This is a genomic window from Fulvivirga lutea, assembly GCF_017068455.1.
Classification (GTDB): Bacteria; Bacteroidota; Bacteroidia; order Cytophagales; family Cyclobacteriaceae; genus Fulvivirga; species Fulvivirga lutea.
Genome location: NZ_CP070608.1, coordinates 2,904,698 through 3,020,040, shown reverse-complemented (window position 1 = coordinate 3,020,040; position 115,343 = coordinate 2,904,698). Strand labels below are relative to the sequence as shown.

The window sequence follows — 115,343 nt, the reverse complement described above, 5'->3', positions numbered from 1 at the left end:
AACAGGTCACATTTAATTATCTTCGAAGATTGACAAAAAATCCAAACCCAATGAATAAAAAAATGAGATTAAATGTGCTCTTGCTAAGCACACTTTGCCTGTTTGCTTTTAGTTCATTAGAAGCGCAAAAAAAGAAAAAGAAAAAGGGCGAAGAAGAGAAACCAAAAACAGAAGAAAAAACAACAATTGCCAGCAAGGTAAAAGGTCATGATAAATTAGAAGGACTTTTTACTTTTTATCGAGATACTACATCCGGTAGTATTATGATGGAAGTCTCAAAAGAGCAGCTGGATAAAGAGTATATCTATTTCAGTCAAATTGCGGATGGTGTGTTAGAAGCATATTCGTTTAGAGGTGCTTACCGGGGCTCAGATATATTTAAAATACGAAAGTTCTATAATGAATTAGAGTTCGTAAAAGTGAATACCAGTTTCTATTATGATCCTGAAAATCCATTAAGCAGATCTCAGGAAGCTAATATGAGTAACTCATTGTTAGCAAGTGAGAAAATTGAAGTTGAAGAGAACGGAAAATATCTCATTAAAGCCGACAACCTCTTTTTAAAAGAAACATGGTCACAGATTAAACCTCCAAGCTTCCCGGGTCAATCGCCAACGGCTTTTAAACTAGGAAGTTTATCCAGCGAAAAAACGAAAGTACGTGCTATTAGAAATTACCCGCAGAACATTGATTTTAAAGTGGAGTATGTATACAGCACTTCTTCTGTGTTAAATGGTGGTTCTAACGCCATTGCTGATGCCAGAAACGTGAGTATTTCTGTTTTTCATAGTTTGGTAGCAATGCCTGAAAATGATTATAAACCTCGTTTTGATGATCCAAGAGTTGGATATTTTACTACTCAGGTGGATGATCAAACTTCAAAAGAAGCTGTGGCTTACAGAGACATGATTAATCGTTGGCATTTAGTTAAGAAAGATCCAGAAGCAGCTGTTTCAGAGCCAATAGAGCCAATTACTTGGTGGATTGAAAACACAACACCGTTAGAATGGCGAGAGTCAATCAAACAGGGTGTGTTGGAATGGAATAAAGCGTTTGAAAAAGCTGGTTTTAAAAATGCTATGGTGGTTAAAGTTCAGCCAGACACAGCAGAGTGGGATGCAGGAGACATTAGATACAATGTATTAAGATGGACTTCTTCACCTAACCCTCCATTTGGTGGCTATGGGCCAAGCTTTAAGAACCCAAGAACAGGCCAGATCATTGGTGCTGATATAATGTTGGAGTTCGTTCATCATACAAACAGAGTAAGATACTCGAAGTTGTATAGCTTATCTGCAAATTCAGATGAAGAGTTGCCAGCCTGGAATCCTGGAGATGAGGCAAATTACTGTATGTACAGTGGCTTAATGCTGGAAAACAACCTATTCGGACAAATGGCAGTTGCTGCTGAAACTGATGAGTTGGATGTTTTGCAGAATGAGGCAATGTTAGAGTTAATCATGCATGAAGTAGGCCACACACTTGGATTAAATCACAATATGAAATCTTCACAGTTATATTCTCCGGAACAACTTTATAATAAAGAGTTTATTCAGGGTAAAGCACTTACAGGCTCAGTAATGGACTATGCAACAATAAATCTGACTAAGGATCGCAGTAAGCAAAGTCACTATTATTCTACAGTAGTTGGTCCTTATGATGTTTGGGCTATCCAGTTCGGTTACACTCCAGATATTTCTGATGTAGATATGGACAAACTATTGGCAAGGTCTACAGAGCCTGAGTTGATGTTTGGTAATGATGCGGATGACATGCGCAGCTCAAGCAGAGGTATCGACCCAAGAATTAATACTGGTGACTTATCAAATGATCAAATTACTTATTCTATTGATAGAATTGAGTTGGTAGATAATTTGATGAAGGACCTTAGAGAAAAGTACAATGATCCGGGTGAATCTTACCAGGAACTCAGACAGGCTTACTACATTCTTTCACGTCAAAGAGCACAAGCAGGCGAGGTGATGTCGAGGTTTATTGGTGGTATTTATGTAGATAGAGCAATGCAAGGCCAGCCAGGAGCAACTAAGCCATATACTCCCGTAAGTGAGTCCGAACAAAAAAGAGCAATGAATGGAATTAGTAAATACATGTTTGCTCCAAATGCTTTCAACACATCTAATGACATATACAATTATCTTGCTCTTCAGAGAAGGGGTTATAATTTCTATCGTGGACCTGAGGATCCTAAAATACATGAATCTGTTCTTAGCGCTCAAAAAGATGTGTTAAGTCATTTATTGCATGAAAACACATTGCAGAGGTTGGTTGACTCTGAACTTTATGGTAATTCGTATCAATTAGGTGAGTTTATGACAGATTTGAATTCTGCTATTTTTGATGCAGACATTAGCGGAAATGTGAATACGTTCCGACAAAACCTCCAGATAGAATATACTAAAATGCTCACAGAGATTTTACTTAAGGATAAGTCGAGCAGTTATTCAAACCATGCTAAGTCAATGGTGCTTTATAATTTAAATGCCATAGACCGAAAGGCTACTAATAGTTCAGGGAATACACTTTCTAGAGCGCATAAGTCTCATTTGAGAGCGTTAATTAAAAATGCGTTGGATGAATACAAAGGTTAATGTTTAACTATAGAAAAAGTAAAAGGGCGACTTTGTCGCCCTTTTTTATTTATCGTCTTTTTCAAAATCCAGGCTTACTGAATTAATGCAATATCTTAAACCGGTTGGCTCAGGCCCATCATTAAACACGTGGCCTAAATGCCCACCACATCGTGCACATACCACTTCTTCTCGAACCATTCCAAACGAAGTGTCTTTCACTATTTCAACATTTTCCTCATTGATAGGCTCATAAAAACTTGGCCAGCCTGTGCCTGACTCAAACTTTGTTTTAGAGCTAAACAGCTTTGTCTGGCAAGCTGCGCAGTAATATGTTCCTTCTTCATGATTATCCCACAAATCTCCCGTAAATGCTCTTTCAGTTCCTTTTTCCCGAAGCACATAATATTCTTCATCGGTGAGTTCTTTTTTCCACTCTTCATCTGTTTTTTCAATTTTGTCAGTGGAACTTTTCTTTACCATCGATTTTGTAGTTTCCTGACTCTTGCTACAGGAAATCAAACTTAAAATTAACGTTAAAGATAATAGTGTTTCGCGTACCATATTGTTGTTTCATTTGATACTTGTCTTAACTACTATCAGATAAAAAGGTTTTGAAAGCCCAATGTATTGTCTGCTAGTTGACAGCAAATTTAAAACACTAGAAACGAGCTAATTGTGATTTATAATTGCTATTTTGAAGTTAATTTTTGAAATTAAATTAATTGCAGGTTAATTTACTCTCAGTATGTTAAAAGTTGGTTTCAGTAAATGGATAATCACTGCCTTACTAAGCTTAGGTGCAGTTGTCGCTAGCGCTCAAAGTTATCAGCTCCACACAGTTTATATCTACAGTTTTATACGTTATATCCAATGGCCTGCTCCGTTAAATGAAGGAGATTTTACTATTGGTGTCCTTGGTGATTCGCCAATCATTGAACACTTAGAAAAGATGGCCGCCAGCAAGAAAGCAGGCGCAAGATCAATTGTTATTAAGAAATTTAATGGAACCGGAGATGTTTCTGGCACCAATATTCTGTTTATATCAAAATCGGCTTCTGAAATGCTTACAGAAGTTAAGGCAAAGGCATTATCAAATAATACACTAATAATATCTGAGAAGGAAGGGTTAGGCATGGAAGGCAGCGGAATTAATTTTGTGGAGAGAAATGGTAAATTAGCATTTGAACTAAATAAATCATCGGTTGATGAAGCACAATTGAAGGTTTCATCAGAATTATCCAGACTGGCAATTGTAATTTAAAACTTAAGTACTCAATCAGCGAAATATGCGAAAGTTTAAACTAAACATTGGAAACAAAATTTTTGGAGGTTTCCTAATCCTAATAATCTTATTTGTGCTTAATGCCGCTGTAATATTTATTACTGGTAATGGTATAGATCAGGTTGTAAAGAAGTCTTCAGAAATAATAAGACCAAGTAAAGAAGCAATTAGCGACTTTAAACTGCTTGTAACACGCTCAAAAATGCTAAGTATTAACTGGGTGTATGTGCAGTATAATGTTGATGATAAGGAAGCACTTAAGGTGTTGCACTCTCAGGATTATCCAGCTTTAAAAGATCGTATAGAAGATCTTCAAAAATCATGGGAAATCGACAGTCAAAGATATTTAATGGATACCGTCAAAGCGGAATTTGAAGCTCTTCTTGAAATTGAAAAGGACATTATGAGTCAGCTCGTAACCTTTGAGAATTACGAAGACCCGCTAGTGAAGTTATTAGCAGAAGATGCCATCGAAAGTCAGGTTATACCAATGACAGCATCAATTATTGAAAAGCTTGATAAAGTGGCTCAAATGCAGCAAGAAGTGACGCAAGAGTCTGACGAGGCTTTGACTGATGCTACAGTTCGGCTGAGGAGTATCACCATTATACTTGGAGCTATTATCATACTTATTGGCCTGCTTAGCGCCTACTTTATGGCTAGATCTATTACCAACCCAATCAATTATATTAAAGATGTGGTTGTTAAGCTTGGTAAAGGTGAGCTTGTGGAAGATCAGGGCAAGAAATTTAACAATGATGAAATTGGTGAAATGGCCATTGCCATGGATAATCTAATTCAAGGTCTAAGGTCTACCACCATATTTGCTGAGAACATAGGTAATGGAAAATACGATTCTGAATTTAAGCCATTGAGTGATCATGATGTGTTGGGTAATGCGCTTCTTGAAATGCGCAGTAACCTAGCAAGAGTAGCTGAAGAAGATAAAAAACGTAACTGGTCTACAGAAGGGTTGGCCAAATTTGGAGATATCCTACGTAGAAATAATGATAACATTGAAAAGCTTTGCGATGATATCATCAGAAACCTGGTAACCTACATGGGTTGTAACCAAGGAGGAATTTATATTATTGACGACTCAGAAAGTGGCGAACCATTTATGACATTAATGGCTTGCTATGCCTGGGATAAGAAAAAATACATTGATCAAAAGATACATAAGGGAGAAGGCCTTTCCGGTCAGGTATGGCAGGAAATGGATACAATCTATCTAACTGAAGTTCCTGACAACTACATTAGAATCACATCAGGGCTAGGGGACGCGAATCCTAAGAGTGTACTAATCGTGCCATTAAAAGTGAACGAAGAGATTTATGGTGTGGTTGAAATAGCTTCTTTTAAAATGTTTGAAGACTATGAAATTGAGTTTGTTCAAAAAATCGCAGAGAGTATAGCTTCTACAGTTTCTTCTGTTAAAATCAATGCTACTACTCAAAAGCTGTTAGAAGAGTCGCAAGAAATGACCGAGCAGATGAGATCTCAGGAAGAGGAGATGCGCCAGAATATGGAAGAGTTGCAAGCCACTCAGGAAGAGATGCAACGTGGACAATCTGAAGCAGAATCTACGATGGAAGCTATTAACAGTTCAGTGGCCATTATTGAGTTTGATGAGCATGGAACAATACTTAATGCCAATCAGAACTTCCTGGATTTAACGGGTTATTTCAAAGATGAGATTCAAGGCGAAAGTCATAGAATTTTTGTTAATAAAGACGATAAAGCAAGCGATGAGTACAGACAGTTCTGGAAAGATCTGGCTGCCGGAAGGTCTAAAACGGGCGAATTCAGTCGTTTAGGAAAAGGCGGTAAGGTTGTATGGCTGGCTGAGAATTACGCTCCTATAAAAGGCAGAGATGGCAGTATTAACAAAGTAATGCTGGTAGCTATGGATATCAGCAAGTTTAAAGGGTAAGTATACCAAGCTGAAATTAATTTGGCATTATAATCAAAAAGCGAATTGGCTAGACCGATTCGCTTTTTGTCATTTTAGAGATTTTTTGATTCAGTTCCTTTGAGTTCAAAGCCAAATCATGAACGCCTAATTCTTTGAGCAATACTTTATGCTTAGGGGTAATATGTTTGCCACCACAGAAGCCAATCACAGTCATTCCGGCTTCTAATGCTGCAGTACAACCGCTGATGCTGTCTTCAATTACTAAGCAGTCCTGCGGCTTCAATTCCAGCTTTTTGGATGCATAAAGGTAAACCTCAGGGCTAGGCTTAGGCATACTTACCTGAGACGATGAAAATTGAAAGAGAAATTGCTCTGATAATTCAACACTTTCAACGGCATGCTTTATTTGGCTTAAGCCACTATTTGACACCACAGATTTTGGAAGTTCTATCGACTTCACTACTTCAACAATGCCATCAACCGGCCTAATGTCGCTATAAACACGCTCCTCCACATTCTTTATGAGCATATCAATATCCACTCGCTGATCAATCTTAAATTGCTCAAATATATGTCTGAAGGTTTTGCCTGTATAATTAGCTAAATAGTGTTTTACAGTTATGGACAAACCAAAAGTGCTTAATACCGGGGCCATTACTTCAGCAGCAACAATTTCGCTATCTACAAGCACACCATCACAGTCAAAAATAATATGTTTGAACTTCATTGGGTTGTCTGATTGATGTACAATGATAATTTTTTACTCACAGCTATTCTACTATTTTTAGCTAAATTGCGAGCTTAATGAGTAATAAATGCCTGTAAAATTTAAAGACCTAAACCTTGAAGACAAATTGGTGGAAGGTATTGAAGCCATGGGCTTCAAAGAAACTACACCTGTTCAAGAACAAACAATCCCGTTAATTTTAGAAGGAAGGGACCTAATTGCATCAGCACAAACCGGCACAGGAAAAACTGCTGCCTTTTTATTGCCGGTTATAAACAAGATTATGAACCTGCCGCATGATGAATTTGTAAAGGCACTAATTATTGTGCCCACACGGGAACTGGCCACGCAAATAGATCAGCAGCTGGAAGGTTTATCTTATTATACATCTATAAGTTCATTGGCGGTATATGGTGGTGGAGATGGTTCTGAATTTTCTCAGGAAAAGAAAGCACTGATGAATGGGGCTGATATTATAATAGGCACGCCTGGTAGACTAATTGCACATTTAAATATGGGCTATGTTAAGTGGGATAAGTTAGGGTTCTTAATCCTTGATGAAGCCGACAGAATGTTGGATATGGGCTTTAATGAAGATATCATGAAAATTGTGAATAAGCTTCCGAAAGAACGCCAGAGCCTCATGTTTTCAGCAACAATGCCAAACAAAATACGGGATTTGGCACGTAAGCTATTAAAGAACGATCCGGCTGAAATTAACATAGCCATTTCAAAACCAGCAGAAAGGGTGGTTCAGGTTGCTTTTTCAGTGTATGATACCCAAAAGATTGAATTGGTGAAGCATTTATTGAAAGCTAAAAAACTTCAAAGTGTCATTATTTTTTGCAGCACAAAATCGAGTGCTAAAGCCTTAAATAGAGAATTAAAGAAGCATGACATTGCATCTGAAGAGATTCATTCAGATTTAGATCAAAAGGAAAGAGAAAATGTTTTGAGGAGCTTCAAAAATAAAAAATTGAATGTGCTGGTAGCTACCGATATTTTATCCAGAGGGATAGATGTTGAAGATATTGAATTGGTAATTAATTATGATGTGCCTAATGAAGGCGAAGATTATATTCACCGAATTGGTCGAACAGCGAGAGCAGCTTCTAAGGGCGCTGCATTTACATTTGTCAATGAGAAAGAACAAAGAAAATTCTACCAGATAGAGGAATTATTGGGCGATCCGGTACCAAAAGCAAAGTTGCCTGCACATCTTGGCGAAGGCCCTGTCTATGACCCATCGAAGTTTACAAGATCCTCTAATCGAAAATCGAAAAGTAGAAATAGTAAAAGGAACTAGTACTGCTGATAGAACTGATTTAATGCCGGCACTAGCTGATCATAAATAGGCTTGGTAAATTCTATAAAAAGCACTTGTGGTGCTGGGGGCGGAACATCATAAGCTGCGCAAATAGCTAGTTGTTCATCGGTAAGAGCGCGTTCATCACCGTTAAAATTTCCCCATTGGGTAAACCAAATAAACTCACCAGTGAACTTTCTATGTGTTAATACTGCCTTCGAATGAGCATCAACTGCTCTCATACTAAATAAACCTCTGGATTTCACCTCTTTTCTATTGACGGTAAGTTTTGCTTTCACTGTTCCATAGACATTCACTTCTTTGCCATCTCTCACTTTTGTTTTACCTACTACAACACTATCTCTTGTAAATGTTTCTGTAATTCGCTCTATGTGAGTTTCACCAACAACAAAATCATCAAACTGTAGCCTCAGATATTGATCTACATAAGGTAAATCTTCAGCATCAGCCTCCGCTTGAGTGTAGAATCGTACAAATTCATTACTTCGGTATTGGGAGTGTAAGTATTCTTCCACTTTATCCTGAAAAAAATCGGCACTAAGGCTGTAAATAGAAGGAACTGGTATTTGTTCGACAATTACTTTTAACGTTGCTGTGAATTTGGCTTCGTCCATTTTACTTCTAACATCTTTGAAGCCGGGCACAAATGAGTCTACATCTCTAAAATGGTAATACGCCTGTTTGGCATCTTCACGTGTATTATTGCTCAAATAATTCATGCCTATAGCATAACTTTCTTCAGCTGCCTTTTCTTTTAGATCAGCTACTTCGGCAAAATAGTTTTTAGGGTTGGAAATTACTTTTCTGGCAGCGGGAGAAGCTTTGATGTTTTGATGTAGATTATTAATGGCCTCGTATGCCTGCAGCTTCTTTTTGTATTTATACTGATCGTTGCTGATCATAGCTTGTTGCGCATTATCTTCCAACGTTTGAATAGCTAGAGGATAACTTTTTCTCAATATTTCTTTCGATTTTTTGTGATTAGGTTTCTGCCTTAATCGATTGATAGCTTTTACACAGGCTTCGTAATAACTGCCTCGTTCGAAAGCTTTTTTTCCTGATGTACAAGCAGAAAAAAGTAATGGAATAGATAAAATGATGAGTAATAGTAATGCTCTCATAAACTATAATTTAGGGCACAATTAACAGAATTGATACCAAAAATAATAATTGTAAATAGGTTAAAATTGACTTTCGAATTGCGAAAGTGCCTTTAAGGCCTGAGCTCTTACTTTATTTTTAATGATAGGAGTGAACCCTAATAGTAGGCCGACAGGACCGAGTGCCATTTGTGCCCATTTCCACATGCTAAAAGAATCTCTATGGTCAATAATTAGCCCATCCTTAAATTTAAAATTGGCTTTAATTCTGTTTTTAACTAGTCTACCGGTTTTAGAAAAATGATAATCTGCTTCCCAATTGCAGCTTCCGACAGAGTCAGAAGCATTGACATTAGAGTATCTTATTTTGAGTTCTGAATCACCTTGCTTCAAAAGCATTCGCCACATGTTTGACGCGTGTTGCTCTTTTAATTCTCCAAATACAGGGTCTTCGAAAGTTATATCCTCGTGATAGCAGCTGGCCATGGTTTCAGCATCTCTGTTTTGAAATGCCTCGTAAAACTTAGTAATTAATTGGATATTGGACTCCTGGCTCATAATTAAAGATAGTTAATCGGGCATCAATATAAGACCCTGAACTTGATGGTATGCTCAATTTGTCGCAATTCTCTGATGAGCTCATTATCATATTCCTTATCGATATCTGTAATCACATAACCGATGGTTTCATTAGTCTTTAAGTATTGCCCCACAATATTGATCGCATGATCAGCTAACACGTTATTAATTTTCGCCAGAATACCCGGCATATTGTGGTGAATATGAATTAATCGATGAGCATTTTGTAGCTTGGGCAACTGAAGGTTAGGAAAGTTAACGCTATTGGTTGTTCCACCTGTATTGATGTAATCCATAATTTTATTTGGAACAAAAGCTGCAATGTTTTCTTGCGCTTCCATGGTGCTACCACCAATATGCGGAGTTAGAATGGTATTAGGTAAACCACGCAATTCAGACATGAACTCTTCGTCATTACTTTTTGGTTCTTCAGGGAATACATCAACGGCACAACCAGCCACTTTACCACTTTCTACATTTGCTTTTAAAGCTTGTAAATCAACCACATGGCCACGACTTAGGTTAATAAAAATTACCCCATCTTTCATGAGATTGAACTCGTTAGCACCTATGATATCCTGATTCTCCTTTCTTCCATCAACATGTAGCGAAACGATATCGGATCTTTTGAGTAGGTCTTCTAAAGAATCGCACTTCGTAGCATTACCCAATGCCAGTTTCTCTTCTACATCGTAATACAGTACATTTAAACCTAATGACTCTGCCAAAACAGAAAGCTGTGCACCAATATTACCATAGCCAATGATGCCAAGGCTTTTACCTCTTATTTCAAAACTTCCTTTCGCTGATTTATCCCATTGGCCTTCGTGCATAGCCGCAGAGCGATCAAAAAGCTTTCGCATGAGCACGATTATTTCTGCAATGGCTATTTCAACAACAGATCGTGTATTACTAAATGGAGCATTAAATACTGCTATTCCTTTTTTAAGACATTCTTCCAGATCAATTTGATTAGTGCCAATGCAAAATGCACCTATGGAAATTAAGCGTTTGGCATTATCCAATACTTTTTTTGTAACCTGCGTTTTAGAGCGGATACCGAGAATAGATACGTTTTTAATCTTTTTAACCAGCTCGTCTTCATCAAGTCCGGCAGGGTAAACTTCTACGTTATAACCTTCATACTTCATTAATTCTATGGCCTTGGGATGAACACCCTCAAGGAGAAGTACATTAATTCTGTTCTTAGGATAAGATATTGCTGTGTTCAAGTTATTAAGATATAAGAATTCATCCAGGCTTGGGGCAACATGATCCGCTTTTTCTGTAACGTTATTTCTTTCTACATTTTCTGTGAAAGCATAAAACTTATTGGCAAGCCCGGCTGCTTTAATTTCATAATCGGTATAGCCATCACCAATGACATAAATATCTCCTTTTAATTCAAGTGACCGAAGCTGCTCTACTTTTCCATTATTCGATGAGAGTACATTGTCTTTATTAAAGCCTACAATGTTTCCGGCTGAATCGAACTCAAAATCATTCGCATAAACATTTTCCGGTTGTATATGGTATTCACTAACAATGGGTACGATAAAATCTTTAAACCCATTAGACATAATGAACACATTATCAGCATGAGCTTTAAAAAAGTCAGTGTTTCTTTGAAAGGATTTCGAAACCAACTTACGCAACTCTTCTATTAGCTTGGGTAAATGGCTTTTGTGTGCCTGAAGTATTTCAATTCTTTGTTCCAGAGATTCACGAAACGAGAAAGAACCATTCATTCCCTGGTCCGTAATGCTTTTGATTTTTTCTAAACGTTCTTTTTTATCGGGAGCATCTTTTAGGGAAATCTCCCCAAGAATATCTAAGGCTTCAACTTGTGTGAAGGTGCTATCAAAATCGATTATAAAGTATTTCTTATTTCCTTTGCTCATCTTTCAAACCGTATCAAGCGAAATAAGCAGATTAATTCATCTTAATAAAGCTTATTGAAGATTAAATTATGTGAGTAAGTTTTGCAATCGTTTGCTTACTCGCCTGATCCTGACGCATAATTATTTCATGTTTATGTAACCTTAGGTTTTATGATTCGTTATACTTTGGTATTCTATGTATATAGAAAAACAAAACTATGATTTCAAAGAACCTAACAGCAGCATCAACCAAGCCCATTATTCTTGGAATACTTAAACAAGGAAATAGTTATGGGTATCTGATAATTAAAAAAATTAAAGAGCTTTCTGATGGCAAGATGAAGTATTCCGATGGTATGCTTTATCCGGTATTGCACAGATTAGAAAAGGATGGTTTAATCGTTTCTCATTGGACTGTAAAGGATGATGCGAGACCTAGAAAATACTATGAAATAACCGAAGCAGGAAAGCAGGAACTCATTGCAGAACAAGAACAATGGTCACAAGTCAACTCGGTACTTAATGCCATTTGGGGTACAGCAACAAAATGATTCAGTAGCAATGCAATTAACTAATACAAACAGATTATTAATCACCGCGCTATTTTTTCTAGTAGCATTGGCGGTTATCCTTTATGAACATTTTAATGGTGGAGTAGCATCACACTACTTTTTGCATGATAAGAATATGCCAAAGTTGTCTAATTGGTGGAGCTTGTTAACTCTGCCTCTAGCAGCATGGACAGGACTCATTTTCATTAGCAAGAAGACACCTGTTACAAAGCAAGTTTACATTGGGTTTATTGGAGGTTTGTTATTTGGTTTACTCATAACAGTATTGTTCTATACTATTCCAGATTTAACTTCTTACGGTTTACTTCTAACCTTCGGTATTGCGTTATTTATCCCTCTTTACACAGTGGAGTATTATCTTGGGTTTGTCTTAAGTATGATTGTTGGATTTGGAGGTGTATTGCCAGTTGTTATAGGCCTAGTTCTATTAGTTATATACGCCATTGAGTATCATTTTATTAGAAGGTTATTCCTCTCACTTATAAGCAAATTCTGATATGTTTCATCTAGAAAGATCTATACAAAAATGGCTAAAGCAATTCCGAAAACATCGTGCTTTCGATCATGGTCATATTCGAGAAATGGAATTGCATATTAAAGATCATATTGATGATTTAATTGCAGAAGGCCTTACGGAGGAAGAAGCTTTTAATACGGCTGTTCAAGAATTTGGCGAAATACCAACTATGGCAGACGAAGAATTTACTACTCAACAAGTTCGATCAAACATTCCACTTACTATGTATAGAAATTACATCAAAATTGCGCTTAGAAGCGTTACAAAACAGCCATTTTTTAGCTTTCTCAATGTGATGGGGCTTGCGATTGGTATGGCGGGTGCAATACTTATTGCGCTATATCTTTATGAAGAGCTTGGGTATGATCGCATGTTCACCCAATCTGAGTTAATCTATCGAGTAAATATTGATAATAAAACAGCTGGTGAGGTTACTAAATATGCCTCTGTATCTGCTCCTTTGGCAGATGTTTTAAGGACTGATTTTCCTTATCAACAGCTAGTTACCAGATTTAGAGAAGTTGATCCTATTCTAATTAAAAAGGAAGGGGCTGAGTCAAACGCTAAAATAGACAAAGTCACAGCTGTTGATGAAACGTTCTTTGAAATGTTTGGTCTATCACTGATAATTGGAAATGAAGAAGATGCGCTACTTAAACCATTTTCTCTGGTTCTAACGCGTACAATGGCTGAAAAATATTTTGGATCGTCTAATGATGCAATGAATCAGTCAATGATTATAGATGATGGCGAGAGTTATGTTATTACTGGTATTATCGAGGATTTTCCTTCAAACAGTTTCTTAAAGAATTACAGTATGTTAATATCCTTATCAAGTTATAAGGATGCAAAAACCGAAGCTTGGAATACGTGGTATTTTCCAACATTTGTGAAATTGAATTCTACTCAAAATCAGCAAGACCTGGATGTGTTTTTAAGTGGGGTAGTGGAAGGTTATTTAATTCCTTGGGCCATGACGTTCATACCTGGGTTAACTGTGGAAAGCTCACGTAAATCCTCAGAAGAAACTGGGAATTATATGCGCTTTAGTTCCATAGCATTAACAGATATTCACTTGAACTCTCAGGACAGATCGGGAGATTTTAATGAGAATGGTGACATACGCAATATTTATATTCTTGCTATTGTAGGTCTGTTCCTAGTAGTTATGGCGGTGGTAAATTTCATGAATTTATCTACAGCTCAATCGTTAAAGCGAGCCAAAGAAGTAGGTATTCGCAAAACAGTGGGCTCTAACCGTTTCGGTTTGGTGAGGCAGTTTTTGGTGGAATCTGAATTAATAGCAAGTGTTTCAGTAATCCTGGCTTTGATTTTGGCTGTTACAATGCTGCCATTTTTTAATCAATTGGGCGGAACATCATTAACAATACCTTTTGACAGTATTTTGTTTTGGTTGATTGTGGTTTTATCCACGCTGATCTTAGGATTGTTGGCAGGGATCTATCCTGCATTAGTAATTTCCAGATTTGCTCCGATTAAAGCACTGGCTGGTAATGGTAAAGTAACAAGCTCTGGTGGATTGATGCGTAATGTATTAGTTGTTTTTCAATTTACAATTTCGGTTTGCTTTATGGTGGGTACACTTGTTGTTTATCAGCAACTGCAATACATTAAAACTAAATCTCTGGGCTATGATAAGAATCGAATTTTGGTCATTGATAATGTAAAGTCAGCTGGCAATAATTTGAATGTATTCAAACAAGAAGTTCAAACTCTTGCACGTACTGAAAATGTTTCGCTAAGCAGTTTTTTGCCTACTCCATCAGATAGAAATGGCACTACATTTTTTAAGGAGTCTTCATTAGGGCCGAGTGATGCCGTTATAATTGGCAATTGGAGAATCGATCATGATTATCTGGAAACGCTTGGACTTGAGTTGGTAGCTGGAAGAAACTTTGATCCAACTAATGCCGCTGATTCTTCAGCATTATTGATAAATGAAACATCATTATCCATGTTTGATATCAGTATTGAAGAAGCCATAGGTATGCGGGTGACAAGAGATTTTCAGAGAGAGGATAAAGAGAATATGGAGTACTATACTGTTATAGGAGTTGTTAAGGATTTTCATTTCGAATCTATGCGAAATGCTATTAATGGTCTTACTTTTCGTTTGGGGGCAGATGCCAATAAGATGATGGTGAAGCTTAAAGGTGGAGACTACCAGAAAGCTATCGAGAATATTCAGACAATATGGGAAAAGGTTAGTCCTGGTCAGCCCTTTGAGTATTATTTTATGGATGAATCATTTGATAATACTTATCGTTCGGAATTGAGACTGGGGAGTATTTTTCTGCTCTTCACTTCTCTCTCCATATTCATTGCGTGTATAGGTTTATTTGGCTTAGCGGCTTTCAACACAGAGAAAAGAACCAAAGAAATAGGAATACGAAAAGTGCTTGGGGCGGGTATAGGACAGATTTTTGTGAGATTATCAGTCGACTTTTTGAAGCTTGTAGGTATTGCACTGGTAGTAGCACTTCCCCTAAGTTGGTTGCTTATGAATAAATGGCTGCAGAATTTCTCATATCGTATAGAACTAGGTGTAGGGCTACTTATTATTTGTGCGCTTTTAGCTGCAGGAATAGCAATATTAACTGTTAGTTATCAAAGCATAAAAGCTGCTATTGTCAATCCAGTTGAAAGTCTGAAAAATGAATAGTTATGGTGTTGTAACCAATAGATTGAGATATAGCTGTTTGATGATAAAAATAGATCTCAATCTACAACATGAAGCTAATTGGTAACATTACAAAACAACTTTTGAAATGCATTAAGTTGATGATTTACTGAACAAGAGATTGTCTTTCTGTTAATAAGCAGAGGACAATGGATCTATCAGTCTGTCACCGTTAGGTATAATATTTCTTTTTCAACCAAAAAGAAACTCTTACCAATAGGATTAATGCAGGAACTTCCACCAAAGGACCAACAACACCTGCAAATGCCTGTCCGGAGTTGAGACCAAAAACAGCTATGGCAACGGCAATGGCCAATTCAAAGTTATTCCCTGCAGCGGTAAAGGCAATTGCCGCATTTTTGTCATATTCTGCACCCATTGCTTTGCTGATGAAAAACCCAATTAGGAACATCAATGCAAAATAAATTAATAGCGGAATGGCTATTCTTACAATATCCATTGGTATCTGAACGATCAGTTGACCTTTTAGAGAGAACATCACCAAAATGGTGAACAGCAACGCAATCAAAGTCATAGGTGATATTGTCGGGATAAATATTGTTTTGAACCATTCTTCACCTTTCATCTTTACTAAGACTGTCCTACTCAAAATGCCCATTAAAAAAGGTATACCCAAATAGATAGCCACACTCTCAGCAATAGTAGCTATGGAAATGTCAACGATTGCGCCTTCAAACCCAAAATAAGGAGGTAGTATGGTAATAAATATCCATGCATATAAACTATAGGCAAATACCTGGAAAATACTGTTGAGAGCCACCAACCCAGCACCGTATTCGCTACTACCTTCTGCCAGATCATTCCAAACCAACACCATGGCAATACAGCGCGCCAGGCCAATCAGAATTAGTCCCACCATATATTCGGGATAGTCTTGAAGAAATAGCACTGCCAGCGCAAACATTAACACAGGACCTATGATCCAATTGAGTAATAACGAAACGGACAGCACCTTTACATTCTTGAACACCTGTGGCAGTAGTTTGTAATTTACCTTTGCCAATGGAGGATACATCATCAAAATAAGGCCAATGGCAATAGGTATATTAGTGCTGCCAGTACTAAATGAATTAATAAAACCAGAACTCGATGGAAAAAAATAACCGATACCAACGCCAAATACCATTGCAAGGAATATCCAAAGGGTTAAGTATTTGTCTAAAAAAGAAAGTTTTTTTTGTTTATTGATCATTATTTTTCTCTGATTTTTGAGAATACATAAAACATTTCGTTAGCAATTTGTAACGAACGTTCTAAGTATTTCTCTGCCTCTTGATCAGTGCCATCAAATTCTTTTGGATCGTCATACCTTACCGGAATGCGTTGTTCAGTGCCAGGTATAAACGGGCAGTTTTCATCTGCATGGGAGCAAGTCATTACAGCCGCAAAACCTGAGTTTGGGTTGATAGGATTATCGTATACTTTTGAAAAAGCCAAGATTGGTTCTTCTGAATCACTATAATAAACTTTGTAAACGGGGTTATCAGCAACTTCTCCTTCGATTTTTAATCCCGATTTCTTCAACGCTTCAACTGCACGTTCATTAAAGGCTGTAACCTCAACACCGCCTGAATAGGTTGCTATAGATATGCCATAATAAGCAGCGGCTATCTTAGCCCAAATTTGAGATAGTTGGCTTCTGCGTGAGTTATGAGTGCAAATAAAATTTAATCGCACAGCCTCTTTCTTTGCTAATTTATTGTTGATGTAATCAATTAGTTCTTTTAAAACCGCCTTTCGGTCATTAGTTATGGAGCTTATATCTAATTGAGCAATGGTTTCTTTTAGTGGATGATACATTGTTTAAATTCCTACGATTTTACTTCTTCTTTCTAATAATATGTTGTCTATCCACTGGCCGTTCAATTGTCCAATGCGCTCTTTGTAACCTATCATTCTAAAGCCACATTTTTCGTGTAGCGCTATGCTGGCCTTGTTCATAGGAAATACGCCTGCCTGCAAAGTCCAAATGCCATTTTCCTCACTTGCGGCTATAAGCGCATTGAGCAATTGCTTGCCAATACCTTTGCCACGGGCTTGCTCAGCTAAATAAATGCTTACTTCGGCCACACCGCCATATACACATCTACTCGATACAGGTGATAGTGCAGCCCAACCTAACACCGTATTACCCTCCACAGCCACCAAACGCCCATAGGGTAGGTGGGATTTGTCCCAGTCTTCCCAACCAGGTACTTTGGTTTCAAATGTGGCAATACCAGTAGAGATACCTTGCTGGTAAATGTTAGCTACATCTGGATAATTTGATTTGGATAACGATTCTATCTGCATAAAATTAACAACAATTCCCACCGGGTGTGCAACAAGCTGCTTCTGTGGTTAATTCAGATAATCTTACTTTTGGTTTTGCTGCAGGAATGCCGCAATTGTCTTTGGCAAGGCAATCAGTTAGGGTGGTGGTTAAAAGAAAATTTTCACCATCAAAGTCCAACCCATATTTACCAATGGTAGTACCCTGATATTCTACTTCTATTTCCAAATCACCCATTTCCAATACCTTTTCAGAAAGCTCAATTATTTTTAGCAGCTTTTCAGGGTGTAATCTATGATCATAATCATTGGCTTCCCAAAGTTGAAAGTTAGCCTTTTCTTCTTTACGAACAGTACCACCACAATCGATAAAGTGCTTATTGATTTTACCTACTTCGGTAACGTGGAAATGCCCCGCAACCATAGAACCATCTGGTAATTTAAACCCTATAGTTTCAAGTGTTAAAAGTTGTTTTTTGATCTCTGAGAGTTTCATAATGTTAAATTAAATTTTAAAATCGTAATAATGCGATGAAAGAAGGCAAATTTTTTAAGTGGTTATAGTCAATGGATTTACGAATTGATTCATAATAAACTTAATAATGCCTAGATTTTTCCAATTGAGTTCTTTGTTGCTTATACCGCCATGATTGGGAAGTGATCTACAACAATTGTGATTATTGCTCATATCTGGATTTTGGTTTTTTATTTGATTCTTCATGTTAGTAATTAATATATCGTAATATTACGATGGATGTATTTAAATTTTTTTAGCAACAACCGTTGCTTGGTACATAGGCTTCAAAGAAAGAAGCAAATTGAGACTTCACCTTGTCCCACATCTCATCGTTGATGCAATAACATACACTTGGACCTTCTATAGTTCCTTTAATTATACCTGCATTTTTCAATTCTTTAAGATGCTGTGAAACGGTAGACTGTGAGAGCGGAAGTTCTTCTACAATGTCGCCACAAATACAAGATGGACTGTTAATCAAATGCTCTATGATAGCAATGCGAGCCGGATGACCCAATGCTTTTGCCAGCACAGCCATTTGATTGTGTTTAGCACTGAATTGTTCTGATTTTGAGTGTCCCATACTACCTTAATCGTAATTAGCCGATAAAAGTTTCATTCATCGTAAATTATTTCTAAATACTTTATAAGCGTTTATCAACCCATTTGTTGAACTATCATGCGTAGTAACTTCATCTTCACTTCTAAGTTCTGGCAGAATTTGCTTAGCCAATTGCTTACCTAATTCCACACCCCATTGATCAAAACTATAAATATTCCAGATAACACCTTGCACGAATATTTTGTGCTCATACATGGCAATTAAGCTTCCGAGTGTTTCGGGGGTAAGTTTCTTAAACAGAATAGAATTGGTAGGCCTATTGCCTTCAAAGACTTTAAATGGTTTTAATTGATCTGCTTCTTCTATTGATAATCCCCCTAATTCAGCTGCTACTTCATCTTCTGTTTTACCGTTCATTAATGCCTCGGTCTGGGCAAAGAAATTGGCCAAAAGTTTTTCATGATGATCGCCTAATTGATTATGACTTATCGCTGGAGCCATAAAATCGCAAGGAATGAGTTTGGTTCCCTGATGAATCAGTTGATAAAACGCATGCTGACCATTTGTGCCTGGTTCTCCCCAAATAATAGGCCCTGTTTGGTAATCAACTTTTTTACCGCCCCTGTCTACATACTTGCCATTACTCTCCATATCACCTTGCTGCATATATGCTGCAAAACGATGCATATACTGATCGTATGGTAAAAGAGCATGAGATTCGGCACCAAAGAAATTGTTATACCAAACGCCTAAAAGCGCCAAAATTACAGGTAGATTTTCCTTAAAATCTGCTTCCTTAAAATGGTTATCCATTGCATGAGCACCACTTAAAAGCTTTTCAAAGTTATCATAGCCAATGCTGCAAGCTATCGATAAGCCAATGGCCGACCACAATGAATATCTTCCTCCAACCCAATCCCAGAATTCGAACATGTTTTTAGTATCAATACCAAATTCTGCAACGGCACTGGCGTTTGTGCTAATTGCCACAAAGTGATTTTTTACGGCAGACTCAGATCCTCCATTATACAGAAACCAGTCGCGTGCGCTGTGGGCATTTGTCATTGTTTCCTGAGTTGTAAATGTCTTTGAGGCAATCATAAATAATGTGGTCTCTGCATCCACTTTTTTCAAAACTTCAGAGATATGAGTACCATCAACGTTTGATACAAAATATGTTTCTATGTGTGGAATCTTGTATGGTTTCAAAGCTTCGGTAACCATTACAGGACCTAAGTCCGAGCCGCCTATTCCTATATTTACGATGGTGTTAATGGTTTTTCCACTATAGCCTTTCCACTCACCGGAAATTATTGCTTCTGAAAATGATTTCATCTGCGCAAGTACTCGGTTAATGTCAGGCATAACGTCTTTGCCATCTATTAAAACTTTGTTGTTAGATATGTTTCTTAAAGCAGTATGTAATACAGCTCTTTTTTCAGTGGCATTAATAGGGTCACCATTAAACATGGCATGGATAGCATCTTTTAAACTACACTCATTGGCCAGTTCAACTAATAATGGAAGCGTATTTTTATCAATCCTATTTTTAGAATAGTCTAACAATATATCTTCAAACAGTACAGAAAAGTTAGAAAACCTCGCTTTATCATTCTGAAATAAATCTTTCATGTGAGTACTTGAAACTTCCTCAAAATGAGATTTCAGCTTTTTCCAGGCCTGTGTTTTTGTAGGATTGATATCTTTAAGCATAATAGTTCTAATTAAAAGAAGGCAAAACTAGAATTTTTGATTAGTGTAGGTGGTTTTGATTGAAAAAAAATTACTTAAGAAGTACTTTACCATCACGGCTCTAATATTGGCTGGTGAGGTGATATTTCTGTTACCCTTTGTTGTCACTCGAATATACAGACCTACATTCCTTGCAGTTTTTGATATCAATAACTTTGAATTAGGGTCTGCCTTTTCAGTATATGGAATTACTGCCATGATTTCTTATTTCCTGGGAGGACCAATTGCCGATCGATTTGAGTCCAGGAAACTTATTTCATTTTCATTGGTAGTTACTTCATTAGCTGGATTTATCATGGCCAAAATACCCTCATTACTCACTCTAACTATCTTATACGGCTTTTGGGGAGTAACCACTATTCTTTTGTTTTGGGCAGCATTTACAAAGGCTACACGCGTTTGGGGTGGTATTGAAGATCAGGGAAAGGCTTTTGGATTAGTTGATGGAGGTAGGGGGTTGGTTGCGGCTTTGCTAGCATCACTTTCAGTTATTATGATAGATTTCTTTATTCCGGAAAGTATTGCCGAACCATCTGTACAAGTTCTTTCAAACGCCCTTAGTAATGTTATATATGCTTTTTCCTTATTCACACTTTGCACTGCTATTATTACCTGGTTGGCAATTCCTAAGTATGAAACTGCAACTATCAAATCAACCAAGATTGATTTAGAAGGCCTTCGCTATTGTCTACGAAAAAAATCAGTATGGATTCAATCTGGAATTTTGTTGTGCGCCTATGTGGCCTATAAATGCACCGATGATTTCTCACTTTTTGCGTATGATGTACTTCATTATGATGATGTTAGCTCTGCACACATTGCCACTATCGCATTTTGGATGAGGCCAGTAGCTGCATTAGGGGCTGGTTTACTTGGCGATAAGTATCTCCATTCGAAAATAGTATCAGTCTGCTTTATGATAATTATTGCAGGTGGCTTAACCATTTACAGCGGGCTAATCAATGAAAATAATGGAGTACAAGCAGTTATTACTATTGCAGCGATAAGTGCCGGAATATTTGGGTTACGCGGCTTGTATTATGCGCTCTTTAAAGAATCGGATATTCCATTAAAGTATACAGGTAGCGCGGTAGGAGTGGTCTCTGTCATTGGTTTTACACCTGATGTTTTTTTTGGTCCTCTCATGGGCTATTTGCTAGATGAGTTTCCAGGTTCAAGGGGTCATGAATATTTATTTGGCCTGCTGGCAATAATAGGAATGATTGGTATTATTGCTTCTTATTTTTTTACTCAGATAAAAAATAATATTTCCAATAGTTACGAATGATAAGTTAGAAAACCATGACCTATATAATTGATCATAAAGAACAGATAATTGAAAGCCTCATTCTTGTATTATTATACTTTGTATTACGCTTAGTTAGCAATAAAATAATTAATAGCGTAGGACTAAAATTTGCCTATCCGCGTGTTCGTGTTCAAATGCTGAGCAAAATCATCAACTCTATTTTATTTTACATTACTGCAGGAATTGTCCTTTTCATTTGGGGTGTAGATCAGAACAAAATAGTTTATTATACCACATCATTGTTAGCAATTATTGGTATTGCCTTTTTTGCCCAATGGTCTATCATTTCTAATATTACTTCAACAATAATTGTTTATTTCAGTCACCCTGTAAAAGTGGGTGATACAATATCCGTTTTGGATAAGGACTATCATATATCCGGTAGAATTATGGATATAAGCATTTTCTTTTTAACAATAAAAACGATAGATGGTGAGGAAATAACTATGCCTAGTAACATATTTATGCAGAAGATGATTAAAAAAGATCGCACGGCAATAAACAAGGGTGATAAATAAAGACGAGAAGTTTCAGAGACCTTTAATCAAAACTAATAAGGTGGTAAAGGCTATAGATTGCTCTTGCTATTTAAAACGTTTACTGTAAGCATTAGGAATAAAAAAAAGCAGCTGTTAAGCTGCTTTTAGTAGCGAGAGGGGGAATTGAACCCCCGACCTCAGGGTTATGAATCCTGCGCTCTAACCATCTGAGCTACCTCGCCATAATTTCTCTAACTATTTTACGGAAGAACTTTTACCCCCGTCCGCCAACTGGCGGATATGAATCCTGCACTCTAATGCTGACGTTACGTTCAGCATCGTGACAAGCTTTGCTTCGTCAACGACCATCTGTCCCGATAGCTATCGGGAACCTCGCCATTTGTTAAATGGAGCGCAAACTTAATAAGTTTGTGTTTTAATTACCAACCCCTTCATAATTTTTATTTTGTGTTGGCACTTTCATAAAAATGGTATAACTTAAGCAGCGATGAGTAAGTTTTTATATACTGGTGATTTTGAGATCAATGCATCCAAACCGATGCTGTATCCATACCTAAATTCAGCAAGTGGTTTAGCCCAATGGTTTGCAGATGATGTAACCATCGATGAAGATAAAGTATACAACTTTATTTGGGATGATGAAGACCACAAAGCCAAAATGGTTTCGCACAGAACGAATCACTACGTTAAGTTCGAGTTTCTTCCAGAGACTCCTGAAGATGAAGAAGACCCTGCTTACTTTGAAATAAGATTGGAATTGAATGAAATAACGCAATCCGTTTTTATTAAAATCACCGATTATTCTGAGATGGAAGATGTAGAAGAGTTGACTGATTTATGGCAGGGACTCATCGATAATTTAAAAGAAACCGTAGGCGGTTAATCAATCTCTATTTTATTACTTAATTTTGGCCTTCTTTTTGCTCAATGAGGCTCAATGAAGCGCATAGATAAGTTAATCATATCGTCATTTTTAGGTCCGTTTATCCTGACTTTTGTTGTGGTAGTGTTTATTCTGCTCACCCAACACATGCTCAAATACTTCGATGACATTGTTGGCAAAGACTTGGGTTGGGATGTTTTGGCTCAGCTACTGTTCTATTTTGCGGTGTTTATGACACCAATAGCAATTCCCCTTGCTGTTTTATTATCATCATTAATGACATTTGGTAATCTAGGGGAACACTTCGAACTAACAGCCATCAAAAGTGCCGGTATTTCATTACTTAGGGCACTTTTCCCCATTTTTATTTTTGTATTGGGTCTATCTGTAGTTGCATTTTATTCTAATAACTACTTCGTTCCAAAGGCTGCACTTGAGGCCTACAGCTTGTTATACGACATCAAGCAAAAGAAACCAGCCTTAGATTTAAAGCAGGGAGCATTTTATAATGGTATCCCTGATTTTAGTATTAAAGTAGAGAAGAAGAGTGATGATGGAAAGACCATTGAGGATATCATCATGTATGATCATCGAAACTCGGTCGGCAACAAGAAAGTAATTCTGGCAGACTCAGGATTAATGTACACCATTAACAATGATCGTTACCTGAAATTGGAGCTTTTCAGAGGGAATTTTTATTTCGAAGATTACAAAGAAACGGCTAAATCAAGGTCTGATGAAACAATGGCAAGAAGTAGCTTTGAACGTAGTGAGTATGTATTAGATCTATCATCTTTTGGTCTCGATAGAACAGATAAAAGCCTGTTTGAGGGTAACCGTATAATGCGCAATATGAGTCAACTCACTAATGATGTAGATTCTGTTCAACGCGGCATTTATGAAACAAAACTAAAAGTATTTGAAGAACCTAAATTCACTTTCTTTTATCACTTAAGGAACGACACAATTCCGCTTACTGATGACCTGAAGGCTGCTCAGGAAAAGTTAAATGCATATAAAAGAGAGTTAGAGGTACAAGATTCTCTTGCCAAAGCCAGCCGTGAACTGGTAAAGCAAGACTCCATAAAAACTAAGAACAACAAAGTAGAAGAGGAGAGTAAAGAAAAGACACCTGATGTGGTTCAGAAGCAGAATAAAGAAAAACAGGTTGAACCTAATACTGTGGCTAAAGTGAAGGAGGGTAAACCAACAGCCTCTAAAGAGAGTAGTAAGACGTCTTCTGAAACGGAAAACAATAAAAAATTGCTCACAAGAGAAAGTGCGAAAGTAGTTACACCTGAAAAGCAAGAGTTGAATGTTGAAGGTGCAAATTTAAAAGAGCTTAGAAGAAAGAAAAAAGCTTTAGCACCAGTAACTAAAGATACAACCACTATTAAACCTGCACCTAAACCCAAAAAGAAAGAAAGATCAAAAAGTAATACAATTGTTAAGCGCAACGAGCAAAATAAAAATAAGAGGCAGAGAAGAGTGCCTCCTGTGCCAGTCCAAACAGTTACTCCACAAGTTAAAAAGGATATCAATGATACCCTTAACCACGAGGAAATAGTTAAGTATGTAGAAACTGAATTGAGCGAACCTTCCATGCGTACCGTTCAAACAACATTGAATAATGTGCGACAGGCAAGGGCCAAGATACAAGCACATAATACAACATTAGAAAGGCAGGTATACGATCAAAACGTTTTTGCGATACAGTATCATAAGATATTAGCCAATTCTGTAGCGTGTATCATCATGTTTTTAATCGGTGCTCCGTTAGGTGCAATTATTAAAAGAGGTGGATTGGGTATGCCTGTTTTATTGTCGATTATCTTTTTTATTATTTTTTATGTGATTTCAATGACTGGTGAAAAGTATGCTAAACAGGATTTAGTTGATCCATTCGTGGCAATCTGGTCTGCAAACTTTATTCTTTTACCTGTTGGGTTATTGTTTTTACGTCAGGCCCGAAACGATGCCCGATTGTTTGAAGCAGACTTCTACAATGTTGTTTTCGATAAATTCAAACAATGGTTCAGTAAGAACAAAGACAAAAAAGAAATTACATCTAAATAATTGCTACTTATTAAGTTTAATGTTACTTTTGCGGCTTAATTTTTAAGAAACTAAACTTTTGCTAGTCATGTATTTATCTAAAGAGAACAAAGAAAAGGTTTTCGAGAATCATGGTCGGTTAAAGTCTAAGAGTGATACTGGTTCACCAGAATCGCAAATAGCACTTTTTACCCACCGTATCACTCACCTTACAAACCACATGAAATCTAATAAAAAAGACTACTCTACACAGCAGGGTCTTTTAAGATTGGTTGGTAAGAGAAGAAAATTGCTCAACTATCTTCACAAAACTGATATCGAAAGATACAGAGCTATAATAGCTGAATTGAACTTGAGAAAATAATAAAAAGGGAACCCTCGGGTTCCTTTTTTTCATTATGGTTAGTTTTAACCATTCAACAGAAATTTTTTAACAATAAATATATATGCAGATTATTAACAAAACAATTAACCTACCTGATGGGAGAACCATCACCATTGAAACTGGTAAGTTAGCTAAGCAAGCTGACGGTTCAGTTGTAGTAAGAATGGGTAATACCATGCTTCTTGCAACAGTGGTGGCCAACAAAGAGGCCAAAGAAGGTGTGGATTTTTTACCTCTATCAGTAGATTACCAAGAGAAGTTTGCTTCAACTGGTAAAATCCCTGGAGGATTTCTTAAGAGAGAGAGTAGATTATCTGATTATGAAATTTTAATTAGCCGATTGGTTGACAGAGCTATCAGACCAATGTTTCCAGATGATTATCATGCTGACATTCAGATCATGATTTCATTAATTTCAGGAGACGAAGATTCTCTTCCCGATTCGTTAGCGGCATTAGCTGCTTCTTCTGCGCTTGCAGTTTCAGATATTCCGTTCAACGGACCTATTTCTGAAGTACGTGTAGCTAGAGTCAATGGAGAGTGGTTAGTTAATCCAACAAAGTCTCAAAAGGAAGATGCCGATATGGATTTGATCGTTGCTGCCAGCATCGATAATATCTTGATGGTAGAAGGTGAGATGAAAGAAGCTTCTGAAGATGATATGCTAGAGGCTATCAAAATAGCTCATGATGCAATCAAAGAACAATGCAAAGTTCAAATTGAACTTGAAAAAGAAGCTGGAAAAACAGAAAAGAGAGAGTATTCTCATGAAACTAATGATGAGGAACTTGAAAAAAGAATGAACTCTGAGCTATATGACAAGGTTTATGCTGTAGCTGCAAAACAGATAACTGATAAATCAATCAGATCAGAATCATTCTCAAAAATAAAAGAAGAGTTTGTAGAAAGCTTAGGTGAAGAACATGAATATGATTCTACCCTGATTTCGAAATACTATAAATCTATACAGAAGAAAGCTTGTAGAGACCTAGTATTGAACGAGAAGAAAAGATTAGATGGTAGAAAAATGAACGAAATCAGACCTATCTGGTCAGAAGTTGATTATTTGCCAAGCGCACACGGTTCTTCTGTATTTACAAGAGGTGAAACACAATCTTTAAGTACTGTTACATTAGGTACTAAGCTTGATGAGCAACTTATTGATGGAGCCATGTACTCTGGCACTAACAAATTCATGCTTCATTATAACTTCCCTGGTTTCTCAACTGGTGAAGTAAGACCAAACAGAGGACCAGGTAGAAGAGAAGTTGGTCATGGTAATTTAGCTTGGAGAGCGTTAAAAGATATGCTTCCTGAAGAAAATCCATATACAATCAGAATTGTTTCTGATATCTTGGAATCTAATGGTTCTTCATCAATGGCCACTGTGTGTGCTGGTTCATTAGCATTGATGGATGCGGGTATTCAAATAAAAGCTCCTGTATCAGGTATTGCAATGGGTATGATCTCTGATGGTAAAAACCATGCAATTCTATCTGATATTTTAGGTGATGAAGATCACCTGGGTGATATGGACTTTAAAGTTACAGGTACTGAGAAAGGTATTACTGCTACTCAAATGGATATTAAAGTAGATGGTTTATCATACGAAGTATTAAAAGAGGCATTAGAGCAAGCTAAAGAAGGCAGACTTCACATATTGAATGAAATGAAGAAAACCATTGCCGCGCCTAAAGCTGATCTTAAGCCTAATGCTCCAAGATCTGTAAAGTTGACTATTGATAAGGATCTTATTGGTGCAGTTATCGGACCTGGTGGAAAAATTATCCAGCAGATACAGAAAGATACTGGTGCAACTGTAGTTATCGAAGAAGTTGATAACCATGGTGAGGTAAGCATTTTTGCTGTTGATCAGGAATCTATGGACGGTGCATTAGCCAAAATAAAAGCTATCGTAGCTCAGCCAGAAGTTGGTGAAGTGTATGATGGTGTTGTAAAATCAATTATGCCTTTTGGTGCATTTGTTGAGTTTATGCCAGGTAAAGATGGTCTTCTACATATCTCCGAAATTAAGTGGGAACGTGTTGAGAAAATGGATGGCGTAATGGAAGTTGGAGAGAATGTGAAGGTGAAGTTGATAGAAATCGATAAAAAAACTGGCAAATTCCGTCTTTCACGAAAGGTATTATTGCCAAAACCTGAAAAGAAAGAAGAAACAGCAAGTAAGGAATAATTAAATATTCTACAAATCTTGCCATTTGGTAGTTAATTCTTTAAAATCGTTGTTGATCAGTTATGAACGACAACGATTTTTTGAATGAGGCAACTTAAGATTAGTAAACAGATAACTAACCGAGAGAGCCAATCTCTCGATAAATATCTGCAGGAGATAGGGAAAGTAGACCTGCTCACTCCCGATGAAGAGGTAGAATTAGCGCAAAGGATAAGGGAGGGCGATCAGCTTGCTCTTGAAAAACTTACGAAAGCTAATCTTAGATTTGTAGTTTCAGTAGCAAAACAATACCAAAACCAGGGGTTGTCTTTAGGTGATTTAATCAATGAAGGCAACCTCGGTTTGATTAAGGCCGCTCAGAGATTCGATGAAACACGTGGTTTTAAGTTCATTTCATATGCCGTTTGGTGGATTCGCCAGTCTATTTTACAAGCATTGGCAGAGCAGTCGAGAATTGTGAGACTACCACTGAATAGAGTAGGGTCACTCAATAAGATTTCAAAAACATTTTCTGAATTAGAGCAAAAGTTTGAGCGTGAGCCCTCACCAGATGAGTTGGCTGAAGTTTTGGAAGTAACAACAGCAGAAGTTGTTGACACAATGAAAATTTCAGGTAGGCATGTTTCCATGGATGCGCCATTTGTACAAGGTGAGGAGAATAGCCTGTTAGATGTATTGGAGAATGATTTGGAAGAAACACCTGATTCTGAATTAATGTCTGACTCACTACGAAGAGAAGTGCAGCGTGCACTTTCAACCTTAACTCAACGAGAATCTGATGTGATTGCCTATTATTTTGGCTTAAATGGCGAACATTCGATGACCCTGGAGGAGATAGGTGAAAAATTTGCTTTAACTCGCGAAAGAGTACGTCAGATAAAGGAAAAAGCTATAAGAAGGTTGAGACATACTTCAAGAAGCAGAGCTTTAAAGCCTTATTTAGGATAACATAAATTGAACGAAGAATAGTTGAGGTCTCAAGGAAATTTGAGGCCTCTTTTTTTTAATTTTGTCATTGGTTTTACAGTAAGTTAAAAATTTAAATTATCTACAACTTTTTTGAAGAGTTCGTAGTTAGTTAGTGGAGAATAAATTAGAAAAATGACTCAAGAAAAAGTAAAAGTATTAATTATAGGATCTGGGCCTGCAGGCTATACTGCAGCTATTTATGCATCTAGAGCCGGACTTAACCCGGTATTAGTAACAGGTGGCGAGCCAGGTGGACAATTAACCACTACTAATGATGTAGAAAACTATCCTGGTTATCCTGAGGGTGTTAATGGTCCGCAAATGATGATGGACTTCCAAAAGCAAGCAGAGCGTTTTGGTACGGATGTTCGTTATGGAATGGTAACTTCTGTTGATTTTTCTTCATACCCTCATAAAGCGGTAGTTGATGAGAAACATGAGATAACTGCCGAAGCTGTGATCATATCTACAGGTGCCAGTGCAAAATATCTAGGTTTAGAATCAGAAAAGAAATATGCGAATAAAGGAGTTTCTGCGTGTGCTGTTTGCGATGGCTTCTTTTACAAAGGTAAGCCAGTTGCATTAGTTGGTGGTGGTGATACTGCGGCTGAAGAAGCTACTTATTTGGCTAATATCTGCCCTAAAGTATATATGATTGTTAGAAGAGATGAATTAAGAGCTTCTAAAATTATGCAGGAACGTGTGATGAACACACCAAATATTGAAGTTTTATGGAATACTGAAACTGAGGAAGTGCTGGGTGATGGTGAGGCCGTAACTGGTGTAAGGGTATTTAATAATAAGACAGGAGAGAAGAAAGATTTAGAAATAGATGGTTTCTTTGTGGCTATTGGGCACAAACCTAATACAGATATTTTTAAAGAATATCTAGATATGGACGAGACTGGTTATTTAAAAGTAGTGCCGGGAACATCTAAAACTAAGATTGAAGGAGTATTTGTAACTGGTGATGCTGCCGATAAAGTATATAGACAAGCTGTAACAGCTGCCGGTATGGGTTGTATGGGTGCTTTGGATGCGGAACGGTTTTTGCAAGCAAAAGAATTTGAAACTGCATAAATAAACAATGATGAAAAAAATAGCTTTAGTATTACTAGTAGGGGCAGCCATTTTCACAGGATGTTCTTCTTCAAAAACAGTTACCAGAGTTGATTCCGACTCACAAATAGACCTTAGTGGCAGATGGAATGACACCGATAGCAGGCTTGTAGCCGAAGAAATGGTTCGTGACGGTTTGAGCAGGGTATGGGTAACTGACTTCGTGGAAGAAAATGGAAAGAAGCCTACTGTAATTGTGGGTATTATTAGAAATAAGACCAGTGAGCATATTAGTACAGAAACTTTTACTAATGATATTGAAAGAGAGTTTATCAATTCTGGAAAGGTAAGAGTCGTGCAAGGTGGTGAAGAAAGAGAAGAGCTAAGAAAAGAAAGAGCAGACCAGCAGGAATTTGCTTCTGCAGCTACTACCAAAAGATGGGGTATGGAGCGCGGTGCCGATTTTATTCTTCAAGGTACTGTAAGCTCTGTAACCGATTCTAATGGGAAACAGTCATTATTGTTCTATCAAACTGATTTGGAACTTACACACTTAGAGACTAATGAAAAAGTTTGGATAGGATCTAAGAAAATTAAGAAAGTCATTAACTAAGCATCTTATTGATGACCAAGTATTTAAGTGCCGCTCTGCGGCACTATTATTTTATACCTTTTATATTAATTTTTTTTAGCTGCGCTACCTATTATCAGAAAAATATAGAGTTTCAGCAGAAGTTCACCAGTGGACAAATTGAGGCTGCCGACAAGTTTTTAGATAAGAATAAAAAGCTCAGCAAAGGAAACAATCAATTACTATATAACCTTCAGAAGGGTGTTGTATTACAACTGCTAGACGAGTATGAGGCTAGTAACACCTACTTCGAAGAGGCCTATATTTTTACTGAAGACTATAAAAAGAACTACTCATTAGAAGCACTTAGTCTTCTCACAAATCCTAATGTAAAGCCATATACCGGTGAAGACCATGAGGTAATTTTCATTCATTATTATAAGGCCCTAAACTATTTAAGAATGGGTCAAATGGAGGAAGCTCTTGTAGAGTGTAGAAGAATAAATATTAAGCTCAATAAGCTCAACGATCGTTATGAGGATAAGAAAAATCGGTATAAGGTCGATCCTTTTGCCCATAACCTGATGGGAATAATCTTTGAAGCAAGTGGTGAGATTAACGATGCATTTATCGCTTATCGTAATGCGTATGAGGCTTATCAGGAAGTTGGTTCAATATTGAATGTGAAAGCCCCTGATCAGCTGAAAAGAGATTTAGTACGCACTGCAGGTCTTATGGGCTTTAGAACTGAATTGGAAACTTATGAAAAAGAGTTCAATCTAAAATATGAGCCTAAAAAAGATAAATCTGGAGAGTTAGTTTTTTTCTGGCATAATGGTCTAGGGCCTGTTAAAAGTGAATGGACTGTTAATTTTGTTGTGATTAAAGGCCAAGGCGGATTGGTGACATTTGAAAACAAAGAATATGGAATGAATTTTCCTTTTTATGTGCGCCAGGATCAAGATGGTAAGACACAATTGGGCGATTTGAAAATAGTTCGTGCGGCCTTTCCTAAATATGTTGACCGAGAACCTTATTTTGATAAAGCCAAATTATCAATAGGCGATAAGACCTATGCTCTCGAGAAGGGTGAAGATATATCAGCTATTGCATTTGTAACACTAGAAGACAGAATGTTGAGAGAGTTTGCGAACTCATTATTACGTTTGGCACTAAAGCAAGCTGCTGAAGAGGCTACAAGAAGTGAAAATGAAAACCTTGGGGCACTCGTCTCATTAGTGAACGCAGTTACTGAAAAGGCAGATACCAGAAACTGGCAAACTTTACCGCACGACATACATTATGCACGTGTTCCTTTAAAAGATGGAGCGAATAACATTAAGTTTACAGCTATAGGCAAAGGGAATGACTCGATGACCGAAGAATTGTACTTTGAAGGAGAAAAGGGTAGAACAGAATTTTTTATATTTAACAACCTTGAGTCATCTGCGCCTTCATCCTATAATAACCAGTTTAACCGATGAAATTAAATATACTCGCATTTGCAGCTCACCCTGACGATACTGAATTATCTTGTGCAGGCACACTGGCCACACATGTTAGAAAAGGTTATAAGGTAGGTGTAGTGGACTTAACAGCCGGTGAATTAGGAACCAGAGGTACAGATGAAATTCGAGCTAAAGAGGCTGCTGAATCTGCGAAAGTCCTAGGGCTATCAGTTCGAGATAATTTGAACCTTGCAGACGGTTTTTTTCAGAATGATAAAGACAGTCAGCTGGAATTAATAAAAGTCCTAAGAAAGTATCAGCCTGACATAGTGTTGATTAACGCACCTAGCGACAGACACCCAGATCATGGCAGGGCAGCACAGCTGGAATTAGATTCTTGCTTTTTGGCGGGACTGGTTAAAGTTGAAACGGAACTAGATGGTGAGAAACAAACTCCCTGGAGACCGAAATCAGTATACCACTACATTCAAAGCAACAATATGATACCCGATTTTGTAGTGGATGTTACAGATTCGTGGGATACAAAAATGCAGGCGATCAAATGCTTTAAGACTCAATTTTACGACCCTGAAAGCAAGGAGCCTGAAACCTTTATTTCTTCGCTCGACTTCATGAAAATGATTGAAGGAAGGGCCAAAGATTTAGGTTATTCTATTGGTGTTAGCTACGGGGAAGGATTTATTAAAGTTAAAAATTTGGGTGTTTCTGACTTACATAACCTTCTTTAAATAGCCTTGTTATTGAACAGGCTCAACAGTATAACCCTTCTTTCTTAATAAATTTAAAACGCCTGCTTCTTCTGATAGATGCGAGGCACCCAAGGCGAAAAACGTCTGGCCTGACTTCATGTATTCTTCAATTTTAGGAATCCATGACCTATTTCTTCCGAATATGAAATGCGTTTCATAATCCTCATGATTTTCCAAAGGGTGCATGGTGTATTCCAGGGTTTTATGTAAATCACCTTTTTTATAGAAGCTCACCAGTTCTTCATAATCTTTTAGTTGAGCATCAAAATTTTCTAAAGTATGCTTTAATGATTTTAACTGATCATCCAATTTGATCTTTTCTAAAGCTTCCACCTCTTTCTCAACTTTCTCCAAAGCCTGAGTGGTAATACCAAGCGTGTTAGCTTGATTAATCAGTTCTAACTCATAATACTTTACATTTTCTCCGTAGGAGAGGCGAGTCATTGTGGTAGATAGCATGATAGGCTTGAACTTTTTATACACCACATTGAATTTGAAATCTGAGATTCCAAAACGATCAGAAAAAATTCCGGAGAGTTTTTCCATTTCTGCTTCGGTTAAATAATCTTCTAGAGAATTTCCGCCTTCCAAATGTGCGGCTTTGTTGAGCTCGTGTCGCGCGTGATGATCTAATTGCGTTTCAGTAGATAATATCTGGCTCGATTTAAATGCATCATCAGCCTTCTTTGGCCAGTAGTAATCATCGGCAGGAATGAATTTTAGTATGCCAAAAATGTAGGATGGTTTGTCAAGCCCATTTCCTGAAACTTCCCATAGTAATGAATTGGCTTCTTTTTGAGCATGAGTATGGAAGAAACATGATAAAGCTAGAACAAGTAAAACGAGTTTTCTGGTTTTCATAAGCGGATACATTTATCTTTGGTTGATGAATGAAATTTAAAAATAGAAAGAATGCTTATAAATTTAACTACACCAGCGCTTCTTTTTCCCGCCATCTCGCTTTTGCTTTTGGCATATACCAATCGTTTTTTGGCCATTGCAACGCTCATAAGAAGCTTGCATCAAAAGCATATTAGCAATCCGGAGCACCCCACGCCTATTATTGGACAAATAGAAAATTTGCGTTCCAGGTTGTCTTTAATTAAGATGATGCAGGTGTTTGGTGTATCTAGTTTCTTTCTGTGCGTGCTAAGTATGCTCTTTCTATTTCAGAATGCCGCAAAAGTTGGCAGCTGGATTTTCGGTGCGAGTATGATTCTATTGCTTATTTCATTAGCTATTAGTTTACGTGAGCTTCAGATAAGCACCAAAGCATTGAATTTGGAATTGAGTGATATGGAGTTGAAGAGGAAGTTATGAAATTGACTGTTTTAATGATATTGATTTCATCCTATTTAGGAATAGAGCCTTGTAACATTATAGAAAAGACCAATGTATACTACTTAAATACATTTGTCGATAATGTAGAAGTATCAATATTAATAAATGATATTGATCAAATTGAATTAAATGAAACAAACTCTGATAAATTTATTTGTTCTTTACTTTCTGTTGGTTATTATACAGTAAATAAGGAATATACTTTTATTCCTCAATTAGAACATTGTAAAATAAATAGTCTATCAGCTAAAGAACTGCGTAATTTAAAAGATAATCAAAGTTTATTGTATTTTGAATTGGCTGATAAATCCCATGTTACCATGGCGGTAACTGAAATTGACGCAGAATTCTGGCAATATGAATCAAATAATAAATGGGTTCAAAGCACGCTTGGTATTCCTAGTAATTCAGAATTATGTCCTATGCTTAAGCATTCTTTGGCATTTAAATCTATTAAAAATGTTGAATTAGTTCCAAAGGACAAGCTCAATAAAATAATTAAGCTTTCAGGTAAATAATATTTAACTAATTCACCTTCAAACTATCCACCTCAGCACCTTCAGGCATTACAAATAACGAATCTACAGCTGGTTCTTTACTTAACGCAACATTGCTAAAGGTGACGTCATATCGAAGATCGCCAATTTTACCACTGTCGTATTTATGGCCTTTTAATGACATTGGAAATAGCAGACCATTTACATTTTTGTAAGCGCCATACTTTAATGCGTTATAGTTCTCGTGCTTCTCGCCAGTGTAGTAGGTAACTGTATAAAGTAAGAGCTCCAGCTTAAATGTTTCAGGGTTAAAATGAGCAATATATAAATCTTCATCGGCATCGCCAACACCTTCATTAAAGGATACTTTCAACGCTCGATACTCTTTATCCATGATTTTCACTGTACCCAAGTCATCATAATTGATTCCCGGGTCAGCCAGTACATAAGGAATGGCAAAGAAATAAAAGAACAAATTATGATAAAACCTGGGTGAGTTCTTTCCAGTAGCTTCGATGGTAGGAGAGGCCCACACTTCTTTGCCATCAAACCCAATCGTAAAATTTTCACTGTTAATTCGAACTAATCTTTTATTTAGGTCGATGATGTGTGTTTCTGTTTGATCATTACCCGCCATGCTAAGATCATACTGCATGGTTGAAAAGCTGTTCCATTGATCAATTCCACCGTGTGCTTCCAATGCTGCAGTTAACAATTCAGGATAATTGTTTTTGGTTTCCTGAGCTTCTTCACTAGCAATATTTTCACTATCTGATTTTGGTGTTTGATTACATGCTCCGAATGCAATTAGGCAAAGGAGTGATATGGCTATTTTTTTCATATTGCTAAGGTAGCTCACCTAATCTGAAATCTTATGTCACAGAGTTGACAAAGCATTGTAGAACGGTACTTCTAAATATGTAGTCATGTCGCAACGCAGTGGAGACATCTTTACCATTGTGAAAGTAAGCAGCAGAATTTCTATATGGCAAAGATTCCTTTGTTAGCACTACGGAATGACTGTAGGGTATAGGAATTTAAGCGAACTCAACTATTTAACGTCATGTCGTAACGTAGTGAAGACATCTTTACAGTCCTGAAAGCAAATAGTGGATTTTCGATATGGCAAAGATTCCTTCGTTACCACTAGGGAATGACTACAAGGTTTAAGAATTTAAGCGAACTCAACTATTTAACGTCATATCGTAACGTAGTGGAGATATCTTTGCCGTCCTGAAAGTAAGTAGCACACTTTCTATGTGCAAGGATTCCTTCGTTAGCACTACGGAATGACTACACGGTTTAAGAATTTAAGCGAACTCAACTATTTAACGTCATGTCGCAACGTAGTGGAGACATCTTTACCATTTTGAAAGTAAACAGCACACTTTCTATGTGGCAAGGATTCCTTCGTTTCCACTACGGAATGACAAAAAAAAAGGCGCTCGAAAGCGCCTTTAACTATGTTTAAAAGAACAAACTAATGATCAATAAACTCTTCGAATGATTTATGAACGGTGGGGTTCATTTTACTTTCATTCATATATTTATTCATTTTAGAAACTTGCTTCTCCTCAATCTTCTCATATTCTTTTTTGGCTTCATTAAACTTGCCTTCTAATAAACTTAAGTTTTCCATTTCTGAAGCAGAAGGTGCTTCAAATCCACCGGCAATCTTTCCAAATAAATCAGATATTTTTTCTCTTAATTGTGGCTCACCACTGCCTACATAGTTGTCGCCAGTAGTTATTACCAACGTTTCTTTCAACTTATTTAAATCGTCTAAGATAGGCTGAGCTACTTTAGCGCCTGACTTACCAGAGGCCACAACTTTTTCCGCTGTTTCAATAGTTTCGTCTATTCTGTAAACAAGGTAAGCAAGTTGTTCAGACATTTCATACAACTCCATTGTAGTTCTATGCAGAGCAATTCTGTCTTCCGCAGTAAGAGCTGAATTAGGATCATTCACCAATTTAATTTCCGTTTCATAGGTGTCTTTTCCTTTGGTCATTACTACTTTGTATTTACCAGCAGGTACCCTTGGAGCTGTAAAACCACCAAAGCTTAATGATTTACCCTTTGCCACTTTTGGTTGTTTAATTCTGTAATTCCAGGTAACTACATTTATACCTTTCGACTTACCGGGAGAGAGGTCGATCATGTGATTACCTTCGCTATCGTAAACATCCATACTCATCTTACCAAACGTGTGGCGCTTTTTGAGGTAATAGATAATTTTTGCGTCTCTGTTTGGGTTTGGCCCAACAAATTCACGCTCTGTGGCAGTACCACCAAATCCACTTTCCTCATCAATGACAGTGGGTTTAGATTCGAAGAAATGTACATCTTCCTTTAATACTAATTGATTTATTTGTCTCAATGGACTGATATCATCAATGATAATAATCCCTCTACCGTGAGTTCCTAAAACAAGGTCATTTGTTTTTTCACTTAACTCAATAAAGTGTACTGCTGTAGCAGGCATATTATTGGTAAACCTGTTCCAGTGCTTACCACCATCGATAGTGATAAATAAACCAAACTCTGTACCTAAGTAAAGTAAATCGGGCTGAACGTAATCTTCCTGAATGTTTCTTGCAAAGCCTTTGATTTCATCTGTTGCAATAGACTTCCATGTGCTACCATAGTCTGAAGTTTTATAAACATAAGTGTTCATATCACCACTTTGGTGGCCATCGAATACCGCATAGGCAGTTCCTTTATCATGCACACTAGCTTCAATGTGATAGACCCACGTATTGGCTGGCAGACCACTTATATTCTTAACAGTGTTTGTCCATGTTTTACCTCCATCTTTTGTTACCTGAACGTTTCCATCATCCGTACCAACCCAAATTACTTTTTCATCAATAGGTGACTCTGCAATGGTGAATATAGTAGTATGGTTTTCTGCACCTGAATTATCTTTAGATAACCCACCGGACTCTTCCTGATTTTGTTTTTTAGGATCATTGGTCGTTAGATCTGGAGATATTTTAGTCCAGGTATTACCCATATCTTCTGATTTATGAAGGAACTGGCTACCCATGTAAAAACGGTCTGGCTGGTGTTTACTAACCGCCATTGGAGCATTCCAGTTGAATCGAAGTTTAGGATCACCTTTTACGGGTAAAGGCTGAATAGTCTTAGTTTTTGAGTTTTTAAGATCAATTCGCCATACATTCTGTGCACCTTGCATTTCAGTGTAAATGAAGTCTTTGGTAGGGTGTTTCAATACTCGGAAACCATCACCAAAACCCACTACATTCCAGTCTCTGGCTTCAATTCCGCCCGGAGATCTTGAAGGGCCATACCAAGAACCGTTATCCTGAAGACCTCCATAGATGTTGTAAGGCTCTTTGTCATCGATACTGATGTGATAAAATTGTGATACTGGAAGGTTGGCAACTATTTCCATCGTATTTCCACCGTCCCAAGAACGATATACGCCACCATCGGTAGCTACATACATTCTGTCTGAATTATTGATATCGAATACAATATCATGAATATCAGGGTGCATGTTTCCTAAGTTTCTGAAAGTTTTACCTCCATCTCTACTGATGGAACCAAATAAACCACCTTTTACAACGATATCAGGGTTTTTAGGATCTACTGTAATTCTTGAGAAATAGAATGGCCTCACAACCAAACCGAAATCTTTATTTAAATGCTCCCACGATTTACCTGCATCATCAGACCTGTAAAGGCCTTTATTTTCGTCTTTTTCAGATTCAACAACAGCATATAACCTGTTTGAGTTAGAAGGTGCTACTGCAATAGCGAATCTTCCTAGTTTCCCTTTAGGAAAGCCATTATGAATTTTATTCCATGTCTTACCGCCATCAGTAGTTTTATAGAGTGCACTATTTTCTCCACCAGAATTGAATGACCAAGGCGTTCTTCTAAACTCCCACATGGCAGCATACAATGTATTAGGATCATTTGGATCCATAATGATGTCGCTACAACCTGTCTTTTGATCAGTGTATAGTACTTTATTCCATGTCTTGCCGCCATCAATAGTTTTGTATACACCTCTTACTTCGCTGTCGGAATAAAGAGCGCCCAATACACCAACATATACTTCATTGGAGTTATTTGGGTTGATCTCAATCCCGCTAATTCGCTCAGACTTTTCAAAACCCTTGATCTCTTCCCAGTTTACACCACCGTCTGTAGATTTGTATAAACCATCGCCCACGGAAACGCTATTTCGAGTCCAAACTTCACCTGTACCTACCCAAATGGTTTTGTCAGGATCTGAAGGATCGATAGCCACCGCACCAATTGATTGCGCATGTTCATCAAAAATAGAGGTGAAAGATGATCCGCCATTGGAGCTCTTCCAAACACCACCACCTGCCGTTCCGGCTATGATTACGCGATCATTCGTAGGATGCGTTTCTAAATCCGAAATACGCCCACTCATGATAGCAGGTCCAATTTGTCTGGCTTGTAAGTCACCAAAAAGCTCCTTGCCATTAAGCACTATTTCTTCTTCTTGTGCTACACTCCAGCCTGATAATAGCAGAGCTGATGCAGCAAATAATATTTTCTTCATTTTCTAAATCTTAGTTAATAAAATAGGCTACCCGAATAGGTAGCCTTAGAAATTATTGATTATTCTCCAGCTTCTTCTGGGAAAGCAAACATAGTCTCATCAATTTCTACATTTGCTTCGATACTATCGATTATTAAAGGCTGCATGCCTACACCTTTAATTCCCTGGCTGATTGAGAAAGGGAAGTAAACGCCTTCCACTTCGTCATAATCACTAAATACAGTTTGTGCAATAGCTCCTTTTTGAGGACCTCTAACAATAGATTCTTCTTGCGCTAAAAGCACGTTACTTTCTTTGTCGAAGAAGAAATATACCACGTCTTCTACTTCTTCACCATCAACAGTGATTGGCTCTTTCGTAAGTTTTAACTTGTATGCTTCGGTTCCTTCAATGGTTTCCTCACCTTCTAATTCCAGTGTATAACCTTTGTCTTCGTAATTAAAAAGGTCGCTTGGAAAGTCATTAGCTTCTAATTTTTGGTTAGCTGTAGATTCAGCATCAGCTTTTTCTGGTTTAGTTGATTGGAAGTTTGTACTCCAAAGTGTTTCACCATCAAATACACCTTGCATAAAGTCATTACCTTGAACGGTAAATTTAGTATACTGCCTTCCATCTTTCATGTTTACTACTTCAATAGGGATTTCTAAACCGCCTTGATTTACTTTCGCTTTAATCTTTAGGTTTTTGATATTGTCCCATGCTTCATAACCACCAGTAGCTTCTATGTAGCCATCTACAATTTCGTTGGCAGTTTGGGCTGTTGCCATTCCTGCAACAAAAAGTCCTATTACAAAAAGAGTTATTTTTTTCATTTTTAATTTGTTTGGGTTAATACTTTCCAATGTTAGTAACAACAAGCTGAAAATTATTACAAAATTTAATGAATGGTTATTTATTAGGATATTTTAACAAATATGGATGTGAACAAATGCTTCTTTGATTGGTTAAGATGGCATGAGCAATATATTAATTATCGGAGGAACAAAAGGTATAGGGTTAAGTCTGGCAAATGCTTTGGCCAAAACAAACAAGGTTACAGTTGTCAGTAGAGAATCCAGTGATGAGCTTGCAAGTGATGTTAATCATGTTAAGTCAGATGTTACAAAAGAGGTGTTTGAATATGAAGGCGATCAATTGGATGGGTTGGTTTACTGCCCCGGTTCAATTAACTTAAAACCATTTAACAGATTATCCATTGAGGATTTTGAATCTGATATAAATATTAACCTCTTAGGAGCGGTAAAAACGATACAGGCCAATTTAGGCAAACTCAAAAAATCAACTCAGGCGTCTATTGTTTTATTTAGTACTGTGGCTGTAACACAAGGTATGCCTTTCCATACATCTGTGGCTGCAGCTAAAGGGGCTATTGAAGGTTTTGGAAAATCTTTGGCAGCGGAATTAGCTCCCTCTGTGCGGGTCAATATTATTGCCCCATCAGTGACAGATACGCCACTTGCATCCAAAATCTTATCCTCCAGTGATAAGAAGGAAAAATCTGGTGAGAGGCATCCTCTAAAAAGAGTAGGTGAGGCTGAGGATATCGCTAACATAGCCGAGTTTTTACTGAGCGATAAATCAAGTTGGATTACCGGACAAGTGATTGGTGTAGACGGTGGTATGTCTACATTAAGAATGTTATAAAATTGAACCAATCTCATTAAGTTTATGAGATGTTTAGGTTCGGATTCATTTTATCCCTTGCTTCATTTTTTATTCTAACGTCATGCAGTGACAATAGTACGTTGCTGGATGCTGGAGTTTCTAAGGAACTAGCAGCATTGCGTAAAAGCCAAATTTCAAATGTCGAATACCATTTATCATTTGATATACCGGCAAATAAGGAAAAGGAAATAAAAGGTAAGGTTTCCATTAATTTCGATTCTGAGCCGAGCTCTGAAGATCTTATTCTCGACTTCAATACCAATGACAGTAGTGTTCTTTCGGTAAAAATTGATAATACCAATGTTCCATTTGACTACATCAATGAGCACGTTGTTATTGAAGGCAAATACATCAATGAGCGTAATAAGATTGACATTGAGTTTATTGCTGGTGATTTATCACTCAATAGAAAAGAGGATTTTCTTTACACCTTATTTGTTCCTGACAGAGCAGCTACGTGCTTTCCACTTTTCGATCAGCCAGACATTAAAGCCAAATATTCGCTTGAATTAACAATTCCATCTTACTGGAAGGCTGTGGCTAATTCAAAAGTAATTAATCAGAAAAAGGCAGGAGAGAAGTTGCACTATACATTTGAGAAGACACTGCCTATCAGCTCCTATCTTTTTGCTTTTGCTGCGGGTGAGTTTAAGGTGGAAAAGGTTGAGTTAAATGGTAGAGAAACAAGATTGTACCATAGAGAAACTGACTCAGCTAAAGTGGCCAAGAACTTAAATGCTATTTTCGATTGGCATGCCAAATCACAGTTATGGCTAGAAAATTATACTGGCATTGATTACTCGTTTAATAAACTAGATTATGTCTTGTTGCCTGCATTTCAATACAATGGTATGGAGCATCCGGGTGCTATTTTTTATAAGGCATCTTCGTTGTTTTTAGATGAAAATGCATCGGACGTACAGAAGCTTAACAGAGCGCGGTTAATTGCGCATGAAGTAGCTCACATGTGGTTTGGCAATTTGGTGACCATGAAATGGTTTGACGATGTCTGGCTAAAAGAAGTATTTGCCAACTTCATGGCTGCAAAGATCATTGCACCTTCATTTTCCGAAATTAACCACGAACTACAGTTTATCTTGTCGCACTACCCAAAAGCTTATGAGGTAGATCGCACTTTAGGAACCCATCCGATAAGTCAGAATCTTGATAACTTAAAAAATGCGGGTTTTCTCTATGGAAATATTATCTACCAAAAGGCTCCAATTGTTATGGATAAATTGGAAAGAATTATGGGGGAGGAAGAGTTTCAAAATGGCATTCGCACATATTTAGCTACTTACTCATTTGGCAATGCCACATGGGATCAACTAATCACTATTCTTGCTGACCAAACGGATAAGGACTTAAAGCAATGGAATAAAGATTGGGTTGAGCGAGAAGGAATGCCTGCTGTAGATTATAGAAAGGGAAGTAAGGGGCTTATATTCTTTCATCAGAATAATAATACACGCAAGTACTGGCACCAATCACTCACTTCTTTGATTAACGATTCAGCCACCCACACTATCTATTTCGATAATTATCATGTGGTTACAGATGTAGGTACAGTTAATCACTTACTACCCAATAGTAATAGTTTGGGGTATGGGTATTTTAAGATTGACTCGGCTAGTGCAGTTCATTATATGAATAAGGTGGACTCAATGTCTAATCCTATTCAACGCAGTGCAATTTGGATGAATTTTTACGAGGGAGCGATTAGAGGAAATATTGACAGAATGAACGTATTAAAAACCATGATCAGAAACCTGTCGATTGAAAATGAACAGATTGTCCTCAACTACCTCTGTGAAAGCATAGAGATACTTTATTGGCAGTTTCTTACTGAAAAAGAGCGCAAGGCAATATCTCCAAGCTTAGAAGGGGTCTTACTAAATGGTATTGTTAACAGAACAGAAGCCGGGGCCAGAAGTACGATGTTCCATGCACTTTGTAAAGTATTTGAGTCGGAGCAAGCCTGGCAGGTACTTTACAACATATGGAATGGAAATCTTGAGTTGGAAGATTACAACCTCAGTAAATCTGATCAAACGCAGTTAGCTTACCAGCTTTCAATGAGAAATGAAGAAAAGGCAGATTCCATTTTAAATTACCATGAAACTGAATTGGACAACCCGGATGAATTAGCAAGATTTCAGTTTGTACGGCAGGCAATTACAACCGATCCTGACGAAAGACTACAATTTTTTAATAGCCTCAAACAACCGGAAAACAGGGAGAATGAAGAGTGGGTATTAGAATCCTTACGCCTATTTAATCACCCATTGATGCAGGATCAATCAATCAATCAGTTGGAGGCTAGTTTGGAATTACTGGAGGAGATTAAACTAACTGGTGATATCTTCTTTCCCAAACGATGGTTAGATGCAGTATTTCAGGGGCACAATTCTGAAGAGGCTTATGAAGTGGTTAAGAATTTTCTTTATCAAAATCATAATATGCCGCAAGACCTAAAAAACAAGCTGCTTCAGTCAAGCGATTTACTGTTTCGGTCAAATAATCATTTTACTGATAGCAATAATTAGTAAATTAACCACTAGTTTAATTGTATCAATGGACAACCTTTTATTATTTGGCCTTGTCTTTAAAAACAATAGAAGATAACTGACAATAAATGAGCGAAGAATTACTGAAGGCCATTATCCAGTTATTTGCCATAGTAGCAAAAGAACGGGTAACGGAAGATGAGAGAGCAAATATTAAGGAATTCCTATCAGTTCATCTTAATCAGGATGCAATACCGTATTACCTTCAGTTATTCGATAATCACTGCCGTGAGAATGTTAAGGAAAATGAGGACTTAGATGACCTCGATGATGATACTTTAGCCTTTGTTGAAGACTGGTCAAAAATTATGGCCATTGCGAAACAGGTAAACCTTGCCCTTACAGCTCAGCAAAAGGTTGTGTTAGTGGCTAAAATTATTGAGCTGGTATATGCCGATCATGAGATATCTGAGCGACAGGAGAATCTGATTTTTTACATTGGTGAGGCTTTAAAAATTACCCGTAAAAATATAGGTGCCTTAAAAACGTTTGTGGTTGGTGAAGATTTGGAAGAGTTATCCTCTAAAGACATACTAATTATTGATGAGGGATCTGGAGAATATCATACGAAAGGTCCGAGAATAGTATCTAAGCATTTAACCGGCCTAATTTCAATATTTCGATTAGCTGATATTGAAACTTACTTCATTAAGTATTTAGGTATCAGCACGTTATATCTTAATGGTATTGCGTTAAAGAGTAGAAAAATAGAAATATTTCCTACTGGTAGCACCATTCGGGGAGATAAGATTGATACCATTTACTACAGCGATGTTGTCAGCAGATTCCTTCACTCCAGACATAAGATTAATATAACGTTCAGTGCGGAACACCTCTTTTATCATTTTAAAAGCGGTAGGGCCGGACTGCAAAATGTAAACTTCAATGTTAACGGTGGGAAACTTATTGGTATCATGGGTGCCAGTGGCTCCGGAAAATCTACTTTGCTCAACGTTATTAATGGTAATGAGATGCCTTCTGGCGGTAGAGTGCTTATTAATAATATTAATATTCATGATACACCCGAATTGGTTGAAGGTGTGATAGGTTATATCCCACAGGACGACCTTCTGATGGAAGAACTTTCTGTAGCGCAAAACCTATATTATGCGGCCAGATTGTGCTTTAGTCAGTATTCCGAAGAAGAAACAGAAGAACTCGTTGATAAGGTTTTATTGAACCTTGGCTTACATGAAATTAAGCATTTAAAAGTAGGCTCTCCGCTCGACAAAACCATTAGTGGCGGACAAAGAAAGCGAGTAAATATTGGCTTAGAGCTACTTCGTGAGCCCAGTGTATTATATGTAGATGAACCAACATCGGGTTTATCATCGCAGGATTCTGAGAATATCATGGATCTTTTGAAGGAATTATCCCTAAGAGGCAAGCTGGTTTTTGTGGTGATACACCAGCCATCGTCAGATATTTTTAAAATGTTTGACGATCTATTGATACTCGATTCCGGTGGATTTCAGATTTATTATGGCAACCCTGTTGAAGCAATCACTTACTTCAAGAATGTGGTCAATGCTGCTAATCGAAAGCAAAATGCTTGTCCTGAATGTGGCAATATTAATCCAGAACAGATTTTCAGTATCATCGAAACCAAGGTGGTGAATGAATTTGGGAGGCTAACCAACACCCGAAAGATATCTCCGGGGCAATGGTACCAATACTTCAGGGAGAATAATAAACCGAAGAAAATAGAGCATACGAAAGAGCGAATAAAGGTCTCTCAGAAGATTCCTAACTTCTTTAAACAGCTAAAAGTATTCTCAATCAGAGATTTGCTTTCAAAACTTAGCGACAAGCAGTATTTGATCATTAACCTGGTTCAAGCGCCTATTCTTGCCATTTTTATGACGTTTTTAGTGCGGTATTATGCCACTATCGAAAGAGATAATCCGCATTATTCATTCTACGAGAATGATAACATTCCTGTCTATTTCTTCATGAGTATTATCGTTGCTCTTTTTATGGGTTTAACGGTTAGTGCCGAAGAAATATTTAGAGACAGGAAGATACTGAAGCGAGAGCGCTTCTTAAATCTTAGTAAAGGCAGTTATTTACTTTCAAAAATCTTGATACTGTTTGCCCTATCTGCTATACAGACAGGCTCATTTGTGATCATTGGAAACTTTATTCTTGGTTTGAAGGATATGGGCTTGTCTTTCTGGATGATCTTGTTCAGCTGTTCGTGCTTTTCGAATATGCTTGGCTTAAATATTTCTGCCTCCTTTAATTCAGCTGTTACCATTTACATTCTTATCCCATTGCTTTTAATACCACAGTTACTGCTAAGCGGTGTTGTGATTAACTTCGATAAGTTTAATCCTGCCGTAAGCACCATGGATGGTGTGCCGATAGTAGGAGAGATGATGGCTTCTCGCTGGGCATTTGAAGCTGCACTTGTCACTCAATACAAGGATAATCCTTACGAAAAGCTATTTTACGAAGTTGATAAGAAGGCTGCAGATGCTGAGTATAAGAAGTTATATTATATACCCCGAATTGAATCTGAGCTTTCTAATGCATTTGTAAATATGCGTTATAAGCTAAATGCGGACATGGCAGTTGACATTAGAAAATCGTTGGAGATAGTTCGAAATGAAGTGGCTAGCGAATTGGAGCGGGTAGGAGACGATAAATTCAAGAAGTTAGATAGATTGGTTATTGAGCGTTTTGATTCAGCTACTTATAATGATACAAAAGATTTCTTGGCGAAATTAAAGAAAATGTACACTAATCAGTTTGTTGAAGCTGAACAAGAAAAGGCTGCTATTTTGGCTCAATTTAATTCGTCAGAAGATGGTCTGGATTCTTTGAGTACCATGAAATTTACCTATCAAAATGAAGCTATTGTTACCGCCTTGCTTAACAATACATCAGAATTTAGAGTAATTGAGTTAGATAACAGGCTGGTTAGGAAAATTTACCCAATTTATTATACTGACCATAAGCCTGACCATTTTCTTGACTTTAGAGCGAAATTCTATGTGCCTGTAAAACATTTTGCAGGCATGTACTTCGATACGTTTAAATTCAATATAGTGGTAATCTGGTTGATGACCATCACCTTATTTGTTACACTTTATTTCGATGCGCTAAAAAGATTAATCAAAAAAGTTACCGATAAAAAAACAAGGTTAGGGGGCTAAGTTTATCCTAAAAATAGCCTAAAGAGCTCTCAATCGATTATTTCTCAAAAATTGTTAAATTAGTATACTTTATTTATTGCCAGGGCACCTTTTGGTGAGTTGGTAGTAACTATTTTTTTGACTAATCAATTTTCAGATAAACTTTTTCATCAATGAAATCCATGTCTGATTTAATGCTCCAAACCCACTTCAATAAACTGAAGGAGGAGTTGGACAAATCTTTAAAAGAGAAGCAAGGTGAGCCTGAAAATCCCATTCATGTTACTTTAAAAAAAGTCTTTAATTACCTGAAAGCAAAATCAATTTCATCGCAGCTCGATTCTGACGGTCAGGAGTTACTTGAAAATGTTGCTAAGCAATTAGATGAATTAAAGAAGAAGTAAAGTAGTATTATGCCTTCTCGTGCACCACTTCTAAGGAGTCATATAACGTAACCTTGAATACCGTACCCTTTCCAATTTCAGAGTCTACATCTATTTGACCGCCAATTTTGGTCACTGTATCCTTCACAATATATAACCCAAGGCCAGACCCTTCGGCCTTATCGCTGGAGGCTCTGAAGAACATATTGAAAATTTTGTCCAAATGCTCTTTATCTATGCCCATACCATTGTCTACAATTTCTATTGTTGAAATACCTTTAGGGTAATTGAGATCAACATTTACCTCAATTTTGGGTGCGTCCTGATCGTAATTATGGTACTTAATGCAATTTGTAATTAGGTTGCTAAGTACAATTTTCAATCGACTTTCATCTGACTTAATCGTTAGATCCTTATCATAATTCCTATAAAATGTCACCCTATCGGCATTGTCGTAATACTTTAGGTCCTGACAAATGCCTTCGATGATGCCGTCCAATAAAACATCATTTTTTACCACTTCACGCTTAGAGTTTATTGAGTATTCCATTATACTCTTAATGAAATCTTCAAGTTTGGCTACACTCGAATTCATCATTTTTAGGTATTCACTTTGCCTTTCATTTGGCTCTTCGGCTCTGGCCAGATTGATTAAACCTTTTAAGGACTTTAATGGTGCAACTAAGTCATGCGAAGAGCGATAAACAAAATTGTCTAATTCGGTATTGGTGATAATTAATTCATCATTGGCTTGCCTTAGTTGTTCCCTTTGCTGTATTAGTTCTTGGGTACGGTTATTAATAATTCTTTCGAGGCGTTTGTTAAGAAGTTTTAGCCGCTTGGTTCTAAATCTAAAAATCACAAAAATCAATGCTGAGATGGCAAGAACTGCCAGGAAGATGAATAATTTAGTCTTATACCAGGGGATGGGTATCTTAAAAGAATGTACCTGCATTTGAGTTGATGACCCGTCAGGCAACTTAGCCTTTACTTTAAAGGCATATTCACCACCATCAAGGTTAGTGTATTCTTTCTTAACATCGCTTACCCAATCACCAAATCCCTGATCATATCCATCCAAATAGTACGAATACTGTAAATCTGATTTGTCATATCCGGGCGTGGCGAAGTGAAACTCTAAAGACCTTAAATTGTCATCGAGGTCATACTTTGATCTTACTTTAGTGATATAGGTTTTTGGGACATACCCTACTTGAACAAAATCAGTTGACCATTGTATATAGCTGATTCCTGTTGGTCTACCTGCCCATACATGGCCTCTTTTATCCACTACAAAGTCGTGCAGTGCATTGCTTTGCATTCCTTGTGATTTATCAATTTTTGATAAGATTTTACCATACTTATCCATGATGATTAGTCCTCCGCTCCAGGATGAAAAGGCATACAAGCTATCCCTAAAAATGTGTGCATCATAAATACCATATTTTTTTAGATACTCGTCATCAGAGGATTCAAACTGAACCATTTCATTCTTTTGGGGAAAGTACTTAAACAAGCCATTTTCAGAAGTTGCAAACACATAGGATTCATCAGTTAAACTTTTTAATGCAGAATAAACATTGTCTTCCTTCCACTTAAATTGATTATTAAGAAGCTCAGTTGTATCTCCCTTTACTTTATATAAGTATTCATTAAATTTTGAAGCTATTACTTCGTTGTTCAGCACAAATATTCCGCTATTATTAATGTCGATATGCTTTGAACCTTCGCCATCATACTTCACTATTCCTTCATAGGAGGCAAAGTAAACGTCCTGTCCGACAGTTTCTATCTGCCAGAATGCCCCAAACTCATGTTGCTTTGTTAATGAACTTCTTAGTGAATGATATGTAAAGCCATCAGAAGAATCACGTTCGAGGTAGCCATATTCATTAATGCCACCTACATAAAATTTACCATCGTCACTAATATTAATGGAATAGACGCCACCAAAATTGACTATGGGTATTAGTTCCCATTCACTACCATCATACTTAAGAATTCCATTTTCGTTTGCGAAATAAAGCACTCCCATTTCATCCATTACTACAGAGTAGTTGGCAGAAGCCGCTTTATAGTCTCCGGTACCAAAGTTCTTGATGGCAACAGAATCTAAGGACTGTGCGATGGTAGAACAGCCAAAGGTTATGAAAAGTAATGTAAAGGCGATTAAACGCATTTAGGAAGAATTAATAGGATAATTTAATCATGTATAATTAGTTATCCAAACCGGGGTGGGAATATGAACTTTTAGATCAATCAATATCACTGAAAGTTAATATATAAAAAAAGGAGGCTAAAGGCCTCCTTCTAAATTTATGTTTTAATGGATTATACGGTCCATTCACCAGTTTCAGATAGATTCCCTTCAAAATCATAACTTCTCCAAGACCCGCTGCCATCCGCATTCCATGAAATTTCATAGAAAATCACTCCATTTATATAGTAATCAATTGTACCAGAGTTATTTGGATTTATAATTGCATTAATTCTAAATTCATCATCAGATGTTAATAAATCAAAATACAATACTCCATCAGGGTCTTCGAACCATTCATACCTAAACACAAATTCGCTCTCGGCCTGACCTGTGTAATATTCCAAGAAACCTTCTCGAATTAATTTAGATTCTTGTGCCTTCACAATTTTTACATAGTCAGACTCTGGAGTAAACTTCCAAAAAAGTTCAAATACATAATGTGTTGTTGTTTCAGAAATTTGGTAGGCAACTGAGTAATCACCATCAGTGAAGGTATAAACTAAATAATCTTCTTCAGTTCTTCCGTTTTCAGCACCTTTCTTTCCTATTGGTGTGGTTGATTTTGTTGCTCCCGCAGGAACCTCAAACAAAGATAGTTGTGTTGATAAGCCGTTGATTTGTTGCACATAGCCAACTGCTAATTGAGCATTCGGATCATCTGATGCTAGCATCGCAGCAGGCAACTCAATGGGAGTGTCTGAGGCAGAGAAACTTAATTCTGCATTTTCTAGCGACTGAGAAGGTGTAGAGTCATCATCGTCATTACAACCTGCTAATACAATGGTAAATGCCAGTAAAAAATAAAATAGCTTGTTCAATTTCATAGGATTATAATTTTATTGGTTCAAATGTAAGTGATTGATACTGAAAATTATAATAAGGTAAATTATACAAAAGTGAAACATATAAATTAGATTCACGTTTGTATAACAAATCAAAAGCTATGAAAGGAAATCACATAGGCGAACTTGAAGAATTGGTTTTGCTAACTGTAGGTGCGCTTTTTGAAGAATCTTATGGTGTTAGTATCATGGAAGAAATTGAACGGCAAACCGGAAGATCTCTCAATATAAGTGCCGTGCACTCCGTGTTGAAAAGGTTAGAAAAAAAAGGAATGGTGAAATCGAAAATGGGTGGTGCTACTGCTGAAAGGGGTGGAAGGAGAAAACGAATATTCAATTTAACCAACCTGGGTAAAAAGGCCTTAGATGAGTCTATGGAAGTAAGATCACAATTATACAATCAGATTCCAAAGGTTTCATTCAACATTGGATAAATGAAAGTTACACCACCAAAATGGGCCGATAAGTTTCTAGCATGGTATTGTAATCCTGAACTACTCGAGGAAATACAAGGGGATGTATATGAACTCTTTGAGAAACGATTAGAACAGAATACTGCAAGAGCAAAGCGCCTTTTTGTCTGGGATGTCATCAGGTTCTTTCGCTGGTCAACGATTAAAAGAACAACAACTCAAAATAACTATTTAAACAACACAATTATGCTCGGAAATTATTTTAAAACTGGTTATCGTAACTTACTTAAGGATAAAGTTACCACCACAATAAGCGTTCTAGGGTTATCATTAGCCGTAGGTTGCGCCATTACCACCTTCTTTTGCATCGATTACTTTATTGGAATGGATGCTTTTCATTTAAATAAAGAAAGAATTTATCAAGTAATTAATGTAGTTAATGACAATGGACATCATCAGAAATACAGTGATGTACCCATAACCTTAGAAAGCAAATTAAGGGATATTGCAGATGTTGAGAAGGTTACAAGAATAGAATATGGCAATGGAAACATGCGTTATGAAGACAATGTTTTTAGTGAGTTTATCCATTTTGTTGATCCTGATTTTAAAGAAATTTTCAGCTTTCCAACAAAACAAATGGAACCTGATGCTCTTTCAGAAAAGTCTAAAATCATAATCAGTGATAGAATAGCTCAGAAGTATTTTGGACAAACCAACCCAATAGGTAAACAAGTATCAATCAAGTTTAAGGATGATAAAATTTTAGCATTTCAAATTGGCGGTGTGTTGGACAAAACGCCACCAAGACACAGCTTTAATCCTAATGTAATTATATCCATCGATGTATTTAAAGAATTAAGGCCAGAAGAGTATGAATCACTTTCGTACGATACAGATGCCATATTTGTGATGGTACATGATGGTGCAGGACCAACAGCAGCGAATGATATTTTAAAGGCCACAGTTGAAGAGCAAAATAATGTACAAGCCAATAAGAAAGTAATTAGCTCCAGTTTGCTATCTTATAACCATGTTTTGGATATTAACTATGAAATTGTTGGTAGCATAATGGGCGGTGGGCATCCGGCAGGTAGAATAGCGCTCGGTGTTACTTCTATTCTTCTTTTACTACTGGCCTGTTCAAATTACATTAACATTTCTGTAAGCTCAGCAAGTAAAAGGCTCAAGGAAATTGCTATGAGAAAAGTATTAGGCGGCAGCAGAGGGATGATTATGAGGCAATTTATTATTGAAAATATTTTAGTATGTCTCATTGCGGTTATAATAGGTACATTCTTAAGCTACTTTTTTCTGTTGCCGGGGTTTAATATGGCTATGCCTGTTGAAATACCTTTTTCGTCCTACAATATGCTGAATAATGTACTGCTTTATGCAGGCCTTTTAATTGGGTTGGGTTTATTGTCTGGATTATACCCTGCGTTATTTATTTCAAAATTTCAGCCAATAAGTATTTTTAGAGGGTCGCAAAAGTTTGGTAGAAAATCATGGTTGAGCAGAATATTACTCACATTTCAATTTGTGATCGCTTTTTTTACCATTGTTGGAAGTTTTGTTTTTACCGATGCCAGTTTGCAGTTGGCCAATGCCGATTGGGGTTATACTCCTAATGATATCATTTCAACACCTACTGTAAAAAATAGTACTTCAGAAGCACTGTACAACAAAATAGTGTCTAATTCTTCAGTGCAGCAGGCGGCAAAATCTTTTGGACATATTGGTCCATATAACCCCTTAATTTCTGCCCGATATGGTGAGACAACCGTCCAAACCAATAGTTATGAAATTGATCATAATTATGTAGATGTAATGGGGCTAGAAATACTGGAAGGAAGACCTTTTAATGAGAAGGGTGATTATCAAAAAATAATTATTAATGAAAAATTAGTGAGAAAAATGGGCTGGGATGCTCCACTACGAGAACATTTGGTTATTGACTCTACGAGATACGATGTGATAGGAGTGGTAAAGGATGTTGTAATTAGTGATTATTATGGAGGCATGTCCCCGATGCTATTTAAACCTTTGCATGATAAAGAACCGAACTACATCACCTTTAAAACGCAAGAAAATGCATCAATGAAAGCGATGTCAGATTTAAAAGGTTATTGGAAGGAATTAGCACCGGACGACCCTTTTGATGGATTTTATCAAGCCAAGATTATGGATAGTTTTTTTGATGAGAATCAAATGAATATGCTTATCATTTCGTTTCTGGCGGTTGTTACCTTGATAATTGCAAGCATCGGCTTATATGGGTTGGTAGCTTATAATATTAGCAGACGCATGAAAGAGTTTAGTATTAGAAAGGTGCTTGGCGCTAACTTATTTTACATCATCAAACTGATTAACAAAGAATATATGTGGCTGCTTGTTGTTGCACTTATTATAGGGGCACCATTTGGAGTTTATATGATGAACCAACTCATAGCCAGTGTTTACCCTGATACAACACAAATGACAGCTTACCCAGTTATAGTTGCCATCCTCATTATTATGCTTTCGTTTATCATAACAGTGGCTAGACAGGTGTACAAAGTAGGAAAAGCCAATCCGGTAAATAATTTAAGAGGAGATTAATTAAAACTCTAGCGTGGCTCTTGTTCCTGTTTCTAAAGGAACCAGCTTAATAGAACCCTTGTGAGCTCGCATAATTTGTTTTGAAAGGCTCAGGCCAATACCTGAGCCTTCTTTTTTTGTTGTAAAAAAAGGAACAAAAATATTCTCTAATGTATTTTGATCAATTCCAGGGCCATTATCTGTAATTGTTATAGAATTGCGGCCATCAGCTGTAATGTAATTTTGCATCGTTACGGTAGCGTCAGGAATATCTTTTACTGCTTCAAGTGCATTTTTTAAAAGATTAATTAACACCTGTTCTATCAGCTCATGGTCAATTAACAATTCTGCTGGAGTAGACTGTATGTCTAGTTCAACCTTGTTTTTCTGAAAAGATTCTTTCAGTAGTGATGTAACATCATCAAACAATACTTTGATTGATACTTTCTCTAAATTAGGTTCCGGTATTTTGGCAAACTCACTGTATGAGTTAACAAACTTCACTAATCCTTTACTTCTTTTTTCAACTGTTTTAAGCCCCTGTTTCACATCTTCACTATCCTCTTCATCTAGAGAGGCTAATTCCTTTAGATTGCCATTTGAATCTAATATAAGCTGATTAATTACCTCTGTAAGAGTAGAAATTGGGATAACGGAGTTTTTAATTTCATGAGTTAACACACGAATCAATTTCTGCCACGACTCTAGTTCTTTTTCATCCAGTTCAGCATTGATATTCTGCAATGAAACGAGTTTATACATCTCATCATTCAGTTTTAATTCCTTGGCACTAATAGATAAGTTGACCAACTCATTGTCATGCTGAAGTTTTAGTAAGGAGCGATCCCCGCTTTCAAGTCCCTTAATTGTTTCAAAGAGATGCGAATCGATAGAGTTTAACTGCTTGATATTCTTAATGAATTGGCTACCAAATATCTGTTTGGCAGCATTATTTAAAAGTGTTATTTCGCCTGTATTTTCTACGTAACCAAGCATAGCTATGGAGGAATGTTCAACCACAGCTTTTAAAAAGTGGTAATTAGCCTCACTAATTTTTCTCAGCTCAAGCATCTTATCAGAAATGATTGAAAAGGCCGCTTGCATTTCTCTGTCTAATTTATTTTTTCCTTTGCCTTTGTAATAAATAGAAAAATCATTCTGACTGATGCCAATTAAAAAATTAGTAAGATCCCGTTGGTGCCTTTCTATCGTGTGAATCAGCGATACCAGCATAATCAATGCTCCAAGAAACAGCCAAATTGAAACCAGCCAGAAATAGGTTTGAGTGAGCACGTAAAATCCTGAAAAAAGTAAGATAGATATGAACACTATCTTCAGGCTGATGTTTAATCGGAAGGATATCAAAATTTGATTTGGTTACTTGATTAAATAGGATCGTGTTTAGAAGTATCTAAAACAAATTATTATATTGAAGCTAAACCTAAAATTTAAGCAGATGAAACAATTAAGTACAAAATTTCTAGTAATACTCTTTCTATTAACCATTATTATTTCTTGTGGTAAGAAATCAGATAATGGGTCAGATGAAACGGTAGCTGTAGAAACCACTCCGGAATATGTCGGGGAAGAGGTTACTTATTCTACTGATTCAACAACGATGAAAGGCTATTTAGCTTATGATAAAAATAGTACAGAGAAGAAACCAGGAATTTTAGTAGTTCACGAATGGTGGGGACACAACGAATACACAAGAAAGCGTGCGGATATGCTTGCTGAGTTAGGCTATGTAGCGTTGGCAGTAGATATGTATGGCGATGGAAAAGTGGCTGAGCACCCTAAAGATGCTCAGAAATTTATGACGTCTGTCTTTTCAAATATGGATGAAGCGGAAGCAAGATTCGATAAGGCGATGGAGCTGTTAAAGTCGAATGAGAATGTAGATCCAGATCAAATTGGTGTCGTTGGTTATTGCTTTGGAGGAAGTGTAGCATTAACGATGGCTAACATGGGCAAAGATATAGATGCTGTAGCTGCATTTCATAGCGGGCTTCAGCTGCCAGTAATGCCTACGAATGATATTCAAGCCAAAATATTGGTATGCAATGGTGCTGCAGATCCTTTTATTTCTGAAGAGTCAGTTGAAACGTTTAAATCAGCGATGGACAGTGTAAATGCAAATTACAAATACATAGCCTATGATAGTGCTAAGCATGCGTTTACAAGCAAAGGCGCAACGGCCATGGGTGAGAAATTTGAATTGCCATTAGAGTATAATGCTAAGGCTGATGAGGCTTCATGGGAGGAAATGAAGACCTTCTTCAGTGGAGTTTTCAAATAAGTAAGCAGACATACATTAAATATAAGCTAGGCTACTACGCCTGGCTTATTTTATTTTATAGCGCTCCATTTTTCTGTAGAGCGTACTTCTACCCATACCCAGTTCTTCCGATGCTTTAGATAAGTTGCCCTTGTGCTTATCAATTGCCTGGAGTATGAGGTCTTTTTCTACATCTTCCACTTTTAAAGAATCATTAGATTCTGGTTTCTTGGCATTAGTGAGCATAAAATCTTCAGATTGCAATTCCTTACCTGAGGCCATAATTACGGCACGTTCTACCGCATGTTCTAATTCACGGATGTTGCCTGGCCAATGATATTCTTGCAGCTTTTTCAGGCAATCATCGGTGGTGTATAGTATAGGTTTGTCATACTTCGATGTAAACTTTGTTAGGTAATGATCTACTAGTAAAGGTATATCCGCTTTTCGATCTCTCAGGGCCGGAATATGAATTTCAATAGTATTCAGTCGATAGAGTAAGTCCATTCTAAAACTGCCATTATCAACCGCTTTAGAAATGTTTTTATTAGTTGCTGAAACTATGCGTATATCAATGGGAGTGGGAGAGTGCCCACCAAGCGGAATCACCTCTCTATTTTGTAATACACTCAACAGCTTAGTTTGCTGCGCCTCACTTATATTGCCAATTTCATCTAAAAATAGTGTTCCTTTATCAGCAATGGTAATTCTGCCGGGTCGATCTTCCTTGGCATCAGTAAATGCTCCTTTTTTGTAGCCAAACAGTTCAGATTCAAACAAGTTAGCGGATAGAGCACCTAAATCTGCTTTAATAAAAGGCCTGTTATTACGTTTCGATTTTTTGTGAATTGCTTTGGCTATCAATTCCTTACCAGTTCCATTTTCACCGGTTATTAGAACATTTGCATCGGTAGCAGCTACTTTATCAATCAGGTCAAAAACCTTTTTCATAGCTTCTGAGTTGCCAATAATTGGATTTTCTGATCTGTTGAGATCAGTAACCAACACTTTTTGCGCTGATTCTAGCTTAGAAACCTCCTTTTCTGAAACACGCAATTTGTAAACGTTTAGAACTGTATTTAGAATCTTCTCTTTCTCCCATGGCTTTGTAATAAAATCAGCTGCACCTTCTTTCATACATTCCACGGCCAATTGAATATCACCATAGGCTGTATTCATAATCACTTTGATAGAATCATCTATTTCCTGAATCTTTCTTAGCCAAAACAGTCCTTCATTACCGGTGGTAGCTCCGGTCTTATAGTTCATGTCTAGTATGATTACATCAGGGTTTGAAGTGGATAGAATTGACTCCAATTTCTTTGGGGATGATTCTGTCAATATCTTTTCAAAGTGGGGCCGTAAGATCATTTTACTAGTTAATAAAACATCCTCATCATCATCTACTAAAAGAACAAGACCTTTTTTACCCATAACTGTTATTATTTCACTAGCTTATTCAACGAAACTAAACATTGTATCATATTGACACAAATTATATGTCTCATTATGACACATGTTTACTTCTAGAGAATATAAATTTATTTTTAACTATCTGATATTAAGTAACTTATGATTTTGGCATCGCAATTGGCTTGTTGTTCGTGAATCATATAATGAAACAACCATGATTACCAACTACATTAAAATAGCCATACGAAATTTATTAAATAAGAAGGTTTTTAGCTTCATCAACATCGCTGGCCTGGCTTTAGGAATGGCTGCATGTCTGAGTATTTACTATTATGTGAATTATGAGTTTAGCTACAACCAAAACTTTTCCAACAGCAGCACTATTTATCGTACTTACTTCACAAGACAGATGGAGGATGGTGAGAATAGGGTCTATTTTAATGCCGGAACAGCCTTAAAAAACAAGCTTGATGAAATTCCGGAAATTGAAGGAGCCTTTAGATTGGTTAAAATTGATTACCAAAATAATTCACTGATTTATGACAGTGACGCTGGTAGAGTAGCACTTGCACAGCAAGGCGTTCAGTTTGCGGATAAGTCAATTAAAAATGTGCTCGACCTAGAATTGGTTTCAGGATCTTTTGCTAAAATGGATCAACCAATGAAAGTAGTACTGTCGGAGTCTGTAGCTGCTAAATTCTTTGATCCACAACAAGCAATTGGAAAAACCATCACTTTAAGTGGGAATATAGGCAACCACGACTATGAAATTGTGGGTGTTACCAAGGATTTACCTACTAACACAACTTTTAATTTATCTGTGCTTTTGTCAATGCCTTCGAAAGGGTCAATTGAAGGTGCAGAACAGTTGGATAATTGGAATAGCTGGAATGCCGAAACGTATATTCTAAGTGACAATTCGATAAACAAGATTCAGAATGCATTAAAGAGAAATGTGACTGATCTGGATATTTTTCACAACGATGAAACGATATGGTCGCTAGACATGCTGCCGCTTACTGATCTACACCTTACTACGGTAACTCAAGAGGCAACATTGGATAAATCGGCAGAAAAGCTATTATTAGGATTGCAATTGATAGGACTGTTCATATTAACGATAGCCTGGATTAATTTTATTAACCTTTCTACTGCCAGGGCCATCGAACGAGCTCGAGAAGTAGGCGTGAGAAAAGCATTAGGCTCTCATCTCTATCAAATTAGGTTACAATTTATGGTTGAATCATTCATTATTAATTGTTTAGCTGCGGCCATAGCACTAACCATTACTCAGCTGTGCTTGCCGGCCCTTTTCGGATCTAAAGATTTGATGGCACTCTCCGAAGACTCTAGTATGTTCTTCTGGACAACTTTCACCTCGGTACTGGTGTTGGGTTCATTTTTGTCAGGTTTGTACCCAGCGTTTGTTTTATCAGGATTTAAACCAACCGTTGTTTTAAAAGGCAAAATAACAAGCTTTAAAAGTGGTGAATTATTACGCAAAGGTCTTGTAATATTTCAGTTTGCTGCATCTTCCATTATGATAATAGGCACTTATGTGGTTTATGAGCAAATCACGTATATGAAAAATAAAGACTTAGGTCTTAACATCAATAACATATTAATTTTGGATGCCCCACCAACTGATGTGACATCATCAAGCACCGATAGATATCAGGTGATCAATTCTTTTAAGGAAGAAATCAATCAACTAAATGCAATAAAGCATATTACTGCCAGCAGCGATATTCCAGGTCAGGACACAGGTTGGGCTACTTCTTTGAGATTATCCAACGAAACAGATGATGATAAGAAGAACATCAGTCTACTAGCTTGCGATAGAAATTTCGTAGATGCGTATGACATAGAAATGGCAGCTGGTAGATTCTACAATTTGGGTGATGGCACCTTTGATAAAGGTCATTTTGTGATCAACGAGGCCGCCTTGTCATTACTAGGGTTTGAAACAGCTGAAGAAGCAATCGGTAAAAACCTAATTGAGGGACGCATGTTTCCGGAATTAACCATCGTGGGTGTTGTGAAAGACTTTCACCAGCAGTCCTTAAAAAGTAAAATTGAGCCAATGGCTTTGGTGTACAGTAGCTGGAGCAATTATTATTCACTTGCTTTAAATATTGATGAGAGTCTGTCTTCAGAAAGAAAAGCAGTACTGTTAAAGGAGTCACTCGATCAAATAGAAGCTATTTGGGTGAAATTCTTCCCTGAGTATCCATTTGATTATAATTTTCTCGATTCACGCTTTAACGAGCAATACAAGAGCGATCAGGAATTCAGTTTTATCATAAGCCTGTTTGCCTTGCTTTCGGTAATAATTGCTGGGTTAGGGTTGTTAGGTTTGGCTTCTTATGCCGTAGTTCAACGAACTAAGGAAATAGGCATTAGAAAAGTATTAGGAGCGTCTTCGGGAAGAATTATTCAACTACTAACTATGCAGTATTTATGGCTCATTTTAGTGGGAATTGTTGTGGCGATACCATTAGCCTACTTGGGTCTTGAAAATTGGTTGGAGGCATATGCCTATCGCATAGAGTTAACACCATGGATGCTCGTAATTCCAATACTATCAATAGTACTTATTGCTTGCGCTATCATTGGTTCGCAGGTATTATCTGCCACCATGAAAAACCCGGTTGATAGTCTTAGATACGAATAAGCCATGTTATTGAACTACATTAAAATAATCGTTCGGAATTTAAGGAAGTCGCCAATCTATTTTTTCCTTAATCTTATCGGCCTATCTGTTGGTATTGCAGCCAGTATTTTACTTCTGCATTACTCATTTTACGAGTTGAGTTATGACGATCATCAACAAAATATAGAAAACAAATATCGCTTAGTTGTTAAAGATGATGGCGGCATCTCAGCTACCACACCGGCACCCGTTGAACCATTAATCAAGGATGAATTTGAGCAGTTGAAGCAGACCACCGCTGTTCGTCATTCTGAAGGCATTCTTAAATCTTTTGATAATTCAGGAAATACCGTTTCAGATATCGAAGAAAGAGTGGTTAGCGTAACACCAGGGTTTTTCCAACTTTTCAACTACCCTTTAAAGGCAGGTAATGAAAAGCTGCTGAATGAGCCCCTTCAGCTATTTATAAGTGAATCTTTAGCTACTAAATACTTTGGTGATGTTGATCCGTTGAATCGTGAGTTAATCTTCTTTGAGCGCAATTTTGGTGAACTAAAGCTCAATGTAGCAGGAGTTTTTTCTAATGCTAAATCAAATACACACTTACCGGTAGATGCCGTTTTCTCCATGAAAACCCTGGAGAATAGCGATAATTTTTGGGCGAAATTCGATAACTGGGGCTGGAATGGCTTTTACACTTATATCGAATTAAATCCTGCTTCGACAATTACGCAGGAACAAAGCAATCAGTTCATAGATAAACACATTGGTAAAGAAAACCGTGAGCGTGCCGGTATTGAAGTGCAGCTTCAGCCAATAAAGGATATTCATATAAGCTCAGGGTTCATGAATGAATATCAGCCAGTAAGGGACGAGCGAATTATACATTTTCTAATAGCAGTGGCAATCATTATTCTGTTCTTAGCTTCGGTGAATTACATTAACCTATTCACAGCCAGAGGACTAAAAAGAGCCAAAGAAGTAGGAGTGAGGAAGAATATGGGAGCAACAAAACTCCATTTACTTCTCCAATTTACAACAGAATCGATCATCATTATAAGTTTATCCATTCTGTTGGCCATCACCATCATCCAATTGTGTTATCCATTATTTAATGCTGGTTTTGGGGGTGCATTTGGTGAATCTATTTGGGCCAATCAATCGGTTATAAGCTGGGTATTGGCACCCATTCTTCTTGTACTTATTTGGGCTTCTATTCAGCCAGCGATAATAATATCTTCTTATCCTATGATTAATATTCTCAAAGGCGATTTAAGGTCTGTTAATGGGAAATCAGGTTATCGAAAAATTAGTGTTATCATACAATTTGCAGCATCTGCTTTAATGCTTACTTGCTCACTTATCCTTTACCAACAGATTAACTATCTACAGAATAAAGATTTAGGGATTGACATCGATCAAAAATTGCTTGTTTATAAGCCCAAAGAATCGATTGAAAATTACGAGGCTAAGGCACAGTCGTTCAAAAATGAGTTGAGCAAATTAGCCAGTACAAATGGGGTTTCAGCTTCTGGGAGTGTTCCATCGCATCATTTTAACTGGTCTACCAACAACATGCACAGAATTGATAAAACGGCTGATCGGGTAGGTGAGTATGGCATTAATGTAACTTATATTGATAATGATTATGCGGAACTCTACAATTTAAAATTAATAGCTGGTACCGATCGCGTAAATGAAAATACTAGCCAGTTAAAGGCACTAGTGAACCTGAAAGGGCTAGAACCATTGGAGATACCCAGTGTGGAAGCTGCGCTGGGAATGAAGGTGGTAAACGGTGCTGATACGATAGAAATAGTGGGAGTGATAGAAAACTATCAGCACAACTCTATCTTAGAGGAGAGTAAGCCGGCAATTTTCCTGTTTCGTGAAAACGCCCAGATATTCACTATTTCTTACAATACGGGCACCAATTCATTGGCCAATACGGCTAATTTAATAGAGGAAGTTAAGCAGATTTACACCCAAATATTTCCTACAACCAATTTTGATTATGCCTTTTTAGATCAAAAATTTGGAGAGGCCTATGCGTTTGCAACGTTTCTATCACGTATCGTTATTGGTTTCACGTCCATTGCAATACTATTGGCCATTCTAGGCCTGTTCGGATTGTCGCTTTACAGTGTTGAAAGAAAAACGAAAGAGGTTGGCATAAGGAAAACATTGGGAGCTAGTTCAATTTCATTGTTTTGGAATAACCTAAAACCTTTTCTTCAAATGATGCTTTTAGCTTCTTTCATAGCCATACCATCTGCCTATTTCATTGGTGAAAAATGGCTCCAAGAATATGCTTTTAAAATTGATTTAGATGTTATCACATTCCTTTTGCCCACTACACTTCTAACAGTGATTATGATTGGAACAATCGCGTTTCATTTATTGAAATTGAACAATACCAATCCGGTTGATAGCCTTAGATATGAATAGTACTAACAATCCCATAACATTCTTCATAGTAAGGTAATCGAAATATTACGATTAGTAATCGATAGTTAATACTTTGGATATTATGAGGTAAAAACAAGACGATACATTTGCAATGTATGGTTAATAGATACCCGTTTGATTTTAACATTAGTTATAAAGATATCAGGCGAGGTATCTTTTTTTGTTTATACCCATGAAAAAAGAATTTAGAAGAGATGTAGAAGTAGTAGTTATTTCCGATGTACACCTCGGTACGTATGGTTGCCAGGCGGAAGAATTGCTTCAATATCTCAAAACTATCAACCCTAAAAAACTAATCCTCAACGGTGATATCATCGACATGTGGCAGTTCAGCAAGCGTTACTGGCCCTCCTCTCACATGCAAATTATTAAATATATAACCAGTGTTTTGAGTCGTAAGACCGAAGTGGTGTATATCACAGGCAACCATGATGAAATGCTTAGACGCTTTGTTGGGTTTAAGCTAGGTTCATTCAAAATAGAAAATAAGCTGGTATTAAAATTAGATGGTAAAAAAGCATGGTTCTTTCATGGAGACGTATTTGACGTTACCATGCAATACTCCAAGTGGTTGGCAAAGCTCGGAGCAGTGGGCTACGACTCCTTAATCATCCTTAACACATTCGTAAATTTTTGTCTTCGCTCTGTAGGTAGAGGTAAAATATCGCTGTCAAAACGAATAAAAGACAGTGTAAAAACGGCTGTAAAGTTCATTGATGATTTTGAAAATACTGCTGCAGATATCGCCATTGATAATAGATACGATTACGTAATCTGCGGCCATATTCATCAACCACAACATAGGGAAATAAACACTTCTAAAGGCCAGGTTACCTATTTAAATAGTGGCGATTGGGTAGAGAACATGACAGCCCTGGAGTACAATAAAGGCCAATGGTCTATTTATGATTATAGAACAGACGAGCTGGCCAAACAGATCAAAAAATCGAATGGTAAGGTCAAAGAGAAATATCAAACCAATAACGATTTGTTTCAAGATATGGTCACGGAATTTTTAACGGCTTCCAAAAAATGAAAATTCTATACGCAATACAAGGTACAGGCAATGGCCATATGAGTAGAGCTATGGATGTAGCTCCTGCCTTGGAGAAACATGGCCAGGTTGATTATATGGTAAGCGGTGCACAAGCAGATATAGCTCTACCGTATTCAATTAAATACAAATCGAAAGGCCTGAGCTTCTTCTTTGGTAAGAAGGGAGGTATTGATATAGGCAGAACATTCAATGAAAACAGTAGCCGAAGAATCTGGAAAGAAGTTCACGATTTACCCATCGAGCAATATGATTTAATAATCAATGATTTTGAACCCATTTCTGCCTGGGCTGCTAAATTAAAAGGTAAAAAAGTAATTGCCCTGAGCCATCAAAGTGCGTTACTGTCCAGTAAATGCCCTAAACCGAAGTCTTTGGACATTGTGGGCCAATCCATCCTAAAGAACTATGCTCCGGCTACCAAGCACTATGGCTTTCATTTCAATTCTTTCGATGAGAATATCTATACACCTATTGTCAGAAATTCTATCAGACAAAAAGAATTAACAAAAAATGGACATTACACGGTCTATTTACCAGCCTATTCAGATGAAAAAATCATCAAAATATTGAGCCAGGTAAAAGGGGTTGACTGGAAGGTTTTTTCAAAGCATACCAAATCAAAACACTGGCATGAAAATGTAAGTATTGAGCCAATCAATAATGAACGATTTGTGAATTCTCTTACAAGCTCAATAGGAGTGCTTTGTGGTGCAGGTTTTGAAACACCTTCTGAGGCACTTTTCCTGCAAAAGAAATTGATGGTAATACCAATGAAGGGCCAGTATGAGCAACAGTGCAATGCCGAAGCCCTGAAAGAAATGGGCATTCCAATAGCAAAAAAGCTCGGTAAAAAATCAATAGAAAAAATTCAAAACTGGATCGATACAGATCAGCATATAGAAGTAAACTATCAAGACGAAACCCAGGCAATAGTAGATAAAATAGTAGCGAATGAACTCTGAAAAAAGGAAACACAAAATTCTAATTATTGATGATGACAAAGATATTCTTGAGCTACTGGCTTATAATCTTGATAAAGAAGGTTATGAGGTTGAAACTGTTAGTAAAAGCACCGATAGCTTAAATGCTGCCAAAAGCTTTCAGCCAGATCTAATTATTTTGGATATAATGATGCCTAAAATAAACGGTATCGAAGTATGTCGCCAGCTGAGGGAGAGTTCTGAATTTAATAATACATACATCTTTTTTCTAACAGCCAAGTCGGATAAAGAGCTGCAAATTGAAGCCCTGGAAACCGGTGGTGATGATTTTATACAGAAGATTACCGGACTCAGAGCTTTGACCCATAAAATAAGCACTGTGCTTAAAAGAAAGCTGATCATTCGTAAATGTGTCAAGGAGATTCACCTTGGTGACCTGACAATCAACAGGAGAAAGCGATCGGTGGCGTATAAGGGTAAAGAAATTGTTCTGTCTGAGTCAGAATTTGAAATCATCTATTTCTTTGCGCAAAACCCTAAGAAAATCATTTCAAGAGATAACCTGCTCAATAATATTTGGGGTCCGGATGTTTACCTGCTGGCCAAAACATTAGATACTTATTTAATGAACGTAGCAGACAAGCTGGGTACTGAATTAATTAAGCAGGTGAGGGAAGGGAAGTATAAGCTGGAGAAAGTAAGTTAAGTACTTCTGTCAATAGTTCGTAAGGCTAGTAAATTAGCTTTATTGCTTTCTTCTATTTTCCAATTGTTTACCATGAATAGCTCTTCAACAGCCTTTGAAATAGGGTAGTTGGGATAATAATGATCACGTGCAAAGTGGACGAATTTTAAGACCATAAACCCGTCAAACCAGCGGTGAAAATTCGATTTGAATGAATCCAGATTGGAAGAATTCTTTTTGATGCGTTCTATATTCTCTGTTAGATCGATCGTTTTTCCAAATTCAATCAGCGATTCAGGTATAGATTCTAACCAATTGTATATTAATGAGTTATAATCGACAACCAAATTTAATTTGGTGTAAAAATTCCTTAAATCTTCGAAGCTTTTGAAGTTATAGGTATCTAAATTTCCTCTGTTCAGCCAATCATTTACGGCTTTGCCAGTACCAAAAGGAACGCGATCACTCTTGCGAGGTGAAGGTATTACCCTGGTGGTATTCAATTCACCAAAATTACCCAGTGGAATTATCTTGTGCAGGAAATAAAAGTCTTCTCCGGCCTTTCGCCTGTTCATACCGCCTTGCCTCTGGTATACAGCGTTTCTAACAGCCATACTAGAACCAATGGTTTGGTGGGCAAATGGAAAGCCGGCATAACGTAAGGCATGCACATAATACCGTAAGAACAGTTCGTAATCTACGATAGCCTCATACACCTTGTCTTCAAATTCTCCTTCTAACGTGTGCTCAAAATAGATGCTGCAACCCGGACAATCCTTATGCTGTGTAAAGTACCTTTCTAACTCTAACAAATAGTTGTCATCGCATTGACTATCAGCATCATAACATACAATAATTCCATCATCCTTGTTAATACTGGACAGTCTGTAAGCTGCCTCATCCATGGCAATTTTCCGAGCCAGACCAACACCGGCATGTTTAGCAGGTAGCTCTTCCAGCAGGATGTAAAACTTTAAATGATCCGTGTTATACGTTTCAGCAAATTGCAGCGCTTCTTCAAACGTTTTTTGGTTATGTTGCTTGATGCTATCTGAGGCATCAAAGCTATGATTAATCACCACAATGACCTCTACATCGGCACGCCCGGGATGACAATAGGCGATACTGGCTAAACTCTTAAGCAGGTGAGGCTCATTGAAACAAGGAATTGTAATCACAAGGCCCAGGTTTTCTGAAGGCCTTTGCGCTATTATGTGTTTTTTGTATGCGTATCTATCAAAATAGAGGTTACTCAAGGTGCCAACCTATTGATTTTCCACTGATTGTCTATCAAAGTATATGAAATTCGATCATGCAACCTGCTGGGCCTGCCTTGCCAAAACTCAATATGGAAAGGGTTCACTCTGTAGCCACCCCATTGTTTTGGCTTGGGTAAAACGCCATCATTTTTATACTTCTCCGCAAGCTCTTTAGCCCTTTGTTCTAAGATTGCCCTGTTCTTTATTGCTGTGCTTTGTGGAGAGGTCCAGGCGCCAATCTGACTTTCTTTAGGCCTGCTTTGGAAGTACTTTGTAGACATTTCTTCACTCACTTTTTCAACATTACCCTGGATACGAACCTGTCTTTCAAGTTCCGGCCAGAAAAAGTTAATAGAAGCCACAGGATTCACTTCAAGCTCTCTTCCTTTATCGCTTTGATAATTCGTGTAAAACACAAATCCTTTGTCCACTTCTTTTAATAGCACGATGCGGTTAGCTGGTATGCCATTTTTATCAACAGTGGCCAGGCTCATAGCATTAGGCTCAATCACCTCAGACTTTAAGGCTTCATCAAACCATTTGTTAAACGTGTTTAACGGGTTTTTATCTACATCATTCACGTCTAACGACAGCTTAGTATACTCTTTTCTGAGTGAAGAAATATCTTTATTCATATTCCAAAAATAAATTGTTTAAAGATTAATCACCTGATGATTTTTAATAAATAAATCTTTTGCGGTTAATTGAAGTATGAAATTTAGTATTGAGTTGGAAAGTAAGAGCTCACAGGAATGGGTAGATGCTGTGATGAATGATTTTGATACCTTTCTTCAGGATCATGCCGATTGTGAGCGCAAGGCCTCTGCCATGGCCATGAGCTTTGTTGCTAAATTTCCGGACAGGGTAGAAATTATTCCGGAGCTCATAGAAACAGCCGTAGAGGAACTGGAGCATTTCCAACAGGTATATGAAATCATGGAAAAGAGAGGCGTGAGACTTCCCACCAAAATGGGGCAGGATATGTACGTGAAAGAACTGGTAGATAACTGCAGGTCTGACGTAGAAAATCGTTTTATGGATAGACTTTTACTCGCTTCCATCGTAGAATGTAGAGGAGCCGAACGGTTTAGGCTGGTATACGAGAACCTGCCTGAGGGTGATCTAAAGAAGTTTTATCACAACCTTTGGGCAAGCGAGGCAAAGCACGGAAACATCTTTGTTAAAATGGCTTTAAATTATTTTGATGAAGATGATGTTTATAATAGATTGAAAGAGTTAAATAAAATTGAAGCTGAGATTCTCAGCAAGCAACCAATAAAAGCAGCATTGCATTGATGGATTTTTTTAAGTTTAAAAATGACCTAAAGCCGGAGAAGGGCAAATTATTAATTTCAGAGCCTTTTCTTCCTGACCCTAATTTTGAGCGCACCGTTGTGCTCATGTGTGAGCATAATGAAGAAGGTTCTTTTGGGTTTATTTTAAACAAACCAAGCACAGTTAATCTTGAAGACATTATGGAAGACATTCATGACTTTCCGGAGCCTGTGCACATTGGTGGACCTGTGCAGCAAGATACATTACACTTTATTCACAAAGCAGATTACCTGGAAGGAGGTGTAGATTTAGGCAACGGGCTCTATTGGGGCGGTAATTTTGAGCAATTATTAATTTTAATAGATACAAAAAAGATTAAAGCAGAAGATTTTAAATTCTTCGTTGGTTATTCGGGGTGGTCTTCAGGCCAGCTGCAGGAAGAACTTGATGCTAACTCATGGATTGTAACACCGAATGCCACAAGCGCCTTGGTATTCGATCATGATTCAGAAGCACTCTGGAAGCGAGTTCTAAAAGGTTTGGGCGGGCGTTATAACGTCTATTCAAATTATCCTACTGACCCAAGACTAAATTGAATGAATTTACTAATTTTACGCTTTATGAAGACGTAATCGGTATATGATGGACAACGAGAAGGAACTACAAGAACAGGGAAGAGAGGAAATACCATCTGTTACACCTGAAAATGGTGAAGAACTTAAGAGTGAAGCTACAGAATCAGAAAAAGTAGAAGCATCTAAAAGTGAAACAGATGAGGTTGAAATAGCTTCCAATAATCCTACAGTAAGTGAATCTGAAGATTCTACTGAAGAAAAAACTGAAGAACCACAGGCTGACGCAACGGAAAGTCAGGAAGGTTCTAAATCCAAAAAAGAAGTTAAGCTCAATACGGAAGAAGATTTATCAGAAAAATCTGATGATGAAGACGAAGAGGAAGAGGAGCACGAAGATGTTGATTACAGCAACCTGAATAAAGAGGAATTAGTTGCTGCTATTCGTGAATTGTCACAGAGCTCGAATTTTATCAAAGCAGAACGTAAAGCGCGCGAGATAAAACCTTATTTCGATGAAATTAAAGATAAGGAAAGACAAGCTGCGCTAGATAAATTCATTGCCGATGGTGGTGAAGAAGCAGATTTTGATTTCAAGAATGATGAATTGACCGATCGCTTTGAAGCGAATTACAAGCTTATCCGCGATCATAAAATACAATACGTTAAGGATCAGGAGAATCGCAAAGATGCGAACCTGAAGAAAAAACAGGAGATTTTAGAAAAACTCAGAGAGTTTGTTGATTCTGAGGAGACCAATATTGAATTCAATGCATTTAAGGCCATTCAAAACGAGTGGAAGGAGGTAGGTCCTGTACCGGGAGCTTATGCCAAAACCTTATGGGCTAATTACAATGCGCTGGTTGACAGATTCTATGACAATAGGCACATCTACTTTGAGTTAAAAGAACTTGATAGAAAGAAAAACCTTGAATCCAAGCTTGAGCTGTGTGAAAAGGCAGAAGCACTATCAAAAGTTGAAAACGTAAGTCAGGCTATTAAAGACCTGAATGACTTGCACCATGAATTTAAACACATAGGCCCTGTACCTAACGATGAGCGTGAGCCTCTATGGCAGCGATTTAAAGCTGCTTCTGATGCCGTGTATGATCGTAGGAAGGATTTTATTGAAGGGCTGAAGGAAGAGTTAGAAGCCAATTTGGTTGTAAAAGAGGAGCTGGCCAAGCAAGTTCAGGAATTCACTCAATTTGATTCTGACAGAATTAAGGAGTGGAACAAGAAAACCAAAGAACTTCAGGAGATTCAAAAGAAATGGGAAGCTACTGGTGGTTTACCACGGGCTAAAGCCAAAGAAATAAATAAGACTTTCTGGTCTGCATTTAAAACATTTTTCAACAATAAAGGGCAGTTCTTTAAAAAGCTCGACAGCATGCGCGAGGGCAACCTTGAGAAGAAAAAAGAGCTTTTAGAAAAGGCAAATGAGCTGAAGACCAGCACGGAGTGGCAGAAAACCGCCAATGAGTTGAAAAAGCTTCAAAATCAATGGCGTGAAATTGGGCCTGTTCCTGAAAAGTTCAGAGAATCCGTTTATCGTGAGTTTAAAGAAGCATGTGACTATTTCTTCGATCAAAAAAGAGCGCAACTTGGGGAAGCAGAGAAAGATTTTTCTGAAAACCTGAAGAAGAAAGAAGCCATTTGCGAAGAGATTGTAAAACTGGCCGAAAATAAGACTTCTGACCTCGATAAGTTCAGAGAGTTGCAGGATCAGTTTAATGAAATAGGGTTTGTTCCTAAAAATGCCATTTCAAAAATTAAGAGTAAATGGTCTGAAGCGGTTGATAAGTTTATCAATAGCATTGAAGGTATTACGAATGAAGAGAGGCAAAAAATTAGAATTGAAAACCAGATCAATAAATTAAAATCAGGGCCTAATGCCAGCGACAAGATTTATAGAAAAGAGCAAACGATAAGAAAACAAATAGGCCAGTTGGAGAACGACATAGCCGTTTGGAAAAACAATATGGAATTCTTTGCTAACTCTAAAACGGCAGATAAACTCAAAGGTGAATTTGAGACAAAAATAGACGCTGCAAGCAAGGAGTTGAAAGGGTTAAAAAGCCAACTGAGAATTGTAAGAGAATACTCTTAATTTTTTTTCAAAGATGTTTGGTTTTAAAACCGAAGAGTATTAGAATTGCACTCGCTTCTGAAAGGAAGCACTAAGGAACGCCTCCTTAGCTCAGCTGGTAGAGCAACTGACTTGTAATCAGTAGGTCATTGGTTCGATCCCGATAGGAGGCTCAAAAACCCTGACGATAAATGTCAGGGTTTTTTGTTTCTGAAAGGCCCAACTAACCCGGTCATTTCGCATCCGTCAACTGGCGGAGAAGAAGTCCTTGCCAATTAGAAAGTAAAGATCATTTACATACTGGCAAAGATGTCCCCACTTCGTTACGACATGACATCTTTTTTAAAATTGTCTAAGCAAAATACAACGTTCACTGTTGTTGGGGCTCATTAGATCATTTATGTTTGTTAGAAGCTAAATTCGAATTAAAACGGTCATTTCGCATCCGCCAACTGGCGGAGAAGAAATCTTTAGCAATTAGAAGTACAGATCATTAACATGATGGCAAAGATGTCTCCACTTCGTTACGACATGACATCTTTTTTAAAATTGTCTAAGCAAAATACAACGTTTACGGTTGTTGGGGTTCATTAGATCATTTATGTTTGTTAGAGGCTAAATTCAAATTAAAACGGTCATTTCGTAGTGCAACGAAGAAATCCTTACCAATTAGAAAGTAAATCATTTACATGATGGTAAAGATGTCTGCACTTCGTTACGACATGACAATATCCTCTTCTTATGAAATACATCACCAAAGAACTCAAACCCGGCATACTTGAAATAGAATTAAAAGCAGAGAATGCCATTGAAACCAACCTCTTAAACAGAACGGATAGAGACAGGGATGAGTTGATTGATGTGTACTACCAGGATGCAGTAAGCAAATACAACAGCAATTACGAATTACTTCAGATCATCGATATCTCCAAGTGGCCCACGAAGGCGGTGGTGAAGTATGAGGTGGTGAAGGGGATTAAATAGGTTAACAAGTAGCTAATATTGAATCAATTTCTAAAACGATTTTTAAAACTCGATAATTTCAATGCATTATCGCCTTGACTATAGTTCTTCCTATGTAAGTCATCAACTTCACTGTGACACTCAATACACAGTACTTTTAGATTCTTCTTTCTATTATCTTCTTTCTTTCTGTTTTTATGATGTACTTCCAAGTAATATGCGTCATCATGTAATAATTGAATCTTGCACCCTTCACAGGTGAAATCTTCCTGTGCTCTACGTGCATAAGATACTTGCCCCCAATCTTTTGTATAACCTGTTCTACTAATTTCAGAAGGCACATATTTTTTGTGTTTTTTAGAGGCAATATCTAAAATCACATCGAACCATTCTTTGTCGGGTGACCCAAAAGAAAAGAGTGTTATTTCCTTGTTGCATTTTGAGCATAGCTCAAGTTTATGTTGTCCAATATTTACTCTTTTATCTGTACAATAGATGCCTACAGGCATTTGACTAGCAAAAACATAATTAGAATACTGCTGACGTACTTCGCATTCTGCTATATGAAACCTTGGTAAATGACCCCAATGCTCGGTCGCATATTTGTTTTTATATGCGAACATGTAATTTATACATTCATCTTCTTCATGATAATAGAAGCTATTGCTAACCTTAATTTTATTCCAGGTAGCATTAAATACAGGGGCGTAGTTAAAATGGCTTTCAGTTTTGAGTTTTCTTAAAAGCTTACTTTCAAGCCATTCTGATGATTTGCCTTTTAAGAAATCGTAAATCATTTTATAGAATCTCTTTTAGAATAAATTTCTTCAGCCAATTTATCACTAGATGTAATTACTCTAAACTCTACTCTTCGGGATAAATTTTTATCTATTTCTTTATCTGAACTGGCATAAATTATTTCACTCGACTTATTTAATGCTCTTGAATATGACATGCCATTTGCCGTAAACAAAAATTCGAGCCTGTCTTTCATTGAATCAGGCAGTGTTAAATATGCATTAGAGTTTCTCAATTTATCTAAAACATTTTGGGCCCTATTCGATGATAGGTTTAAATTGTATTTATAGCTATCCTCACCTGATTTTGGAGGGTCATTATCTGTATGACCTTCAATACGTATTTCTTTTACATAATCTATATTTTCAAAATTGCTCAATGTTTCAATATAGCGAGGAATGAAATCGTCAAGTATATCATTAAAGTCTCTCGTTAACCTACTACTCCCTGTATTAAAAAGAATTTTATTCTCTGGATTAAAGGTAACTGTGCCATCAGGACTAAGATCAAGCTCTTCTGATTCAATTTCCTTTTTGAACTCTTCTAATAAAGCATTGTAGATGTCATTTTCTACGAATTTGTACTCTATAATTTGCAATATATAATTAATGGCAATGAACATAAATATCACCATTAGTCCAGTCATCATATCCGCTAGGGATATCCAATTAGATTCATTTTTACTTCTTCTCATTGATTTGAGTTTGTAAGTAAAGTATGTACTCTTTGATTAATGAGTCGAATGTTTTAAAAGTAGCCTCAAGATCTTTCATGAACTTTTCATCTAACTTTTCAATAGTGCTTATTTCAAATTTTCTAAGTTCTTGTAAGGAGTGTGATAATGCATTAGTACTATCCCTTACACCATCTTCTCTCTCTAACCACTCAGAAATCTCATTTTTTGAATCTATGAATGCTAATCGCACTTCATCAAGTTTATTAGAATGTTCTTCCAACGCTTTTGATGTGGTTTGCATATTGGCGGTAGACTCCTTTACCTCAGTTATTATTTTACTGAATTTGGAGTCATCATCTGTTATGGCTTTAAACTCATCAATGATCATAGCTAGTTGAGATGTCTGACCTGCTATTTCGTCCAATTTATCTACCCAAGTATATGTTGTTTCTGTAAACTCTTTATGTTTATTTACTAATGATTCATAAGCCTCTTTTATAGATTGGATTTCAAGCCTGTATTCTCGCTGCCATTCTATAAGTTGATTAATTGCTTCAGTGAGTTTGTCAAAGTTCTTTTCGACCAATTCATTAATAAATGACTTGAAGGTGTTATTTACATCCTCAACCATGCCTTTAAGTGATTCAACTATTGCAGAATCAATTTGATTGGCAATTTTGTCTGACATACCAATGAGGTTAGCATTGATATTTTTTAATTCTTGTAGTTCGTTTTCATATTCTGGTTCTACTGCTATTCCACGAACCATTTTATACTTTACAATTTTTGAAAAAATCAGATTACCGCAGATACCATATAGTGATGTGTAAAAAGCATTTTTCAATCCGTCAAGTAGATCTGTTATACTGGTTTTGATGAACTCAGGGTCGGTATCAAAATAGATTAAACCATAAGTTATGCCTGCGAAAGTACCAAGTAGTCCAAGGGTTATAAAAACAGAGGGGATTGATTCAAATATGTAGTAATTGGTCCATCTATTTCTAACTGATGTTTTATATGCATAACTGACATATAATGAATAAAAAGTCCAAATACCTAGAAGGTACCAGGGTAATTCATTAAGTAAAAAATTAATTGTCATATTAAATCATTTTAATTCAGGATAACTCAATGATGATTATCCGGTTAACCTATTTCTGATCAGCACCCTCAAATACCTCCCTCAAACAACTTTGCATAAGCTGCTCTACTTGGTTAGTGCTGTTTTCTATTTCTTGTTCTAAGGCATCACATAAAGCCATTAAGGCATTTACCTTTGTTACTATCGTTTGTTGTTCTTCTGATGGAGGAAATGCAATTAAAGTATATAGAACAGTATTTCTATCTATGCCAGGTATCAAACCATTAGCATTTCTTCTATATGTCATTGCATTCACGTCCATTATAATTTTCACAAAATCTAATGGTGATAAAAAAGTATCCAAAGCCATAATTTGACGGGCAATATGAGCAGAATCCACATGTAACCAACCCATTTTGCCAACGCCAGAGCCCTTACAAGTGAGAAGTAGATCTCCTTTTTTGGCTAAGGACCTTGGAGCGTTAGTCCATCTATTAATTATTACCTTTTCATCTTTTAAGTTACTTGCACCTGTAATGTATGGTAAGCCAAAATCTTCCTTGTCGGAATATTCTGATGGCTTAAGGTCTTGTCCAGACTTTAAACTAACAACCTCCCCCAATCTACACCAAACCCAGTCCTCTGGTAGTTCATAGGGAATTTCGTCTTCGGTGATTTCGGGAAGTGGTTTTTCCTTTTTGATTTTTTTATCCTTAATGAGTTGGGCTTTCTCAGCTTTGATTTTCTCCAACAACTCAGCAGCGGTTTCTTGCACAGGGTTTTCGCTACGCCAATGTTGGGTGAGTTTACCTTGAACAGCTAATTGTAAGATGCTTTCTCGCAGCTTTTTAACTGAACTCTTTTCGGTAAAGAAGGTTTTGAAGTGGTCTCGTAAAAACGACCATTGCTCAATAGTATCGCCTGTGGTGAGTTGTTGCAAGGCAGAAGTTACAAAGTCTTCTTTGAGTTGTACCCGTACTTTGGTTTGCTCCTCCAAGGCTTCTACTTCGGTAAACAACTGATTCACGATTTCAACAATTGCTTTTTGTTCTTCGAGGGGTGGGAGTGGAACATATAAACTTTTAAAAGCGCTGCTGGAAATACCGCCAATTATACCAGTCATGCTTTCTTTGAATGCACTTCCAAAAGATTCTGAACCATAAATAGATTGAATATATACCGATTGAATCCCACCAAACTGCTCAATAGCATAGAGCTTATTTCCAAAGCATGAATCTTGCTCTAAAATCCCCATTTTTTTTCCAGCACTGCCACCTTCAGAACAAATCAAGACTGTACCTTTCCTTGCTACTTTAAATTTTGGCTCATTAAAAGGTATTTTCACGCCATTATCATGATTAATTGGATCGTTTAAATAACCAACATCTTTAGTGGCTATATAAGGAAATCCTTCTTTTAAATTTGCATACTTAGCTTCTTTGATACTTTTATTAACACTATCTCCATTGAAAACGAAACCAATTTGACCTAACCTTTCCCATACCCATGAATCTGGTATATTGAAATAAACTTCTGCCAAATCAACAGGAGGTATGTTCTCCTTCTTTATCTTTTTCTCTTTAATGAGTTGAGCTTTCTCTTCTTGTATCTTCTTCAATAAAACAGAAGCCGGCTGCACATTAGGGTTTTGTTCACGCCATTTTTTTGTCAGTTTCGCTTGTATGGCCAATTGCAAAATCAGACCCTTCAGCTCTTGAGCATTTTTAGGGTGTACAGTTAGATCTTTGAATATTTCGAGTAATTTCATGAGATTGCCACGGTCGTTCCTCCCTCGCAATGACGGCTAGGAGAGGGCTTCATTTAGTACTTTAATTATTTCACCTTGGATGGCACTCACTTTTGCAGAAGTGGCATTGTATTGCTTCAGCAACTCTTCTGGAGAAGCCAAGTCATCGCTTTCTTGGTGAGGGTTTTTGATATCGAGGTTATAGCCTCGGTCTTTAATTTCTTGGGCATCAACCTTCCAAGCGTGTTTGGCAAACTGCTCGTCTTCACGGTTGTTCCACCATGCTTTTTCTAAGTCAAATTCCTTAATGTTAATCGGCTTTCCTTTGTTGTAGCTCTTCACCCCAGCAGGGTAAGGATGCTCGAAGTACCACACGTCTTTCGTAGGCGTACCTTTCTCGAAAAACAGCACATTGGTCTTAATGCCTGTATAAGGGTTAAACACTCCATTAGGTAAACGCACAATAGTATGGAGGCGACAACGCTCCATCAACTCTTCTTTGATACGGGTTTTAACACCTTCACCGAACAAAGTGCCATCGGGCAATACCACAGCACAACGGCCACCATCTTTCAATAATCGTATAATCAATACCAGGAAAAGGTCAGCAGTTTCTTTAGTTCTAAACTTTTGTGGGAAGTTGGTTTCTGTACCGTCTTCTTCGACACCTCCGAACGGTGGATTGGAGAGTACCACATCTACCTTGTCATTCGCTCCCCAATCACTATATGGTTTGGAGAGTAAGTTATCTCTACGTACTGCAGGCACATCAAAGCCATGCAACATTAGGTTGGTAGTACACAACAAGTGAGGCAAAGGCTTTTTCTCAATACCCGTAATAGAGGCCTGAAAGACTTCTCTATCCTCAGGTGTATTCACTTGCTCACGTACATGCTCAATAGAGCAGGTGAGGAATCCTCCCGTACCACAAGCAGGGTCAAGGATCTTTTCACCTAACTGTGGGTTAACCATGTCTACCATAAACTGCGTAACTGCTCTTGGAGTATAATATTCACCAGAAGAACCTGCTGATTGCAATTCTTTTAGTATTGTCTCATAAATATCATTGAATAGGTGCCTTTCTTTGGTGTTATTAAAGTCAATCTTATTGATCTCGTTAATCACCTGTCGGAAGAGCGTGCCATTCTTCATGTAGTTGTAAGTATCCTCAAATACAGCACGGATGATCTTGGCCTGAGGGCTTACAGTAATGTCTAATTCTTTGAGTGTAGGGAAGAGCTCATTGTTAATGAACTCCATCAGTTGATCTCCCGTAAGGCCTTCTTCATCAGAGGCCCAATTCTGCCATTTAAGTTTTTCAGGGATAGGGCTTTCATAGCTGTCTATGGTTATTTCCCATTCCTCTTCCTTGTCGGCAAATATTTTCATAAACAGCATCCACACCATTTGCGAAATACGCTGTGCATCTCCATCTACTCCTGTATCCTTCCGCATGATGTCACGGATTCCTTTAATGTTGGTTGTTATGCTCATTTAGTTATTTGATTAGCTTTCTTGGTTGTAAAAGTGTTTATCAACCCCTCCGCCCTTTGGGCACCTCCCCTTCAAAAGGGAGGGGTTATTTGTGGTTCGTGTTTTATTTTAATTTAATTTTTTTATCCACCCCTACAGTATTTCCCTCCTTAACAAGGAGGGGTGCCCAAGGGGCGGGGTGGTTTATACTAATCCTTATTTTCAAATGCATTTTTAATACACTCCAAAACAGCTTCAAGCGATTCAAAAACTTCTTTATTTTCAAATCTAATCACTCGAATGCCGAGATGGTTCAAAAATAGTGTTCTATCTCTGTCATATTCAAACTGTGCATCATTATAATGACCAGCACCATCCAATTCAATACATAATTTTTCTGAAGTGCAATAGAAGTCCAAAATGTAATTCCCCACACTAAACTGTCTTCTGAATTTTCTTCCTTGCAATTGTTTATTTCTTAAAAACCGCCATAAGGTTTTCTCAGCAGGTGTCGCGTTATTTCTGAGCTCTTTTCTATATTCCTTTAATTCAGGTTTGTTATTAATCTGCTCACTCATTAGGCAATATTATTATAGATTTCTTGTTCCAGCTCTCTAATAGCTTTTTCAAAATCATCTTTCTTACCAAAAGCTCTCACTAATTCAACCGGAGATCCTAAATCACTTATTGGTTTTAATTTAAGCACAGCTCCACTTTCAATAGAGGTTATGCCATCATCCTCATACTTTGTTAATAGTCCATCTAAAACTTCTCTTGCTTTTTCACTGTATTTACCGAAGTAATTGCGTTTTCTAACATTTTCAGCACGTTCTTTACGGGTTAAAGCGGGTTGATCAAAAGCAACATGACAAACCAAATCAAAGTCGTCCATTTCTTTCCCAACTTCTTCTTTAAGTGCTTCAAGTAAAATACCTTGATCCGCTAATTCAGAAATTAATTCGGCTTTTTTATCGGATTCATTCCATCGCTGTATAAAAGAATCAAGAGAGGCGAATTCCTTTTTAATATTGGTTTTTGTGTAATCCTTCAATGACTCTGTTATCAGTCGTCCATCTGCGCCATAGTATTGCACTCTTTCATGAATGATACTCACAGGAATTCCGGAAACATAATATTTATTAGGGTCAGGAGGAGTCTCATCTATTAAAATATCATTGTAATGGATATCTTCAATTTCTTCTTCATCAGGTGGTATAATGGAATCACCATCTTGAGGATCGTATATGATAACAGGTTCTCCATCAAACTCTGGATCAGCAAACATATTAGTGGCCTTTTTAAAGTCCATTATTGAAAAATAGACCTTGCCTTCTTTTTCTCTCAATCTTGTTCCACGACCAATTATCTGTTTAAATTCAGTCATTGAAGCAATATTTGCATCTAATACGATTAGCTTCACCATTTTTGTATCAATACCAGTAGTAAGCATTTTTGATGTTGTGGCAATTACGGGAAAGCGTTCCTCCACATCTACAAAATTGTCTAGTTCCTGTTTCCCGATTTCATCGTCACCGGTTATTTTGACAACATATTGAGGGTGTTTAGCAACTAAATCGGCATTTTCATTAATCAATGCCATTCTCATTCTGTTGGCATGATCGATATCAACGCAGAAGACAATTGTTTTTGCAAAACGGTCAGTTGCCTTTAACCATTTGGTAATTCTTTCAGCTACTACTTGTGTTCTTTCATCTATCGCTAATTTTCTATCGTAATCTACCAGATTATAGATTCTATCAGCTACATAATTTCCGTATCTATCCACGAGTCCGCGAGGTGGTCTCCAGCCTTCATCAATGTTTGTCGTAACTCTTATTACTTTATAGGGTGCTAGGAAGCCATCTTCGATACCTTGTTTTAATGAGTATTTGTATACAGGCTCTCCAAAATAGGTCATGTTGGACACGTCTTTTGTTTCTTTTGGCGTTGCTGTAAGTCCTATTTGTGTAGCTGAACTAAAATACTCTAATACTTCACGCCATGCAGATGCTTCAGCGGCACTTCCACGATGACACTCATCAACTATAATAAGATCGAAGAAATCAGGACTGAATTCTTTGTACGCATTTTTCCATTCTTCAACACCTGTAAGTCCTTGATACAAAGCAAAATAGATTTGATATGACTTATCGATTTTTCTGTGTCGAATAATGTGCATTATTTCATTACCAAAAGGGGCGAAGTCACCGTTCTTTGTTTGAGTAAGCAGTGCGTTTCTATCAGCTAGAAATAGAATCCTTTTTTTAGCATTGATTTTCCAAAGTCGCCAAACAATATTAAATGCTGTAAATGTTTTACCAGTACCAGTTGCCATTACAAGAAGAATTCTCTCTTGACCTCTTGCGATAGCCTCAACGGTTCTGTTAACAGCATTGAGTTGATAATATCGAGGGGTTTTCCCTCCTAAATCGAAATAGTATTCTTGCTCAACAATTTCTTGAGCATAAGGATCATCTATGCCTTTAAATGTCAAATACCGTTGCCATAAATCTGCCGGACTGGGAAAGGAGTCCAATGAGATTTCCTCTTCTAACTTATTGCCGGTGCCAGTTTTATCATGAAATACGAATGAATCACCGTTTGATGTAAATACAAATGGTAATTGAAGAATTTCTGAATATTCCAATGCCTGAGGCATGCCATCACCAACAGGTTTCTTATTATCCTTTGCTTCAATTATAGCGATTGGTATCTCAGGCTTATAATAGAGAATGTAATCGGCACGTTTGCCTTTACCTCTGGTATGCATACGTCCCTGAACAATAATTCTTCCATCGGTAAAGCTTACTTCTTCACGTACCTGCCTTTTAATATCCCAACCAGCCTTTTGAATTGCAGGAGTGATAAATTTTGTGCAAATGTCTCTTTCAGAAAGATTTTTCTTATTCATGGAGCTGAAATGAACGTTTAAGATACTCACTAGCGCTCATTAATCAGAAAAATATGAAAGATTATATTACGATAATTATGTAATTAGAGATATGGAATAACGATTTAGACTTAGAACTAATTGACTTATAAGGGTTTGTCTATTAACCTCCGTACCGTGAATTACTAAAACTCATCTATTTCGCTCACCCAGATAATCCCAAAATAGACAGTTCAGAATAAAAAATCAGGTTTTTAGTTTCGCTTCTACCAAAAATGTGTTCGATTAAATTATGCTTTTTGGGCACTGCGGCCAGTAACTTCATGGCATAATTCTCAATTCGCGAATCGCGAATTAAATAGTATCTGATTAAAATCTAATTCGCTGGTAAAGTATATTTACACTATACATATTTTACCACTAAAACACACTTATTTCCCTCACCCCGGCAGCGCCAAAATAGGCAGCTCAGAATGAAAAATCAGGTTCTTAGTTTCGCTCTTGCCAAAAATGCGTTCGAATAAATTATGCTTTCTGGGCACTACGGCCAGCATGTTAATTTCATTTTGTTTTATGTATTCATGCAGCCCATGCTCCACATTATGGTCATAAATAAAGTGGAAGTGATGTAGAATATTCTTAAAATATTGTTCAAAGCGCTTGGCTGATGTTACTTCATCATCTTTCAGTGCGTTTTTATCGCTTATGTGCACAATATGTACCTGGCTTTTAAATAGTGTACATATGTCTTTGAGCGGCTGTAAGAGCTCAGGGTTTAAAAACTTATAATCACTTGCCAGGGCAACATTTTGTATGGAAGTATACTTTTCTTTTTCCGGCAAAATCAAAACAGGAATTTTGGAGTCTTTCACCAAATAATAGGTATTGGTACCTAATAGTTCTTCTCCAAAAGTATGGGCTCCTTTGGTTCCCATAATAATCAGGTCAATATTATTTTCCTGGCATTCTAAACGCAGTAAGTTTTCGATAAAACCATGCTTGCAGGAATAAGAGAAATTCACGTCTTGTAATTCCTTAACATCCTTAATCGTTTTTTGAAACTCCTTCTCAATAAGCTCGTCTTGCTCATCTGTTATTTTATCAATGGAAGTAACCATAGCGGCCTCGCCATGGGCGATAGGAATATTAAAAGCGTGAAGTATAACAAGCTCTTCAGCCTTAATGTCTTTGGCCATTTTTGCGGCATAGCGTATGGCATTGGTGGCACAATCTGAGAAGTCTGTAGGTACTATTATTTTCTTTATCATGACAGTAGCGTTTAGAAAGCTGGCTCCTTAAGTCTGACACTGAAGTTGTTTCAGGCAACTGTGCGATACAAACCCAAAGAGCCAACTTTTAGGTTTAATGAACGGCTATTTCTTTTTTATAAGACTTAGCCAATTCTGGTTTTTTAGGTAGATCTAGCGTTAATATGCCATCCTTATAGGTGGCTTCTATTTTGGCTACATCTACGGTTTCAGGTAAAATAAAGGTTCTTGAGAATGAGTTGTAATTAAACTCTTTACGAGTATAATTTTCTTCTTTGACTTCCTTGTCGTCAGTCACTTCGCTGCTGATTGTTAACTGGTTGTTTACTATATCAACTTTGAAATCATTCTTTTTCATGCCTGGTGCGGCAAGTTCAATCTTGAATTCTTTATCGTCTTCAAGCACATTAGCAGATGGCATTTTGGTCCAGCCATTTGCCCAGTCGAGGTTCATCATTCGATCGTTTTCGAAGAAATCATTGAAAAGGGTGCTTACACTTGGAAGCATAGCCGATTTTTTGAGGGTTTTCATAATTACTCCTGTTTATGGTGATGAATAATTCTTAGTATAAAATAACTTGTATATCCTTAAAATCGCCATGATGCCCATCAACCTGCATACTGATTCTTATCAACCTTCTTTAGAGATTTTAAAGGTTCTTCGCGAACGCTCCAGTGAAGCTAAGATCACACCCCACATACTAAGTAAATCTGATTTCAATCACCAAATGCTGTGATGTGGGTCATCAGTATAATGAATGGGTGTGACTACATTTCTATAAACAAAACACCCATAGCCATGAAACTTTTAAAAATACATTCAGGCCCTTTTCATAGGTTTGGCTCCCGGTACGGAAGTATGTTCGACCCTACACACTTACTTGGTAGAGGAGTTTTTGATGACACCTGGTTGGTAAAGAAAGAGAGTGAGAAAGAAAACGAAGCCAAAACTGGCAAAATGGGAAGGACCAATAAGGTAATTAAAATTTAATCAGGTGATTAAGATATTACTACCTACCGATTTTTCACAGTCAGCCAGAGATGCTGCCTTATTCGCTATAGACATATGTAAGCAAGTAGGGGCAAGCATCACTTTTATACACCTCACAGGCAGTCCGGGTGGTCATAAGCAGTCAAAATCTGAAGAACCGGGCGATGCTGTAGATACTAATGCATTAGCTCAACTGCAGGAGCTGAATGAAATGGCTCAGAGCTATAAATTAGAAAGCGATTATGTAATTAAGAACGAATCGAACCTCGATTACATTAAAGACTATGCCTCGCTGCATAAGTATGATTTAATTGTACTTGGCTATAAATCAAGCAACGACAACCATGCGAGAAAGCTTAATAGCTTTGCGAAGCACTTAGTGAGCACTTCAGAAACACCGGTATTGGTACTTAAGGGGCACGTTGATAAGATTAACAAAGCCGCACTACTTTCAGATTTTAATGAGGAATACATCATTAATGAAAAATGGATAAACAGCTTCATTTCAAAGCTAAAAATTGACCTGACGCTGGCGTGTATAAATACTCCATCACTCTTTTTTGATTCCAGAACCATTATGCAACGAATGGAGCTCTTCAAAGAGCATTATGATACATCGCCCGATACATTAATCTACAATGATTATCAGTTTGCTAATGGCATCAAGCACTTGTGCGAAGATTTGAGCCTTGATTTAATTATCATGAATACTCATGGGAAGTCGAGACGAAACTTTTCAGGGAACAGCATTACTTCACAAGTGGTGGCAAGCACAAACTGCTCGGTACTTAGTTTGCCTGTAGGCTCTCAATAGACAATGTGACTTTTCACCTTTCATAACGTCAGACATGTAACTAACATGAACATGACCATCATTAACACACCGATAGAAGAAAGAAATGAACAATCGCAATTAGATAAAGCTCTTTTTTACCGAGCATACTCTATTGCCGATCATATCGATATCAAAGCCTTTAAGCTCGATCACCCAGCTAAACTCATATTTTCATCAGGAACTGAATTATATTATCAGGAGAGCACGTTTAAAAACCTTTATATTCTCAGCTATGGAACATTAGTGTTCTTAAATTATGAGAAAAGCGATGAAATGAGGACGATAGAGAAAATAAAGGGCTATTGCGAAAAATTCAATCCTGTATTTTATGATGACATTTTACATGTGAAATTGAGCCCCAATGAGCAACTATCAGTTTCCTTTAGTAAGTTAACCATTAACCATTTTAGTAATGACGTGAACAAGATCATTATGCTGAATCTCGCGCAATCTGTAACGCTGGACAAGTATAATTTTGAAACGGAGCAATTACTAAGTGAGATGAAAAAACACACCAATACTTTACAGGAAAAAGGAGCGATTAATCTTAATCAAAAAGATGCTTCGAAAATTATAGGCAGAACATTGTCAACCAAGAATAATATTGCGGAGAACCTTTATATTATTGATACTCCTGATAAAACCTGGGACGATGAATTCATTAACAACCTCCACAAAAGTTTAACCCTTTATTTCGAACTTACGCCACGGCACAGGGCTTTAGAAAACACCATCAAAATTATTGAAGAAAACCTAACAATTTTTACCACTTTCAATCACCATAAAGAAAGTAGCCGGTTAGAGTGGATTATTATTATTCTAATCGTAATAGAAGTGCTGGATACATTAATTAGTAAGGTACTATAATATTTTAAAACCTTACATCTTTCACGTTGTTGATTAGTCATGCATTTAATGACTTTGCTAGTAGATTGTGGTTTGTTCATTCTTATTTGGATGGTGCAAATAATAGTGTACCCTGCATTCTTATATACGAGGGGAAGCCAACTGATTCAATGGCATAAAAAGTATAAAGGAAGGATCTTTGTCTTTGTCTTTCCACTTATGACGGCACAGTTACTCGGCCATCTCTCGTTGTTTTGGCTGGGGAATAGCCAGCTGCATCTTATCTGTTTGTTGTTCATCGCAATTTCCTGGATTGTTACTTTTTATAAAGAGGTTCCATTACATAACCTCATAAGTATGGATCAATATCAGCCAGGCACCATACGCGATTTAATTAACTGGAACTACCCAAGGTCATTTGCATGGACAATTGTATTTATCCTTAACCTAATCATCTATTCATCCAAATGAAATTAACCTTAAAACTAGCAGCCATCTATAATATTATTTGGGGTGCGTGGGTAGTTCTATTTCCTACTCAATTCTTTGAATTAACAGGTATGCAAACTCCTGATCAACTCATGATTTGGCAAGGTATGGGCATGGTAATAGGTGTTTACGGCCTGGGTTATTGGTGGGCGAGTTATAACCCTATAAGACATTGGCCCATTGTGGCAGTTGGTATGCTGGGTAAAATTTTTGGGCCGCTGGGCTTTCTAATGAACTACCTAAGCGGTAAAGTGCCTTTCGATTTTTTTTATACACTTATCACTAACGACTTTATTTGGTGGATACCTTTCAGTTACATTTTATTAAGGGTACATAAAGAAACACGATGGGCACTCAATTAAAAAAGATTAGCAGATATGGCATGGTTGGCTTTTACCTATTTGCAGGAGCTAACCATTTTATAAATCCAGAATTCTATTATCTGTTAATACCGGATTATCTGCCTTTTCCAAAGTTGATCAATTTCGCGAGTGGCTTAGTAGAAATGGCGCTGGCCGTATTGCTTTTGTTTGATCGCTTTAAAAGATGGGCTGCCTATGGGATTATTGCCATGTTAATCTGTTTCATTCCATCACATGTGCATTTTATTCTTATTGGTAGTTGCATCACAGATGGGCTCTGCGTGCCGGAATGGGTAGGGTGGATCAGGCTGTTGCTAATTCATCCACTTTTGATGTATTGGGCTTACACGAATAGAAATTAAGCTTTCTTTAGATGTATCGTGAAAGTAGTGCCTTCACCTACTTTTGAGTCATAATCAATCGTTCCACCCATTAACTCGGTATACATTTTTACAATGCTAAGTCCCAAGCCGGTGGACTGCTCACCTCCGGTTGGTTGAGCACTCAAACGCTGGAATTTTTTAAACATATTCTTTTGATCGGCCATCGTAAAACCCGGTCCCTGATCTTTCACTTTTATTACCACCTGATCATCTTTGGTTTCTTTTGCAGTTAGGGTTACGGAGGTGTTTGCGTTAGAAAATTTAATCGCATTGGAAACAAGGTTATCTAAGATTTGATCAATAAATACAGCATCTCCTAAAACCATAACTTCATCGTCACATTCGAAATTAAGATGAATGTGCTTCTTGTCAGAGGAGTTTTTATATTCACTTTTAAGGCCTTCAAAAATCTGCTTAACACTTACAGGCTCATTCTTAATCTTAGGTTGTAAAGTTTCAACAGCCTCGGCATCCAGTATTTTACTAATCATCTCCCGTAGCCTCATAGATGATTTAATAATCTGATTTATTAATTCTTTTTGATCTTCCGGAAGCTTCTTATTCTCAATAAGAAATATTTCTGCTAATCCGGCTATTTGATTGATAGGGGAGCGTAAATCGTGAGCCAATACTCGAATGAGGTTATTTTTCTCGTCATTCATGTCCAGTAACTGCGCATTAGCCTGCTCAATTTTCAATTGTTGTTGTTCTATTTTCTTCTTGTTCTCTTCAAGGTCTTCCAGCGCATTCTTTTTACCTCTATACAATCGATAATAAAATATAGCCACTACCAGGGCTCCGATAAACAGACAAACAAATCCGATATTGATAATTCTGTTTAGCTGATTTTGTAGGGCTCTGTCAGTCAGTACTTTATTTTGTAATTCTTTCTCCTTTGTAAGTAGTATAATCAGCTCATCAGCATTTACATTTTCACCAACAGAAATATTCTTGATGATTTTGTAAATGTCGTTTTCAATATGATTGCCTACTATTTCATCTTTGATGGAAGCAAAATAGGTACTAGCAAGGTATTCGTTAAAAATAGTAGCCCAATCACTTACTTTTGGCATTATTAGGCCATAACCCAACCCTTTAATTGGATATAAATTTTGTCTGAAAATAGGGGTTGTTGGGTCGTTTTTAAGCGCCATGAGATAAAGTGGCAAATCAACATAGCCAAATGCATTTTCACTTGACAATATATTTTCAATAATTGGTTGATTGCTCGATATATAATCTATCTTGAAGTTATAGCCAAGGCCTTGTAAGTACTTGAGTTGCTCCTCGTAAGTGGTGGCCTCAACGGTTATTGCTGTGAGGTTTTTAGAATACTCTCTAAAATGGTCTTTATCTTCAAAAATTGGCACATCAGATCTGGAGATCATCACAGCCACATCCGACATGTAAGGATGCGTAAACTGCACTTTCTTTAAGCGGGTAGCTGTAATGGAAAGCGCTGACACACCAAATTCACCATTATGATCGCTTTCGCTTATATAATCATAGAACTCTTTAAAACTGTTAGAATTGATCCAGTGAAGTGTAAGATCCACGTTGTGGGTCAGTTTCAGGTATTCTTTAAAACCTTTAATGAGCTCAGCTTCAATGCCTTGCATGTTGCCTTCATCATCTTGATAAATGAATGGCTTGGAAATGTTCCAGTAGAGGTCTATTGTGCCTTCCTTATTTTTCTTAACCTCCTCCCACGACACGTCATGTGCGTGCATTGTAAGGGTTGAAAAAATAAAAACAAGAAGAAGTAAATAGTACTGTTTGGGCATTTAAATAGAAATATTCAAACATGAATATAACTAATTACAATCAACTCTACCTTAGCGATTTGTACAAATTTTAAAAAATTAAAAAGGTCAACTTTATTGAATATATTTAAGCAAGATGCCAAAAAAGAAATTCGTATTTGTATGTACCGATGATGATTGCAAAAAAGCAGGTTCTAAGGCCTTGTGCAAGATGGTGAAAGACAAAAAGGGTTTTCGCCTAATTAAAACCCAATGCATGGATGCATGTAAAAAAGCCCCAAACATAATCATGAATGAGGCTTTGTATTCTAAAGTGGCTAAAGATAATTTAGCCGAAATGTTAAATCATTCTGCTTCAGCCGATTGATCATTGGCAAAAAACTCAAGGTTAGCGATCTTCTGATCAATGGCACTTAGTCCAACACCTTCTTCACCAATCATATCGAGCAATTCAACAGCTCTTCTCGCGATGGTTTCTGTCTACAAATGATTTTGTCTCAAAAAAATGTGCCCTTATTTAGTTGAAGGACAAACAAAGGCTGTTTTTTTAATGTCGGTTTCAGCAATGGCTTTAAAACCACCTTGCACATCAATTAAATTATGAATCCCTCTTGATTTAAGTATTGAAGCCATAATCATTGAACGGTATCCACCCGCGCAATGCAGGTAATATTCCTTCGATGCTTCAAAGTCATTCATGTTTTTGTTTATGAAATCAAGTGGTGAGTTAACTGCATTTTCAACGTGCTCAGCGTCATATTCAGAAGGTTTTCGCACATCCATCACGTTAATATCTTTGGCCGCATAATCTTCAGCAAATTCACTGGCAGTAATTGACTTAACAGTGTCAATTTCTTTTTCGGCTTGTTTCCAGGCCTTAAAACCACCTTTTAAATAACCAAGTGTATTATCATAACCCACCCTTGAAAGCCTGATGACCACTTCTTCTTCACGGCCTTCATCAGCAATAAAAATAATGGGCTGTTGTAGATCGGGAATTAAGGCACCTACCCAAGGAGCAAAACTTCCATCGATACCAATAAATACTGAATTAGGGATATGGCCCTGAGCAAACTCCTGCGGCTTTCTGGTATCTAAAACCAAAGCCCCTTCGTGGTTGGCCATGGCCTCAAATTCATCAACCGTTAATGGAACATTACCACGATCCATAATGGTGTCTAAGCTGTCCACACCTGATTTATTCATCATAGCGTTTTTAGCAAAATATTGTGGGGGAGGGAGTATGCCTGTTGTTACTTCTTTTATAAACTCCTCTTTAGTCATATCCGCTCTAAGAGCATAGTTATTCTTTTTCTGGTTGCCCAATAAATCGTGAGTTTCTTTGCTCATGTTTTTACCACAAGCTGAGCCGGCACCATGAGCTGGGTAAACAATCACATCATCAGGCAATGTCATTACTTTATTTCTGAGGCTATCGTAAAGCATTCCTGCTAAATCTTCCTGCGAAAGGTCAGATTTTACTGCTAAGTCAGGTCGGCCAACATCTCCAATAAACAATGTGTCGCCACTAAACAAAGCATGTTCTTTTCCATTCTCATCAATTAAAAGATAAGATGAACTCTCGGGCGTATGGCCTGGTGTGTGTAATACTTTAATTTTAATGGCTCCCAAATTGAATATTTCACCATCAGTTGCCTCATGAATATCATACTCCGTTTTAGCTCCCGGGCCATAAACAATAGTTGCTCCGGTTTTATTGGCTAAATCAACATGTCCTGAAACGAAGTCTGCATGAAAATGCGTTTCAAAAATGTATTTGATTTTAGCGCCAGCTTCTTCCGCTTTTGCTACGTATGGGTCTGTTTCTCTCAGTGGGTCAATAATTGCTACCTCACCATTGCTTTCAATATAGTAAGCGCCTTGAGCTAAACAGCCAGTGTATATTTGTTCTATTTTCATTTTTTTAATCTTTAAATCTGATGTAAAGATAAGTCCTCTGGTTAGGAGGGAGTGTAACAATAGTTACAAATCTAAAGAATCTCAATCTTGTTGCGGTGCTGTTCAATTTTATCTTCTTTCTCCAGTTTCTTTAATAGCCTTGAGATTACTACTCTGGATGTATTTAATTCCCTTGCTATTTCTGCATGCGTTTTATGTATTTCATAGCTCCCAGACGATTGTTTCTTGTCTAGCAGGTACTTATACAACCTTTCATCCAAGTTCATAAAAGCCATACTATCAATGGTATTGAGCAGTTCATCAAACCTCATTTTATAGGAACTGAAAATAAACTTTCTAAATGCGGGGTACTTTACAATCCATGAGTCAAAGTGATTCATTGGAATCATCCACACCTGGGAATCTTCCTCAGCGGTTACTTTAAACTGGTTATTACTAGGCTCCAGGCAGCAACTGATGGACATGGCACAGGTATCACCACCTTCGAGATAGTATAGAAACACATCGCCTCGTTCAGGATCTTCTCGCATTACTTTAAGTACACCGGTTAGAACTAACGGTATATATTGAGATCGGGCTCCAGATTTTACTACGACATCGCCTACTTTGGCTTCCTTAAATTTTCCGAGATTTAAAAGTTCAGAAATAAGTGGCGGCTCAAGTCCAATATTTTCTAAGTATGATTGAATGCGAGTTCTATCCATCTATGCTCATTGCCAGTGTTATTGTCAGGAAAACATCTTATTTTTAAAAGAGATTCCAAAGTATGCAAATAGTTAATAATAAAACTAATTATCAGTTTGAAACAATTGTAGATGGTGAAAAGGCCGAATTGCAATATCGGATAAGGGATAATACCGTTTATTATATGCATACCTGGGTTCCAGAATCAATCGAAGGTAGGGGAATAGCTAGTGCTTTAGCCAAATTTGGGTTGGAGTATGCTAAAGGTAATCGCTATCAAATAGTGGTATATTGCCCATTTGTAGTGGCCTATGTGAAGAAGCACCCTGAGTACCTTGAACTGCTGAACACAAATTATCAAACAAAAGAAAAGCTACTAGGATCATGATTTTGGCAGTATTTTTAAGTTTTCTGATGAATTGGTCCGACAGCGACACTGTTGGTATTCCTTATTTATCAGATGAGCGATTCAATTATGAGCTCATTTACACATTTGAAAAAAGACCACAGCCTCCGCAAGATCAATTTGATGAGGATCTGAACCGATCGACCTATTCACCTTCACCGTTACCTTATGTAAAAATTAAGCTGTTTTTAATGCTTCAGGAGTCGGAGGGCATTTTTAGATATCGAGTGGAAAATAACAAAGGTGATATTCTCAGAAACAGAAAAGTAAAAGACTTAACAGAAGATTTTATTATTGATATGGGCTTTGCAGATGATATAAAGGATCGAACCGGAGCCCATGAGTTCTTGATATTTCTGTTAGATGACGATAAAAAGGAAGTAGCAAAATTAATTTTCTTCTTCAGTGAGAAAGGAAACTTGTTTATAAACGGCCAGGAGCGGGGCAAGATATAATTGGCAAGACATTTGCAATAACCTTTAACGAGGTTGTTGTTTGAGTTTTAAATCCCGGTTATCCATCATGGAGCCGGGATTTTTTAATTTAAAGCTCTTGTGCATTGGATAATATGGCAAACCTTTAATCTTTGCATTCGTAATCTTACAAGACTTTATAGACCAAAACAATACACTCTATGCTTCGAAAAGCACTTGTTCTAGTTATCACATTTCTTACTTTATCACCTTCATTTAGTCAAAAACCCCATAATGATAATTCAGCCGAGATTCTTTTAAAGCTTAAAAAACTTAATTTCTTAGGTACTGTGCTTTATGTGGCAGCACACCCTGATGATGAGAATACAAGGCTGATTGCCTATATGAGCAAAGAAAAGCTGGCAAGAACAGCTTATTTATCATTAACCAGAGGTGATGGTGGCCAAAACTTAGTGGGCCCTGAGATCAGAGAAGGATTGGGCATCATAAGAACGCAAGAATTGTTAGCAGCTCGTAGAATTGATGGCGGGGAGCAGTTTTTTACCAGAGCCAATGACTTTGGCTATTCGAAATCAACGGAAGAAACTCAGAAAACATGGAATAGAGAGCAAATTCTAGAAGATGTCGTATGGGTGTATAGAAATTTTAAACCAGATGTCATTATCACTCGCTTCCCACCGGATGAAAGAGCAGGACACGGACATCATACAACTTCTGCAATTTTCGCGGCAGAGGCATTTGATATGGCTGCCAATAAAGATAAATACCCAGAACACTTAGAATTTACGGAAACCTGGCAACCTAAAAGGCTTTATATGAATACCGGCCCGTGGTGGAACCCCAATATTGATGAAAACACACCGGGTGTTATAACCATAGATATAGGTGGTTACAATTCCCTGCTAGGCACCTCTTATTCAGAGCTTGCAGCTTTGAGTCGCTCTCAACACAAATCGCAAGGGTTTGGATCTACCGGAAGCCGTGGCAGCAGATTAGAGTTTTTAGAGCACGAAAAAGGTGAGAAGGCAGAAAAAGACATTTTTGAGGGCATAGATACAAGCTGGGGCAGAGTAGAAGGCGGCAAAAAGATTGAAAAGATGATTAATGATGTTATTCAAAATTATCAGCCTTCAACTCCGGAAGCCAGTGTTGCACCACTGCTCAGAGTGCGTGACGAAATAACCTTGCTATCCAACGAACATTGGAAGAGAGTAAAAATTAAAGAGATTGATGAGATCGTAAAATCCATGCTTGGCTTATACCTGGAGGCTAAAGCTGATGATTATGCAGTGGCTCCAGGAAGTAAAATAAAAATAGGAGTAGAGGCCGTTAATCGGACTACAATGCCGGTGAAATTGGAAAGAGTGTCGTTCGATCACTTGAAAGATACTTTAATGGATAAAAGTTTAGGTGACAATGAATTGCTGGAATTTGAATCGAGTGTTACAATTCCAGTAGATTGGAAGTATAGTCAGCCCTATTGGTTAAGAGAGAAAGGAACATTAGGCACGTATAAAGTGGACAATTTGGCTTTGAGAGGTAAGCCTGAGAATCCTGCTACTATGGATGTAACCTTTGCGGTTGACGTTGCAGGCCATAAATTATTATACACTACTCCGTTAATTTATAAATGGAATGATCCTGTAGATGGTGAACAATACAGGCCTTTCGAAATAATTCCGAAGGTTATGGCAAGCATTCCTGAATCTGTTTACATTTTTAATGGTGATGCCAGCAAAAGCATCACTGTAAATGTTAAATCTGGTGCTGATAATGTAGAAGGCCAACTTAAGCTGGATCTTCCTGAAGATTGGAAAGTTAAGCCTGAGTCAGCAGCAATTAATCTAACAAATAAAGGCGATGAAGCCCCTTTTACCTTTGAAGTGACCCCGCCTAAAGGTGAAGTGGTTACGGAAATGAAAGCAGTAGTTACCATTGGCGACCAGGTATATGACCAAAGCCTGCAAACTATAGAATATGATCATATTCCAACTCAAATCTATTTACCTACCGCTAGTGCTAAAGCTGTTAAAATGAATATAGCAAAATATGGTAGTACTGTCGGCTATATTCAGGGCGCAGGAGATGCGGTGCCGGCAAGTTTAAGAGAAATAGGTTATGAAGTAACAGAAATTGCCGAGAATGATATTACACCGCTATCGATTGAAAATTATGATGCGATTATATTAGGTATAAGAGCATTGAATACGAATGAACGAGCTGATTACTATATGCCTATTTTGTTGGAATATGTAGAAAATGGCGGAACACTTATTATTCAATATAACACTTCTCATAGGCTTAAAACTGATAAAATCGCGCCTTATGATTTAGAATTATCAAGAGATCGGGTAGCGGAAGAAGATGCACCTGTAGAAATATTGAAACCCAAACATCCGGTAGTAAATACACCAAATAAGATAACCAAATCAGATTTCGATAATTGGGTGCAGGAAAGAGGGTTGTACTTTCCGAATGAATGGTCTTCAGAGTTTGAAGCCATCTTATCGAGTCATGATGAAGGTGAGGACGCGAAAGAAGGTGGGTTGCTGGTTGCAAAATATGGTAAGGGTCATTATGTATACTCAGGCTATTCGTGGTTTAGAGAACTTCCTGCTGGTGTGCCAGGTGCCTACAAGCTATTTGCCAACCTCGTATCATTAGGAAATAATCCGTCTGACAAACCTTCTAAAACGCAATAATGACAGAACAAGAAAAACCACCTTTCTTGGGCAAATGGAAGAATATCTATTGGCTGCTAATGGCTAATCTGGTATTCCTGATTATACTTTTTTATCTGTTTACACGCCATTTTTCATGAATATCATAGACTGGATTGTTCTTTTTGGTACGCTCATTTTTATAGTAGGCTATGGAGTTTGGAAAACCCGAGGCCAGAAAAATATAGACTCTTATTTGAGAGGTGGAAATGATACCAAGTGGTGGACGATTGGCCTTTCAATAATGGCAACTCAGGCCAGTGCAATCACATTTTTAAGCACACCAGGTCAGGCTTATACAGATGGCATGCGCTTTATACAGTTCTACTTTGGCTTGCCGCTGGCTATGATTATCATATCAGTGTTTTTTCTACCCATTTATTACAGATTGAAGGTTTATACGGCCTATGAGTACTTAGAAACTCGGTTTGACTTAAAAACGAGAATGTTAGCCGCCTTGATATTTTTGGTTCAAAGGGGCTTAGCAGCTGGCATTACTATATATGCACCGGCCATCATTCTATCATCACTCTTAGGCTGGAGATTGGGTTATACCACAACTATCATTGGTGTATTAGTCATTATATATACCGTTTCTGGCGGAACTAAAGCAGTTACCCAAACGCAAAAGCAGCAAATGGCAGTCATGATGGGTGGGATGATCACTGCCGGCATACTGGTGATTCTATCACTTCCGCCCAATGTGGGGTTTGCAGATGCCATGCATGTGGCAGGTAAAATGGGTAAACTCAATGTAGTCAACTTTGAATTTGACTTATCTGATCGCTATAACTTTTGGTCAGGTATGACAGGCGCTGTATTTCTATTTCTGTCATATTTTGGAACGGATCAATCACAAGTTCAGCGATATTTATCTGGTAAGTCATTGTCAGAGAGCAGGTTAGGATTAATGATGAATGGATTACTTAAGGTGCCCATGCAGTTTATAATCCTATTTATTGGTGCTATGGTTTTCGTTTTCTACCAATTTAATCAGCCTCCAGTATTCTTTAATGATACTATTAAAACCGAAATGCGCAGTTCAGAGAATGCCAGTCAGTTTCAAAATGTTGAAAAAGAATATGAAGAAGTATTTGAAGAAAAAAGAAAGGCTTTAGATGAGTTGGTTGTTGCCATACAATCCGATAAAGAAGCCGCCATTGACCAGTCTGCTGAAAAGCTCAATTCATTACAAGCCAAATCTGATGGCGTTAGGAACGAAGCAAAAGAAATTATAGCCTCTACTTTGCCTGATGCCGAAACCAATGACAAGGATTATATCTTCATGAATTTCGTGATGAACAATTTACCAATAGGCATTGTAGGCTTGTTGTTTGCTGTGATATTTTCGGCAGCTATGTCGTCCACATCATCTGAATTGAATGCGTTAGGTTCAACCACTACCATTGATTTCTACAAAAGAAAGGTAAAACAAAACCTGAGTGACCACCAGTATTTGCAATCCTCAAAACTGTTTACACTTATATGGGGCATAATTGCCATTATATTTGCCAGTTATCTCTCTTTATTTGAAAATCTGATTCAGGCCGTAAACCTTATAGGGTCGTTGTTTTATCCTATCGTACTGGGAATATTCATAGTAGCCTTCTTCGTAAAATCAGTGAAGGCCAATGCCGTTTTTACCGGTGCAATCATTAGTCAAATTATTATTGGTATCGTTCATTACTTGAACATTAATGATGCAGCGGGAATATTTACGATGGGTTTCCTATGGTATAATGCCTTCGGCTGTCTACTCGTTGTGGCAATCAGTTACCTTTTACAGCATACTTTGCCTACTAAGAAATAAAATGATTTAAACAAAAAAGGCCATCTACTAACTAGCAGATGGCCTTTTTACTTTTAATAATCTTAAATTACTTCAATGTAGCGATTAAGTCCTCATTTCTTTTAACATAACCAAAATCACCATTAGGGAAAGCTTTTGCTAACTCCATAGATTTTTCGGCAGTAGCCTTCGCTTCCTTCTTATTTCCTAAAGCAGCAAGAATTCTTGCTTTAGTGTGTAAATGCCAGAATTGTTTAGCGTTTTCACCAACTGATAAATACATGTTCATCCACTCTAACGCCTTGTTTAAGTCTTTGCCAGCGTTTAAGTAATAGTTAGCCGCAGCCACATAATTACCTGGATTCACTTTTGTATTTGCTTCAATAGAAGCCATTACAGCTGCATCAAAATCAACACTCATAGGAACTTTGATAGACACATCTGCCCAAGATAATTGGATATTAGCTGAAGTGTTGTTTTCGCTAATATCAGAAATGTTATACGTTAATGTTTCTACTGGCGTGCTCAACATTATTGGTTTAACAGTAGTGCTTACTACTTCTTTTTCTTTGTCGTAGCCGGCAACGTTACCACCTAATGACACATCTGAATAAAGCATAAATTTCCATTCATCTTTACCTGGTACAGTAAAAATTAAGTATTCACCTGCTTTCACATCAGTTCCAGCAATTTTAACATCAGTGCTAAGTTTTAAAACAGATCCTGCGTTAGCACCAGATCTCCAGATTTGCCCATATGGCTGAAGGAATTCATCACCTTCACCAAAGATCTTACGATCTTTTACTTTTGGTCTAGAATAGTCTATAGTTACATCTGTTAAGCCTACTTTGCTATAAACAGAACCTGCAGGGCTAGGCTGAGGAACTTCAATTTGAGCATTTACGGCAAAACATGTGATCACCGCTAATAAAATCGTTAATGTTCTTTTCATGGTTGAATTAGTTTTTAGTTCTTACGAATTTCGATACGAAATTGTCAAAAATTTGTTAACTACAATCGTTTGAAACTAAATAAGTCCTTTTATTTATCCGACAATGTCCTTGATGTGGCAAAATGCCTATTAGGTAAGCGATTATGTGTAATTGCCTGTGGGGAGCTAAAATCAGGGATAATAGTTGAAACAGAAGCATATTCCTATAAGGAGAAAGCCTGTCATGCCTACAACTTTAAAAATACCAAACGCACAGCTACACTTTTTGAAAATGGCGGTGTAGCCTATGTATACCTTTGCTATGGCATCCATAAACTCTTCAATATTGTAACTAATGTAAAAGGTATACCGGAAGGTGTGTTAATTAGGGCAGTCGAACCCACTGAAGGTATTGCATTGAAGAAGAAAATTACTTCCGGGCCCGGTAAATTGACTAAAGCCATGGGCATAACATTACAGCATAATCAAATGGATTTAACTGGTGACAAAATATGGATAGAAGATATTAACCATCAGCCTGAGATAGAAGCGAGTAAACGAATAGGAGTTGATTATGCCGGTGAAGATGCGGAACTTTTATGGCGGTTTACTTCAAAAAATAATCATTGGATAAGTAAGTGAATAAAGGATATATTACGTTTATGTTAACGTTAAATTTATATTTGCAGTAATGAATAAAATACTTTGCCCAGTAGACTTTTCTGACACATCGTTGAACGCGATAGAATTTGCCGTTGAAATCGGTAAGAAATTCCATTCAAAGGTAACTTTGCTGCATGTTTTTACTGAAGAGGATTTTAATAAAGTTCTTGGTAATAAGGCCAAAGGCAAATCGTTCAAGGAGTTGTTGGGTATGGCTAAGAATAGAATTAGCCAGTTGGCAGATGCAATTAATGAGGATGCTGTAAAAGATGGGCTCGATAAATGTGATTTCTACTTAGAAATGGGTGAGCTCACCGAAAAAATCAATGAAACTGCAGTAGGAGAAAATTATGATTTGATCGTAATGGGTACTACAGGGGTGAGCAAACGCAGCGGAATTTTCTTTGGAAGCAACACTGAAGATGTGATTGACGAAGTGAGAAGACCCGTGATGTGCATACCATCCAATGCATCTTTCACGAAGTTTAAGAAAATAGTGTATGGTTCTGATTATCTGGAAGAAGACAAAGTTGCCATACAGGAAGTAATATCTTTTGCCACTATGTTTGATGCCCGAATAAATGTGGTGCATGTAAATAGTGAGAATGAGGATGAAGAGTATAAAAAGTTTACTCAGGAATTAAAAAGTTTTATTCAGTATAATAAGATAACATTTACCAATCGTCAATACGATGATATTGGTAAAGGCCTTTTAGAGTATATGAATTCTGAAAATGCTGATTTACTGGTTGCCTTTAAAAGAAAACGAAATATCGTAGAAAGCATCTTTAGTAAAAGTATTACCAAAATTCTGTCCCACACAAGCGACAAACCATTACTCATTTTAAAGTTATAACTATCAGAATTACTGTCGTAATGATCAAAAGCATACTGCTTTCATCTCTATTGTTGGTTTCAGGCTCATTAATATCACAGTCTTTAGACATTTTCGATAAGGTAAACTCCATTTATGATGAGCAGAACCCTGTGCTTTCCCCCGATGGAAGAACGCTTTATTTTACCAGAGCCAATCACCCTGAAAATGTTGGCGGAGAAGCAGATCCAGGAGATATTTGGTACAGTCTCATACAGCCTGATGGCCTATGGTCGTCACCTCAAAATGCAACCGCATTAAATAACAGCAATTGGAATGGCGTATTGGGTTTTGTAGGTGGTAGCGATGTGATTTATCTATACAACCACTATTCTCAGTCAGGAGGTACTACTAAGTCATTTGGCATATCACGATCAATTAAAACAACCGGTGGTTGGTCTATACCGGAAAACTATACAATACCATACTTCACAACTTCTTCTAAGATTCATGGTGGGTACATTACCTCAGACGCCAGTACGGCAGTATTTTCACTGGAAAGTTATGGTACAAAAGGCGGTGAGGATATTTACGTATGCTTCAATAAAGGTAATGGCAATTGGTCTGAGCCTAAAAACATTGGTAGCACCATCAATACTAAATTTCAGGAGTTTTCTCCTTCTCTATCAGACGATACTAAAACTCTTTATTTTGCTACCAACGGTACAGGTACGGGTACCGACTTTTACAAGACTGAACGATTAGATGAAAGTTGGATCAATTGGTCAGACCCACTTCCGTTGATTTTATTAAATAGCGATGGAAGAGAAATGGGATTGCGCCTTTACAGCCCCATGTATTTATACACGTCCACAACTGATAGTGACGGATATGGTGATATAAAGGCATTTATCGATCCAAACCTTGATGACAAGATTGAGAAGCCGAAGGATTCAGTTGAAGTGGTGGATCCCGTTGTGATAAAAGAGAAGAAACCTGTATTTGATAGCAGATACATCACGCTTTATGGCAATACGTTCAATTCTGAAAATAAGAATGCTGTGGAAACGAAGATTACTCTTAAGTCAATGGATGGTGAAAGTATTGCTTCAGTCAATTCACACATGGGAAGTTATGCGTTAAAAATTGAAGCCATTGGAAATTACAGGGTGAGGGTAGATGCACCCGGTTATGTCAGTCACCAGGAAACGCTTGAGTTACAGAGTGACGAGATTAAATCCTTTGAAATGAATTTTTATCTGCAACCCATTCATGTAGGAGCTACGGTTAACCTCAAAGATGTATTGTTCAAGCAATCGCGAGCTGAGTTTTTAGAAAGTTCATTTGCAGAGCTCAACCTGGTGGTAGATTTTATGAAAGATAATCCAAAGGTGGAGATCAGACTGGAGGGCCATACCGATAACAGAGGTGTAGAGAAATACAATATCAAACTATCAAAAGAAAGGGTAGAAGCTGTTAAAGACTACCTTGTTAAAAAAGGAATTTCTAAAAAGCGCATCAGCGGTAAGGGGTATGGCGGTAGCAAACCTATCGCAGATAATGAAAATCCTGAAACTAGAATACTCAACCGAAGAGTGGAATTTACAATTGTAAAAAACTAGCAATTAGTTGCCCTTGTAAGTTTTCTGTACATAATAGTTATTTTTTTCAAGTTTAAAAGCATAACTTACCTGAGTAAAGTTTTTACTCATGGAAGTAGGAGTTAGAGAAAAAAAATCAGCCACACTAAAAGTACAAATACTAAGAGCCACATTAGAGTTACTCGGTAAAAAGGCCTTTAAAGATGTTTACGTGGATCAAATCTGCGAAAAGGTCAGAATTTCAAAAGTGACTTTTTTCAAATACTTTCCTCAAAAGGAGGATATCTTATTGTATTACCAAAGAGTATGGTGTTTAGAAAACATTGTAAACATTAGTAAAAATAAGAAGGAAGGTATAACGAGAGTAAAGGCTCTTTTTGAATCCATGGCTGTTGCCTATGAAAAACATCCGGGACTTATTCTAAGTTTAATCAGTTATCTTACATCACTTAGTAGGCCACCCGCGCCATTTCCATTAAGACCTATCGAACGCCAAATGCTGTTTGAGAACGTAGATAATATTAATGATTTTGAGTTATTGTCATTACCGCAAATGCTCGAAAAGTATTTGTTAGAGGCTGTTTTTCTGAGTGAAATTAAAAACACAAGAGATACTAAAGAGCTTTCTTATTTGTTTCTCTCTTCAATTTACGGCACAGTGATAACGGCACATTTACGACAAGTAGATTCATTACAAATATTGATGAAGCGTAATTATGAGGCGCTCATCAAAGGCCTTAATTCATAAGAAAATAGTTATTGCCTTCTTCAAAGCCTTTTGTATTGAGGTAGTTTATAATTTCTTGTTTGCCCTTTCTGTCTTTCACATAGGATAGTATGATATAATCACCGGGGGAATGAATCTCAGTGTAATGCATCGTGTTTATTAGCTGTTTGTTCTTCTTAACATCAATAAATTGAGATACATTTAAACCTTCTTTGTTAAGTAGTTTAACCTTAGAATTAACTTTTCTTCCGGTTCCCCAAATCCATATTTCAAGCAGGGTTGAATACCGAGCATTTAAAAATTTAGCTAAATAATTAGCTTTTACTCGATCGAAATTGTCTCCAGAATAATCTGAATGAGTTCTTGTGATTCTACCATCTAAATCATTCCATATCAATACGTTATGATCTATTTTAGCAAATTCTACTCCTTTGTCCATCCATCTTAAAAACAGTTCATAGTCTTCAGGAATATTTTGTTCGCAGTACCCACCAAACATTTCAAATAGTGATTTACGAACCATTACGGAAGGATTAGCAACAGGCGAATCTTCAAATCTTCTGCTAAACATCTGATCGTGATTCATTAACTGATTTATTTGATCCACGTGTAAAGCATATCCCAGATTTTTGGTTCTATCGCCACCATAGGTAATCTTGCCCGATACTACATCAACATCTTCATGATCCTGTAGGTATTGATATTGCAAGGCTAATCTTTCTGGTAAAGAAACATCATCTGCATCCATTCTGGCTATGATCTCTGTTCGTGAGAGCTTGATAGCAAAATTAGCCGCTCTGGCTACACCTTGGTTTGGAGTGGAGAAACACTTAATTCTGTTGTCTTTAAAGGATTCAATAACCTTCAGAGTATTATCTGTGCTGCCGTCATTAATAACAATAAGTTCAAATTGTTCGAATGATTGCTTTAAAATGCTGGAAATAGCTTTTTTAATAGTTTTTTCAGCATTGAAGGCAGGAAGAACAACGGATACAAGAGGCTTCAACTCTTTTTAAATAAGCTTTTTAAATACTTCTTAAAGGAATTTCTCTCACTTTTATCTGTGGCAAGAGATTTAAGTGTTGAAAGATAATCTTTGGTTGATAAGTTGGTTTTATCTGTCTCTTCTACGGCATTACTATCTGATGTTACGGTAACATTATTACTTTGCGTATCCAGTTCATCTGCAGTTTTGAAGCTCTTTTTAGATCGTTCGATGTATCCAAGTTTTTCCTCTGCCAGTCCTTTGTTATTGTATGCTATTGCATCTTGAGGGTCTAACTCAATGCATCGCTCATAATCTGCAATGGCGCCTTCAATATCACCGGCTTTCTCCTTAATATACGCTCTACTGGAATACCTGTAAGGTTTATTGGGTTCCAATTCTGCTGCCCTGTCCAGGTCCGCCAATGCAGATTTATTATCACCATTCAGATGCAAAACAACCGCTCGTTCGCTTAAATAGTATGGATTATTAGGTTGTATGTCGATAATAGAATTAAAATCTATCAAAGCAAGGTCAAGCTTTCTGAGTTTCAGGTACGCTTTCCCACGATTGTATAAAAAGTCTGTTTCAGAGGGTTGTAAGTGAATAGCTGCATTAAAATGCTCGATAGCATCTTCAAATTGCTTATTTCTACAAAGTGCTATGGCATGATTAAAATGATCCTGTGCTGTCTGTTTCATTTACTGGCGCTGCTAGTTCATCGGTGGCTAATGAATCAGATTTTACTGACTTCTTCTTTTTAACACTTTTCTCCTTGGCAGGTTTAACTTCTGCCGATTTTTTCAAAATCTTTACCCGTACATACTTGACGCGTTTCTTACGCTTATCTTTTTTACGATTATATGACCTGTTGTAGTTAACAGGCTTCACGTGCTTTACAACAGTGTATTTATTACTATTGCAGCCCGCAAACAGGCTCACGATAAAAATTAATATGATTATATAGTATCTCAAAGCTTAAAAACGTAAAGAAGCCTATTTTATTCAAAAAAGAATAAGAACTTGGCTTGGATTTTGAAATAGAGACATTCATAAATTTTAGTAACTTATGTTTTAATTCAATCCTAAGCTCATGAAACTTACAAAATACCTACTTATAGCCCTTGTATTATCAGTTGGTTGTTCAGGAACACGAACTGTAACAATGAATTCGATGCGACCGGCAGAAATCACATTTCCAAGTTATGTAAATAGCCTTTTAATTGTTGATCGGTCAAAATTCGAAAAAGATGCCATCAATATTTTAGAAGGAGTTTTAACCGGTGAGCTGCCTGGAGAAGATAAAGCAGGAGCACAGGAAATGATGAATGCATTTCAAACCCAACTTTCATACTCACCAAGGTTTTCAACAAGAATTGCTGAGCAGCGACTTGATGGAAATAGTATAACGGCAGCCTTTCCAGATCAACTTCCTTGGGTGAAGGTGAAGCAGATGTGCGATCAGTATAACTCAGAAGCAATGGTGGCATTAGAAATATTTGATTCTGATTTTATTATTACTGATGGCGTGAGAAAGGTAAAGAAAACCGTTGGTGAAGGGGAAAATAAAAGAGAAGTTGAGGTGGATGAGTTTTATGCAGAAGGTGTAGGTAATCTGAGCATAGGCATCCGGTTGTATGATCCTGCCGCTAAAAGCATAGTTGACCAGCAATTGATCAGAGAAACCAATACATGGACTGCCGCAGGAGCTTCTAAAAAGGAGGCATTGGCCTCATTAATCTCTAAAGGCGATGCCACCAGATACTTGGGTAGACAAGCAGGCAGGGATTATGCATTTAAAATTGCACCCATGCCCATTCGAATTTCAAGAACATTTTACGGGAAGTCAAAGAAAGCCCCTGAACTGGAAAGAGGCTCTCGCTTAGCAGATGTGGGCAAATGGCAGGAGGCTGCTGATATGTGGGAAAGTGGTATTAGTGGCTCTGCAGACAAAGAAGCTGGCAAGCTAGCCTATAATGTAGCCATTGCGTACGAAGTACTGGGTGAAATGGATTTAGCACAGGATTGGGCCCAAAAGGCATATGTTACCTATGGTAATAAAGATGCTCGCCAATATTCCTCAACTTTGAAGAACAGAATAAGACAGGAGCAAAGAGCTCAGGACCAAATGAATTAATAATGATAAAGAACATAATACTGATTACACTCATCGCCTTTTCATGCAACTCAAAACCTGCGGATACTAACCAGAATGAAACGGTATCAAAAAGATTGAGCCTGGAAGAATTCAATCAGGTAATTAAAAACGAAAACGTTCAGTTAGTTGATGTAAGAACACCAGAAGAATATTCCAGAGGATTTATCGATGGAGCTGTCAATATTGATTTTCAGTCAGCAGAATTCCTGAAAACCTGTGAATCGCAGCTTGATAAAGCCAAGCCATTGGCTGTATACTGTGCTGCCGGTGGAAGAAGTTCTAAAGCTATGGCTCAATTAAAGGCAGCAGGCTTCACGGAGATTTATGAGTTAGGTGTGGGGTATAACGGATATAAATAGTTTTAAAATCATAAATAGTCTATTCATGAAAAAATTAGTTTACTTGATTATTTTAATTTCTGCTGTTAACATTCAGTTAGTAGCTCAAAAGAAATATAAGTATGAATTAGGATTGGAGAATGGAGAGGTGATAAAAACAAATGCCCTGCGGCATGAAGATAAGCGCAGTTACTTTCAGGTGAAGAGAGATCGGTACAAATACAAAGACGTAAAGTACTTTATTGATAAAGATGATTATTACCTGAAGTCTGAGCCGGGGCCATCAATGTATTTAAGGAGGGTTCACGGAGAAAAGGTGTGTGCCTATTCCGGTAGAAGAACACAAAACAAGCCGGAGGGCTCTGGCTATGAAGGTATGTTTGGTGGGAGTAATGCTGTAGGTATTGGCGAGTTTGCCTATTACTATCAAAAACCGGGAGGGGAATTTAAGCAAATGACACTTGAAAATCTTAAAGAAGATTTAAAGGATAATGAAGCGAGTATGCTGGTATTATCTGAAATTGAAAATGATAATAACTCAGCCGGTAATAGAGCAAAGATGCTCGAAGCACTTGATGTGTATAATAAATACAATCCTTAATTAGCACTACACATAGAACTCCAACTGGAATACAGGTGAGTTCTTTTCCTGGATAGGTTTTAGCGCAAGGATTTCGAGCGTGTTGAACGCTTCGATAAATTCTGTTCTGGTAATTCTGACTTTGGATTTACCCGGAATGATTTTGTGATACTGCATCCTGCCTGAAGGGTTAGCAGTAGCGCTATAGATGAAACTATAGCGCATTTTAATAGGTGAGGGGACATATCTCATTTATCTGGTTGTCCGAACCATTTTTTAGTAAGCATTCTTAAACTCAGCGAATACCATTTTATTCTGAATCTGGTTGTACTGAGTGAGTAGGGTATAGGCCTTAGAAGGCACATAGTTAAACCTGCTTTTAAATTCTTCCACTTTAGCGCTTAACTCCTGCACGTAGAACCTGATCTGATCGAGGTTTTTGCAACGCTTAGGGTTCTCAAAGTTTCTTGCTGTAAAAAGTTGAAACTCTCTGTCGATTCTTTTTTTCTCAAACTCGCTCATAATATTGTGTGTTATTGCACTATTAAAAAATGAATTATGATGTAATTATATGTATATAGAATAATATATGCAAATATAATAGTGTAAAAATGCACAAATATTTTAAAATAATTTTCCAACCAACTATAAATCACCTGTTTACAAAAGAGGGGTTAACTGTCTGTATTATAGCATGTTATGCTTTAAACAGTGTTTTTGGCTCTTTTCCTCCCCCACCGTAGGGATGTGAAAATTTACTACTGGGAGAGGGGGTAAATGATCTTAATTAAGCTAATATATTTAGTAATACTAAAATAATTAGTAATTTAGTAACATGGAAAATCGCTCTATTTTACATCTTGATTTAGACACTTTTTTCGTGTCGTGTGAGCGATTGATTGACAGTCGCTTGATAGGAAAACCGATACTTATTGGAGGAGTAACGGATCGTGGGGTAGTAGCTTCCTGCAGCTACGAAGCCCGGAAGTTTGGAGTGCATTCTGCTATGCCTATGAAGCTGGCCAAACAGCTTTGTCCCGAGGCCATTCAGATTAAAGGCAACTCTATGACGTACAGTAAAAAGTCAGAAGAAGTAACGGCTATTGTCAAAGAAGAGGTGCCCATCTATGAGAAAACTTCTATCGATGAATTCTATGCTGACCTTACTGGCATGGATAAATTCTTTAATAGTTATAAAATGGCTTCGGAGCTTCGGCAAAAGATTACGAAAGAAACCGGACTTCCCATTTCTTTTGGTTTATCGGAAAACAAAACTGTTTCTAAAATAGCCACTGGCGAGGCTAAACCGGATAATCAATTAAAAGTGGATTATGGTTTTGAAAAGTCTTTTCTGGCGCCACTCTCCGTAAAGAAAATACCCATGATTGGTGATAAGACTTTTCAGGTACTATGTGGTTTGGGTATCAAACGCATTGAAACAATTCAGCAAATGCCTGTGGAGTTGATGGAAAAGGTATTAGGCAAGAATGGCATTTCTATCTGGCGCAAAGCCAATGGTATTGATAATTCCATTGTAGAGCCTTATTCCGAACGCAAGTCTATTTCCACAGAACGCACCTTTGATCGTGACACAACTGATATAGTAAAACTCAAAGCCATTATGCTGGCGATGGCCGAAAATCTGGCTTTTCAGTTGCGTAGGGGGCAGAAGCTTACTTCGTGTGTAACGGTGAAAGTCCGTTACTCTGATTTCAATACTTACACATTGCAGAACAGGGTTCCTTACACGTCTGCAGATCATATGCTTATTCCTAAGGTGCTGGAGCTGTTCGATAAGCTTTATAATAAGCGATTACTCGTGCGCCTGATAGGTGTGAGGTTTAGCCATTTAGTGAATGGAGGGTATCAGATCAATTTATTTGAAGATGCTACAGAGATGATCAATCTATACCATGCTATGGATAAGATTAGAGATAAACATGGAGACCGAAAAGTAATGCGCGCTGCAGGCATTGAAGCGAAAACTATCAGCAGGTTTAACCCCTTTACAGGAGAACCGCCACCGCTTTTGGCGAATAGGAGAGCTTAATATTAGTCGCTAGTTGCTCGTCTCTGGTTGCTGGCAGCTAGTAGAACACTAATTGAACCAGTAACCAGTTACGAGAAACCAGTAACCAGCAACTAATGTACATCAACACACATACATATTACAGCTTCAAATACGGAGTAATTAGCCCGAAAGAGTTGCTTGCCCAGGCGCAGTATTACGGATTGTCAACAATGGCACTTACTGATATCAACGCTACTTCAGGGAGCCTTATTTTAGTTCGAGAAGCTCAAAAATATAATGTAAAGCCTGTATTGGGAATTGATTTTAGAAACGGTGCTGACCAGCAATTTGTGTGTCTGGCTAAAAACAATGAGGGCTTTCAGGAACTGAACGAATTTCTCTCATACCATTTGCATCAGGAGAGACCGATACCGCCAAGAGCCCCGGTTTTTCAGCATGTATTTATCATTTATCCATTTGCAAAAGCAGCTAACTACACGCTTAATGAGAACGAATTTATAGGCATTCGTCAGGCTGATTTACCTAAATTATGGTCTTCCGAATGGAAAAGGAATCCTGAAAAGCTGGTGGCAATGCCCTCCATCAGTTTCCGCCATAAGCGCGATTTCAACACTCACAGGCTACTCCGCGCTATAGATAACAACACCTTACTTAGTAAGCTCCCAAAGGCCGAAGAAGGCAGTAAAGATGACCTCTTTCTATCGCCAGATCAGTTTAACTCAATCTATGCTGATTACCCTTACCTGGTAGAAAATGCTAACAAACTACTCAATCAATGTCATATTCACTTTGATTTTTATACCGACATCCCACAAAACCTGAAAACCTACACAGGCTCTGAAAAACAGGATTTTAAGCTTTTAAGGAGGCTTTGCTTGCGAGGTATGCCTTACAGGTATCCGCAAAGGGGCATTAAAATCATGCGCAGGCTGGTCAAAGAGTTGCAGATCATCAAACAAAAGCAGTTTGTTTCCTACTTTCTTATCAACTGCAAAATCATCAATTATGCCCGTAAGAAGAAGTATTACTATGTAGGTAGGGGAAGTGGCGCCAATAGCGTTGTAGCTTATTTATTGCGCATTACAGATGTAGATCCCATCGATCTGGATTTGTATTTTGAGCGGTTTATTAACCTGTACAGGCAAAACCCTCCTGACTTTGATATCGATTTTTCATCGCGAGACCGTGATGATGTTACACGCTTTATTTTTGAGTTCTTCAATAAGAAATCACCGAACGGAGTGGCTCTTTTGGCTACCTTCAACACGTTTAAGCAAAAGGCCGCCATACGGGAGCTGGGCAAGGTTTTTGGCCTGCCACCTCATGAAATTGACAAGCTCATAGAAGGAAGGGAACCACCTGACGAAATGGGGCGGTTAGTTTTAAAATACGCAACATATATTGCCGATTTGCCTAATCATTTGAGTATCCATGCTGGTGGGGTGTTAATTGCAAATAAGCCCATTCAGTACTTTACGGCTACCAGCCTGCCGCCTAAGGGTTTTCCAACTACCCACTTTGATATGCACATTGCCGAAGATGTAGGCCTGTACAAGTTCGACATCCTGGCGCAACGGGGATTGGGCAAGATCAAAGATTGCCTGGCACTGATTAAGAAAAACTGTCCTGATGATCCGGAAATAGACATCCATGACTTTAAACCGCTAAAGAAAGACCCTCGCATAAAAGAGCTTCTGCGCGAGGCACAAGCCATCGGCTGCTTTTATGTGGAATCTCCTGCCATGCGCATGCTATTAAAAAAACTTCGGGCCGATGAGTATTTAGGGTTAGTGGCTGCCAGCTCTATTATACGCCCCGGAGTAGCTAAATCCGGTATGATGCGCCAGTACATTGTACGATTTAGAGAGCCCGAACGCAGAAATGACGCTCACCCCGTACTGCAAAAGATAATGCCGGATACGTATGGCATAATGGTGTATCAGGAAGATGTAATTAAAGTAGCGCACCACTTTGCGGGGTTAGATTTAGGGGAAGCAGATGTATTGCGGAGAGGAATGTCCGGCAAGTTTAGGTCAAGGGAGGAGTTTCAACGAGTAAAAGAGAAGTTCTTTAGTAACTGCTTAGAAAAGGGCTATGAGCGCGATATTACCGCAGATGTATGGCGCCAGATCGAAAGCTTTGCCGGCTATGCCTTTGCTAAAGGCCATTCAGCCTCTTATGCGGTAGAAAGTTACCAGAGCTTATTTTTAAAAGCATATTACCCGCTAGAGTACATGGTGGCTACCATTAACAATGGCGGTGGATTTTACAGGGTAGAGTTGTACGTGCATGAAGCACGCATGCATGGCGCTGAAATATTTCCCCCTTGTGTGAACAAAAGCCATCATGCAACGGCCATTTATGGTAAGGATATCTATTTAGGATTCTGGCTGGTGAAAGACCTGGAAGAAAAAGTAATTGATCGAATAGTAGCTGAACGGCAGCGGGGCGGAGAATTTAGTGACCTGGAAGATGTAATTAGAAGAGTGGTAATATCGCTTGAACAGCTAATTATTTTAATACGAATCGGAGGGTTTAGGTTTACAGGAATTAATAAAAAAGAACTGCTTTGGCGAGCTCATTTTTTACTGGGCAACACTAAGAAGTCTACTCCTGATACTCCGCTATTTAAGGTTGATTATAAGCGACTTACGATACCTAAGCTAAGTATTGATTTAATGGAAGATGCCTTTGATGAAATGGAGTTAATAGGTTTTCCATTGTCCAATCCGTTTAGTCTTTTGCAAGGTGAATTTAAGAGCACCTTTTGTATGCGCGATTTAAAGAAGCAAGTAGGTAAGGTGGTCACTATTTTGGGTTATCTGATTGCCATCAAAAACACCAGCACATCGAATGGTAAGCGCATGAACTTTGGCACATTTATAGATTTAGAAGGCAATTTTATTGATACCGTACATTTCCCGCCATCAGTTGAACGCTGGCCTTTTAGAGGGCGTGGAGTTTACACTATCACCGGAAAGGTGGTAGAAGAATATGATTTTCCATCTATCGAAGTGATAATGATGGAGAAGGAGCGGTATATCGATGATCCGAGGTATTCGGTAAATGCCGGAGGGGAACTTGAGTTGTAAACTTGTTGCTGGTTTCTAGTTACTTGTTACTGGTAATCAAGCGGCTAGAAACCAGAGACAAGCAACATTTTCACAAAGTCTTCAATTAAGAAACAAATAATTCTATCTTTATGCATCCATTTAAGAAACAAATGGTCTATAGCATAATTAACAGACTATGAAAGGTACATATTTAGGTGAATTTCAGGAGATCGTGCTTCTGGCGGTATTAATTCTACAAGATGAGGCGTATGGTACTCGCATCCAGGAAGAAATACAAAATGAAATGAAGCGATCTTTAAGTAGGGGGGCATTGCATACCGCACTCACACGATTAGAAGAAAAGGGGTTTCTTAAATCAGAGTTTGGTGGTGCTACTGAAGAACGCGGGGGCAGGCGCAAGCGACTTTATACGGTGACTAACCTGGGCAAAGAATCGCTAAATGAAGCCAGAGCTCTTCGCGAGCAACTGTGGAATAAGGTACCCAACATAGCATTGAACACTAGTTATGTTTTATGAATAAAACAATTAGCCCGCCCAAGCTATATACGAAATGGTTTAGGTGGTTTTGTGCAGATGATTATTATGAAGAGCTACAGGGCGACTTAGAAGAGGCTTTTTATCTCAATGTTGAGAAATATGGTCCTGCTAAAGCCCGAGCCATTTATATACGTGAAGTATGGCTCATGCTGCGTCCATCGGTCATTAAAAAAATTAAAGGTCAAGCAACAAACTCAAACAACATAGATATGATACGCAACTATTTAAAGATTGCCCTCAGGAACATTCTGGGGCAAAAGGTCTATTCAACAATTAACATTTTAGGGCTGGCGGTAGGCATGGCAGCCACTATATTAATTTCGCTGTACGTTCAACACGAGCTTAGTTATGATGAATACCACACTAAATCTGATCGGATTTACCGTGCATCCAGAGAGTGGCTGAATGCCAATGGAGAGTCCAGCTTGCATTTAGGGCATCTGGCACCACCTTTTGGGCCATTTCTGGCGACTGATTTCGATGGAATCCTTGAAGAAGTCGTTCGGATTAATTCAGGTTACGGGCCGCTCATGTCTTATAACGATAAGAAATTTGAAGAAGATGGCTTTTTCTGGGCTGAAGGTAATCTGTTTCATGTGTTTTCATGGAAGTTTATTGAAGGCGACCCAAAAACTGCGCTAACGGAGCCTAATGCCATAGTTCTAACACAATCAGCAGCAGATAGATATTTCAGTGGCGAAGACCCCATGGGTAAATCCATTACCTTCAACAATTTTGGTACAGAGGTCGATTTCAAGATAACCGGTATTATTCAGGATAGCCCGCCAAATTCGCATTTTCAATTTTCCATGTTTGCCTCTTTTGTGACGTTAGAAAACTTCTTCGGGCGTGAGAATATGATGCAAAACTGGGGTAGTAATAACTACGCTACCTACTTACTCTTGGAAGAAGGTAAGTCTATTGAAGAACTAGAAAGCCAAATTCCTGCATTTATTGACAAACATCTGGGTGAACATGGCGGAGAACCAGCTTCAACTACGAACAAGCTGCACTTTATGCCCCTAACGGACATTCACTTGCATTCACATCTGGACTCTGAAATTGAAGCGAATAGCGACATAAAATACGTTTATACCTATACCATCATAGCAGTATTCATCCTCATCATTGCATGTATCAACTTCATGAACCTTTCTACTGCTCGCTCTATGAAACGAGCCAAAGAAGTGGGAGTTCGAAAAGTGATGGGAGCTTTCAGGTCCTCGCTCATCAGGCAGTTTATTACTGAATCTGTTTTGATAGCGAGTATCTCAGCGATATTATCTTTAGGACTGGTTGTTTTAGTGCTTCCCTGGTTTAATGATTTCAGTGGTAAGCAATTATCGTTCACCACCGTTGACCCGCTATTTTTCGCGGCTTTAATGGTAGGTGTGGTGCTGGCCGTTGGTTTCTTAGCAGGTAGTTACCCGGCTTTCTTCCTTTCTTCATTTGCTCCTGTTAAAGTGCTGAAGGGCAGTAAGTTAAACAGCCACAAAAAATTAAATCTTAGAAGTGCTCTCGTTGTATTTCAGTTCTTTATTTCTATCTGTTTGCTGATAGGTGTAGGCGTTATTAACGATCAGATCGAATACATGAAAACCAAAGATTTGGGTTTTAACAAGGAGAATATGGTGGTGCTACCATCTAACAATGAAATACATGCCAATTTTGAGTTAATCAGAAACCGCCTAATGGAGCAACCAAGTATCGAGGATGTGACCTTTAGCAGTAGAGTGCCTTCGGGCAGGCTGCTGGACTCTCAAGGTGGTGAATTTGAAATTGATGGTGAAATGAAGCGTATTGATTTTCGTGTGGCTGACATTCATGTTGATCATAGCTATCTGAAAACGCTCGATGTTAAATTTTTAGCAGGCAGAAACTTTGATCATAAGCTGGCCAGCGATTCCAGTGAGGCATTTATTTTAAACAAAGCGGCCATTGAGGCTTTAGGTTATAGCTCGATGGAAGAAGCTATTGACAAAAAGTTTAACTACGGTGGCAGAAACGGTTATATCATTGGCGTGGTTGATGATTTTCATTTCGAATCGTTAAAGCAGGAAATTGCCCCCATCGTATTTGTGGTTACCCAAGGTAGGGCCCGCTTTGTCATTGTAAAAGTAAAAGATGGCCAGGAAGATGAGGCCGTGGCATATTTAAAAGAAGAATGGACACACTTGAGAGAAGGTTTTCCATTTGATTATTATACCATTGGCGACCGGTTCAACTCACAATATGAAGCCGAAGAGAAGCTAGGAGAGTTGGTTAACTATTTTTCTTTCTTAGCCATTTTCGTGGCTATTCTGGGCTTGTTTGGCCTGTCATCGTTTAGTGTAGAACAGAATCTGAAGGAAATAGGTATTCGTAAGGTGTTAGGCGCTTCTGTGAAGCAGGTGGTGTACATGTTCACCAAGCGCTTTGCCCTGTTGGTAATCATCGGTATCGCCATCGCAATACCTGTGAGTTATTATGGTATGGATCAATGGCTGGCAGAATTTCCTTATGCTACCGATTTAGAGCCCGTTACGTTTATTATAGGGTCTGTAGTAGCACTAGCTTTCGCACTGATAACGGTGAGTTTTGAAATTGTTCGGGGTGCTGTGAGCAACCCGGTAAATACCCTTAGAAACGAGTAAGGAGACTGGCAAAAGGAGAATTTTTTTACAAACAACTGAGGGAAATAAACATTTTGATTGAATAATTGTATTCTAAAATAAACGCATATATCGATCTTATGAAGAAACTACTGACCCTCAGTTGTTTATCTCTTTTAGCATTCAGTTGCACTCAAAAGCACCACACAGATTCAGAACTACTTAGCTATACTGAGTTAGTATCGCCAGACAGAATAGAGCACCATGTAGCGGCTTTAGCACATGATAGTCTGATGGGAAGATATCCCGGAACACCGGAATACCAAAAAGCCATGGACTATGTGGCCAATGAGTTTAAAGCGTTGGGAATTAAACCGTTAGGAGACAAGGAGGGAAGCAGCTATTTTCAGCCGTTGACACTCTTAAATGTACGAACTGATAAAGCAGACAGTTACCTGACAGCCAATGGAGATACACTGAATTATGACCAGGATTACTTCTTTTATGCAGGTGCTTCAGAAGCGACCGCCAATTTTGAAGGTGAACTCGTTTTTGCCGGCTATGGCGTAGATGCCCCTGAACTGGGCTATAGCGATTTTGATAAGGTAGATGTTGATGGCAAGGTAATGGTAATCTTTAGTGGCGCACCGGAAAGTTTTCCAATCAGTGAGCGTGCGTATTTCAGCAGCTCCGATACCAAATTGCAAACAGCGATTGAAAAGGGTGCTGTAGGCTTAATTTACGCGTACGAACCCGGAAGCAGATACTCGTTTGAAAGAAGTTTAACCTATACCGATAAAGGTCGCACGAACATCATATTACCTGATGGAACTACCTCAGGTAGAAGCTCTTATGGGAATAAGCTGAAAGTTAATGGTTACCTGAATGACCCTGTATTTGAAAGGCTCATGGGCTATACACTAGACTCCATAAGCAACAGTTTAAAACAAGGCATTTTGTTGCAACCAAAGGAAACGCAACGAATAACCGGCAAGGTGAGTGGAATAAGCTCAAAAATAGAAAGTGCCAATGTGGTAGGCGTTTTAGAAGGTGAGGAGTTAAGCGATGAATACATCGTGCATAGCGGCCATTTAGATCACTTGGGAGTAGGAAGGCCAGTTGAAGGAGATAGCATTTACAACGGTGCACAGGATAATGCAGTGGGCATCAGTGCTATGATAGAAATAGCACGATTATATACCCGTTTGGGCTATAAACCGAAGCGATCGGTGATATTTTTAGCCGTAACTGCTGAGGAAATGGGTTTGTTGGGTTCGAAGTATTTTGCTGCATCGCCAACAGTGCCCATGTCGCAAATTGTGGCCAATGTAAATACAGATATGCCTACAGTAGTGGCTCCATTGCTTTCAATTGAGCCATTGGGCGGGGCACATAGTAGTTTGATGAACCAGGTGGAGCGTACGGCCAACTTGCTGGATTTGCGCGTGGACGAGGATCATATGCCGGAACAGGTGCGTTTTGTGAGGAGCGATCAGTTGAACTTTATTTTAAAAGGAGTACCGTCTTTGAGTATTACCTATGGAATAAAAGCATCGGATTCTACCCAAACCATTGCAGGCCTTTTCGATACTTTTAGGGAAGAGAGGTATCACAAACCTTCTGATGAGCTGGACAACACCTTTGACTTCGATGCTGCGAAAAAATATGTACGGTTGCAGTTTATGGTGAGTTATTTTATCAATGAAGCGGAAGAAAGACCCACCTGGAATGAAGGCGATTTCTTTGCACGTTTCGCGAAGTAAATTCCGGTTGATAGAACTAAAATTGTAGCGTTGAATGAGAGAGTTCAACGCACATTGTTAAAAAGATAATTGCTAAATTATAGCAGGATAGCGCCAACTAAGCTCATCTTTGCAGTTAAAATTAGAATTATGTCTTTCGCAGCACTTGGAATATCAAAACCCTTTATCAAAGCACTCGATGAACTGAAAATCATCAATCCATCACCAATACAAGAACAGTCTATTCCATTTTTGTTGAGCAAAGGCACCGATTTTATTGCTCAGGCACCTACAGGAACGGGTAAAACCGCAGCCTATGGTTTGCCATTATTGGAGAAGATAAATGCAGGTTCGCCAAAGGTACAGGCACTGATATTAACGCCTACAAGGGAATTAGGGCAACAGGTAGCCAAGCAACTATTCAAATTCACCAAGTATTCCGACAAGATATTTACTGAGGCCGTTTACGGTGGTGCTAAAATAGAAGCTCAAATAGCTGCGTTAAAACGACCTACTCAAATTATTGTAGCCACGCCCGGGCGTTTAGTAGATCTTCTTCAGAAGGACGCAGTAGACCTTTCTCACGTAAAGTATGTAGTGCTCGATGAAGCAGATGAAATGCTTTCTATGGGCTTTAAAAAAGAGTTAACGCGTATTCTCAAACATACCACCGGCAGAACTAATACGTGGCTGTTTTCAGCCACCATGCCACCGGATATCAAAACCATTATTAAAAATTACTTAGCTCCGGATGCCTTTCGCGTAACTATTGGTGCTGACAGACTGAATAAGAAGATCACCCATCAGTATACCATCACCATGGCGGAAGACAAACTCGACACGCTGGTGAAATTTCTAAAAGACATGGGAGAGGAACGAGGCATGATCTTTTGCCGAACAAAAGTAGCAGCACGTACACTCGCGAAGCAACTAAAAGCTAAAAACCTGTCTACAGATGCTATCCATGGCGACTTACTGCAAAAGGAGCGTGATAAAATTATGCGTGCCTTTAAAAATGAAAGTCTGCAGTTCTTAATTGCTACCGATATAGCGGCCAGGGGCATAGATGTAAAGGATCTGGCATTTGCCGCCCATTACGAATTGCCCGATCAGGTGGAGTATTACATACACCGAAGTGGCAGAACAGCACGAGCCGGAAATAAAGGCTTATCCTTAATTTTTATTACCAAAGATGAGTTGAAGCACGTGAATGAATTGCAGGAAAAATTACAGGTGGGTATCGATAAGGTAGTGGTGTAACCTAAAATAAAGCCATCCTACACTTGTAAGATGGCTTTATGTGATTAATTATAACTTACTATTAAACAGTGAGTTATGAGTATTAAAATCTTCTATCATTAATATAACGTCTCAGTTCTTCTTTATCGCTTCTGAACACGATTTTATCTACTAATCTGTAGTAGTTGTGCTGATCAATGGCATTATCATACAAGGCCTTGGCCGCAGATAACTTACCACCGCTGAAGTGAAATGCATCCATAATTTGGCCAATCTGGTTGACTGTAAAGCAATAGTTCGGGGCGATAAGATGTAGTGCTGATAGTTTATCATTGGCAAAACTCTCGTTTCTGATCGTGCGCAAAATATGCGCGAAATCATCGGGTGTAGGCTCGCAAATGATCACCGGATCCTGAATAATGACGGGCGGAGGAGTTACAATAGGGGCTATCAGCTGATTATGCACAATGTCGTGCAGCCTAAAAGCCATTGAAAATGAATTAAAGGCATCATACACCATATAGAAATTGTGGGGATCAGCAACACCTGAAAAAGCCGCTTTACCAATGGTTATTCTAGAATGGTCTGTCTGTACATGAAATAACAAACTCTGAATTTGAGCACTGTTAAAACAATAGTTGTTCACCAGGTTCAGCACTTCATTCATTCTAAACTGTTCTGAGCGGGACGGCTTTAATGAATTACGTAGTTGGTTGAATTGGTGCTCAGGCAGTGGCTGAATACAATGGTTAGCTGTAGTAATTGTGGCGATGCTACAGATAAGTAATAGTGAAAGTATAACGTGTCTCATGGCTGTAGTATTTAAAATGATCTAGTCAGTGAAATACAATAGGTGTGCCAGAGAGGGTTTAAGGTTTGTAATAAAATGTCACAGAGTAATGTGCGGGATAGATGTTGATTATTTCTATTTAACATAATATAAATTATATAACAATCATATATAATATAAGCCTCAAGGGCATATGCTGGATTTGTATCACATTATTAGAAATGTTGACTGAGTCATTAGAAATGTTGAACAACCAGTTCATGGTAAATATTCATAGGAAATCTTTTCAACAGATAAACTCGTACAATTTCATCCTATGTTATTTCGAAAATCACTACCCGCAGTTAATATTTTATAATCTATGTTCACTTCATTTAATTTATCACCGTGTGACCTAGCCGATATGGAGTTTATTTTTATTGCGCAATAATGACCATTGATATTTCTAAAAATCGCGATCCCTGAATTATTAATTGTTCGACTTCTAGATGAAGAATCATAGATAGATGCGTCAACAATTTGACTAATTTGAGTACAGTCTAATACTTCTGAAATGCAATCAATGTTAGCATTATCATTATATATATGAATTGACCTATTTGAAGCATTACTAAATTTTAAATCA

At 37.7% G+C, this 115,343-nt stretch carries 101 protein-coding genes and 2 tRNA genes (1 of these 103 cut by a window edge); 61 read left to right on the top strand and 42 right to left on the bottom strand.

The features are described from left to right. Positions 1-50: 50 nt before the first annotated feature. Positions 51-2,609 (top strand): zinc-dependent metalloprotease, encoded by a 2,559-nt coding sequence (locus tag JR347_RS13520; protein ID WP_235689678.1) that lies wholly within the window; start codon positions 51-53, stop codon positions 2,607-2,609. 45 nt (positions 2,610-2,654) lie between these two features. Here JR347_RS13520 and msrB read toward each other — a convergent pair whose 3' ends face one another. Beyond that, on the bottom strand, positions 2,655-3,071 hold the full coding sequence (msrB, locus tag JR347_RS13515; RefSeq protein WP_317192602.1) for a peptide-methionine (R)-S-oxide reductase MsrB: 417 nt from the start codon (positions 3,069-3,071) through the stop codon (positions 2,655-2,657). 265 nt (positions 3,072-3,336) lie between these two features. Here msrB and JR347_RS13510 point away from each other — a divergent pair, with 265 nt between their 5' ends. Together JR347_RS13510 and JR347_RS13505 are read left to right on the top strand one after the other, a co-directional pair. Further along, a complete protein-coding gene (locus JR347_RS13510; protein WP_205721121.1) occupies positions 3,337-3,852 on the top strand; it encodes a YfiR family protein in 516 nt (171 codons plus the stop codon). A gap of 25 nt (positions 3,853-3,877) precedes the next feature. After that, complete coding sequence (locus JR347_RS13505) at positions 3,878-5,806, top strand: PAS domain S-box protein (protein ID WP_205721120.1); 1,929 nt, start codon at positions 3,878-3,880, stop codon at positions 5,804-5,806. Between the two features lie 49 nt (positions 5,807-5,855). On the opposite strand, the gene JR347_RS13500 is transcribed toward JR347_RS13505, so the two are convergent. After that, positions 5,856-6,515 (bottom strand): HAD family hydrolase, encoded by a 660-nt coding sequence (locus tag JR347_RS13500; protein WP_205721119.1) that lies wholly within the window; start codon positions 6,513-6,515, stop codon positions 5,856-5,858. A gap of 88 nt (positions 6,516-6,603) precedes the next feature. Here JR347_RS13500 and JR347_RS13495 point away from each other — a divergent pair, with 88 nt between their 5' ends. Further along, positions 6,604-7,821, top strand: coding sequence for a DEAD/DEAH box helicase (locus JR347_RS13495; RefSeq protein ID WP_205721118.1), 1,218 nt, complete (start codon positions 6,604-6,606; stop codon positions 7,819-7,821). Here the strand turns inward: JR347_RS13495 and JR347_RS13490 are convergent. Genes JR347_RS13490 through serA form a run of 3 tightly spaced genes read right to left on the bottom strand, consistent with a single transcriptional unit; the run spans position 7,818 to position 11,422 of the window. Further along, on the bottom strand, positions 7,818-8,963 hold the full coding sequence (locus JR347_RS13490) for a hypothetical protein (protein WP_205721117.1): 1,146 nt from the start codon (positions 8,961-8,963) through the stop codon (positions 7,818-7,820). The genes JR347_RS13495 and JR347_RS13490 overlap by 4 nt on opposite strands. A gap of 60 nt (positions 8,964-9,023) precedes the next feature. Next, positions 9,024-9,500, bottom strand: coding sequence for a nuclear transport factor 2 family protein (locus JR347_RS13485; protein ID WP_205721116.1), 477 nt, complete (start codon positions 9,498-9,500; stop codon positions 9,024-9,026). Between the two features lie 23 nt (positions 9,501-9,523). Next, on the bottom strand, positions 9,524-11,422 hold the full coding sequence (gene serA / locus JR347_RS13480; protein ID WP_205721115.1) for a phosphoglycerate dehydrogenase: 1,899 nt from the start codon (positions 11,420-11,422) through the stop codon (positions 9,524-9,526). A gap of 197 nt (positions 11,423-11,619) precedes the next feature. On the opposite strand from serA, the gene JR347_RS13475 reads away from it, so the two are divergent. Genes JR347_RS13475 through JR347_RS13465 form a run of 3 tightly spaced genes read left to right on the top strand, consistent with a single transcriptional unit; the run spans position 11,620 to position 15,173 of the window. After that, positions 11,620-11,952, top strand: a complete 333-nt coding sequence (locus JR347_RS13475) for a PadR family transcriptional regulator (RefSeq protein WP_205721114.1) — start codon at positions 11,620-11,622, stop codon at positions 11,950-11,952. 10 nt (positions 11,953-11,962) lie between these two features. After that, the gene (locus JR347_RS13470; protein ID WP_205721113.1) at positions 11,963-12,469 is read left to right on the top strand and encodes a hypothetical protein; all 507 of its coding nucleotides are present in this window, start codon (positions 11,963-11,965) and stop codon (positions 12,467-12,469) included. A 1-nt stretch (position 12,470) separates the two neighbouring features. Then, positions 12,471-15,173 carry an ABC transporter permease gene (locus JR347_RS13465; protein ID WP_235689677.1) on the top strand — a complete coding sequence of 901 codons (2,703 nt, stop codon included), beginning with the start codon at positions 12,471-12,473 and terminating at the stop codon, positions 15,171-15,173. A gap of 190 nt (positions 15,174-15,363) precedes the next feature. On the opposite strand, the gene arsB is transcribed toward JR347_RS13465, so the two are convergent. From arsB to pgi, 6 genes are all read right to left on the bottom strand, one after another. Continuing rightward, entirely contained in the window at positions 15,364-16,404 is a 1,041-nt protein-coding gene (arsB, locus tag JR347_RS13460; protein ID WP_205721112.1) for an ACR3 family arsenite efflux transporter, read from the bottom strand. After that, complete coding sequence (locus tag JR347_RS13455; RefSeq protein WP_205721111.1) at positions 16,404-17,012, bottom strand: arsenate reductase/protein-tyrosine-phosphatase family protein; 609 nt, start codon at positions 17,010-17,012, stop codon at positions 16,404-16,406. Before JR347_RS13455 ends, arsB begins: the two co-directional genes overlap by 1 nt. Before the next feature lie 3 nt (positions 17,013-17,015). Beyond that, positions 17,016-17,504, bottom strand: coding sequence for a GNAT family N-acetyltransferase (locus JR347_RS13450; protein ID WP_205721110.1), 489 nt, complete (start codon positions 17,502-17,504; stop codon positions 17,016-17,018). 4 nt (positions 17,505-17,508) lie between these two features. After that, complete coding sequence (locus JR347_RS13445) at positions 17,509-17,979, bottom strand: DUF6428 family protein (RefSeq protein WP_205721109.1); 471 nt, start codon at positions 17,977-17,979, stop codon at positions 17,509-17,511. 274 nt (positions 17,980-18,253) lie between these two features. Continuing rightward, on the bottom strand, positions 18,254-18,583 hold the full coding sequence (locus JR347_RS13440; protein WP_205721108.1) for an ArsR/SmtB family transcription factor: 330 nt from the start codon (positions 18,581-18,583) through the stop codon (positions 18,254-18,256). 36 nt (positions 18,584-18,619) lie between these two features. Then, on the bottom strand, positions 18,620-20,275 hold the full coding sequence (gene pgi / locus JR347_RS13435) for a glucose-6-phosphate isomerase (protein WP_205721107.1): 1,656 nt from the start codon (positions 20,273-20,275) through the stop codon (positions 18,620-18,622). Between the two features lie 55 nt (positions 20,276-20,330). Between pgi and JR347_RS13430 the strand changes: the two genes are divergently transcribed. Together JR347_RS13430 and JR347_RS13425 are read left to right on the top strand one after the other, a co-directional pair. Then, complete coding sequence (locus JR347_RS13430) at positions 20,331-21,602, top strand: MFS transporter (protein WP_205721106.1); 1,272 nt, start codon at positions 20,331-20,333, stop codon at positions 21,600-21,602. Between the two features lie 14 nt (positions 21,603-21,616). Then, positions 21,617-22,141, top strand: a complete 525-nt coding sequence (locus JR347_RS13425; protein ID WP_205721105.1) for a mechanosensitive ion channel domain-containing protein — start codon at positions 21,617-21,619, stop codon at positions 22,139-22,141. Positions 22,142-22,270: 129 nt separating this feature from the next. On the opposite strand, the gene JR347_RS13420 is transcribed toward JR347_RS13425, so the two are convergent. Next, positions 22,271-22,344: transfer RNA gene (locus tag JR347_RS13420), tRNA-Met, on the bottom strand. A gap of 266 nt (positions 22,345-22,610) precedes the next feature. Here JR347_RS13420 and JR347_RS13415 point away from each other — a divergent pair. The 9 genes from JR347_RS13415 to bshB1 all read left to right on the top strand — a co-directional run bounded on the left by JR347_RS13415 (position 22,611) and on the right by bshB1 (position 32,436). Continuing rightward, positions 22,611-23,006, top strand: a complete 396-nt coding sequence (locus tag JR347_RS13415; protein WP_235689676.1) for an START-like domain-containing protein — start codon at positions 22,611-22,613, stop codon at positions 23,004-23,006. A 54-nt stretch (positions 23,007-23,060) separates the two neighbouring features. Then, positions 23,061-25,082, top strand: a complete 2,022-nt coding sequence (locus tag JR347_RS13410) for an LptF/LptG family permease (protein ID WP_205721104.1) — start codon at positions 23,061-23,063, stop codon at positions 25,080-25,082. 67 nt (positions 25,083-25,149) lie between these two features. Continuing rightward, positions 25,150-25,425: a 30S ribosomal protein S15 gene (gene rpsO / locus JR347_RS13405; RefSeq protein WP_205721103.1), complete on the top strand. Its 276-nt coding sequence runs from the start codon at positions 25,150-25,152 to the stop codon at positions 25,423-25,425. Positions 25,426-25,507: 82 nt separating this feature from the next. After that, positions 25,508-27,640 (top strand): polyribonucleotide nucleotidyltransferase, encoded by a 2,133-nt coding sequence (gene pnp / locus JR347_RS13400; protein ID WP_394369424.1) that lies wholly within the window; start codon positions 25,508-25,510, stop codon positions 27,638-27,640. Between the two features lie 84 nt (positions 27,641-27,724). Continuing rightward, a complete protein-coding gene (locus tag JR347_RS13395) occupies positions 27,725-28,588 on the top strand; it encodes a sigma-70 family RNA polymerase sigma factor (RefSeq protein ID WP_205721102.1) in 864 nt (287 codons plus the stop codon). Positions 28,589-28,741: 153 nt separating this feature from the next. Then, positions 28,742-29,689: a thioredoxin-disulfide reductase gene (gene trxB / locus JR347_RS13390; RefSeq protein WP_205721101.1), complete on the top strand. Its 948-nt coding sequence runs from the start codon at positions 28,742-28,744 to the stop codon at positions 29,687-29,689. A gap of 7 nt (positions 29,690-29,696) precedes the next feature. Continuing rightward, positions 29,697-30,281 carry a penicillin-binding protein activator LpoB gene (locus tag JR347_RS13385; protein ID WP_205721100.1) on the top strand — a complete coding sequence of 195 codons (585 nt, stop codon included), beginning with the start codon at positions 29,697-29,699 and terminating at the stop codon, positions 30,279-30,281. Between the two features lie 11 nt (positions 30,282-30,292). Then, on the top strand, positions 30,293-31,723 hold the full coding sequence (locus JR347_RS13380) for a COG3014 family protein (protein WP_205721099.1): 1,431 nt from the start codon (positions 30,293-30,295) through the stop codon (positions 31,721-31,723). After that, positions 31,720-32,436, top strand: a complete 717-nt coding sequence (gene bshB1, locus JR347_RS13375; RefSeq protein WP_205721098.1) for a bacillithiol biosynthesis deacetylase BshB1 — start codon at positions 31,720-31,722, stop codon at positions 32,434-32,436. The genes JR347_RS13380 and bshB1 overlap by 4 nt, the downstream gene beginning before the upstream one ends. A 9-nt stretch (positions 32,437-32,445) precedes the next feature. On the opposite strand, the gene JR347_RS13370 is transcribed toward bshB1, so the two are convergent. Next, positions 32,446-33,318, bottom strand: a complete 873-nt coding sequence (locus JR347_RS13370; protein WP_205721097.1) for a TraB/GumN family protein — start codon at positions 33,316-33,318, stop codon at positions 32,446-32,448. Between the two features lie 51 nt (positions 33,319-33,369). Here JR347_RS13370 and JR347_RS13365 point away from each other — a divergent pair, with 51 nt between their 5' ends. Together JR347_RS13365 and JR347_RS13360 are read left to right on the top strand one after the other, a co-directional pair. Next, positions 33,370-33,777 (top strand): DUF2721 domain-containing protein, encoded by a 408-nt coding sequence (locus JR347_RS13365; protein WP_205721096.1) that lies wholly within the window; start codon positions 33,370-33,372, stop codon positions 33,775-33,777. Beyond that, positions 33,774-34,316, top strand: a complete 543-nt coding sequence (locus JR347_RS13360; protein WP_205721095.1) for a hypothetical protein — start codon at positions 33,774-33,776, stop codon at positions 34,314-34,316. Before JR347_RS13365 ends, JR347_RS13360 begins: the two co-directional genes overlap by 4 nt. Positions 34,317-34,323: 7 nt before the next feature. Here the strand turns inward: JR347_RS13360 and JR347_RS13355 are convergent, their stop codons facing one another. From JR347_RS13355 to JR347_RS13345, 3 genes are all read right to left on the bottom strand, one after another. Continuing rightward, a complete protein-coding gene (locus JR347_RS13355; RefSeq protein ID WP_205721094.1) occupies positions 34,324-35,136 on the bottom strand; it encodes a DUF6503 family protein in 813 nt (270 codons plus the stop codon). Positions 35,137-35,775: 639 nt separating this feature from the next. Beyond that, entirely contained in the window at positions 35,776-38,859 is a 3,084-nt protein-coding gene (locus JR347_RS13350) for a VPS10 domain-containing protein (RefSeq protein ID WP_205721093.1), read from the bottom strand. Positions 38,860-38,918: 59 nt separating this feature from the next. Next, positions 38,919-39,671 (bottom strand): outer membrane lipoprotein-sorting protein, encoded by a 753-nt coding sequence (locus JR347_RS13345; RefSeq protein ID WP_205721092.1) that lies wholly within the window; start codon positions 39,669-39,671, stop codon positions 38,919-38,921. Positions 39,672-39,813: 142 nt separating this feature from the next. Between JR347_RS13345 and JR347_RS13340 the strand changes: the two genes are divergently transcribed. The 4 genes from JR347_RS13340 to JR347_RS13325 all read left to right on the top strand — a co-directional run bounded on the left by JR347_RS13340 (position 39,814) and on the right by JR347_RS13325 (position 46,632). Continuing rightward, positions 39,814-40,503 (top strand): SDR family NAD(P)-dependent oxidoreductase, encoded by a 690-nt coding sequence (locus JR347_RS13340; protein ID WP_205721091.1) that lies wholly within the window; start codon positions 39,814-39,816, stop codon positions 40,501-40,503. Positions 40,504-40,532: 29 nt separating this feature from the next. Then, on the top strand, positions 40,533-43,070 hold the full coding sequence (locus tag JR347_RS13335) for a M1 family metallopeptidase (RefSeq protein WP_205721090.1): 2,538 nt from the start codon (positions 40,533-40,535) through the stop codon (positions 43,068-43,070). Between the two features lie 89 nt (positions 43,071-43,159). After that, complete coding sequence (locus JR347_RS13330) at positions 43,160-46,249, top strand: ATP-binding cassette domain-containing protein (protein ID WP_205721089.1); 3,090 nt, start codon at positions 43,160-43,162, stop codon at positions 46,247-46,249. A gap of 152 nt (positions 46,250-46,401) precedes the next feature. Further along, a complete protein-coding gene (locus JR347_RS13325; protein ID WP_205721088.1) occupies positions 46,402-46,632 on the top strand; it encodes a hypothetical protein in 231 nt (76 codons plus the stop codon). Positions 46,633-46,639: 7 nt separating this feature from the next. On the opposite strand, the gene JR347_RS13320 is transcribed toward JR347_RS13325, so the two are convergent. Both JR347_RS13320 and JR347_RS13315 read right to left on the bottom strand, forming a co-directional pair. After that, positions 46,640-48,790 (bottom strand): ATP-binding protein, encoded by a 2,151-nt coding sequence (locus JR347_RS13320; RefSeq protein ID WP_205721087.1) that lies wholly within the window; start codon positions 48,788-48,790, stop codon positions 46,640-46,642. A gap of 152 nt (positions 48,791-48,942) precedes the next feature. After that, positions 48,943-49,695 (bottom strand): hypothetical protein, encoded by a 753-nt coding sequence (locus JR347_RS13315; RefSeq protein WP_205721086.1) that lies wholly within the window; start codon positions 49,693-49,695, stop codon positions 48,943-48,945. 119 nt (positions 49,696-49,814) lie between these two features. On the opposite strand from JR347_RS13315, the gene JR347_RS13310 reads away from it, so the two are divergent. Continuing rightward, positions 49,815-50,147, top strand: a complete 333-nt coding sequence (locus tag JR347_RS13310) for a PadR family transcriptional regulator (protein WP_205721085.1) — start codon at positions 49,815-49,817, stop codon at positions 50,145-50,147. Beyond that, the gene (locus tag JR347_RS13305; RefSeq protein ID WP_205721084.1) at positions 50,148-52,727 is read left to right on the top strand and encodes an ABC transporter permease; all 2,580 of its coding nucleotides are present in this window, start codon (positions 50,148-50,150) and stop codon (positions 52,725-52,727) included. It begins immediately after the preceding gene. Here the strand turns inward: JR347_RS13305 and JR347_RS13300 are convergent, their stop codons facing one another. Next, positions 52,728-54,035 carry a sensor histidine kinase gene (locus tag JR347_RS13300; protein WP_205721083.1) on the bottom strand — a complete coding sequence of 436 codons (1,308 nt, stop codon included), beginning with the start codon at positions 54,033-54,035 and terminating at the stop codon, positions 52,728-52,730. 127 nt (positions 54,036-54,162) lie between these two features. Between JR347_RS13300 and JR347_RS13295 the strand changes: the two genes are divergently transcribed. Further along, positions 54,163-55,005 (top strand): dienelactone hydrolase family protein, encoded by an 843-nt coding sequence (locus JR347_RS13295; protein ID WP_205721082.1) that lies wholly within the window; start codon positions 54,163-54,165, stop codon positions 55,003-55,005. A 45-nt stretch (positions 55,006-55,050) separates the two neighbouring features. On the opposite strand, the gene JR347_RS13290 is transcribed toward JR347_RS13295, so the two are convergent. After that, positions 55,051-56,418, bottom strand: coding sequence for a sigma-54-dependent transcriptional regulator (locus JR347_RS13290; protein WP_205721081.1), 1,368 nt, complete (start codon positions 56,416-56,418; stop codon positions 55,051-55,053). 193 nt (positions 56,419-56,611) lie between these two features. Here JR347_RS13290 and JR347_RS13285 point away from each other — a divergent pair, with 193 nt between their 5' ends. The 5 genes from JR347_RS13285 (at position 56,612) to JR347_RS13265 (ending at position 64,223) form a co-directional block, all read left to right on the top strand. Continuing rightward, positions 56,612-59,071 (top strand): ABC transporter permease, encoded by a 2,460-nt coding sequence (locus tag JR347_RS13285; RefSeq protein WP_205721080.1) that lies wholly within the window; start codon positions 56,612-56,614, stop codon positions 59,069-59,071. 3 nt (positions 59,072-59,074) lie between these two features. After that, positions 59,075-61,498, top strand: a complete 2,424-nt coding sequence (locus tag JR347_RS13280; protein WP_205721079.1) for an ABC transporter permease — start codon at positions 59,075-59,077, stop codon at positions 61,496-61,498. A 193-nt stretch (positions 61,499-61,691) separates the two neighbouring features. After that, complete coding sequence (locus JR347_RS13275; RefSeq protein ID WP_205721078.1) at positions 61,692-62,555, top strand: UDP-2,3-diacylglucosamine diphosphatase; 864 nt, start codon at positions 61,692-61,694, stop codon at positions 62,553-62,555. Then, positions 62,552-63,538 (top strand): glycosyltransferase family protein, encoded by a 987-nt coding sequence (locus tag JR347_RS13270; protein ID WP_205721077.1) that lies wholly within the window; start codon positions 62,552-62,554, stop codon positions 63,536-63,538. Before JR347_RS13275 ends, JR347_RS13270 begins: the two co-directional genes overlap by 4 nt. Continuing rightward, positions 63,528-64,223 (top strand): response regulator transcription factor, encoded by a 696-nt coding sequence (locus tag JR347_RS13265; RefSeq protein ID WP_205721076.1) that lies wholly within the window; start codon positions 63,528-63,530, stop codon positions 64,221-64,223. Before JR347_RS13270 ends, JR347_RS13265 begins: the two co-directional genes overlap by 11 nt. Here the strand turns inward: JR347_RS13265 and JR347_RS13260 are convergent. After that, the gene (locus JR347_RS13260) at positions 64,220-65,458 is read right to left on the bottom strand and encodes a glycosyltransferase family 2 protein (RefSeq protein WP_205721075.1); all 1,239 of its coding nucleotides are present in this window, start codon (positions 65,456-65,458) and stop codon (positions 64,220-64,222) included. The two genes, JR347_RS13265 and JR347_RS13260, sit on opposite strands and share 4 nt — an antisense overlap. Then, entirely contained in the window at positions 65,455-66,096 is a 642-nt protein-coding gene (gene pdxH / locus JR347_RS13255; protein ID WP_205721074.1) for a pyridoxamine 5'-phosphate oxidase, read from the bottom strand. The genes JR347_RS13260 and pdxH overlap by 4 nt, the downstream gene beginning before the upstream one ends. 76 nt (positions 66,097-66,172) lie before the next feature. On the opposite strand from pdxH, the gene miaE reads away from it, so the two are divergent. The 5 genes from miaE to JR347_RS13230 all read left to right on the top strand — a co-directional run bounded on the left by miaE (position 66,173) and on the right by JR347_RS13230 (position 70,381). Continuing rightward, complete coding sequence (gene miaE / locus JR347_RS13250) at positions 66,173-66,757, top strand: tRNA-(ms[2]io[6]A)-hydroxylase (RefSeq protein ID WP_205721073.1); 585 nt, start codon at positions 66,173-66,175, stop codon at positions 66,755-66,757. Beyond that, positions 66,757-67,332, top strand: a complete 576-nt coding sequence (locus JR347_RS13245; RefSeq protein WP_205721072.1) for a YqgE/AlgH family protein — start codon at positions 66,757-66,759, stop codon at positions 67,330-67,332. The genes miaE and JR347_RS13245 overlap by 1 nt, the downstream gene beginning before the upstream one ends. 43 nt (positions 67,333-67,375) lie before the next feature. Beyond that, complete coding sequence (locus JR347_RS13240) at positions 67,376-69,418, top strand: DUF349 domain-containing protein (RefSeq protein ID WP_235689675.1); 2,043 nt, start codon at positions 67,376-67,378, stop codon at positions 69,416-69,418. Between the two features lie 79 nt (positions 69,419-69,497). Next, positions 69,498-69,570, top strand: a tRNA-Thr gene (locus JR347_RS13235). Positions 69,571-70,138: 568 nt separating this feature from the next. Continuing rightward, positions 70,139-70,381 (top strand): hypothetical protein, encoded by a 243-nt coding sequence (locus JR347_RS13230; RefSeq protein ID WP_205721071.1) that lies wholly within the window; start codon positions 70,139-70,141, stop codon positions 70,379-70,381. Positions 70,382-70,404: 23 nt separating this feature from the next. Here JR347_RS13230 and JR347_RS13225 read toward each other — a convergent pair whose 3' ends face one another. The 9 genes from JR347_RS13225 to JR347_RS13185 all read right to left on the bottom strand — a co-directional run bounded on the left by JR347_RS13225 (position 70,405) and on the right by JR347_RS13185 (position 80,825). Continuing rightward, a complete protein-coding gene (locus JR347_RS13225) occupies positions 70,405-71,157 on the bottom strand; it encodes an HNH endonuclease signature motif containing protein (protein ID WP_205721070.1) in 753 nt (250 codons plus the stop codon). After that, positions 71,154-71,852: an OmpA/MotB family protein gene (locus JR347_RS13220; protein WP_205721069.1), complete on the bottom strand. Its 699-nt coding sequence runs from the start codon at positions 71,850-71,852 to the stop codon at positions 71,154-71,156. The genes JR347_RS13225 and JR347_RS13220 overlap by 4 nt, the downstream gene beginning before the upstream one ends. Beyond that, complete coding sequence (locus JR347_RS13215; protein ID WP_205721068.1) at positions 71,839-72,936, bottom strand: coiled-coil domain-containing protein; 1,098 nt, start codon at positions 72,934-72,936, stop codon at positions 71,839-71,841. Before JR347_RS13215 ends, JR347_RS13220 begins: the two co-directional genes overlap by 14 nt. Positions 72,937-72,985: 49 nt before the next feature. Next, positions 72,986-74,683 (bottom strand): restriction endonuclease subunit S, encoded by a 1,698-nt coding sequence (locus JR347_RS13210; RefSeq protein WP_205721067.1) that lies wholly within the window; start codon positions 74,681-74,683, stop codon positions 72,986-72,988. Positions 74,684-74,719: 36 nt separating this feature from the next. Next, positions 74,720-76,156, bottom strand: a complete 1,437-nt coding sequence (locus JR347_RS13205; RefSeq protein WP_205721066.1) for a class I SAM-dependent DNA methyltransferase — start codon at positions 76,154-76,156, stop codon at positions 74,720-74,722. A 188-nt stretch (positions 76,157-76,344) separates the two neighbouring features. Then, positions 76,345-76,713, bottom strand: a complete 369-nt coding sequence (locus tag JR347_RS13200) for an endonuclease domain-containing protein (RefSeq protein WP_205721065.1) — start codon at positions 76,711-76,713, stop codon at positions 76,345-76,347. After that, entirely contained in the window at positions 76,713-79,046 is a 2,334-nt protein-coding gene (hsdR, locus tag JR347_RS13195; RefSeq protein ID WP_205721064.1) for an EcoAI/FtnUII family type I restriction enzme subunit R, read from the bottom strand. Before hsdR ends, JR347_RS13200 begins: the two co-directional genes overlap by 1 nt. A gap of 419 nt (positions 79,047-79,465) precedes the next feature. Next, a complete protein-coding gene (locus JR347_RS13190; protein WP_205721063.1) occupies positions 79,466-80,293 on the bottom strand; it encodes a universal stress protein in 828 nt (275 codons plus the stop codon). 94 nt (positions 80,294-80,387) lie between these two features. Next, positions 80,388-80,825 (bottom strand): Hsp20/alpha crystallin family protein, encoded by a 438-nt coding sequence (locus JR347_RS13185; RefSeq protein WP_235689674.1) that lies wholly within the window; start codon positions 80,823-80,825, stop codon positions 80,388-80,390. Positions 80,826-81,092: 267 nt separating this feature from the next. On the opposite strand from JR347_RS13185, the gene JR347_RS13180 reads away from it, so the two are divergent. Genes JR347_RS13180 through JR347_RS13155 form a run of 6 tightly spaced genes read left to right on the top strand, consistent with a single transcriptional unit; the run spans position 81,093 to position 84,178 of the window. Then, the gene (locus tag JR347_RS13180; RefSeq protein WP_205721062.1) at positions 81,093-81,284 is read left to right on the top strand and encodes a hypothetical protein; all 192 of its coding nucleotides are present in this window, start codon (positions 81,093-81,095) and stop codon (positions 81,282-81,284) included. Between the two features lie 4 nt (positions 81,285-81,288). Then, the gene (locus JR347_RS13175) at positions 81,289-82,098 is read left to right on the top strand and encodes a universal stress protein (RefSeq protein ID WP_205721061.1); all 810 of its coding nucleotides are present in this window, start codon (positions 81,289-81,291) and stop codon (positions 82,096-82,098) included. A 51-nt stretch (positions 82,099-82,149) separates the two neighbouring features. Continuing rightward, positions 82,150-82,986 carry an RMD1 family protein gene (locus tag JR347_RS13170; RefSeq protein WP_205721060.1) on the top strand — a complete coding sequence of 279 codons (837 nt, stop codon included), beginning with the start codon at positions 82,150-82,152 and terminating at the stop codon, positions 82,984-82,986. 48 nt (positions 82,987-83,034) lie between these two features. Continuing rightward, positions 83,035-83,436: a hypothetical protein gene (locus JR347_RS13165; protein ID WP_205721059.1), complete on the top strand. Its 402-nt coding sequence runs from the start codon at positions 83,035-83,037 to the stop codon at positions 83,434-83,436. Then, complete coding sequence (locus tag JR347_RS13160; RefSeq protein ID WP_205721058.1) at positions 83,433-83,816, top strand: alkyl hydroperoxide reductase; 384 nt, start codon at positions 83,433-83,435, stop codon at positions 83,814-83,816. The genes JR347_RS13165 and JR347_RS13160 overlap by 4 nt, the downstream gene beginning before the upstream one ends. After that, positions 83,801-84,178, top strand: a complete 378-nt coding sequence (locus JR347_RS13155; protein ID WP_205721057.1) for a DoxX family protein — start codon at positions 83,801-83,803, stop codon at positions 84,176-84,178. Before JR347_RS13160 ends, JR347_RS13155 begins: the two co-directional genes overlap by 16 nt. On the opposite strand, the gene JR347_RS13150 is transcribed toward JR347_RS13155, so the two are convergent. Beyond that, positions 84,175-85,929 (bottom strand): ATP-binding protein, encoded by a 1,755-nt coding sequence (locus JR347_RS13150; protein WP_205721056.1) that lies wholly within the window; start codon positions 85,927-85,929, stop codon positions 84,175-84,177. The two genes, JR347_RS13155 and JR347_RS13150, sit on opposite strands and share 4 nt — an antisense overlap. Positions 85,930-86,098: 169 nt before the next feature. Here JR347_RS13150 and JR347_RS13145 point away from each other — a divergent pair, with 169 nt between their 5' ends. Beyond that, the gene (locus JR347_RS13145) at positions 86,099-86,329 is read left to right on the top strand and encodes a (2Fe-2S) ferredoxin domain-containing protein (protein ID WP_205721055.1); all 231 of its coding nucleotides are present in this window, start codon (positions 86,099-86,101) and stop codon (positions 86,327-86,329) included. A gap of 146 nt (positions 86,330-86,475) precedes the next feature. Here the strand turns inward: JR347_RS13145 and JR347_RS13140 are convergent, their stop codons facing one another. Together JR347_RS13140 and JR347_RS13135 are read right to left on the bottom strand one after the other, a co-directional pair. Then, on the bottom strand, positions 86,476-87,882 hold the full coding sequence (locus tag JR347_RS13140; protein WP_205721054.1) for an MBL fold metallo-hydrolase: 1,407 nt from the start codon (positions 87,880-87,882) through the stop codon (positions 86,476-86,478). Between the two features lie 71 nt (positions 87,883-87,953). Then, positions 87,954-88,586: a Crp/Fnr family transcriptional regulator gene (locus JR347_RS13135; RefSeq protein WP_205721053.1), complete on the bottom strand. Its 633-nt coding sequence runs from the start codon at positions 88,584-88,586 to the stop codon at positions 87,954-87,956. A gap of 62 nt (positions 88,587-88,648) precedes the next feature. Between JR347_RS13135 and JR347_RS13130 the strand changes: the two genes are divergently transcribed. The 4 genes from JR347_RS13130 to JR347_RS13115 all read left to right on the top strand — a co-directional run bounded on the left by JR347_RS13130 (position 88,649) and on the right by JR347_RS13115 (position 93,936). Then, the gene (locus JR347_RS13130; RefSeq protein ID WP_205721052.1) at positions 88,649-88,954 is read left to right on the top strand and encodes a GNAT family N-acetyltransferase; all 306 of its coding nucleotides are present in this window, start codon (positions 88,649-88,651) and stop codon (positions 88,952-88,954) included. Between the two features lie 26 nt (positions 88,955-88,980). Beyond that, positions 88,981-89,427, top strand: coding sequence for a hypothetical protein (locus tag JR347_RS13125; RefSeq protein ID WP_205721051.1), 447 nt, complete (start codon positions 88,981-88,983; stop codon positions 89,425-89,427). Positions 89,428-89,606: 179 nt separating this feature from the next. Continuing rightward, a complete protein-coding gene (locus JR347_RS13120; RefSeq protein WP_205721050.1) occupies positions 89,607-92,108 on the top strand; it encodes a PIG-L family deacetylase in 2,502 nt (833 codons plus the stop codon). Positions 92,109-92,223: 115 nt separating this feature from the next. Further along, the gene (locus JR347_RS13115) at positions 92,224-93,936 is read left to right on the top strand and encodes a sodium:solute symporter (protein ID WP_205721049.1); all 1,713 of its coding nucleotides are present in this window, start codon (positions 92,224-92,226) and stop codon (positions 93,934-93,936) included. A 67-nt stretch (positions 93,937-94,003) separates the two neighbouring features. Here the strand turns inward: JR347_RS13115 and JR347_RS13110 are convergent, their stop codons facing one another. Then, entirely contained in the window at positions 94,004-94,867 is an 864-nt protein-coding gene (locus JR347_RS13110; RefSeq protein ID WP_205721048.1) for a DUF2911 domain-containing protein, read from the bottom strand. 69 nt (positions 94,868-94,936) lie between these two features. Here JR347_RS13110 and JR347_RS13105 point away from each other — a divergent pair, with 69 nt between their 5' ends. The 4 genes from JR347_RS13105 to JR347_RS13090 all read left to right on the top strand — a co-directional run bounded on the left by JR347_RS13105 (position 94,937) and on the right by JR347_RS13090 (position 98,672). After that, positions 94,937-95,488 carry a DNA-3-methyladenine glycosylase gene (locus tag JR347_RS13105; protein WP_205721047.1) on the top strand — a complete coding sequence of 184 codons (552 nt, stop codon included), beginning with the start codon at positions 94,937-94,939 and terminating at the stop codon, positions 95,486-95,488. A 49-nt stretch (positions 95,489-95,537) separates the two neighbouring features. Continuing rightward, entirely contained in the window at positions 95,538-96,365 is an 828-nt protein-coding gene (locus JR347_RS13100) for a universal stress protein (RefSeq protein WP_205721046.1), read from the top strand. Positions 96,366-96,385: 20 nt separating this feature from the next. Next, a complete protein-coding gene (locus JR347_RS13095) occupies positions 96,386-97,945 on the top strand; it encodes an OmpA family protein (protein WP_205721045.1) in 1,560 nt (519 codons plus the stop codon). An 88-nt stretch (positions 97,946-98,033) separates the two neighbouring features. Further along, positions 98,034-98,672 (top strand): TetR/AcrR family transcriptional regulator, encoded by a 639-nt coding sequence (locus JR347_RS13090; protein ID WP_205721044.1) that lies wholly within the window; start codon positions 98,034-98,036, stop codon positions 98,670-98,672. On the opposite strand, the gene JR347_RS13085 is transcribed toward JR347_RS13090, so the two are convergent. From JR347_RS13085 to JR347_RS13075, 3 genes are read right to left on the bottom strand one after another with little or no spacing between them, the layout of a single operon-like run. Then, positions 98,662-99,657: a glycosyltransferase family 2 protein gene (locus tag JR347_RS13085; RefSeq protein WP_205721043.1), complete on the bottom strand. Its 996-nt coding sequence runs from the start codon at positions 99,655-99,657 to the stop codon at positions 98,662-98,664. The two genes, JR347_RS13090 and JR347_RS13085, sit on opposite strands and share 11 nt — an antisense overlap. Then, positions 99,654-100,337 (bottom strand): tetratricopeptide repeat protein, encoded by a 684-nt coding sequence (locus tag JR347_RS13080; protein ID WP_205721042.1) that lies wholly within the window; start codon positions 100,335-100,337, stop codon positions 99,654-99,656. The genes JR347_RS13085 and JR347_RS13080 overlap by 4 nt, the downstream gene beginning before the upstream one ends. Further along, positions 100,309-100,611, bottom strand: a complete 303-nt coding sequence (locus JR347_RS13075) for a hypothetical protein (RefSeq protein WP_205721041.1) — start codon at positions 100,609-100,611, stop codon at positions 100,309-100,311. The genes JR347_RS13080 and JR347_RS13075 overlap by 29 nt, the downstream gene beginning before the upstream one ends. 118 nt (positions 100,612-100,729) lie before the next feature. On the opposite strand from JR347_RS13075, the gene JR347_RS13070 reads away from it, so the two are divergent. Genes JR347_RS13070 through JR347_RS13060 form a run of 3 tightly spaced genes read left to right on the top strand, consistent with a single transcriptional unit; the run spans position 100,730 to position 102,733 of the window. Next, positions 100,730-101,773, top strand: a complete 1,044-nt coding sequence (locus tag JR347_RS13070) for a DUF6340 family protein (RefSeq protein WP_205721040.1) — start codon at positions 100,730-100,732, stop codon at positions 101,771-101,773. A 2-nt stretch (positions 101,774-101,775) separates the two neighbouring features. After that, positions 101,776-102,153, top strand: coding sequence for a rhodanese-like domain-containing protein (locus JR347_RS13065; protein ID WP_205721039.1), 378 nt, complete (start codon positions 101,776-101,778; stop codon positions 102,151-102,153). 25 nt (positions 102,154-102,178) lie between these two features. Next, positions 102,179-102,733 (top strand): hypothetical protein, encoded by a 555-nt coding sequence (locus JR347_RS13060; protein WP_205721038.1) that lies wholly within the window; start codon positions 102,179-102,181, stop codon positions 102,731-102,733. 6 nt (positions 102,734-102,739) lie between these two features. Here the strand turns inward: JR347_RS13060 and JR347_RS13055 are convergent, their stop codons facing one another. Together JR347_RS13055 and JR347_RS13050 are read right to left on the bottom strand one after the other, a co-directional pair. Then, positions 102,740-102,964, bottom strand: a complete 225-nt coding sequence (locus JR347_RS13055) for a hypothetical protein (RefSeq protein WP_205720929.1) — start codon at positions 102,962-102,964, stop codon at positions 102,740-102,742. Positions 102,965-102,988: 24 nt separating this feature from the next. Beyond that, on the bottom strand, positions 102,989-103,234 hold the full coding sequence (locus JR347_RS13050; protein ID WP_205720930.1) for a hypothetical protein: 246 nt from the start codon (positions 103,232-103,234) through the stop codon (positions 102,989-102,991). Positions 103,235-103,547: 313 nt separating this feature from the next. On the opposite strand from JR347_RS13050, the gene dinB reads away from it, so the two are divergent. From dinB to JR347_RS13020, 6 genes are all read left to right on the top strand, one after another. Then, the gene (gene dinB / locus JR347_RS13045; protein WP_205721037.1) at positions 103,548-104,762 is read left to right on the top strand and encodes a DNA polymerase IV; all 1,215 of its coding nucleotides are present in this window, start codon (positions 103,548-103,550) and stop codon (positions 104,760-104,762) included. Between the two features lie 95 nt (positions 104,763-104,857). Next, positions 104,858-107,836 carry a DNA polymerase III subunit alpha gene (locus JR347_RS13040; RefSeq protein ID WP_205721036.1) on the top strand — a complete coding sequence of 993 codons (2,979 nt, stop codon included), beginning with the start codon at positions 104,858-104,860 and terminating at the stop codon, positions 107,834-107,836. 157 nt (positions 107,837-107,993) lie between these two features. Further along, positions 107,994-108,335, top strand: a complete 342-nt coding sequence (locus JR347_RS13035; RefSeq protein WP_205721035.1) for a PadR family transcriptional regulator — start codon at positions 107,994-107,996, stop codon at positions 108,333-108,335. Beyond that, complete coding sequence (locus JR347_RS13030) at positions 108,332-110,989, top strand: ABC transporter permease (RefSeq protein ID WP_235689673.1); 2,658 nt, start codon at positions 108,332-108,334, stop codon at positions 110,987-110,989. Before JR347_RS13035 ends, JR347_RS13030 begins: the two co-directional genes overlap by 4 nt. A gap of 98 nt (positions 110,990-111,087) precedes the next feature. Then, positions 111,088-112,710 (top strand): M28 family peptidase, encoded by a 1,623-nt coding sequence (locus JR347_RS13025; RefSeq protein ID WP_205721034.1) that lies wholly within the window; start codon positions 111,088-111,090, stop codon positions 112,708-112,710. Positions 112,711-112,839: 129 nt separating this feature from the next. Further along, positions 112,840-113,949 (top strand): DEAD/DEAH box helicase, encoded by a 1,110-nt coding sequence (locus JR347_RS13020; protein ID WP_205721033.1) that lies wholly within the window; start codon positions 112,840-112,842, stop codon positions 113,947-113,949. Positions 113,950-114,031: 82 nt separating this feature from the next. Here the strand turns inward: JR347_RS13020 and JR347_RS13015 are convergent, their stop codons facing one another. After that, entirely contained in the window at positions 114,032-114,739 is a 708-nt protein-coding gene (locus JR347_RS13015; protein ID WP_205721032.1) for a DUF4476 domain-containing protein, read from the bottom strand. A 288-nt stretch (positions 114,740-115,027) separates the two neighbouring features. After that, positions 115,028-115,343, bottom strand: the 3' end of a protein-coding gene (locus JR347_RS13010; protein ID WP_205721031.1) for a hypothetical protein. It continues 533 nt past the right edge of the window; 316 of the gene's 849 nt are visible here — the last part of the coding sequence; its start codon lies beyond the right edge, outside the window — the gene reads right to left on this strand; the stop codon is at positions 115,028-115,030.

Coding starts and splice junctions, on each gene's coding strand:
- pnp (WP_394369424.1), top strand. CDS start 25,508: ATGCAGATTATTAACAAAACAATTAACCTACCTGATGGGAGAACCATC.
- JR347_RS13425 (WP_205721105.1), top strand. CDS start 21,617: ATGACCTATATAATTGATCATAAAGAACAGATAATTGAAAGCCTCATT.
- JR347_RS13150 (WP_205721056.1), bottom strand. CDS start 85,929: ATGCACGCACATGACGTGTCGTGGGAGGAGGTTAAGAAAAATAAGGAA.
- JR347_RS13500 (WP_205721119.1), bottom strand. CDS start 6,515: ATGAAGTTCAAACATATTATTTTTGACTGTGATGGTGTGCTTGTAGAT.
- JR347_RS13345 (WP_205721092.1), bottom strand. CDS start 39,671: ATGAAAAAAATAACTCTTTTTGTAATAGGACTTTTTGTTGCAGGAATG.
- JR347_RS13475 (WP_205721114.1), top strand. CDS start 11,620: ATGATTTCAAAGAACCTAACAGCAGCATCAACCAAGCCCATTATTCTT.
- JR347_RS13470 (WP_205721113.1), top strand. CDS start 11,963: ATGCAATTAACTAATACAAACAGATTATTAATCACCGCGCTATTTTTT.
- JR347_RS13320 (WP_205721087.1), bottom strand. CDS start 48,790: ATGCGTTTAATCGCCTTTACATTACTTTTCATAACCTTTGGCTGTTCT.
- msrB (WP_317192602.1), bottom strand. CDS start 3,071: ATGGTAAAGAAAAGTTCCACTGACAAAATTGAAAAAACAGATGAAGAG.
- JR347_RS13270 (WP_205721077.1), top strand. CDS start 62,552: ATGAAAATTCTATACGCAATACAAGGTACAGGCAATGGCCATATGAGT.
- hsdR (WP_205721064.1), bottom strand. CDS start 79,046: ATGAATAAGAAAAATCTTTCTGAAAGAGACATTTGCACAAAATTTATC.
- JR347_RS13210 (WP_205721067.1), bottom strand. CDS start 74,683: ATGAAATTACTCGAAATATTCAAAGATCTAACTGTACACCCTAAAAAT.
- JR347_RS13325 (WP_205721088.1), top strand. CDS start 46,402: ATGAAATCCATGTCTGATTTAATGCTCCAAACCCACTTCAATAAACTG.
- miaE (WP_205721073.1), top strand. CDS start 66,173: ATGAAATTTAGTATTGAGTTGGAAAGTAAGAGCTCACAGGAATGGGTA.
- JR347_RS13125 (WP_205721051.1), top strand. CDS start 88,981: ATGAATTGGTCCGACAGCGACACTGTTGGTATTCCTTATTTATCAGAT.
- serA (WP_205721115.1), bottom strand. CDS start 11,422: ATGAGCAAAGGAAATAAGAAATACTTTATAATCGATTTTGATAGCACC.
- JR347_RS13465 (WP_235689677.1), top strand. CDS start 12,471: ATGTTTCATCTAGAAAGATCTATACAAAAATGGCTAAAGCAATTCCGA.
- JR347_RS13370 (WP_205721097.1), bottom strand. CDS start 33,318: ATGAAAACCAGAAAACTCGTTTTACTTGTTCTAGCTTTATCATGTTTC.
- JR347_RS13510 (WP_205721121.1), top strand. CDS start 3,337: ATGTTAAAAGTTGGTTTCAGTAAATGGATAATCACTGCCTTACTAAGC.
- JR347_RS13220 (WP_205721069.1), bottom strand. CDS start 71,852: ATGAGAAGAAGTAAAAATGAATCTAATTGGATATCCCTAGCGGATATG.
- JR347_RS13490 (WP_205721117.1), bottom strand. CDS start 8,963: ATGAGAGCATTACTATTACTCATCATTTTATCTATTCCATTACTTTTT.
- JR347_RS13020 (WP_205721033.1), top strand. CDS start 112,840: ATGTCTTTCGCAGCACTTGGAATATCAAAACCCTTTATCAAAGCACTC.
- JR347_RS13185 (WP_235689674.1), bottom strand. CDS start 80,825: ATGAAAACCCTCAAAAAATCGGCTATGCTTCCAAGTGTAAGCACCCTT.
- JR347_RS13200 (WP_205721065.1), bottom strand. CDS start 76,713: ATGAGTGAGCAGATTAATAACAAACCTGAATTAAAGGAATATAGAAAA.
- JR347_RS13310 (WP_205721085.1), top strand. CDS start 49,815: ATGAAAGGAAATCACATAGGCGAACTTGAAGAATTGGTTTTGCTAACT.
- JR347_RS13080 (WP_205721042.1), bottom strand. CDS start 100,337: ATGAAACAGACAGCACAGGATCATTTTAATCATGCCATAGCACTTTGT.
- JR347_RS13135 (WP_205721053.1), bottom strand. CDS start 88,586: ATGGATAGAACTCGCATTCAATCATACTTAGAAAATATTGGACTTGAG.
- JR347_RS13110 (WP_205721048.1), bottom strand. CDS start 94,867: ATGAAAAGAACATTAACGATTTTATTAGCGGTGATCACATGTTTTGCC.
- JR347_RS13350 (WP_205721093.1), bottom strand. CDS start 38,859: ATGAAGAAAATATTATTTGCTGCATCAGCTCTGCTATTATCAGGCTGG.
- JR347_RS13065 (WP_205721039.1), top strand. CDS start 101,776: ATGATAAAGAACATAATACTGATTACACTCATCGCCTTTTCATGCAAC.
- JR347_RS13335 (WP_205721090.1), top strand. CDS start 40,533: ATGTTTAGGTTCGGATTCATTTTATCCCTTGCTTCATTTTTTATTCTA.
- JR347_RS13275 (WP_205721078.1), top strand. CDS start 61,692: ATGAAAAAAGAATTTAGAAGAGATGTAGAAGTAGTAGTTATTTCCGAT.
- JR347_RS13340 (WP_205721091.1), top strand. CDS start 39,814: ATGAGCAATATATTAATTATCGGAGGAACAAAAGGTATAGGGTTAAGT.
- JR347_RS13395 (WP_205721102.1), top strand. CDS start 27,725: ATGAGGCAACTTAAGATTAGTAAACAGATAACTAACCGAGAGAGCCAA.
- dinB (WP_205721037.1), top strand. CDS start 103,548: ATGGAAAATCGCTCTATTTTACATCTTGATTTAGACACTTTTTTCGTG.
- JR347_RS13180 (WP_205721062.1), top strand. CDS start 81,093: ATGAAACTTTTAAAAATACATTCAGGCCCTTTTCATAGGTTTGGCTCC.
- JR347_RS13440 (WP_205721108.1), bottom strand. CDS start 18,583: ATGGGACACTCAAAATCAGAACAATTCAGTGCTAAACACAATCAAATG.
- trxB (WP_205721101.1), top strand. CDS start 28,742: ATGACTCAAGAAAAAGTAAAAGTATTAATTATAGGATCTGGGCCTGCA.
- JR347_RS13165 (WP_205721059.1), top strand. CDS start 83,035: ATGACTTTGCTAGTAGATTGTGGTTTGTTCATTCTTATTTGGATGGTG.
- JR347_RS13520 (WP_235689678.1), top strand. CDS start 51: ATGAATAAAAAAATGAGATTAAATGTGCTCTTGCTAAGCACACTTTGC.
- JR347_RS13415 (WP_235689676.1), top strand. CDS start 22,611: ATGAGTAAGTTTTTATATACTGGTGATTTTGAGATCAATGCATCCAAA.
- JR347_RS13030 (WP_235689673.1), top strand. CDS start 108,332: ATGAATAAAACAATTAGCCCGCCCAAGCTATATACGAAATGGTTTAGG.
- JR347_RS13100 (WP_205721046.1), top strand. CDS start 95,538: ATGAATAAAATACTTTGCCCAGTAGACTTTTCTGACACATCGTTGAAC.
- JR347_RS13445 (WP_205721109.1), bottom strand. CDS start 17,979: ATGAAACTCTCAGAGATCAAAAAACAACTTTTAACACTTGAAACTATA.
- JR347_RS13215 (WP_205721068.1), bottom strand. CDS start 72,936: ATGACAATTAATTTTTTACTTAATGAATTACCCTGGTACCTTCTAGGT.
- JR347_RS13330 (WP_205721089.1), top strand. CDS start 43,160: ATGAGCGAAGAATTACTGAAGGCCATTATCCAGTTATTTGCCATAGTA.
- JR347_RS13285 (WP_205721080.1), top strand. CDS start 56,612: ATGATTACCAACTACATTAAAATAGCCATACGAAATTTATTAAATAAG.
- JR347_RS13095 (WP_205721045.1), top strand. CDS start 96,386: ATGATCAAAAGCATACTGCTTTCATCTCTATTGTTGGTTTCAGGCTCA.
- JR347_RS13240 (WP_235689675.1), top strand. CDS start 67,376: ATGATGGACAACGAGAAGGAACTACAAGAACAGGGAAGAGAGGAAATA.
- JR347_RS13360 (WP_205721095.1), top strand. CDS start 33,774: ATGAAATTGACTGTTTTAATGATATTGATTTCATCCTATTTAGGAATA.
- JR347_RS13505 (WP_205721120.1), top strand. CDS start 3,878: ATGCGAAAGTTTAAACTAAACATTGGAAACAAAATTTTTGGAGGTTTC.
- JR347_RS13230 (WP_205721071.1), top strand. CDS start 70,139: ATGAAATACATCACCAAAGAACTCAAACCCGGCATACTTGAAATAGAA.
- pdxH (WP_205721074.1), bottom strand. CDS start 66,096: ATGAATAAAGATATTTCTTCACTCAGAAAAGAGTATACTAAGCTGTCG.
- JR347_RS13365 (WP_205721096.1), top strand. CDS start 33,370: ATGCTTATAAATTTAACTACACCAGCGCTTCTTTTTCCCGCCATCTCG.
- JR347_RS13410 (WP_205721104.1), top strand. CDS start 23,061: ATGAAGCGCATAGATAAGTTAATCATATCGTCATTTTTAGGTCCGTTT.
- JR347_RS13055 (WP_205720929.1), bottom strand. CDS start 102,964: ATGAGATATGTCCCCTCACCTATTAAAATGCGCTATAGTTTCATCTAT.
- JR347_RS13265 (WP_205721076.1), top strand. CDS start 63,528: ATGAACTCTGAAAAAAGGAAACACAAAATTCTAATTATTGATGATGAC.
- JR347_RS13315 (WP_205721086.1), bottom strand. CDS start 49,695: ATGAAATTGAACAAGCTATTTTATTTTTTACTGGCATTTACCATTGTA.
- pgi (WP_205721107.1), bottom strand. CDS start 20,275: ATGCTTAAAGATATCAATCCTACAAAAACACAGGCCTGGAAAAAGCTG.
- JR347_RS13450 (WP_205721110.1), bottom strand. CDS start 17,504: ATGCAGATAGAATCGTTATCCAAATCAAATTATCCAGATGTAGCTAAC.
- JR347_RS13170 (WP_205721060.1), top strand. CDS start 82,150: ATGACCATCATTAACACACCGATAGAAGAAAGAAATGAACAATCGCAA.
- JR347_RS13455 (WP_205721111.1), bottom strand. CDS start 17,012: ATGTATCATCCACTAAAAGAAACCATTGCTCAATTAGATATAAGCTCC.
- JR347_RS13380 (WP_205721099.1), top strand. CDS start 30,293: ATGACCAAGTATTTAAGTGCCGCTCTGCGGCACTATTATTTTATACCT.
- JR347_RS13040 (WP_205721036.1), top strand. CDS start 104,858: ATGTACATCAACACACATACATATTACAGCTTCAAATACGGAGTAATT.
- arsB (WP_205721112.1), bottom strand. CDS start 16,404: ATGATCAATAAACAAAAAAAACTTTCTTTTTTAGACAAATACTTAACC.
- JR347_RS13060 (WP_205721038.1), top strand. CDS start 102,179: ATGAAAAAATTAGTTTACTTGATTATTTTAATTTCTGCTGTTAACATT.
- JR347_RS13025 (WP_205721034.1), top strand. CDS start 111,088: ATGAAGAAACTACTGACCCTCAGTTGTTTATCTCTTTTAGCATTCAGT.
- JR347_RS13305 (WP_205721084.1), top strand. CDS start 50,148: ATGAAAGTTACACCACCAAAATGGGCCGATAAGTTTCTAGCATGGTAT.
- JR347_RS13090 (WP_205721044.1), top strand. CDS start 98,034: ATGGAAGTAGGAGTTAGAGAAAAAAAATCAGCCACACTAAAAGTACAA.
- JR347_RS13190 (WP_205721063.1), bottom strand. CDS start 80,293: ATGATAAAGAAAATAATAGTACCTACAGACTTCTCAGATTGTGCCACC.
- rpsO (WP_205721103.1), top strand. CDS start 25,150: ATGTATTTATCTAAAGAGAACAAAGAAAAGGTTTTCGAGAATCATGGT.
- JR347_RS13485 (WP_205721116.1), bottom strand. CDS start 9,500: ATGAGCCAGGAGTCCAATATCCAATTAATTACTAAGTTTTACGAGGCA.
- JR347_RS13245 (WP_205721072.1), top strand. CDS start 66,757: ATGGATTTTTTTAAGTTTAAAAATGACCTAAAGCCGGAGAAGGGCAAA.
- JR347_RS13280 (WP_205721079.1), top strand. CDS start 59,075: ATGTTATTGAACTACATTAAAATAATCGTTCGGAATTTAAGGAAGTCG.
- JR347_RS13015 (WP_205721032.1), bottom strand. CDS start 114,739: ATGAGACACGTTATACTTTCACTATTACTTATCTGTAGCATCGCCACA.
- JR347_RS13050 (WP_205720930.1), bottom strand. CDS start 103,234: ATGAGCGAGTTTGAGAAAAAAAGAATCGACAGAGAGTTTCAACTTTTT.
- JR347_RS13140 (WP_205721054.1), bottom strand. CDS start 87,882: ATGAAAATAGAACAAATATACACTGGCTGTTTAGCTCAAGGCGCTTAC.
- JR347_RS13070 (WP_205721040.1), top strand. CDS start 100,730: ATGAAACTTACAAAATACCTACTTATAGCCCTTGTATTATCAGTTGGT.
- JR347_RS13385 (WP_205721100.1), top strand. CDS start 29,697: ATGATGAAAAAAATAGCTTTAGTATTACTAGTAGGGGCAGCCATTTTC.
- JR347_RS13295 (WP_205721082.1), top strand. CDS start 54,163: ATGAAACAATTAAGTACAAAATTTCTAGTAATACTCTTTCTATTAACC.
- JR347_RS13145 (WP_205721055.1), top strand. CDS start 86,099: ATGCCAAAAAAGAAATTCGTATTTGTATGTACCGATGATGATTGCAAA.
- JR347_RS13035 (WP_205721035.1), top strand. CDS start 107,994: ATGAAAGGTACATATTTAGGTGAATTTCAGGAGATCGTGCTTCTGGCG.
- JR347_RS13160 (WP_205721058.1), top strand. CDS start 83,433: ATGAAATTAACCTTAAAACTAGCAGCCATCTATAATATTATTTGGGGT.
- JR347_RS13155 (WP_205721057.1), top strand. CDS start 83,801: ATGGGCACTCAATTAAAAAAGATTAGCAGATATGGCATGGTTGGCTTT.
- JR347_RS13115 (WP_205721049.1), top strand. CDS start 92,224: ATGAATATCATAGACTGGATTGTTCTTTTTGGTACGCTCATTTTTATA.
- JR347_RS13205 (WP_205721066.1), bottom strand. CDS start 76,156: ATGAGCATAACAACCAACATTAAAGGAATCCGTGACATCATGCGGAAG.
- JR347_RS13355 (WP_205721094.1), bottom strand. CDS start 35,136: ATGAAAAAAATAGCCATATCACTCCTTTGCCTAATTGCATTCGGAGCA.
- JR347_RS13225 (WP_205721070.1), bottom strand. CDS start 71,157: ATGATTTACGATTTCTTAAAAGGCAAATCATCAGAATGGCTTGAAAGT.
- JR347_RS13290 (WP_205721081.1), bottom strand. CDS start 56,418: ATGGGTAAAAAAGGTCTTGTTCTTTTAGTAGATGATGATGAGGATGTT.
- JR347_RS13130 (WP_205721052.1), top strand. CDS start 88,649: ATGCAAATAGTTAATAATAAAACTAATTATCAGTTTGAAACAATTGTA.
- bshB1 (WP_205721098.1), top strand. CDS start 31,720: ATGAAATTAAATATACTCGCATTTGCAGCTCACCCTGACGATACTGAA.
- JR347_RS13495 (WP_205721118.1), top strand. CDS start 6,604: ATGCCTGTAAAATTTAAAGACCTAAACCTTGAAGACAAATTGGTGGAA.
- JR347_RS13120 (WP_205721050.1), top strand. CDS start 89,607: ATGCTTCGAAAAGCACTTGTTCTAGTTATCACATTTCTTACTTTATCA.